This is a genomic window from Fulvivirga maritima (assembly GCF_021389955.1).
In the GTDB taxonomy this organism is placed as follows: domain Bacteria; phylum Bacteroidota; class Bacteroidia; order Cytophagales; family Cyclobacteriaceae; genus Fulvivirga; species Fulvivirga maritima.
Map to the genome: position 1 here is coordinate 5,682,393 of NZ_CP089980.1, position 115,343 is coordinate 5,797,735.

General features: G+C 38.6%; 93 protein-coding genes and 1 pseudogene (2 of these 94 cut by a window edge). 41 read left to right on the top strand and 53 right to left on the bottom strand.

What is annotated here, in order from left to right:
* The 9 genes and pseudogenes from LVD15_RS23890 to LVD15_RS23930 all read right to left on the bottom strand — a co-directional run.
* On the bottom strand, positions 1–787 hold the 5' portion of the coding sequence (locus LVD15_RS23890) for an IS1380 family transposase (protein WP_233776077.1). Its footprint begins 533 nt before the window's first position; only the first 787 of its 1,320 coding nucleotides appear in the window; its start codon is at positions 785–787; its stop codon lies beyond the left edge, outside the window.
* Between the two features lie 185 nt (positions 788–972).
* Positions 973–7,431: an FG-GAP-like repeat-containing protein gene (locus LVD15_RS23895; protein WP_233777695.1), complete on the bottom strand. Its 6,459-nt coding sequence runs from the start codon at positions 7,429–7,431 to the stop codon at positions 973–975.
* Positions 7,432–7,640: 209 nt separating this feature from the next.
* On the bottom strand, positions 7,641–9,335 hold the full coding sequence (locus tag LVD15_RS23900) for a sodium:solute symporter family protein (protein WP_233777696.1): 1,695 nt from the start codon (positions 9,333–9,335) through the stop codon (positions 7,641–7,643).
* Positions 9,336–9,472: 137 nt separating this feature from the next.
* On the bottom strand, positions 9,473–11,983 hold the full coding sequence (locus LVD15_RS23905) for a PIG-L family deacetylase (RefSeq protein ID WP_233777697.1): 2,511 nt from the start codon (positions 11,981–11,983) through the stop codon (positions 9,473–9,475).
* Between the two features lie 149 nt (positions 11,984–12,132).
* A complete protein-coding gene (locus tag LVD15_RS23910; protein WP_233777698.1) occupies positions 12,133–19,974 on the bottom strand; it encodes an NIDO-like domain-containing protein in 7,842 nt (2,613 codons plus the stop codon).
* A gap of 454 nt (positions 19,975–20,428) precedes the next feature.
* Entirely contained in the window at positions 20,429–21,025 is a 597-nt protein-coding gene (locus tag LVD15_RS23915; RefSeq protein ID WP_233777699.1) for a tetratricopeptide repeat protein, read from the bottom strand.
* 76 nt (positions 21,026–21,101) lie between these two features.
* Positions 21,102–21,860 (bottom strand): alpha/beta hydrolase, encoded by a 759-nt coding sequence (locus tag LVD15_RS23920; RefSeq protein ID WP_233777700.1) that lies wholly within the window; start codon positions 21,858–21,860, stop codon positions 21,102–21,104.
* A 37-nt stretch (positions 21,861–21,897) separates the two neighbouring features.
* Positions 21,898–22,713, bottom strand: a complete 816-nt coding sequence (locus LVD15_RS23925) for a DUF3108 domain-containing protein (RefSeq protein WP_233777701.1) — start codon at positions 22,711–22,713, stop codon at positions 21,898–21,900.
* Between the two features lie 53 nt (positions 22,714–22,766).
* Positions 22,767–23,580 (bottom strand): annotated as a pseudogene (locus tag LVD15_RS23930) (2,3,4,5-tetrahydropyridine-2,6-dicarboxylate N-succinyltransferase).
* 36 nt (positions 23,581–23,616) lie between these two features.
* Here LVD15_RS23930 and LVD15_RS23935 point away from each other — a divergent pair.
* The 3 genes from LVD15_RS23935 (at position 23,617) to LVD15_RS23945 (ending at position 27,596) form a co-directional block, all read left to right on the top strand.
* Positions 23,617–24,762: a glycosyltransferase gene (locus LVD15_RS23935; RefSeq protein ID WP_233777702.1), complete on the top strand. Its 1,146-nt coding sequence runs from the start codon at positions 23,617–23,619 to the stop codon at positions 24,760–24,762.
* 254 nt (positions 24,763–25,016) lie between these two features.
* On the top strand, positions 25,017–25,682 hold the full coding sequence (locus tag LVD15_RS23940; protein WP_233777703.1) for a metal-dependent transcriptional regulator: 666 nt from the start codon (positions 25,017–25,019) through the stop codon (positions 25,680–25,682).
* 27 nt (positions 25,683–25,709) lie between these two features.
* Entirely contained in the window at positions 25,710–27,596 is a 1,887-nt protein-coding gene (locus tag LVD15_RS23945; protein WP_233777704.1) for an Nramp family divalent metal transporter, read from the top strand.
* A gap of 112 nt (positions 27,597–27,708) precedes the next feature.
* Here LVD15_RS23945 and LVD15_RS23950 read toward each other — a convergent pair whose 3' ends face one another.
* On the bottom strand, positions 27,709–29,379 hold the full coding sequence (locus LVD15_RS23950) for an OmpA family protein (RefSeq protein ID WP_233777705.1): 1,671 nt from the start codon (positions 29,377–29,379) through the stop codon (positions 27,709–27,711).
* 270 nt (positions 29,380–29,649) lie between these two features.
* Between LVD15_RS23950 and mnmE the strand changes: the two genes are divergently transcribed.
* Entirely contained in the window at positions 29,650–31,029 is a 1,380-nt protein-coding gene (gene mnmE, locus LVD15_RS23955; RefSeq protein ID WP_233777706.1) for a tRNA uridine-5-carboxymethylaminomethyl(34) synthesis GTPase MnmE, read from the top strand.
* Between the two features lie 80 nt (positions 31,030–31,109).
* Here the strand turns inward: mnmE and LVD15_RS23960 are convergent, their stop codons facing one another.
* From LVD15_RS23960 to LVD15_RS23980, 5 genes are all read right to left on the bottom strand, one after another.
* On the bottom strand, positions 31,110–33,977 hold the full coding sequence (locus tag LVD15_RS23960; RefSeq protein ID WP_233777707.1) for a type I restriction endonuclease subunit R: 2,868 nt from the start codon (positions 33,975–33,977) through the stop codon (positions 31,110–31,112).
* Positions 33,974–34,921, bottom strand: coding sequence for an Abi family protein (locus tag LVD15_RS23965; RefSeq protein ID WP_233777708.1), 948 nt, complete (start codon positions 34,919–34,921; stop codon positions 33,974–33,976). Before LVD15_RS23965 ends, LVD15_RS23960 begins: the two co-directional genes overlap by 4 nt.
* Before the next feature lie 240 nt (positions 34,922–35,161).
* Positions 35,162–36,394, bottom strand: a complete 1,233-nt coding sequence (locus LVD15_RS23970) for a restriction endonuclease subunit S (protein ID WP_233777709.1) — start codon at positions 36,392–36,394, stop codon at positions 35,162–35,164.
* Positions 36,395–36,411: 17 nt separating this feature from the next.
* Positions 36,412–36,852, bottom strand: a complete 441-nt coding sequence (locus LVD15_RS23975; RefSeq protein WP_233777710.1) for a GxxExxY protein — start codon at positions 36,850–36,852, stop codon at positions 36,412–36,414.
* A gap of 51 nt (positions 36,853–36,903) precedes the next feature.
* Positions 36,904–38,463, bottom strand: coding sequence for a type I restriction-modification system subunit M (locus LVD15_RS23980; RefSeq protein WP_233777711.1), 1,560 nt, complete (start codon positions 38,461–38,463; stop codon positions 36,904–36,906).
* Positions 38,464–38,638: 175 nt separating this feature from the next.
* Between LVD15_RS23980 and LVD15_RS23985 the strand changes: the two genes are divergently transcribed.
* The 3 genes from LVD15_RS23985 (at position 38,639) to LVD15_RS23995 (ending at position 39,922) form a co-directional block, all read left to right on the top strand.
* Positions 38,639–38,989 carry a hypothetical protein gene (locus tag LVD15_RS23985; RefSeq protein WP_233777712.1) on the top strand — a complete coding sequence of 117 codons (351 nt, stop codon included), beginning with the start codon at positions 38,639–38,641 and terminating at the stop codon, positions 38,987–38,989.
* A 112-nt stretch (positions 38,990–39,101) separates the two neighbouring features.
* A complete protein-coding gene (locus tag LVD15_RS23990) occupies positions 39,102–39,434 on the top strand; it encodes a hypothetical protein (protein ID WP_233777713.1) in 333 nt (110 codons plus the stop codon).
* Positions 39,435–39,469: 35 nt separating this feature from the next.
* A complete protein-coding gene (locus LVD15_RS23995) occupies positions 39,470–39,922 on the top strand; it encodes a hypothetical protein (RefSeq protein ID WP_233777714.1) in 453 nt (150 codons plus the stop codon).
* Between the two features lie 59 nt (positions 39,923–39,981).
* Here LVD15_RS23995 and LVD15_RS24000 read toward each other — a convergent pair whose 3' ends face one another.
* Positions 39,982–40,218 (bottom strand): hypothetical protein, encoded by a 237-nt coding sequence (locus tag LVD15_RS24000; protein WP_233777715.1) that lies wholly within the window; start codon positions 40,216–40,218, stop codon positions 39,982–39,984.
* A gap of 247 nt (positions 40,219–40,465) precedes the next feature.
* Here LVD15_RS24000 and LVD15_RS24005 point away from each other — a divergent pair, with 247 nt between their 5' ends.
* From LVD15_RS24005 to LVD15_RS24020, 4 genes are all read left to right on the top strand, one after another.
* Positions 40,466–41,530 (top strand): DKNYY domain-containing protein, encoded by a 1,065-nt coding sequence (locus LVD15_RS24005; RefSeq protein WP_233777716.1) that lies wholly within the window; start codon positions 40,466–40,468, stop codon positions 41,528–41,530.
* Positions 41,531–42,000: 470 nt separating this feature from the next.
* Positions 42,001–42,939, top strand: coding sequence for a DKNYY domain-containing protein (locus LVD15_RS24010; RefSeq protein WP_233777717.1), 939 nt, complete (start codon positions 42,001–42,003; stop codon positions 42,937–42,939).
* On the top strand, positions 42,906–43,061 hold the full coding sequence (locus tag LVD15_RS24015) for a hypothetical protein (RefSeq protein ID WP_233777718.1): 156 nt from the start codon (positions 42,906–42,908) through the stop codon (positions 43,059–43,061). Before LVD15_RS24010 ends, LVD15_RS24015 begins: the two co-directional genes overlap by 34 nt.
* Positions 43,062–43,177: 116 nt before the next feature.
* Positions 43,178–44,128 carry a hypothetical protein gene (locus LVD15_RS24020; protein ID WP_233777719.1) on the top strand — a complete coding sequence of 317 codons (951 nt, stop codon included), beginning with the start codon at positions 43,178–43,180 and terminating at the stop codon, positions 44,126–44,128.
* Between the two features lie 75 nt (positions 44,129–44,203).
* Here the strand turns inward: LVD15_RS24020 and LVD15_RS24025 are convergent, their stop codons facing one another.
* A complete protein-coding gene (locus tag LVD15_RS24025; protein ID WP_233776251.1) occupies positions 44,204–45,409 on the bottom strand; it encodes an IS4 family transposase in 1,206 nt (401 codons plus the stop codon).
* Between the two features lie 158 nt (positions 45,410–45,567).
* Here LVD15_RS24025 and LVD15_RS24030 point away from each other — a divergent pair, with 158 nt between their 5' ends.
* Both LVD15_RS24030 and LVD15_RS24035 read left to right on the top strand, forming a co-directional pair.
* Entirely contained in the window at positions 45,568–46,497 is a 930-nt protein-coding gene (locus tag LVD15_RS24030) for a hypothetical protein (protein ID WP_233777720.1), read from the top strand.
* A gap of 149 nt (positions 46,498–46,646) precedes the next feature.
* Positions 46,647–47,543 (top strand): oxidoreductase, encoded by an 897-nt coding sequence (locus tag LVD15_RS24035; RefSeq protein WP_233777721.1) that lies wholly within the window; start codon positions 46,647–46,649, stop codon positions 47,541–47,543.
* Positions 47,544–47,681: 138 nt separating this feature from the next.
* On the opposite strand, the gene LVD15_RS24040 is transcribed toward LVD15_RS24035, so the two are convergent.
* Positions 47,682–48,938, bottom strand: a complete 1,257-nt coding sequence (locus LVD15_RS24040; protein WP_233777722.1) for a PQQ-dependent sugar dehydrogenase — start codon at positions 48,936–48,938, stop codon at positions 47,682–47,684.
* 259 nt (positions 48,939–49,197) lie between these two features.
* Between LVD15_RS24040 and LVD15_RS24045 the strand changes: the two genes are divergently transcribed.
* Positions 49,198–49,506, top strand: coding sequence for a winged helix-turn-helix transcriptional regulator (locus LVD15_RS24045; RefSeq protein WP_233777723.1), 309 nt, complete (start codon positions 49,198–49,200; stop codon positions 49,504–49,506).
* Positions 49,507–49,605: 99 nt separating this feature from the next.
* Here LVD15_RS24045 and LVD15_RS24050 read toward each other — a convergent pair whose 3' ends face one another.
* The 5 genes from LVD15_RS24050 to LVD15_RS24070 form a co-directional block, all read right to left on the bottom strand.
* Positions 49,606–49,968: a cyclophilin-like fold protein gene (locus tag LVD15_RS24050; protein WP_233777724.1), complete on the bottom strand. Its 363-nt coding sequence runs from the start codon at positions 49,966–49,968 to the stop codon at positions 49,606–49,608.
* 176 nt (positions 49,969–50,144) lie between these two features.
* Positions 50,145–51,242, bottom strand: a complete 1,098-nt coding sequence (locus LVD15_RS24055; protein WP_233777725.1) for an alpha/beta hydrolase — start codon at positions 51,240–51,242, stop codon at positions 50,145–50,147.
* 329 nt (positions 51,243–51,571) lie between these two features.
* Complete coding sequence (locus tag LVD15_RS24060) at positions 51,572–52,771, bottom strand: multidrug effflux MFS transporter (RefSeq protein WP_233777726.1); 1,200 nt, start codon at positions 52,769–52,771, stop codon at positions 51,572–51,574.
* A 267-nt stretch (positions 52,772–53,038) separates the two neighbouring features.
* Positions 53,039–55,231, bottom strand: coding sequence for a xanthine dehydrogenase family protein molybdopterin-binding subunit (locus LVD15_RS24065; RefSeq protein WP_233777727.1), 2,193 nt, complete (start codon positions 55,229–55,231; stop codon positions 53,039–53,041).
* Positions 55,232–55,234: 3 nt separating this feature from the next.
* Positions 55,235–55,699, bottom strand: a complete 465-nt coding sequence (locus LVD15_RS24070; RefSeq protein ID WP_233777728.1) for a (2Fe-2S)-binding protein — start codon at positions 55,697–55,699, stop codon at positions 55,235–55,237.
* 384 nt (positions 55,700–56,083) lie between these two features.
* Between LVD15_RS24070 and LVD15_RS24075 the strand changes: the two genes are divergently transcribed.
* The 11 genes from LVD15_RS24075 (at position 56,084) to LVD15_RS24125 (ending at position 64,575) form a co-directional block, all read left to right on the top strand.
* Positions 56,084–56,419: a winged helix-turn-helix domain-containing protein gene (locus tag LVD15_RS24075; RefSeq protein WP_233777729.1), complete on the top strand. Its 336-nt coding sequence runs from the start codon at positions 56,084–56,086 to the stop codon at positions 56,417–56,419.
* 135 nt (positions 56,420–56,554) lie between these two features.
* Positions 56,555–57,049 (top strand): molybdopterin-dependent oxidoreductase, encoded by a 495-nt coding sequence (locus tag LVD15_RS24080; RefSeq protein ID WP_233777730.1) that lies wholly within the window; start codon positions 56,555–56,557, stop codon positions 57,047–57,049.
* 78 nt (positions 57,050–57,127) lie between these two features.
* Positions 57,128–58,282 carry an XdhC family protein gene (locus tag LVD15_RS24085; protein WP_233777731.1) on the top strand — a complete coding sequence of 385 codons (1,155 nt, stop codon included), beginning with the start codon at positions 57,128–57,130 and terminating at the stop codon, positions 58,280–58,282.
* On the top strand, positions 58,279–58,524 hold the full coding sequence (locus LVD15_RS24090) for a MoaD/ThiS family protein (RefSeq protein ID WP_233777732.1): 246 nt from the start codon (positions 58,279–58,281) through the stop codon (positions 58,522–58,524). Before LVD15_RS24085 ends, LVD15_RS24090 begins: the two co-directional genes overlap by 4 nt.
* Before the next feature lie 3 nt (positions 58,525–58,527).
* The gene (moeB, locus tag LVD15_RS24095) at positions 58,528–59,550 is read left to right on the top strand and encodes a HesA/MoeB/ThiF family protein (protein ID WP_233777733.1); all 1,023 of its coding nucleotides are present in this window, start codon (positions 58,528–58,530) and stop codon (positions 59,548–59,550) included.
* Complete coding sequence (locus LVD15_RS24100; RefSeq protein ID WP_233777735.1) at positions 59,547–59,990, top strand: molybdenum cofactor biosynthesis protein MoaE; 444 nt, start codon at positions 59,547–59,549, stop codon at positions 59,988–59,990. Before moeB ends, LVD15_RS24100 begins: the two co-directional genes overlap by 4 nt.
* A gap of 42 nt (positions 59,991–60,032) precedes the next feature.
* Positions 60,033–60,929, top strand: a complete 897-nt coding sequence (gene moaCB / locus LVD15_RS24105; RefSeq protein WP_233777736.1) for a bifunctional molybdenum cofactor biosynthesis protein MoaC/MoaB — start codon at positions 60,033–60,035, stop codon at positions 60,927–60,929.
* Between the two features lies 1 nt (position 60,930).
* A complete protein-coding gene (moaA, locus tag LVD15_RS24110; protein ID WP_233777737.1) occupies positions 60,931–61,914 on the top strand; it encodes a GTP 3',8-cyclase MoaA in 984 nt (327 codons plus the stop codon).
* Complete coding sequence (locus LVD15_RS24115) at positions 61,914–63,098, top strand: molybdopterin molybdotransferase MoeA (protein ID WP_233777738.1); 1,185 nt, start codon at positions 61,914–61,916, stop codon at positions 63,096–63,098. Before moaA ends, LVD15_RS24115 begins: the two co-directional genes overlap by 1 nt.
* A gap of 16 nt (positions 63,099–63,114) precedes the next feature.
* Positions 63,115–63,870, top strand: a complete 756-nt coding sequence (locus LVD15_RS24120) for a sulfite exporter TauE/SafE family protein (protein WP_233777739.1) — start codon at positions 63,115–63,117, stop codon at positions 63,868–63,870.
* Positions 63,871–63,954: 84 nt separating this feature from the next.
* Complete coding sequence (locus tag LVD15_RS24125; RefSeq protein ID WP_233777740.1) at positions 63,955–64,575, top strand: YdeI/OmpD-associated family protein; 621 nt, start codon at positions 63,955–63,957, stop codon at positions 64,573–64,575.
* A 19-nt stretch (positions 64,576–64,594) separates the two neighbouring features.
* Here the strand turns inward: LVD15_RS24125 and LVD15_RS24130 are convergent, their stop codons facing one another.
* The 5 genes from LVD15_RS24130 to LVD15_RS24150 all read right to left on the bottom strand — a co-directional run bounded on the left by LVD15_RS24130 (position 64,595) and on the right by LVD15_RS24150 (position 68,432).
* On the bottom strand, positions 64,595–64,846 hold the full coding sequence (locus LVD15_RS24130) for a hypothetical protein (RefSeq protein ID WP_233777741.1): 252 nt from the start codon (positions 64,844–64,846) through the stop codon (positions 64,595–64,597).
* A gap of 165 nt (positions 64,847–65,011) precedes the next feature.
* Positions 65,012–65,410, bottom strand: a complete 399-nt coding sequence (locus LVD15_RS24135; RefSeq protein ID WP_233777742.1) for a (R)-mandelonitrile lyase — start codon at positions 65,408–65,410, stop codon at positions 65,012–65,014.
* An 87-nt stretch (positions 65,411–65,497) separates the two neighbouring features.
* Positions 65,498–66,700: an NAD(P)-dependent alcohol dehydrogenase gene (locus LVD15_RS24140; protein ID WP_233777743.1), complete on the bottom strand. Its 1,203-nt coding sequence runs from the start codon at positions 66,698–66,700 to the stop codon at positions 65,498–65,500.
* Positions 66,701–66,789: 89 nt separating this feature from the next.
* The gene (locus tag LVD15_RS24145; protein WP_233777744.1) at positions 66,790–67,374 is read right to left on the bottom strand and encodes a sugar O-acetyltransferase; all 585 of its coding nucleotides are present in this window, start codon (positions 67,372–67,374) and stop codon (positions 66,790–66,792) included.
* Between the two features lie 185 nt (positions 67,375–67,559).
* Entirely contained in the window at positions 67,560–68,432 is an 873-nt protein-coding gene (locus tag LVD15_RS24150; RefSeq protein ID WP_233777745.1) for a helix-turn-helix domain-containing protein, read from the bottom strand.
* A 200-nt stretch (positions 68,433–68,632) separates the two neighbouring features.
* On the opposite strand from LVD15_RS24150, the gene LVD15_RS24155 reads away from it, so the two are divergent.
* From LVD15_RS24155 to trxA, 4 genes are all read left to right on the top strand, one after another.
* Entirely contained in the window at positions 68,633–69,058 is a 426-nt protein-coding gene (locus LVD15_RS24155) for an Hsp20/alpha crystallin family protein (RefSeq protein ID WP_233777746.1), read from the top strand.
* Positions 69,059–69,118: 60 nt separating this feature from the next.
* On the top strand, positions 69,119–69,556 hold the full coding sequence (locus LVD15_RS24160; protein ID WP_233777747.1) for an Hsp20/alpha crystallin family protein: 438 nt from the start codon (positions 69,119–69,121) through the stop codon (positions 69,554–69,556).
* Between the two features lie 127 nt (positions 69,557–69,683).
* Positions 69,684–70,640 carry a DnaJ C-terminal domain-containing protein gene (locus LVD15_RS24165; protein ID WP_233777748.1) on the top strand — a complete coding sequence of 319 codons (957 nt, stop codon included), beginning with the start codon at positions 69,684–69,686 and terminating at the stop codon, positions 70,638–70,640.
* Between the two features lie 28 nt (positions 70,641–70,668).
* Positions 70,669–70,968, top strand: a complete 300-nt coding sequence (gene trxA / locus LVD15_RS24170) for a thioredoxin (RefSeq protein ID WP_370687382.1) — start codon at positions 70,669–70,671, stop codon at positions 70,966–70,968.
* 98 nt (positions 70,969–71,066) lie between these two features.
* Here trxA and LVD15_RS24175 read toward each other — a convergent pair whose 3' ends face one another.
* Positions 71,067–73,499 (bottom strand): glycoside hydrolase family 2 TIM barrel-domain containing protein, encoded by a 2,433-nt coding sequence (locus LVD15_RS24175; protein ID WP_233777749.1) that lies wholly within the window; start codon positions 73,497–73,499, stop codon positions 71,067–71,069.
* 225 nt (positions 73,500–73,724) lie between these two features.
* On the opposite strand from LVD15_RS24175, the gene LVD15_RS24180 reads away from it, so the two are divergent.
* Both LVD15_RS24180 and LVD15_RS24185 read left to right on the top strand, forming a co-directional pair.
* Positions 73,725–74,864: a cysteine desulfurase family protein gene (locus LVD15_RS24180; RefSeq protein WP_233777750.1), complete on the top strand. Its 1,140-nt coding sequence runs from the start codon at positions 73,725–73,727 to the stop codon at positions 74,862–74,864.
* A gap of 4 nt (positions 74,865–74,868) precedes the next feature.
* Entirely contained in the window at positions 74,869–75,483 is a 615-nt protein-coding gene (locus tag LVD15_RS24185) for a nucleotidyltransferase family protein (protein ID WP_233777751.1), read from the top strand.
* Positions 75,484–75,556: 73 nt separating this feature from the next.
* Here LVD15_RS24185 and LVD15_RS24190 read toward each other — a convergent pair whose 3' ends face one another.
* Positions 75,557–76,300: an SDR family oxidoreductase gene (locus tag LVD15_RS24190; protein ID WP_233777753.1), complete on the bottom strand. Its 744-nt coding sequence runs from the start codon at positions 76,298–76,300 to the stop codon at positions 75,557–75,559.
* Positions 76,301–76,478: 178 nt separating this feature from the next.
* Between LVD15_RS24190 and LVD15_RS24195 the strand changes: the two genes are divergently transcribed.
* A complete protein-coding gene (locus tag LVD15_RS24195; RefSeq protein ID WP_233777755.1) occupies positions 76,479–77,048 on the top strand; it encodes an AraC family transcriptional regulator in 570 nt (189 codons plus the stop codon).
* Between the two features lie 14 nt (positions 77,049–77,062).
* Here LVD15_RS24195 and LVD15_RS24200 read toward each other — a convergent pair whose 3' ends face one another.
* The gene (locus tag LVD15_RS24200) at positions 77,063–77,758 is read right to left on the bottom strand and encodes a LytR/AlgR family response regulator transcription factor (RefSeq protein ID WP_233777756.1); all 696 of its coding nucleotides are present in this window, start codon (positions 77,756–77,758) and stop codon (positions 77,063–77,065) included.
* Positions 77,759–78,769: a sensor histidine kinase gene (locus tag LVD15_RS24205; RefSeq protein ID WP_233777757.1), complete on the bottom strand. Its 1,011-nt coding sequence runs from the start codon at positions 78,767–78,769 to the stop codon at positions 77,759–77,761. It lies immediately after the preceding gene.
* Positions 78,770–78,929: 160 nt separating this feature from the next.
* Between LVD15_RS24205 and LVD15_RS24210 the strand changes: the two genes are divergently transcribed.
* From LVD15_RS24210 to LVD15_RS24220, 3 genes are all read left to right on the top strand, one after another.
* On the top strand, positions 78,930–80,759 hold the full coding sequence (locus LVD15_RS24210) for a S41 family peptidase (protein WP_233777758.1): 1,830 nt from the start codon (positions 78,930–78,932) through the stop codon (positions 80,757–80,759).
* A 154-nt stretch (positions 80,760–80,913) separates the two neighbouring features.
* Positions 80,914–83,133, top strand: a complete 2,220-nt coding sequence (locus tag LVD15_RS24215; RefSeq protein ID WP_233777759.1) for a heavy metal translocating P-type ATPase — start codon at positions 80,914–80,916, stop codon at positions 83,131–83,133.
* Positions 83,134–83,143: 10 nt separating this feature from the next.
* The gene (locus tag LVD15_RS24220; RefSeq protein ID WP_233777761.1) at positions 83,144–83,353 is read left to right on the top strand and encodes a heavy-metal-associated domain-containing protein; all 210 of its coding nucleotides are present in this window, start codon (positions 83,144–83,146) and stop codon (positions 83,351–83,353) included.
* A gap of 243 nt (positions 83,354–83,596) precedes the next feature.
* Here LVD15_RS24220 and LVD15_RS24225 read toward each other — a convergent pair whose 3' ends face one another.
* Together LVD15_RS24225 and LVD15_RS24230 are read right to left on the bottom strand one after the other, a co-directional pair.
* On the bottom strand, positions 83,597–84,409 hold the full coding sequence (locus LVD15_RS24225; protein ID WP_233777762.1) for a siderophore-interacting protein: 813 nt from the start codon (positions 84,407–84,409) through the stop codon (positions 83,597–83,599).
* 93 nt (positions 84,410–84,502) lie between these two features.
* Positions 84,503–87,799 (bottom strand): vitamin B12-dependent ribonucleotide reductase, encoded by a 3,297-nt coding sequence (locus LVD15_RS24230; protein ID WP_233777763.1) that lies wholly within the window; start codon positions 87,797–87,799, stop codon positions 84,503–84,505.
* A 103-nt stretch (positions 87,800–87,902) separates the two neighbouring features.
* Here LVD15_RS24230 and LVD15_RS24235 point away from each other — a divergent pair, with 103 nt between their 5' ends.
* Together LVD15_RS24235 and LVD15_RS24240 are read left to right on the top strand one after the other, a co-directional pair.
* The gene (locus LVD15_RS24235) at positions 87,903–88,478 is read left to right on the top strand and encodes an AraC family ligand binding domain-containing protein (RefSeq protein WP_233777764.1); all 576 of its coding nucleotides are present in this window, start codon (positions 87,903–87,905) and stop codon (positions 88,476–88,478) included.
* Positions 88,479–88,482: 4 nt separating this feature from the next.
* The gene (locus LVD15_RS24240) at positions 88,483–88,749 is read left to right on the top strand and encodes a helix-turn-helix domain-containing protein (RefSeq protein ID WP_233777766.1); all 267 of its coding nucleotides are present in this window, start codon (positions 88,483–88,485) and stop codon (positions 88,747–88,749) included.
* A 97-nt stretch (positions 88,750–88,846) separates the two neighbouring features.
* On the opposite strand, the gene LVD15_RS24245 is transcribed toward LVD15_RS24240, so the two are convergent.
* The 4 genes from LVD15_RS24245 to LVD15_RS24260 form a co-directional block, all read right to left on the bottom strand.
* The gene (locus LVD15_RS24245; protein WP_233777767.1) at positions 88,847–89,497 is read right to left on the bottom strand and encodes an SDR family oxidoreductase; all 651 of its coding nucleotides are present in this window, start codon (positions 89,495–89,497) and stop codon (positions 88,847–88,849) included.
* A gap of 153 nt (positions 89,498–89,650) precedes the next feature.
* On the bottom strand, positions 89,651–90,775 hold the full coding sequence (locus LVD15_RS24250) for an aldo/keto reductase (protein ID WP_233777769.1): 1,125 nt from the start codon (positions 90,773–90,775) through the stop codon (positions 89,651–89,653).
* Between the two features lie 334 nt (positions 90,776–91,109).
* Complete coding sequence (locus LVD15_RS24255; RefSeq protein ID WP_233777770.1) at positions 91,110–91,520, bottom strand: type II toxin-antitoxin system VapC family toxin; 411 nt, start codon at positions 91,518–91,520, stop codon at positions 91,110–91,112.
* Complete coding sequence (locus LVD15_RS24260) at positions 91,501–91,749, bottom strand: YlcI/YnfO family protein (protein WP_233777772.1); 249 nt, start codon at positions 91,747–91,749, stop codon at positions 91,501–91,503. The genes LVD15_RS24255 and LVD15_RS24260 overlap by 20 nt, the downstream gene beginning before the upstream one ends.
* A 359-nt stretch (positions 91,750–92,108) precedes the next feature.
* On the opposite strand from LVD15_RS24260, the gene LVD15_RS24265 reads away from it, so the two are divergent.
* Positions 92,109–93,428, top strand: coding sequence for an IS1380 family transposase (locus tag LVD15_RS24265; RefSeq protein ID WP_233776077.1), 1,320 nt, complete (start codon positions 92,109–92,111; stop codon positions 93,426–93,428).
* A gap of 754 nt (positions 93,429–94,182) precedes the next feature.
* The gene (locus LVD15_RS24270; RefSeq protein WP_233777773.1) at positions 94,183–94,521 is read left to right on the top strand and encodes a zinc ribbon domain-containing protein YjdM; all 339 of its coding nucleotides are present in this window, start codon (positions 94,183–94,185) and stop codon (positions 94,519–94,521) included.
* 135 nt (positions 94,522–94,656) lie between these two features.
* On the opposite strand, the gene LVD15_RS24275 is transcribed toward LVD15_RS24270, so the two are convergent.
* The gene (locus tag LVD15_RS24275) at positions 94,657–95,694 is read right to left on the bottom strand and encodes an LLM class flavin-dependent oxidoreductase (RefSeq protein WP_233777775.1); all 1,038 of its coding nucleotides are present in this window, start codon (positions 95,692–95,694) and stop codon (positions 94,657–94,659) included.
* 196 nt (positions 95,695–95,890) lie between these two features.
* On the opposite strand from LVD15_RS24275, the gene LVD15_RS24280 reads away from it, so the two are divergent.
* Positions 95,891–97,099, top strand: a complete 1,209-nt coding sequence (locus LVD15_RS24280) for a sensor histidine kinase (RefSeq protein ID WP_233777777.1) — start codon at positions 95,891–95,893, stop codon at positions 97,097–97,099.
* Between the two features lie 16 nt (positions 97,100–97,115).
* Here the strand turns inward: LVD15_RS24280 and LVD15_RS24285 are convergent, their stop codons facing one another.
* The 6 genes from LVD15_RS24285 to LVD15_RS24310 form a co-directional block, all read right to left on the bottom strand.
* On the bottom strand, positions 97,116–97,949 hold the full coding sequence (locus tag LVD15_RS24285; RefSeq protein WP_233777779.1) for an alpha/beta hydrolase: 834 nt from the start codon (positions 97,947–97,949) through the stop codon (positions 97,116–97,118).
* Positions 97,950–97,974: 25 nt separating this feature from the next.
* On the bottom strand, positions 97,975–100,176 hold the full coding sequence (locus LVD15_RS24290; protein WP_233777780.1) for a PepSY domain-containing protein: 2,202 nt from the start codon (positions 100,174–100,176) through the stop codon (positions 97,975–97,977).
* A gap of 37 nt (positions 100,177–100,213) precedes the next feature.
* Positions 100,214–100,696 carry a DUF2271 domain-containing protein gene (locus tag LVD15_RS24295; RefSeq protein WP_233777781.1) on the bottom strand — a complete coding sequence of 161 codons (483 nt, stop codon included), beginning with the start codon at positions 100,694–100,696 and terminating at the stop codon, positions 100,214–100,216.
* 5 nt (positions 100,697–100,701) lie between these two features.
* Positions 100,702–102,210 carry an ankyrin repeat domain-containing protein gene (locus tag LVD15_RS24300; RefSeq protein ID WP_233777782.1) on the bottom strand — a complete coding sequence of 503 codons (1,509 nt, stop codon included), beginning with the start codon at positions 102,208–102,210 and terminating at the stop codon, positions 100,702–100,704.
* Between the two features lie 105 nt (positions 102,211–102,315).
* Positions 102,316–103,614, bottom strand: a complete 1,299-nt coding sequence (locus tag LVD15_RS24305; RefSeq protein ID WP_233777783.1) for a DUF4374 domain-containing protein — start codon at positions 103,612–103,614, stop codon at positions 102,316–102,318.
* 37 nt (positions 103,615–103,651) lie between these two features.
* A complete protein-coding gene (locus LVD15_RS24310) occupies positions 103,652–106,054 on the bottom strand; it encodes a TonB-dependent receptor (protein ID WP_233777784.1) in 2,403 nt (800 codons plus the stop codon).
* 129 nt (positions 106,055–106,183) lie between these two features.
* Between LVD15_RS24310 and LVD15_RS24315 the strand changes: the two genes are divergently transcribed.
* Positions 106,184–107,173 carry a helix-turn-helix transcriptional regulator gene (locus tag LVD15_RS24315; RefSeq protein WP_233777785.1) on the top strand — a complete coding sequence of 330 codons (990 nt, stop codon included), beginning with the start codon at positions 106,184–106,186 and terminating at the stop codon, positions 107,171–107,173.
* Between the two features lie 54 nt (positions 107,174–107,227).
* Here the strand turns inward: LVD15_RS24315 and LVD15_RS24320 are convergent, their stop codons facing one another.
* The 8 genes from LVD15_RS24320 to LVD15_RS24355 form a co-directional block, all read right to left on the bottom strand.
* Entirely contained in the window at positions 107,228–107,725 is a 498-nt protein-coding gene (locus LVD15_RS24320; protein ID WP_233777786.1) for a DUF4468 domain-containing protein, read from the bottom strand.
* A 300-nt stretch (positions 107,726–108,025) separates the two neighbouring features.
* Positions 108,026–108,322 (bottom strand): HigA family addiction module antitoxin, encoded by a 297-nt coding sequence (locus tag LVD15_RS24325; protein WP_233777787.1) that lies wholly within the window; start codon positions 108,320–108,322, stop codon positions 108,026–108,028.
* Positions 108,322–108,603, bottom strand: coding sequence for a type II toxin-antitoxin system RelE/ParE family toxin (locus LVD15_RS24330; protein ID WP_233777788.1), 282 nt, complete (start codon positions 108,601–108,603; stop codon positions 108,322–108,324). Before LVD15_RS24330 ends, LVD15_RS24325 begins: the two co-directional genes overlap by 1 nt.
* A 314-nt stretch (positions 108,604–108,917) precedes the next feature.
* Positions 108,918–109,715, bottom strand: a complete 798-nt coding sequence (locus LVD15_RS24335) for a hypothetical protein (protein WP_233777790.1) — start codon at positions 109,713–109,715, stop codon at positions 108,918–108,920.
* 207 nt (positions 109,716–109,922) lie between these two features.
* A complete protein-coding gene (locus tag LVD15_RS24340) occupies positions 109,923–110,408 on the bottom strand; it encodes a hypothetical protein (RefSeq protein ID WP_233777791.1) in 486 nt (161 codons plus the stop codon).
* Positions 110,409–110,701: 293 nt separating this feature from the next.
* Positions 110,702–113,212, bottom strand: a complete 2,511-nt coding sequence (locus LVD15_RS24345) for a zinc-dependent metalloprotease (protein ID WP_233777792.1) — start codon at positions 113,210–113,212, stop codon at positions 110,702–110,704.
* 18 nt (positions 113,213–113,230) lie between these two features.
* Positions 113,231–114,583: a RagB/SusD family nutrient uptake outer membrane protein gene (locus LVD15_RS24350; protein WP_233777793.1), complete on the bottom strand. Its 1,353-nt coding sequence runs from the start codon at positions 114,581–114,583 to the stop codon at positions 113,231–113,233.
* 109 nt (positions 114,584–114,692) lie between these two features.
* Positions 114,693–115,343: the end of a SusC/RagA family TonB-linked outer membrane protein gene (locus tag LVD15_RS24355; RefSeq protein ID WP_306416981.1), read on the bottom strand. The gene runs 2,283 nt beyond the window's last position; 651 of the gene's 2,934 nt are visible here — the last part of the coding sequence; the start codon falls outside the window, past its right edge; the stop codon is at positions 114,693–114,695.

Here is a 115,343-nt window from a genome sequence, read left to right on the forward strand (position 1 = left end):
TTCCCTTTGCCAGTTTGACCCAATCTTTAAGCCCCCAAACTTCGCTTTTTACATTGGGGTACATGCGTACAGCCATAATGTAATTGAGGAGTTCTTCATCTAGATATGACATGATTTCTTCGTTGTAAAAACCACTATCGGCCCTTACCAGACCTACTTTTTGTCCTGCCAAGGCGTGCTTAAAGGTTTCTTCCATGAACTCCCTGCAACTACTACTGGCCGCTGTGTTGCCTGGCCTGAGCCATGCATTGGCCACCATTCTGGTTTGACTCACAAAGGCCATCAAGGGGTGATGTGAATTTCTCCCTCTTTTGTTGGGGTTATAACCTTTACTACTCCCTTGTTGATCTCCATATCGAGTGATCACAGTACTATCAAAATCAATGGTGAGTGCTCCTAAACGGAGCTGGTCAAAGAACCATTGTTGAAGCTCTGGAAATACTTCGTTGTTTAGGGATTGAGAGAATTTTCCAAAAAAACGACTGTAGGTACTTTGGCTAGGCATACCATCCCATCCAAAAATTGACTGTAAAACAGTATCATATCTCAACCAGTCACAATGGATGTATCTACTAGCCCCTGTCCAGATACTCAGCCAAAAACTCTCTACGATTTGCTTGGGGTCATACCCTCGGTTAGAACCAGGAGATGGAAGTGCCAGTTCGGCTAATTTTTCTCGTATCCCTACCTGATCGATAAATCGTTTCATTAAACTCATCCCTCCAAAGGGTGTCACTGGCTTGGAGGAATATTCAATGGGTAAAGACCCTATATTTTGAGTAACCATTCTGGTGATTTTTATACCTCATCAAAATCGATCTTTTTACACAATTATCGAAGGATTTTCTAAACTTTTAGTTTTCTAATGCATAATCAGGGTTAAACTGCAGTATACGTATTTCCTTACAAGAAAAAAACCGAGGCAGTTTCCTGCCCCGGTTCTTCATCAAATAATTAACAACCACTATTTTTTTACTTTACTATTAACCTACCAGTAGTCATTAATATACCATATTGATCATGCAATTGGTATATGTAAATGCCAGAGGTTAATTGAAGTGGCTTTAAATCCACTTTAAACTCATCAATACCTTTTATTTCGGCGGTTTTTATTCCTAAACTATTATAAAGGGTCAAATCATATGGATAAGTCATGTCTCCTACAAAACCAACCACACCTTCTGATAGTGATAATGGGTTAGGGAAAACATCTATTATACGCTGAGCCGGGTTATGATAAACCGTGTGCACTATGTTAGTGGCAATAGCTCCATCATAATCAAAATATATATTGGCTTGATTAAAAATTGAATCTCCATGAATAAGGTTGTCTAATGGTTTTATTTTGAACTTGATAAACCCATGACTCGCGGCCTCATCAGAAGTACTATCAGGCAAGTTAATATTATCGAACCTCCATTTTAATGTCCTTCCATCTACTCTTAGCTCACTTACGTTATGACTTACAGCTAACATTTCAAAAGTACTTAGATCTAAATGCGAGCTAATTTCATCTGACACCCTAACGAACGTAGCCGGATAATTACCTACATTTTGAAACCGGATCAGATAAGTCAATTCCCTATCCAACCTATTAATTCTGGTATCTGAAACCCAAATATCATTAGGATCTATAGAGCCCATCACTTCATTAGTATCGGAGGTTGTATTAGACAATAAATCACAATCACCGTTAGATGCTTCTATATTGAACTGAGTAGTAAGCATTTCTCCTACAATAGAAGAAAGGTTAGTTCTGGTAATTACTTCCAGCGTACCTTCATCAAAAGCCTCTACGTTACCAATGCTCCAGGTATAGGATTGCCCATTTGCAGTACTCCAGGCTAAGTCACCGCTCACTACCTCTACATTTTCTGGAAAGTCCACTGTAACTTCAACATTTTCCGCTAGAGAGGTGCCTCTGTTTTCATAGGTTATAATAAACGTATTTTCAAACCCACGATGCAGAACTGTGGTTCCTGCGTGAATAACTAAATCAGGCATAGTACAAACAGATGTTAATCCGAAGTTATTATCACATTGACTCTGACCAGCTTCTGCAATATTGATGTTATAGCCACTACTATTACAAGCAGACCAGCCATCACCTAAATTTTGAGTTATTTGGTATGATCCGGCTGCCAGGAAAGTCTGATAATCCCCATTAGCATTAGTAGTTAGCTGATAGGTTTTTTCAGATGATGCTATAGTTATTTTTTGATTTGGAATACCTTTCTCATCAACATCCTGCATACAGTTGCCATTAGTATCATGGTAAACTGTACCACATACTGTACTTCCTGCCTCCTCTACTATTTCATGGCAAGTTCCAGAAGGCACACCTACCAGATGCTGAATTATACCTGAGGGCCATTCCACTATTACTTCCTCGGCCTGGATGGCATCTCCCAAACCAAAATAGGCCTTCATAGAATTTTGAGATCCTACTCCTCCTCCGGTCTGAGAAGTAATTTCTATTACCTGCCATATGGTCTGTCCATATATATTGGCCTTTACCCTAATTTTTGCTCCTATGCCTGTACTATTAGAAGCTGTTCCTTTTAAAGTAAAACATATCGATTGATTACACCTACCTCGGCTGTTGATATAAAGCTGGTTAGGCTCCCCTGAATGGTTGGCTACGAAAATATCCTGATCACCATCATTATCGAAATCCGCAGTGGCAGTACCAAATGCTTTTTGAGTAAGGCTAGTAAGGTCATTTTCTACCTTTTGAAAAGAGCCGTCTCCGTTATTAATATATAGGTAGTTACCTTCTCCCGCATCATTTGTGATATATAAATCCAGGTCACCGTCATTATCTAGGTCCGTCCAGGTGCTACCGTGAGTGTTTCCTCTATCAGTTACTATAGCTCCAGAAGTTACTTTCTCAAAAGTACCATCTCCCTGATTGTTATATAAGGTATTATATTTTGTGCCTGCATTAGCTACAAACAGATCCATATCGCCGTCGTTATCATAATCTCCCCAACTAGAACCTACTGAACCCAATGCTTCTGAAACTATTATTCCCTCTTCAATTTGGGTGAAATTACCATTTCCTTCATTTTTGAAAAGGAAGTTTCTTTGATCCCGATTAGGAATAAATACATCCAGGTCTCCATCATTATCATAGTCAGACCAAGTTGCTCCTAATGAACTTGACACTGCCTGAACTATGCTGGAGTTATTTATTTTAGTAAAAGTACCATTGCCATTATTATGGTATAGTCTGTTAAAATTAGTTTGAATAATATCTAATACGAACAAATCAAGCAGGCCATCATTATCATAATCTATCCAACTAGCACTATGGTCATATCCTTCATCTGTAGCAATTTCTCCTGAGGTTACTCTACTAAAACTTCCATTGCCCTGGTTATTATACAGTAAGCCCGGACTACCAGCATTAGTAGCTATAAATAGATCAAGATCACCATCATTATCATAATCTCCCCATGTAGAGGCAGTAGCTGAGACCATGTCATCAGCAATGACATTCTCTATTTTGGTAAAGGTACCATCACCATTATTATGATACAGATTACTGGCTTTACCCTGATCATATTCAGGTACAAACAGGTCTTCTAAACCATCGTTATCATAATCTCCCCAGCTGGCACTCCAACTGTTAGTGGTACCTGTAGACAAGCCAGAATCAGTATCTCTCTCAAACTTAATACTTGGATCCACCGCTAAGTTAATTTGAGGTAAATCAGCACCACATGCGGCTTGTCCATTTACACTTACTTGTACATACTCTCCTGCTTTAAAGTTATTATTGAGTGACAGGTTAAATTTTAGTCTCATCGTATTATTATTGAGATCAAGAACACCTGGCAAACCATTCTGACCAATTTGAGCGTCAATTTCAGCAATACTATAAGAATAAATATTAGACTCAAGAGATGGATCTGCCACTGCTCTGTATGCTTCATTAAGATTATACTGGAGCTCACTGGTAGCTGCAGCATAAGTGATGCTACCCGAGGCTGGTCCTGAAAAATTAACACGCAGACTATCTACAATAGCTAGTTGCACACTTTTCACTTCTACTTCCACATCTAAATCATTAGAACATTCATCACCTACAAAAGCATCTTGTATTCTCACCTGAAACTGCGCTGGTTTTGGCTCCACCGATAACCTGGTTTGTACATAAGGACAGGTAAAGCTTGCAAAATCGGCCGGATAACTAGAACATTCATATCCTGCATAAACATCAAAACCTTCCAAATTACAGGCCGAATAGGTAGCAGTTATGTAGTAAGTTTTAGTACTTCCTACCTCTATAGCTCCTAATTGATAAATATCACCCACTAACGGCCTATTGATATTATTATCTGCATCAGTAACAGCCACCACCTGAATATCTCCTGAGGTTGATTTCATATGCATCCAGGCATTATTGGCTGAAGAACTGTTCGAAATATTTTCCACATTAACAGTCCAGGTTACTGTTTTACCTAAACCATCTTCTTTAGGATTTAAAGGGGTCAAGCGTAAAGATGCAGGAGCATATTGCACTTTATCATACTGGTTTTCCACCCAAACAGAGGTGCTTCCGCCTTCTAACCTGCTGGCACGATCAAATGTATATGCCCAGGGCATTTCTTTGTAAACTCCAGCCTGAACGTCACACGTGGGGGCTATTTCAATTGCCAATCTACCTCTAAAACCATCATCACTTAGATTGAAAGTTCCTCCCTGGTCTTCATAATACTGCGATAGATTAAAATACAGCTCACTTCCTGTAGAATCATCCGGCTCTATTCCGGTAATTCGTTGAGTTATACTTGTATTTGTAGCCTTTGTAATCCACTGCGTCAGGTTAATATTAAGCACTTTATAACCATCCGGAATAGTCACTTTCGCCTCCTTGATTTTGGCCCAATTTCTATATTCATAAGGAAATAAATTACCTCCTTGATAATTAGAACAACAATCTCCTACGCTTAAGTAGTAAAACTGGTTGATATATTTACTGCAGCTAGTAATTGAAGTATAACTACCTTTACTTACAGTAAAATAATACCCCATGAAGGTAATGTTTTCATCATAAAAGCCACACTGAAACTTATCTGAAGTACTATTAGGGTTAGCTACTTCACTCACGTAAAACTCATTATTCACCGTTACTTCTTGAATCATACCTCCCAGATTGGTTTCCAGTGTATAAAAAACTGTTAGTTCTACAGAATCAGCATCTTCCCACTGAAAATTATTCAGGTCATTATTTCCATTGGCAACCAGTGTTGGAATACTAAAATCCATATCAAAAACACCTACATCAGCGGAAGAATACTTCTGAATATCTACTCCTGAAGCATAATAATAAGTATTAGCGCTTGCATCATATATTTTAACGCTTCCAGAAATTGGTGTAAGGTGAGCGCCTAATGGTATAGTAGATTTCGCATAGCCATAAGTCCAATTAGGGTGCTGTGCCGAAGTTTTTATAGTACCATAAAAAACAGACTTTATAGTGTCATTGGTCATTACCCTGTTAGCCTTCACCTTGGTCATATCCAGATTTCCTGAGGCATCAGGCATTCCATCGGCATCATTGTCTGGCAGGCCAAAGCTTGATCTTTGGATTGTAAAATTATGAAAAGCCATACCCTCGGCACATCCTGTAGGGCAAATCAGAGTGGTACTCACGGTTTGATCACAAGCCATAGCCACTTTACAAATGCTGCCACAATCAGCATCAGCAATAAAATATACTGACATAGAAATGCTCTTACTACCATTTGTAACTCCAGAAATGCTACAATCAGCCTTGAGCTTCAGGTTAATTTCTGTTTTATTGAGTTCAAAACCAGAAGGCAAAGGGTACTGAGCTAATAGCGTTCCATTATCAGGATCATAAGTAACTGTAGTAGGATTCCACTTCAGCGGACTGCTATCCCATGACAGGTCGCCTTCTAAATCTTCATAAACAAGGCCATTGGGTAATTGAAAATGCACTTCGTAAAACGCGTTCTCTGCAGTAGGATAGGTATTTTTATGACCTGACACTAAAAAAGTAAAAGTCTTCTTTTGTCCATCAGAAATATGAGCAGGTGTTTCAGTGAAAAAACTCATAGATGCTTCTACCGGATCTTGCCCTTTAATGGTATTGGTATAAGCTTCATCACAATTATCAGTATACCTAACAGTACTCTTCCAGCCTCCTAGCTGAGCTTTAAAGCATGAATTAATACAACAATGCTCGGTATTCCATAAAACATAAATACTTTCTCCCTGGGGTATATCTGGTAGGCTTAATGTTACTTTACCTACCGCTCCGGCACCAAGGCAACTATAATTATCCGCAGAACTGGTGAGTTCTGTAGCTATAGGTGCCAATGATACCAAACTACCTGACTCCCCCACCTTATATTGAATGCTACTCACATCGATTTTAGTGAAAATATCCGGATCATAACCGCTACCGCTTGAATTATAAATGTCCACTTCCACATTATTAGCTGCTCCTGAGCTGGTATTTGCCACTTTTAAAACTTGGGCACTAGGCTCAGAACTATAGCAAGTGCTGAAACCTGCAGTGGCCGTCTGTTTTAAAACAGGAGAACTATAATCTAAATATACATTCCCATAAGTAAATGTTTGCTGGCAACTCACTCCTTCTATCATCCAATAGGCAGAGATATTAGATGTATAAGTCTTGTCTTCACATGCTTCTCCATAGATAGTTTGTACTATACTTATACTTTCATTACTATCAAAAAATCCATCGCCATTACCAATAGACGAAAAATCTACCGAAGAAAGTGTGATAAGTGAATCTCCCATTAAAGCCCCTAAATCTACGTCCGTTATTTCCATTCCTACCGGGTGCAGGTCTTTAATATAGATATTATCAGTGCTTCCATAGCCTGCATTCACTATGGTTATAGTTCTTTGAAATGACTCGCCATTAGGCAAAGTCTTATTTTTAGGCGTGATACTCGTTATGGCAAGAGAGGGGTATAATATATTATATGCTTCAGAAGTATGTGTAGCCTCTGGTAATGTGGAATTAACCGTTACTAAATTTCTAAAGATATTACCGGCCAGCTGATGATCTATAGCGGTACAGGTACCCTTATACTCTACTGTTAATGAATAAGATTGTCCATTTGGTAGATTAGCAGCCGAAAACTCAGGATTTTGAAGGTCAGAAATATCACTTTCCGAAATTTGGAATCCGTTATGATCTATTAGACTTCCTTCGAGATACTCTATCCCTTCAGGAAGCGATACTTGAATACCGACATTTTGAAGAATTTCCCCAGAGAGATTTTCAATATTAATTTGATAAGAACTGCGCTCAGGGCCGATATTTACCTCTTCCTGAGGAGATGACGTAATGTTGATTTGACCAAAACTGTTTGTTGCAGCTACTAATAATAAAGTTGATAAAGCATAAGTATAGATTCTCCACATACCTCTTACGTTTTTTGTTCTGTGGATGAATAATACAAAAAGATGCCATCGACCTAATCAACTGAATAACAGGAAATTACAAATAAAGCAATGACTTTAAATTTAACACTAGCAGGAAAAAATTACAGATAATGGAAATATTCTATTTCACACTTCTATAATCTTATAACAAGAGTACCATATGGAGAATTTATAAACGTAATTAAACCTTATTTAGATTTATTGAAGTTTAGGGTAGAATGGATCAGATGAGAAAGTACTACCACAAGAACACAACCTATAACATTATACCATAAATAACTGATAGAAAGTGTTTTAAATAAAAAAATTACAGTTATTTGAGAAATGATTGCGGCATAAAAAACAGCATTACCTTTAATATATTTTATAAAAAAGGCGATTAAAAACATGCCTAAGATTACACCATAAAAAATGGAGCCTAAAATATTCACCGCTTCTATCAGGTTCTCTACCAAACTGGCAAATAATGCAAAACCGACAGCTAAAATCCCCCAAAAGGCGGTTAACAGTTTAGATGCTATCAGATAATGCTTGTCTGAAGCCTCCTTTTTAAATACTCGCTTATAAAAATCTATGGATGCCGTAGAACCAAGTGCATTTAACTCGCCAGAGGAAGATGACATGGCAGCTGAAAAAATCACGGCCAACAATAACCCCACCACTCCTTCAGGCAGATAATTAGTTATAAAAGTGAGAAAGACATAATCAGAATCCTTTGTTTCTATACTTTCATCATATTCTTTTAAAAGGCCTTTTACCTCTTGTCTGATTTTCTGTTCTGATGCCTTATGTTGTTTTACCTGATCGGTATAAGTAGCTATTTGTTGTTCATCATTTTCATTCAAGGCATCTACCAGATTAACGATATTTGTCTTTTTCTCTTCGAAATTAGCTGAATACTGATCTTCCAGAGCCTGAATATCAGCCCTGTATTCACTAGCTCTCAACTGCTCCATTTCTACTGACTTAAAGAACACTGGCGGCTCCTCAAACTGATAAAAAACGAATACCATTACCCCTACCAGCAAAATAAAGAACTGCATAGGCACTTTAAAAAGTGCATTAAAAATGAGACCTAATCTACTTTCAGCAACAGATTTAGCCCCTACGTACCTTTGCACCTGAGATTGGTCAGCTCCAAAATAGGATAAGGCAAGAAAGAACCCGCCGGTGAGCCCTGTCCATATCGTATACCTTTTTTCTGGGTCAAAAGAAAAATCAACTACATCCAGCTTGTCCATTTTACCTGCTACATGCAGGGCATTAATAAAAGAGACATTCTCAGGCAGATAACTAATTATAATAAAAAAGGCCCTAAACATGCCGAGCATGATCACTGCCATCTGATATTTTTGGGTGATGCTCACCGCTTTAGTGCCGCCACTCACCGTATACAGCACCACCAAAATCCCCGTAAAGAGAATGGTATAGGTAAGGTCCCAATGCAGCATGGTAGAAAGAATAATAGCCGGAGCATAAATGGTAATACCCGCGGCCAGGCCTCTTTGTATTAAAAAAAGGAAGGCTCCTAATAGTCTGGTTTTAAGATCGAAACGCTGCTCCAAAAACTCGTATGCAGTGTAAACATTGAGCTTATAATAAATAGGAACAAATATGGCTGCTACAATAATGATGGCTATTGGCAAACCAAAGTAATTTTGAACGAAGGCCATTCCAGATTCATACGCCTGCCCTGGCGTAGACAAAAAGGTAATGGCACTGGCCTGAGTAGCCATTACAGAAAGACCAATGGTGCCCCATTTTAAGGAATTATCTCCTTTTAGGTATTGGCTTATATTTTTACTCCCCCTACTCTTCCAAAGCCCATAAACTACTATCAAGAAGAGTGTACCCAACAGTACCGTCCAATCTAAAACACTCATGAGAAATACCTGGTAAATAAATGAAAAATCAGAATAAGAAATGCCAGACTACCTACTACTAGCAGATACCAGGCTTTCCACGATTTAAATAATGGTATTTTCTCAGGACTCTTCGGTTGATTAGTATCCATAAATGATTAGTTAGACTTATTCACCTTAGTATCAGCAGGCTTATCAGCTCCTAGTGACACTAAATTAACAAACAGCCTATACGCACCTGGCACACCTGCTGGCAACTCTCTAAACCAAGAGTAACCTGTATATATATAATGTCCTTTGCCATATGGCGCTATTAATAATCCGCCATTTTTAGGGCTTTTCTTTTCTTCTTTGTCATTACTAGATAAAATGGCTTCATAATGACTGTCCCAACTATGAGGGAAGTAAAGTCCTCTCTCCTGTACCCATCCTTCAAAGTCTTTACTGGTAATTTTATTAGGGTAGTTCATCACCTGATGATCAGGCTTTAATATTCTCACTTCGGCATCTTCTTCAGTAACTCTGTCTCTAGAAAGCTCCAAAGGATATGGTGCAAAATGATCTGCATGTAAATGATAGCTGTTATTATACTGAACAATTAAAGTTCCTCCATTTTTGGCATAATCAAGCAGATCATCCATATAGAAAGAAATTCTTTCATTAGTATTTAGAGCTCTTACACCTAAAATCACGGCATCCATTTTTTGAAGGTTATCAGGTTTGATATCACTTTCGCTCATCTCCCAAACTTCATAGCCTATTTCTCTAAGTGCAGCAGGTATGGCATCTCCAGCACCTTGAATGTAGCCTACCATTTGGCCACTCTTCTTAATATCTAATTTCACCACTTTAGATGCTGCTTTATTCATTAGCATCTGAGCAGGAATGTGATCATAATCTATGTTAGTAAGGCTATTACTATACTCATGTCCATCAAGCTCTACTACTGCCTGCACGTCTCCTGTACTTTGTTCTGACGGAGGTAAAAGCTCAAAGCTATAATGAGATTCGCCCCACTTCTTATCAATAGCCAAATCATAGCTGGCAGGATTTACTTTCCAGCCAGAGGGTACTTTTAACTTTAACTTCCCTTTTAGGTTATCTTCAACAGCTTTTACATCAACCGTTACTGTTTTTGATTCATCACCAGAAAATATGTAAACGCCTTCATTAAGGTTAACAAATACCGGTGGAGTGACAGCAAAAGGTCTATAAAGTTCTCCTCCTACAGGATCATTCCATTTATATACCACAGGCACTGAATAAGAAATTTGCTCTCCCTCAATGCTCAGTGACACTTTTACTTGCAAAGCTGGATCATTTTCGGGCTTTCCTCTCATGGTCTGGTCTTCCACCTTATACATGCCTAAAGTCCCCTCTTCTCTTAACCAATATGGCTGTGAAAATGCAGCGTTCTCTGGGATGGTATAAGTGTGAGAAAAAGCAAAGTCTTTATTCTCAATGAGCTTTGCATTTACTGTAGTGTCATTTTTCTGTGCGTATTGAATTTCTTCAAGAGTAATATTTATCGGAGATCGGTTGATTACTTCTAATGAAAGCTTCACCTCTTTACTTGGTGTTACCGCATAATCATCAGCCACTGCTTCAATAAATAAACCTGTAACCGCTTTGATTAAATAATCTACTTCAGATAGCTTCAGCTGCTTCCAATAAGGATCACTCAATTTGCTAATGGCTTGCCTGGCTTCTATTAGCTCAGGTAATATTGCTGAAGGCTCAGCAGGGTTGTACTTCTCTATTGCTTGAGATACTATTTTACCTATTTTCTCTCCGCCCTTTACTCTTTTCCATGAAGTATCAATTCCTTCGAATATGTCTTCTTCGGCTTCATCTCCCATTACATACTCTAAAAATTCCTTAGACTCCCCTCTACTTCCGCTAGAACCAAAGCCCTGACTTTTGTGCTGACTTCTGCTTATAGCTGCTATTTCAGTATAAGATTTACCCAATAAAGGGCTATATGTTCCAACATCAATGGTAAGTACTCCATCTTCTTCACCCGTCATGTTGGGGTTCCACCATCTACCGGTGTTAGTATAAAGTCTTTTGGTTTGCCAGGTATCTACATATTTAAGCTGTGCTGGGTATTGTGATTTATTAGCCGCTGCTTTAAAGGCCTTTTCTGCCATAATAGCTGAAGTGGTATGATGACCATGGCCTGCTCTTTCATCAGGTGGGAATCTGGTGATGACTACATCAGGTCTGAATTTTCTGAAAATCCAAACGGCATCAGACAGTACCTGATCTTCATCCCATATCTCTAATGTCTCTGTAGCTGTTTTTGAGTAACCGAAATCATTAGCTCTGGAGAAAAACTGCTTGCCACCATCTACCCTTCTGGCTGCCAGGAGCTCCTGCGTTCTTATTATACCAAGACCTTCTCTTATTTCTGGTCCTATTAAGTTTTGTCCGCCATCACCACGAGTAAGAGCCAGGTAACCTATATTGGCAAGTGTCTCATTAGATAGATAAGCTATGAGCCTGGTGTTCTCATCATCTGGGTGAGCAGCCATATACAGCACATTACCAAGAAAGTTTAGTTTCTTTAGCTTAAGCAGTACTTCGGCAGCATCAGGCTTATCAGGCTTCTGTGCAAAGGCGGCGGTGATAAATAATAAAGTAAGGGATAATAGTATTGATCTCTTCATAGTTATCAAAAAAAGCTTTATTGATGGCTTACGAGTGCAAAGATTAAAGGTTTAGGAAAGATATCAAGTAATTAGATAGAACTTACAGGAATGGAGCGCATAAAAAAAGCCCGGCAAAAGCCGGGCTTATTAGGTTTAGTTTAAGTTGATTACTGGTTAGATACCGCTAACCTTCTATAAAATACCTGATCGCCAACTTGAATACGATACAGATATAGTCCTTCGCGAAGGCCTTTTCTATCATGCATAACATCATGATCTCCGGCCATTTGCTTTTCGTTTACTATAGTACGAATCATTCTACCATCAGTAGTAAGTATTTGTACGTTTACATCACTAGACTCTGTAAGTGAATAACGAAGTGTAGAGGTTGCATTCATAGGATTAGGATAACTGGTCAAGCCAATTTCATGTCCACTGAAAGCTCCTTCAACACCAGTAACTCTGCCTACTTTAGTAAGGAATGAAGTAGAAGCTACTCCTCCTTTACCATCTAATGCATCTACTGTGATTTGTGATTCACCTGAGTTATGCTTCACTAATATGAGCATATCTTCAGCTATAACTACGGTTACTACGTCTTCATTACTAGAAAGCGCACTGTAAGAAAGGATGTCTCCATCAGGATCTTCAAACATTTCTGACAGGTTGAACACCACTGATTCTAGTTCTGTACTCATATCCTGATCTTCTGTTTGTTTCACCACTACAGGGTTAGCATTTGCTCTTCTTACCCTCACTTCAAACGAAGAACCTACCATAGCCTCATCTTCATCAGAAGCAATAACGCTTACATAGGTAGTACCTCTTTTTAATGGAGTAATGAATAACAATTTACCTTCCACTTCTACATCTACTATTTCAGCATTAATAGCTGTAACAGTATAAGTAAGAGGTTCCATATCAGGATCTGTAATGTAAGCCGAAAGGTCTATTACATCAGTTCCACCACCTACATTGTATCTTTGTACAGGAATTTGATCCACTATCATAGGTGGTCTGTTTACATCAATTACTTCTACAACAAATGAAACGGTAGCTGTTTCCAGAGAATTATCCATAGCTGCTACAGTAAAGGTATAATAACCACTTTGTTCAAAGTCAGGAGCAAATTTCACTACGGCAGAATCTTCTGCTGCGGTAAAGGTAGCATTGAGATACATCTCTTCCAGTGTATATACTAACACCTCTCCATCGTAGTCTTCTGCCTTGAGCGTAACAGATATTTCACCTGATTCATATACTGAAATAGTATCAGCAGGGTATTCTGTAAACTCAGGTAATTGATTAACATGTACCTGTACCGGAATTTGAACCATAGGATTAAATGGATCATTACTAGATATCATAACGCTAGCATAATGATCTCCAGGTCCTGCTTCAGCAGCACTCATGGTTACCTCTATCTGCTCTTCCTCTGCAGGAGCAAGCTCACCAGCCTCAGGAGCAAGTGTAATCCAAGGAGAAACTGACATTAAAGCTCTAACTTTAAAGGCAGCCCCAGGTATATCTACCTCAGCAGGGTTATAGCTAACTCCACCATTGTTACTATACATATACAAGCCTTCTACACCTGCTACACCTTCATTTATTCCTTGAGAGAAGACCATACTAACAGGATAATGGAATACTACCCAGAATACTTCACCTTCATCAAATGATTGAGGAGCATCCAATGTAATCAGAGCAAATTCACCATCAGTAGTACCACCAGTGATCTCTTGAGAAGCGACAAGCTCCCCAAAAACGGGGCTGTCACCACCAGCATATACTTCCATCACTACAGGATCTGTGCTACCTTCAGTTCTAAAGAAGTTCCTCACATGAGTAAGGGTAAATCCTGAAGATGGCGCTTCGAACTTGGTAGCTGAAGCAAAAGGTATTGTTGTATCAGGAATACCTACAAAATCATCAGCAGTAGATCCAGGATCATAAGCTATTGAATCTGAAAAGTTAATTCCATCATCTGACATTTTCTTCACTGATATTACAGGCTCAGCATTTGCCATACCCATAGGGGCCTCAGAAGCAGTGATGTGCGCATATTCAGGTACTTCAGCAAAGCTACTGGCGCTAGCACCAAGGCTATATTGTACCGTAGCATCATAGGTAAGCAAGCTACCTCCACTATTGGCAACAGTAACAAACTCAGAAGCTACTTCATCACTTTTTAACTCTACATATATAGAATCTCCCGGTACATAAGCTGTAAATACTGGCGGAGCTACTCCTTCTCCCAATAAGGTTACTGTGTATGTACTATCAGATTCACTATCACTGTAGAATACCAGACTAGCACTATACTCAATTAATGAATCAGGCATAAAGGTTACGCTTAGCGTTAATTCATCATCTGGATCTAATGTAAATGGAGAACCATCTTCCAACATAAAGCCGGAACCATCAATAAATAATGAATCTACTGTTAGCACTTTAGAACCAGGATTAGAAACAGTCACATCCAATGTTTTACTGAAAACAGAATCTTCATGAACATAAACCTCTTCAAAATCCAGTGTATCAGGAAGAGCCACTATTTCTGGCATACCTTGTACTGTAAGTGTTACAGGAATGTAAACTTCTGGAGTTTCAGGATCATTACTACTAATGATTACATCATCTTCATAAACACCATCATTAAGATCAGAAGCATCTAAAGTAACGGCTACTGTCACCATTTCTCCTGGTGCTACTTTGCCCATTACTGGTGGCTCAAATAACATAACAAGCTCATCTTCTAAATATTCAGTATTAAAAGCTACCTGAGCTCCATCAGTACCTGTAGCGTTTTCAATACCTATAGTTGATTGATCCAGGAAATTAGCACTTTCTACATCAGCATATTGCAGCTTGATATCGCCATTTTCATAAACGATCATCTGGAAAGTAACTGTTCCTTCTGAAGTTGAACCATAGCGAGCTACATCAGTAAACTGAACGATAAACATATCATCAAAAGACTCATATACCACTGTTCCTGAAATAGCTCCAGGCTCAAGGTCATCCCAAAAACCAGCTATAAGGTTATTTGTAGTATTTGCTGTTGGTATCTGAGAGTTAGTAATAGTACTGCCAAGTTCAGAAAAACTCAAGAGTCCATTAGCTGACACCCATACAGAATCATAGCTATTTCCATAGAAAGAAAAGTCAAATCCAATAGGCACTTTAACCTCTCCATCAGCAAATGACTCTGAACCAATTTCTGCTGTAATATCTGTTCCTGAAGTTGAGATGTCAGTCCACTCATAACCAGGACCACCATTTTTATTATCAGACCAGGTATAACCGAAACTTTCATCAGATCCCGCGCTACTTCTTACAGGGTGTCCTACTCGTGTATCTTCATCTCCTTTGCCCAAATAAAGATCTCCAAAATCAATAACAGGTGCATTAGCGGCTAGCTGTACTACTTCAGTTTTAAACCAATAAGTACCTGCCAGAGAATAAATCAAATCATAACCCCCAGTATTTTCTATAGTGATGGTATCATAAGCCATTTCACCTGCCTCTACTGTGGCGGCTATAGAGTCTGGCGACACCACTATTTCCGGTGGAATAACTCCTACCCCGGATAACTGTACCGTCCACATACCATTACCTTCAGAATCATCACTACTGATCATTACCTCATCAGTAAATAATCCTTCAGATTCTGGAGCGAATGTAACCGGCACGCTAATACCTCTACCTGGCTCTATTGATACCGGTGCATCAAATTCCACCTCAAAGGCAGAGCTACTGTTAGTTACACTAGATACTTCCAGCACTTTAGAACCTACATTGGTAACAGATATTGAAGCTTGCTGAGTATTTCCAATAAATAAACTATCAAACTCGATTGAATCGGGCTCTACATCAATTACAGGATAACCAATTACAGTAAGTTCAAAAGGCACTTCCACCTCTGGGTTGAAGGGATCATTACTAGCCACTAATAAGCTGTTAGAATAAACTCCATCATAAAGATCAGCTGCATTTAATGTTACTTCTACGCTAACAGAAGAGTTTACAGGCACTACCCCTCCTAATGGATCTGCATCAGTAATAAACTGAGGCTGAGGAGGCATGATAGATACTGCCAGGCTGTCTTTCACATAAGCATTGTTAAATACAACTTGCAAGCCATCAGTAGCATCAGCATTTTCAATTCCTACAGTGGCACTTTCACTATCATCTAGCGTACTCATGCTTTTATAGAAGAAATTAATGCTTCCATTACTGTAAAGTACCACCTGGAAGGTAGCTGTACCAGTAGAAGCATAGTTTCCTACTTCCTCATACTGCACAATTAGTCTACCTGGTTTTACTTCATAATACATATAACCTCTTTCAGAAAAAGGACGTAAATCATCCCAGAAAGGAGCTATAAAATCATCTGGATCATCTGCACCAGGAATCTGATCATTAGTATAATCTGATCCGTCAGTTCCAAAGGTCAGATAACCGTTAGAGCTTATTAGTACACTTGTCTTTTCTTCACCATAGAATTCAAAAGGAAATGGTAATTCTATTTCAGTATATCCATCATCACTACTCTCATTGATTTCAGTACCTGTAGAAGCAATATCATCCCAGGCGAACAGCGGACCACCTGCCTCATCGCTATCGATCCATCGGTAACCAAAGTCAAGGTCTTCACCAGCACCTAATAATACCGGATGACCTTTTCTGGTATCCAACTGATCTTTACTGGTAAGTTCTATTGTTTCTATTTTGGAAGTATTGTTTTTCTCAATACTTGGGTCTGCCAACAATCTTTCTACTGCCAACTCAGGGAAGCTGAAAGTAAGTGGGTAGTTGCCATAGTTAGTTATCTCAATAGTTTGAGTAGTACTATCTCCTGCATCTAAGGTCGCAGTCACTACCTCCTCTGGAGTAACACCAATAATTGGAGGTGATGTACCCACTCCTACCAATGGTATCTCTAAAGAGCTTAATGAAGGATCATTACTGGTAATATTTAAAGTTCCATTGATATTACCGGCATAGGCAGGGCTAAATGTAACCAACAAAGTACCTTCCTCTCCAGGAGCCAATGATAAAGATGATGGCTCTACATCAAAAGCAAAACCTTCAACAGAAATATCAGTAAGCTCCAGGTCTCCAAGACCATTATTAACTATACTTATTGGTAGTTCTTCAGTGTTACCCACGAATACGCTTCCAAACTCAAGGAACTGTACATCTGTAACTAAATCAGGAACCTGACCAAATACTGTAACACTCGCAGGGATACTGGCATTAGCATTAGCAGGATCATTATTTTCAGCAATAATACTTACTCCATACTCACCATTACCTACTGTAGAAGCATCAAAAGTGATTTCTACATCTTCTGATTCTCCAGGAGCAATAGTACCTGTAACAGGATCAAAAGTAATCCAGTTAACACCAAAGCCTGAAGCACTAAGCGCTCTTACCTTTAAGGTATAAGGAAGATCACTAAAGCTTGATCCACCATCTGCACTATAGAAGAATGTATTCGATCTTGGAGTTACATCAGTATCAAATCCTTGAGGATAAGAAACTCCTGAAGGGAATTTAGCTACCACCCAGAATACCTCTCCTTCATAGAAAGTCTGAGGCACTTCCAATGGAATAGTAAAATATTCACCTTCTTCACTAGCAAGGTTTACTTCCTGAGAAAGGAGTAATTCCATCGATCCTAAATTTTCTCCTGAGTAAATTTCCAGAATGGTAGTAGGATCAGCCAATGTTTCTGTTCTGAAGAAGTTCTTAACGTGGGTAAGTGTGAAAACTGATTGTTCCACATCAAAACGCACAGCACTGCTAAAGGCAGCACCACTGGTAAGTCCTACAAAATCTTCAGCAACATTATCAGGCTCATCATAAGCTATAGAATCAATAGCATCTATAGCATCAGCATAAGGCTGATATTCAGATGTTCTGGATACACCAGCGGCTTTAGGACTTACTCCTTCAGAGCTGTTACCCACACCATACTGTTGCATATTAATTCTATTCAGCCCATCTCCAGGATAAAGCTTAGAGGTAAAAGACTGGCTTTGACTTACGATAGCCGCTGACATGGCATATTCTAAATTAGCACCATCACCTTCATTACTCAAAGTGATGCTAGCTGTAGCTACAGGATTACGCATCACATCAATATCAATATCTAAAGAGTCTGGTACTATAGAAATAACAGGAGCATTTTCGGTAGTGCCAGTTGCTATATTTGATAGCTCTGACAGGTTTCCGAAAAAGTCTGCTGACTTAATAGCAAAATAGAAAGTAGAGCTGGCATTTAAACCTTCCACTTCAAACTCTTCTGAAGTACCTGCAGCACCTGGAGTAGGCTCATCTCCTACTTGTGTAGCACTGCTAAAGTTCTCTTCAGTAATTGGCTCTGTTGAATATCTTATATCATAAAGACTGGCCGAACCATTACCAGGATCAGAAGGAGCTGTCCAGGTAAGTGTGATTGAATTTTGATAAACATCAGTAACCGCCAAATCATCAATAGCCTCTGGCGAAGTACCATCATCTTCCTGAAGTGCACTGAAAGCATTTAAGCGCCCAGTACCAAACCCTGGTGGTAGATTAGGTAGTTCATCAGTAGTTTCTACTAATCGGCTCCAGACTTGCTCCGGTGTAATATTACCTGCAAACTTAGATACGATCAGAGCAGCCACACCACTCACATGAGGGCAAGCCATAGAAGTACCTGTAGCTGACCCGTATTGATTATTAGGAAATGAACTATAAACATTCACTGCAGGAGCTGCCATTTCTACCCAGTCTCCTCGGTTAGAACCTACATATTGATTATCATTATGGTCTGTACCGGCTACAGCTAATACAGGCTCATAATAACCAGGATACCACTCTCCGTCTACGCCATCATTACCAGCTGCGAAAATCACGATTCCTCCCTGCATAGGGCCATAAGGATCACCATTTTCATCATAACCAGCTTCTGCTATGAAGTAATCTATAGCATCAAGTACAGATTGTTCAAAATCACCAGGATTAATATATCCCCAGCTGTTTTGTGCTATTACAGCTCCGTTATCAGCAGCATATATAAAGGCTTCATCAAAGCCCCCATTGGTAGTAACACCAAAAGTGGTACAACTCATTAGCCTAACACCATCATCGGCACCAGTACCACCAGCTATACCGGCAACACCAATACCATTATTAGTTTCTGCCGCTATGGTTCCGCCTACGTGAGTACCATGTGAATCACCAGGGATCTCACCTGTACCATCAGCGAAGTTATATCCATAAACATCATCAACATAACCGTTATTATCATCATCAATACCATTGCCGGGAATCTCATCTGGGTTGTTCCACATATTTCCGGCTAAATCTTGATGATCAACGTCTACACCACCATCAATTACAGCCACTATTACATCACTACTACCCGTTTCAAGACCCCAAGCCTGATATAAGCTAATATCTGCCCCTGGGGTACCTCCGGTTTGTCCGGTGTTGTTATAGTGCCACTGTAAACTTAGTTGTGGATCATCAGCCAACGTATCTAAGACATTCACCTTAGAGGGCTTCATTGACTCTTCTTCATAACTACGTTTCTTTTCTAAATAAACCTCAGCCACCTGCACTTCTGAAAGCTGTGCATAGGCACTTCTAAGAGATTCAATAGATTTACTAGTAGTGGAAGACTTAGGATATGATATTTCATACCATAGATGTAAATCATATTTACGGTGCTTTGCTTCATACTTACCTGCATGAGCAAAAACTCTCTTCATGGATACAATCTTACTTTTTTCGTTCAAAGCATCCATTGAAGGGAACCCAGTTACTATATATCCTTTACTCGATTTATTTAAACTGGACTTTTCGATCCTGGCCGCTGCTTGCTCGGTCAGTTTCAAACGTAGGGTACTACTTTTAGGGTCAGATTGCGCCGCAAGCAGAAAAGGAAGCAGCATAAACCCTACTAAAAACAGCCATTGCCTATACAGCATGACTCTATCTATATAGATGTTTTTCATTTAGTTGGTTTTAGATTGGTTAATACACCTGCATAGCGGTATCAGGCCACAAAAAGAAGCGGCGAATAGAGTTGGTATGTAGGGTAATAACCAGTTTGTTAGAAATTAGGTTGAAAACTCACCCGGTCTGATAATGAACTAATCTAAATGGTTTGAAAATGTGATAGGGAAGGATTCCCAAAGATGTGAAAAAATGATCAGTCTATTTCAGCTTCCGAGCTTGATACGACTTCCAAGCTAAGTAAAACCGAAAATGACAATTAGGTGGCGAAGGTTGAAATAGGGAAATTTTATTTCCATAAATCCAATATAATAGATCAATTATTCTATACCTAATTATTTTTAGCAAAATTTATTCTGGAATTTAAACTATTCTCATAATAATTTAAATTTCAGATCATAAAAAAAGCCCTCTCGCTATCGAGAGGGCTTTCATTAGTAATTTTACAGCAAATTAATTGCAATATTTTTTCAAAACTTGATCTGCATTAGAAGCACCTAGCGATTTGGCCATTTTAAAATCTGAACAAGCCTGACTACGTCTTTTTTTATAGATATTAAGCAGTCCTCTGGAAAGGTAAGCATCAGCATATTGTTTATTAACACTAATAGCATCATTATACGCTGTCAAGGCCTGATCTAACTCCCCTAGCTTTTGGAAAGCCTTCCCTTTTAAGGTATAAGCTGCCTCATTACTCTCATCATACTTTAATGTTTTATCTACATAGAAAACTGTGTTTTCATAATCATGCTGTCTATAATAAAAATCACTGGCTAAGCTTAAATAAGCATTAGCATTTAGAGGATCTTCGCTAAGCACTTTTTTAAAGTCTTCTACTGCCTTTTCACTTTGTCCCAGCTCTTCATAGGCTCTGCCTCTGTTATATAATGACTTTACATGAGCTGGCTCTAATTTCAGGTATTCGGTGTAAGCCTCCACCGCTTTGGCGTAGTCTCCCTTTTTAAAATATTTATCTCCTAACTCCGATCTTTCGTCTTTACAGCTAAAAATAAAAAGAGTTAATAGTACTACTATAAATGTTTTCTGCATAGTTAAAAAGTTATAAAAATAGGTATTGAAAGTACGCTTATTTACATGTAATAGGGCAAAGGTAAGAATAAAATCATCAAATTGATTTCAAAAATCCTGATAGTGCCATCCAATATTCGTCAGAATCGGCGTATTCGCTCCACAACGCTTTGGCTCCATGATTACCCGCTGTTTCTGGCAGGTAATACTGCTTTTCTTCAGAAGGAATAGACACATACATGCCCCACCAATTGTTCTTTTCACTGCGGGCAGAAGTTACAAATACCGGCTGTGTTACACGGGAGGCTCCTGATGTAATATAATCACGGCCTACCCCCTGAGATGAAAAGTACTCGCCAGGTGAGAAAGCTATGACAGCATCTACTTTATCAGACATCTCCCCTGCCAGCTTTAAGGCAAGTGATGATGAATAAGAGCTGCCCCATACAATTAGCTTACCTTTAGTAAGGCGCGAGCTACCATATTTAACAGCCGCCTGCATATCCTGATAGGCGTCTACATAACGAGTATTTTTGGAAGCTTTAAGGGCATTGATATTAGTTTCATTCTGCACATCATTAACAGCTCCCCCTGAGCGCAGGTCTACAGCCAGACAGCTATACCCCAAAGCATTGAGCTTGGGAGCTATCTCCAGATACTCCCCTCGGCTCCAACCTGCCTGATGAAACAAAATGATAAGCGGTGAGGTGCTTTTTCTCACAAAGTAAAAATCAGCTGACATTTCCACCCCATCTGAAGATTTGAAATGTAACAGCTCTTTTTTCACTCCTACCGATTGATTGTAGTTAAAGACCAACTGTGACCACAAGATCAACGATAGTGTTAAAGAATACATGAAGTAAGTTTCGGTTTGATATAATTTTCAGTTTTGGTTAATCCAATTTATTAAGGTCGTTTCTTAAGTTTTTATAATCGCTAAGTTCTAATCCGGTACTACCAATAAACATCTTGGCTTCTATCTTCAAAGGAATTTTGTTTTTATCGTCAGAAATCCACACTAGTATGGAATCTTCTCCATCAAATAGTTTATTATCTGGCATAATAGGAACTAGCTTAATAGCTTTAAACTTGCCTGCCTTAGTCTTAATTTTATCTGTTCCTTTATATACTACATCCAGCTCATAGAAGGTATCTTCAAAAAATCCGCTTAAGGTAAACTCATCCCCTTTCTTCATTTTTGAGAAGTCCATTGTTCTCAGGTACAGGTACCCAGCCAGCATGTCTCTAATATCTTCAGGGGCGTAATAGTAATTAGGCTCTTTGTACTCACCTGTCTTTTTGTCTTTCACCTTGGCCTCTATTTGGTTAGAGCGGTGATCAAACCTAATTACTTCATTTTTGCGGTAATTGCCCTCTTTAATGTTTCGGTAGGAAATATGGGGCACTAATGCAGCAGAATCTACATATGCTCCCCAGTGGTCATCTACTTTGGCTACCCAGTCTACCATACCAGTGGTTTTACCATAAACATCTATTTTATAGCAATCCCTATGATTTACCCGGTAGAAGTTGTCTTGTATAACCATTTCTGCTTCACCAACAGAGAAAATCCCAAAATTAATTTTATAAGTAAGTTGCTCTCCCTTATAAAAACTGTCATTAGGAACGTCGGTATAAACACCTTCATCTCCTATAGTAAAAGCAGAAAAGGTCACAAATATTATAACGAGTTGTAATAAGTTCTTCATGGCATATAATTATTCGTTTATACAATACAAACGAACAAAGTAAGTGCCAGACTCTATACGACTACATTATTTTCTCTTAATGCATCATTTAAAGAAGTCTTTTTATCGGTACTTTCTTTTCTTTTACCGATGATTAAGGCGCAAGGTACCTGAAATTCTCCTGCTGGAAATTTCTTAGTATAAGACCCTGGTATTACCACTGATCTTGCCGGTACATGGCCCTTCATCTCTACTGGCTCACTACCTGTTACGTCTATAATTTTAGAACTGCCTGTAAGCACTACATTAGCACCCAGCACAGCCTCTTTACCTACATGCACTCCTTCTACTACAATACATCTTGAACCTACAAAGGCATTATCTTCTATAATAACCGGAGCGGCCTGCACTGGCTCCAATACTCCACCAATACCTACACCACCAGATAAGTGAACATTTTTACCTATCTGTGCACAGCTACCTACTGTAGCCCAGGTATCAACCATAGTACCTTCATCTACATAAGCACCAATGTTTACGTAAGAAGGCATCATTACTACTCCTTTGCTTAAGAATGAACCGTAACGAGCAACAGCATGAGGTACTACTCTAACGCCCAACTTCTCATAATTATTTTTAAGCTTTATCTTATCATGAAACTCAAAAGGTCCAACCTCAATGGTCTGCATTTTCATGAGTGGAAAATATAAGATCACAGCCTTCTTAATCCAGTCGTTAACTATCCACTCGGAGCCATTGAACTCTGCCACTCTTTTTGGTTCCGGCATCCAACTCACCAACAATAGTTTTAACAGCTATTTGAACATCTTTTTCCTTTAACAACGACCGATCCTCCCAGGCGTTTTCTACAATTTCTTTTAAATCCATTAACAATTATTAATTAATCTATTATCATTACCTCTGATGAAAAAACACAAACTTGTCATCGGCTCTGTACTCAAACCTGTGGATGACACCAGAATGTATGAAAAGTTTGGCCTTTCATTAGACCAAACAACTAAATATGATATTAATATCATAGGGTTTTACACAAAAAAACTTCCAAAAGGATCAAATATCAATTTTCATCCTATTTTTCGCTTCCACAGACTCAGCCCCAGCAGGCTGCTTGCGCCTTCTAAATTCCTTAAAAAACTCATTGAACTAAAGCCTGAAATTGTCATAGTTAATTCTCATGAATTACTGACTGTTACCTCTCTTTACAAAATTTTATTTGGCGCAAAAATCATCTATGATGTAAGAGAAAACTACTTCAGAAATTTACTTTTTACAGCTACTTTTCCTCTGCCTTTCAGACCCTTTTTAGCAGGCTATGTCAGAGCAAAAGAATACCTCTCCACCCTTCTTTTTGACCACTACATTTTAGCCGAAAAACAGTACGCTGAAGAGTTCAGTTTTAGTCAAAAAAAACACACCATAATTGAGAACAAATACCTGCCTCATCCACACTTTGAAAGTCCCAAAATCAGAGAGAAAAAATCATTAAAAAACAGTGAAAAAATAAGGCTGATTTTTTCAGGAACTATCGCTGAAAGCACCGGTGTTTTTGAAGCCATTTCATTAGCTAAAAAGCTTCATCTTTTAGACCCCAAAATCCGATTAAAAATTGTTGGTTTTTGCTCACTTCCCGAGACGCTAAAACGAGTAAAAATGGAAGTAGAAAATCACCATTTCATCTCTCTAAAAGGAGGAGATAAACTCGTCTCTCATCAGACTATTTTGAGTCATATTCAAGAGGCCGATTTTGGCATAATCTGCTACCCACATAACAAGAGTACCATCAACTCTATGCCTACCAAATTGTATGAATATTTAGGCAGCCACTTACCTATCATTTTACAAAATCATGACAGATGGGTGCAGCTCTGCCAGCAGTATAATGCCGGGATTACCATTGACTTTGATGAGGTAAATCCGGAAGAGCTACTCTCAAAAATGAAGCAGACAGAAAATTTCTATTCTACCACTCCGGGAGAAGAAATACTATGGCATTCTGAGGAAAATAAACTTACAAATCTTATTGACCTAACTATCAATAACAATCTATAATTCAGATATTTAATCAACTTTATTTAACTCGATAATTTAATATCGATTTTCATCCTAAAATCCCTCTTTACTGCCATTACCGCCCCCATCTCTCAAGGAAATCACTAAAAATTAGCGTTAAATTCATTTTTAGACTAATCTAAAAATATTCAAAATCAGGGAATTTGAGCGATAAAAATAGATTTATGAAAATATTTAATTTGAACTTAAAATATTTTTTAGATTCACCTAAATCAGTATATTTGCTATGAAATATGGAATTAGTACTAAGTTTTACAGAAGAAAATTACCTCAAGGAGATATACCATTTATTCAAGGAAAGCGGCACCCCTGTCTCCACTAATGCTATAGCAGAAGTGATGAATACCAAGGCGGCTTCGGTCACTGACATGATTAAAAAACTATCCGCTAAAGAAGTGGTGAGTTACCAAAGATATCGCGGAGTGAAGATCTCCGAAAAGGGACAAAAGGCCGCACTGCAGGTGATCAGAAAACACCGACTTTGGGAAGCTTTTTTGGTAGACAAATTGAAGTTCAATTGGGACGAAGTTCATGACGTGGCGGAGCAGCTGGAGCACATCAAATCTCCCCTACTCATAAAGCGTCTGGATGAGTTTCTGGGCTACCCAAAATACGACCCTCACGGGGACCCGATTCCTGATGAAAATGGAGAGTTTAAAGCCAAGCCTCAGATGCCACTTTCTGCAGTGAAAAATGGAGCCGAAGGCATAGTAGTTTCTGTGAAAGATGCGAGTGCTTCTTTCCTACAATATGTAGACAAAATGGGCATCTACATCGGGGCCAAAATGAGGGTGGTAGAGAAGATAGAATTTGATGGTTCTTTAGAAATTTTAATTGACAACAAAAGGACAGTTTTTATCTCCAAAGAGGTGTCCGAAAATATTTGGATTACGGAATAAATTATGATCTCAGACAAGCACGATTTAATGAAGTCTTTAGGGGATGCAAATGCCTCTATCAACGCCTCCAATAAAAAGGGATTTTGGAAAAAACTTTTTGCCTTTTTAGGCCCGGCCTATCTGGTAAGTGTAGGCTACATGGACCCCGGCAACTGGGCCACTGACCTAGCCGGAGGAAGTGAGTTTGGCTACACTCTTATTTGGGTATTATTGATGTCTAACCTGATGGCCATTTTGCTTCAAAGTTTGAGCGCCCGGCTAGGCTTGGTTCGTAAGATGGACCTGGCTCAGGCATCGCGAGCGACCTACCCTCCTTTCGTAAATTTCTGCCTTTACATCTTAGCAGAAATAGCCATTGCTGCCACCGACTTGGCAGAGGTACTAGGTATGGCCATAGGGCTCCAACTTCTCTTTGGTCTACCCCTACTTTGGGGGGTAAGTCTTACCGTGGCAGACACCTTTCTCTTTCTGATATTGCAGACCTATGGCATGCGTAAAATGGAAGCCTTTATCATTTCTCTGGTAGCCATCATTGGCGGGGCCTTCCTCATAGAAATGGTATTCGCCAAGCCAGACATGGGTGAGCTAGCACAAGGCTTCATTCCTACCATTCCTAATCACAGTGCGCTTTACATTGCTATCGGTATTATTGGTGCTACCGTAATGCCTCACAACCTCTACTTGCACTCCTCTCTTGTGCAGACCAGAAAGATCAACCCTTCACCGAAAGGGATATGGGCCGCCATCCGATTTAACATTATAGACTCCGCTGTAGCTTTGAACCTGGCCTTCTTTGTAAATGCAGCCATATTAGTGCTGGCCGCAGCCACTTTTCATAAAAATGGCATGTACGATATTGCGGAGATACAAGATGCCCATAAGCTGCTAACTCCTATGCTCGGCTCTAAGTGGGCAGCCATCTTATTTGCTGTAGCACTTATAGCTGCAGGACAAAGCTCCACCATAACCGGAACACTGGCAGGACAGATAGTTATGGAAGGCTACTTACACTTAAGAATACAACCATGGCTGAGACGGCTTTTAACACGCCTTATAGCCATTGTTCCTGCTTTCCTGGTCATCTATATCTATGGAGAAAAAGAAACCGGAAAAATGCTTATTTTTAGCCAAGTGTTACTTAGCTTGCAGCTGGGCTTTGCCGTGATCCCTCTGATACACTTTGTATCGGATAAAAAGAAGATGGGGGAGTTTGCCATTAAACTATGGGTAAAAATTGCCGCATGGATCATAGCAGCCGTGGTGGTGGTGCTCAATGTAAAACTGGTAGTAGATGAAATGAAAAACTGGATGATAGAGTCTGAAGGTAATTCTTACATCTTATGGCTTACGGTGGTACCTCTGGCACTGGCCATCATGTCATTATTACTTTACATTACCTTTAAACCACTAATGACTTCTAAAATAACCCCTAAAACAAAAACACCGCACGGAGCATATCTTCCTATCGATTTCCATGAAGAACGAGAATATAAAAGGATAGCCATAGCGGTAGACTTTTCTGACATAGATAATAAAACTATCAACAGCGCCTTATCTCAAGGTGGACACAAAGCAGAGTACAGCTTAATCCACATTGTAGAGTCAGCCGGAGCATTTGTGATGGGCAGCGAAATACATGACCTGGAATCTACCCAAGATGCCCTGTATCTTAACAAATACGTGCAGCAGATGACTGAGAAAGGCTATAAAGTAAAACCTCAACTAGGCTTCGGTAACCCGAAACGAACTATTCCCAAACTAGTAAAACATTTTAATGCCGACCTTTTAGTGATGGGCTCTCATGGCCATGGCTGGTTTATGGATATATTATTCGGAACCACAGTGAGCGGCGTAAGGCATAAGTTAAAAATACCGCTGTTTATTGTAAAAGAAGAAGAATTAGAAAATGTATAAAAGAAATGGGGCGCCTCAGCAATGAAAGCGCCCCATTTTTATTTTATTTCTGTTTTATTAAAATCATTCCCGAGTTACTATACTCACATCGGCCCTACGGTTTTCTTCAGGATCAGCCCCAGCCTCTGACTTTACCGCACCAAACCCCTGAGCTATGATTCGCTCTTCCGGAATACCATTGGCCACAAAATAATCCAGTACTATCAATGCCCTTTTTTTGCGAAAGCTTAAGATTATACCTAGGATTACCATCAGCACTGGCAAAGCCTGAGATATTGATATCTAAAAGCTCGTATTTATTAAGCAAATTAATAATACTATCCAACTCCTCCCTATGCTCCTCATGAATGGCACTTTGGGCTGTATTGAAATAAATACGATGAGCATGATCCATCAATTTCATTTCATGATCCTCAAAATCAGCTTCTTCCGAAAGCACCTGACCATTCGCTGCTGCTGTTGCTACACCCCCACCTCCTTCATGCACACGATTTATTGTTTCCGCATTTTGAGCTATCAATTCATAGCCAGTTGGCCTGTCTTTATTAGAGCCGTGATACTTCACCCTAAAAATATCAGTATAACCTAAACCCCCTTCTCTTACTGACGAATAATACCCTACTCTACCATCTTCTGAAGCTCTGAAATAAATCTCATCATCGGGTGTGTTTACCGGGAACCCCAGGTTTTCCGGCTCAGACCATTCTCCTGACAAACTATCATAAACAGATTTGAAAATATCATAACCTCCATATCCCTTATGACCTGAGCTACTGAAATACAAGGTTTTACCATCATAAGCCAGAAATGGACTTTCCTCATCATAAGGTGTATTGATAGTAGTACCCAGACTTTTTGATTTATACCAATTGCCTTTATCATCTTTTATGCACATATAAATATCAATACCTCCCTCACCACCAGGCCTGTCACTGGTATAAAAAATCACATCTGATGACGATGTTTCCGTAATAGAGCTTTCGGAATAGATAGAAGAATTCACCTTGTTAGTTAGGTATTCTGATTCGGTCCACTCACCATTTTCATAATCACTATAATAGATATCTCCCGCATTAATGTCCTTGTAAAGATATAGTCGATTACCATCGGCCGATAGAGAAATATTAGCATCATGATACTCTGTATTGATAGGCGCTCCGATATTCTCAGCCTCCGTCCACTTGCCTCCTACTTTTCTTGATATAAATATATCTTCATAATAAAAGTTATCCTTATCTACATCAGGGCTGGTGTTATCTTCCTGCCTACGAGAGGTAAAAATCATAACGGTCTGATCCTTATTAAGCACAGGAGCATAGTCTGGCCACACTGAATTTATACCTGGCTCCAGCACCTCCACAGAATATCGCGCTGGCTGGCTGATGATTTCCTTACCATTTTTACACTCTTCAATCCTTCTTTTTACATCTTCTGGCAAAACGCGGTCACGACCACGGTAATGGAGATCATGCAACACTTTATGCTGATACCTTTCATAACATTCAATGGCCATATCAAAATCTAACCCATGATGATACGCCCGACCTATCTGATACCACAAATCATATCGATAAGAAGGTCTCTGCTGCTCTACCCTAAGAAAATATTTAAGTGACAAATCTTTATCTATAGTCTCCAGGTACAGCTGACCGGCCATCCAATTAGCCTTTACATTATAAGGGTCAAGCTCAGCTGCTTTTATGTACAGCTCCTTAGCCACCTCTATAGCCTCTTTTTGCTGACTGTAAATTTGATCTGCCTGCTGTAGGTATTCAGCCGCCATTGACACGGAGTCTTGTTGGGCTTTTACAGGAAATGAAAACAAAAGACAACAGGCTAAAAAATAATACGAATATTTCACCAAATGATCAGGTTCGTTTAAAAAATAACTTTTCACAAACCTGAAATATAACGGCTTCCTTAGAGGATATCAAAATTAAATCTGCCAACCAACATAAATCCACTATAGGTAACCATATCAAGAAACTACCTCTGCTTTCGTTTTTCAGTTATATATAATAAGTACATTTGCAGTTCACTAAACAGAGAAGATTTGAGTCAGCATATAGGATCCACCGAAGATACCATTGTAGCCCTTTCTACCGCTCCAGGCGTAGGCGCCATAGCCGTTATCAGATTATCTGGCGATGATGCCATTAAGATCTGCAACAGTGTATTTAAAGGCAAAGACCTGGAACAGCAACCTACCCACACCTTACATTTCGGCACCATACGCGATAGAGAAAAGGTGATAGATGAAGTGGTAGTTTCTCTGTTTGTTGGCCCCAAATCATTCACTAAAGAAAATGTGGTGGAGATCAGCTGCCACGGCTCCCCTTTTATAGTAAAGCAAATTATAAAAGTGTTGCTTGCTGCAGGCTCCAGACTGGCATTACCGGGTGAGTTTACCAAACGCGCTTTCCTTAATGGTCAGTTTGATTTGGCTCAGGCCGAAGCGGTGGCAGATCTTATCAATTCAGATTCGGCTGCTTCTCATGAAGCAGCTCTTAACCAAATGCGTGGAGGTTTCTCTGAGCAGATTCGTCAGCTAAGGGAAGAGTTGATCCACTTTGCCTCTATGATAGAGCTGGAGTTAGACTTTGGTGAGGAAGATGTAGAGTTTGCCGATAGAGATGATTTAAAACAGCTGATCAACAACCTACTCAAAGTGATTAATGCGCTGATCGAAAGCTTTGATTTGGGTAATGTGATTAAAAATGGAGTACCTACCGTGATAGCAGGCAAGCCTAATGCAGGTAAATCAACATTGCTCAATGCTTTGTTAAATGAAGAAAGAGCAATAGTATCTGACATAGCCGGAACTACCCGTGATGTTATTGAAGATGAAATCAATCTGGGCGGTATCACTTTTAGGTTTATTGACACGGCCGGAATTAGAGAGACAGAAGACACCATAGAAAAAATTGGAGTTGAGCGCACACAAGCTCAAATGAAAAAGGCCTCTCTTATTATATATATGATTGACCTGGCCAATGACAATGTTGTAGACTTCAACCGCGACATCAACAAGCTGGAGAATATGGGTATTCCGTTTATAGTGGTGGGCAACAAAATTGACAAGGCTCAGCCAGAACTAAAATCAGCTGTGGAAGGTGTAAAGGGATCCATACTTATAGCCGCCAACACAAAAGAGAACCTGGACGCTTTGAAAGATAGAATTTTGGAAGAGGTTAATCTTGATAACTTCAAGTCTGGCAACACCATAGTAACTAACATTCGTCACTATGACAATCTACTTAAAACCAAGAATGCCCTACAAGATGTCCTCAACGGCCTCGGCAACAACATCACTGGCGACTTTTTAGCCATGGACATCAGGCAGTCATTACATTATTTAGGAGAGATCACTGGTGAGATTACTACAGATGATTTGTTGGCGAATATCTTTAGTAAGTTTTGTATTGGGAAATAGGATATCCTTCTTCATTAACTCTTTCAATTGCCTTTAATATGTGCTCCTTTGTGATACCCTCGAATACATTTATAATTTAATCACCCTACCATACCCTCCACAAACACCTCGACAAACTGCTTCATCTTTGAAATGATGCGTTCTCCAATTGATCTGGCTTGCAATACACTAGGACGATTATCAAGGCATTTGAATACCTCATCTCTCAATGGCTCCTGGTGGCTAAAAATGTAGGCATCAATCAATGATTTGAATTGCTCCTGGTCAAGGTTTTCTTCCTCACAGAGTTTTTGAAGTGCCAAGACCTTTTGTTCTTCCCAATACTTTTCAAATTCATCAGAAATCATATCTGCGTGAGGAATTTTAGGCAGGTGCTCTTCTATAAACTTCTCGATAAGTTCTCGCTTACTTCTTAGCTCAACTTCATTGTTAAGCATATCCATAATCTGCTTTTTCTGCTTGGCAGCTTCATTGGCCTTAGCTGTTTTAAGTTTGACTAGCAGCTTTATAATGTAACTAACATTAATCTCATCTCTGTGAATCAGCTCCAACTCAAAGTCTACGTCATTGAGGATAGATTCTTTTAGCTTGGCCGTATCACTTTTTACTTTATCATAAAGGTCAAGGTATTTGCTTTTGTAATCTTCAAAAGCCTGCTCAGTCATGGGTAGATCATCCCAACTAAAATCCGTAAATGATGTAAGCACATTCTTAACCCTCATCAAGGCTCTGAAAGACTGAACAAAGGTCATTTCATCATCTTCTGTTAGCAGATCATCAACAATTCCTACTGTAGGAGCTACTTTGAGTAAGTCGGCAAAGGCATTGCTGAATTTTCTAACGATTTCTTCGTACGGAGGAAGTATGATTTCTTCAATAGCCTCCTTGTTAGAGAATAAAGTAATGGCTTCATCAGTGGCTTTCTTAAGATTTCTGAAGGCCATAATATTCCCTTGAGACTTGGTTTCATTGATGATGCGATTAGTTCTGGAATAAGCTTGTATAAGCCCATGATACCGAAGGTTCTTGTCCACATATAGAGTATTGACCATTTTAGCATCAAATCCTGTTAAAAACATGTTTACTACGAGTAGAATATCTAACCTATCTCTATCTTGAAAATCTTCCTTCTCTCTATTTTTTAGCCGTTTACTAATGTCCTTGTAATAGTTTTCAAATTGCTTACTGTCTTTTGTGGTAAACTTAGTGTCATACATAGCATTGTAGTCTTTGATGAACTCATCGAGTTTATCACGGGTTGAACTGCTTATGTATTTGAGTTTAGGTTCAGCCGCAATTGACATGTCTCCCGGAAGCATGCCTGCTGCATCAGGATCATCTTCATTAACACCATAGGTAAATATTGTGGCTACTCGTAAATCATGTTTCCCTTCCTTTATCTTCTTCTTAAAGAGCTCATAGTAAGTAATCAGATTCGGAATACTACTTACGGCAAAAATTGATGAGAAAGCTTTATTATGTGTTTTGGTAGTGTGATAGTCTATAATATATTCAACGATCTTTTCTAATCGCTTAGGTGAGTCTATTACCTCGGTTTTGTCAATATCCTCCACCTCTATATCCAGTAGCGTATTACTTTTTTGCTTGTACTTCCCGATATACTCAACACTGAACTTCAATACATTCTGATCTCGAATGGCATCGGTGATTACATATTTATGCAAACACTCCCCAAATAAGTCTTTGGTGGTACGCTTACCTAGGTCGTTTTTAGCTGCATTATCAGCAAAGATGGGTGTGCCGGTAAAACCAAATAACTGACTGCCTTTAAAGTAATTAACAATACGTTTATGTGTGTCTCCAAACTGACTGCGGTGACATTCATCAAAAATGAATACTACTCTTTTGTCCTTAAGTTTATCCAGCTTCTTTTCGTACCGTTTTTTGGAAATAGCATTATTTAACTTTTGAATCGTAGTAAGCACCAACTTGGTATCATCTGTAAATTGCTTGACCAGCGAGGAGGTATTATCAGTTACATCTACACTTCCCTTTTTAAAGCTATTAAACTCGTTCATGGTCTGGTAATCGAGGTCTTTACGATCGACCACAAATACTACTTTATGCACTTCCGGCAAGTCCATGATGATTTGGCTGGCTTTGAAGGAAGTTAATGTTTTACCTGAGCCGGTAGTATGCCAGATATAGCCACTATCCTTAGTAGTTTGCACATGATCAATGATAGCCTCTACAGCATAATACTGGTAGGGACGAAGCACCATCATCACTTTATTGGTTTCGCTCATCACTACATAATGAGCGATCATTTTACTCAGGTGTTCTTTGTTGAGGAATGAGTTGGTAAACTCAGATAGCATAGTGGTTCGTTTGTTATTCTCCTCCGCCCAGAAGAATGATTGTTTAAAAGACTGGAGTCGGTTATTAGCCAGGTATTTGGTATTAACTCCATTACTTATCACAAACAGCTGCACATATTGAAACAGCCCATGATTACTCCAAAATGACTGCCTTTGATAGCGATTAATCTGATTGAAGGCCTCTTTCATTTCGATGCCTCTACGCTTAAGCTCTACCTGAACGAGTGGCAGGCCATTGACAAGGAGCGTTACATCATAACGGTTTTTGTAAGTACCCGCTTGTGAAACCTGGTTAGTGACCTGGAATAGATTATTGTCTCTGTGCTCACTATCAAAAAATTGAATATAGGAAATGCTCCCATCTTCCCGTGTAAGTGCAAACCGATCTCTAAGTGTCTTAGACTTCTCAAATACATTACCCTTTGCCAAATAATTGAGCACCTGATCAAACTCCTTGTCACTTAACTGAACCTTATTAAAAAGTTCTAACTGCGATTTTAAATTGGCAAGTAAGTCATGGCCATCTCGAAGTAGAATACGCTCATATCCCAAGCTTTCAAGTTGCTTAATAAAGTTATTTTCTAATATGGCTTCGGGTTGGGTATTCATTGCCATAGCGGTTCATTAATCCAGTCCATTAATGTACCATCAGGATTGGAAGGTATTCCCAAGTATTTGATTGGAACATTAGGGTATTTAGTAAATAAAGCCTGTAATTTTTGTCTTAGACTATTTGATGGGTTTGCTCTTAGCAGTAGGTATTTTAAAACGCAAATAAAATAGAATACACGTTTATTATTTTGAAAACGCGGTCCAATCCATGGCCCAACAGGCTTCTTTAGTCGATCAGGTTCAATAGCTAAATCTCTATTCCATAACCTGGCATGATGTGCACAAATATTCCTAACATAAGTAATGGCGTGTAGCCATGATGCGAATACTTTGTGATGAACATCAAAGAAGTCTGCTATTCTTTTTTTATCGCTATTATTTCGCAATCCACGAAATAAATGTGACAGGTCACCCATTGTGAGCAGCTCAAAATTCATCCATGCAGGTGGATTAGATGGAGAGCTATATTCTCTCATGTAATGTTTTATAAACACTTCTGGATTTCTTACTGTTTTAGCACGTGATATGATAGCTTGAAAGTCGTTATAAGGATCAATGAGCTTTCCAATCCTATTATAAAACGGTGTGATAAAATGTCTTTGATCATCCTGCCAATGTGAATCGTTATAATGTATAGCCATTTTATATATAAACTGGGTTCTAATAGCTACTTCTACTCGTTCTATGCAGTCAAAAACTAATAATCTTAATTCCCTATTAAAAGAATATGTATTGATAATGTCTTTGAATGTAATTCCTTGATTAAACTGATTTTTAATTGACTGACAGGGTAAAAAGTAGGCGCTGAGCCTGTAATAACTTATTTCCTGCAAATAACAGATGGCTTCTTCTTCATCAGCAACGGTTAAACCTCTGGTTTTTAATAATTCAAGCTGATCTTGAAAGGATAGGGGGGCTTTATGGTAAATTCGTTTTGCCATGGCCCTAAAATGAAAAGACCCCCCAAGTGTGCTTCAGTGAGAGGCAAGGGAGGTATATTAAATTTAATATTTTATTTCTTCTAAAAGACACACCCTGTGACGCTGTTCTGATGGGTAGCGTGGCGTGTACTGTTAGTGCAAATATAACATGATTTGAAACAAAATGTTTCATAAATGTTATTTTTTGTTTCAAATGCGAAACAAAACATTTCATAATTATACAATATGTTGATGTATTACTCATACAAACATCTGCTGCAATAGCCCTTTTTTAAAGGTTTGGTCTTTCTCTAACTCTTGATTGGCAATATATATTTTGTCACTTAGCGATTTTAAGAACTGCCCGATTTTAACCTGCTCCCTTAAACTAGGTGTTTTAAATTTTATATCATTGAAGAATTCCACCACACTGAGATTAAGCAGTCCATGGTTTCTAGCTCCTTCTTGTGCTATTTTATGTAGCTCATGGTTAATACTCCCATGTTCAAGGAACGCCATAAAATAATCTGAATCATTATTCTCATTTAATTTGAAACATATATACAAGGTTGAAACAACACCTTTTTCGTATTTATCTAACCTCTTAATTGCCCCAAGTGGATAACCTTTGGAATAACTTTTATTATATGCAAACTCACCTTTATGTAGCAAATAATATCCTGTTACATCTTTCGCTGAAACTGACTTATTGAAATAATCCTCTTGGTTTACAAGGCCTTGCTGTGCTGAAATAGTTAATACATTAAGGTTATTCTCTTTATTTTTCCTTTTAACCCTTTCAAATACACTACCCAACCTCTTCTCCTCCCACTCAGGAAACTCCTCATCATTATCATCCTTAAACCGAATCTCCTGAGCAAAGAGCTTTTGCATAAGTCCTTTTTTGTATTGCTCCAACAGCTCCTTTTTACGGGTAAGCTGCTCGATCTTTTTATCAACAGCACTTAGGAAATCAGCTATTTTTTTCTGCTCGGGGAGGGAGGGAAGGTTTAATGGTATGCTCTTGAGATCACCAGTTGTAAAACCCTTAATTGAGGTGCCTTGTGAGTACCTGTGAAGCAAATTATTATTAGCTAAAAAATAATAAGCAATAAACTGACTAATATCTTTTTTGGGAGTCAAATTGGCAAAATCTTGACTAGTGCACAACTCCTTCTTATTTACAGCTAATTTTCCAACACCAACCCTCGAAACAAACAAAACACTATTAGCAGGAATAATTTTTGTTGCGCTTTCTTTAATTGCCTTATGGTTTAGAAACCTGTTAATATCTAAATTTAAGATATCAGATTCCTTAACATCAGAACTTGAAATCCAAGGCACGTCCCCATTCCAATAATCATTATGTTTTGTTGATGGTGTTCCTCCACCCCTAAAGCTTCCAATTACACCTAACTTGGTATTATTCCATATATCTTCAAACTCCTTAAACCTCAATTTAGGAACCATTTTCACCTCTTTTTTCTCAAACACCTCTTCCATAGTCAGAATTAGGATTTTTGGGATTTATGAATGACAGGATTATTGTTTAAACGTAGGCTTGGGTTCTGTTTGTTTTTTGGGTGCCTGAGCCGTTTTATTTCCAGGCTCTGTGCTCCGCAATTGAGTAGTAAGCCCAAGTCTACTTTGTAGGCTACAAGGTAATTCAATCCCTGTGCCAGGTGTACATCTTCAAGCATGGTAAGTGCTTTTAATTCTACCATTACTTTTTCCTCCACTAGAAAATCAACTCTACGAGAGCCAATAGGTTGCTCATCATAAAACAAAGGCATTTCTAATTCCCGTTGAAACGATATACATTGTTTTTCCATTTCAATCGCCAGCGCTCTTTGATAGATCACTTCTTGCAATCCATTGCCCAATGTACCGAGCACCGTCATTGCACAGCCAATGATCCGATAAGTTAAGTCATCCTTTATTTCTTCCTTCATCTTATTCTTAATCCAAAAATCATTACATCATTAAAATCCAAATGCTGACATTTAAAATGGAGTATCAATCCCTAGTTCCTTACAATAGCTCTTGATGGTGTCATCGGTAGCCTGCATATCCTTTTCAAGGGCTTGCAACTCTTTCGCCACTGCTTCAATATCCACAGGTTCTTCTTCTTCAAAAGTGTCTACATAGCGAGGAATGTTGAGGTTGTAGTCATTCTCAGCTATCTCCTCCATACTTGCCACATGGCTATATTTTTCCTCTTCCTTTCGTTCTCTGTAAGTGGTTATAACCTTATCTATATCTTCCTCACGCAGGTAATTCTGTGTTTTAATCTTCTCAAAGTGTTGGCTGGCATCAATGAATAGTACGTTGTCTGAGTGTTCTCTTTTCTTTTTCAATACCAATACACAAGTAGGTATGCTCGTGCCATAGAAAATGTTGGCAGGCAAACCTATCACCGCATCCAGGTAATTACGGTCTTTAATAAGATACTCTCTAATATGTCCTTCCGCTGCTCCTCTAAACAATACACCATGGGGTAATACACACGCCATTATACCATCATCAGATAGTTGGTGAACCATGTGTTGTACGAAGGCAAAGTCAGCCTTACTACTGGGTGCAGTTTTGCCGTAAGCAGCAAACCGGTCGTCATTAATCACCGCATTGGGGTTCCACTTGGCAGAGAAAGGGGGATTGGCCACAATGGCTTCAAAGCGTTCGTCAATGTGTTGCGGTTGCTCTAAAGTATTTTCATTTTTAATATCAAATCTGCGGTAATGCACATCATGCATAATCATGTTCATGCGGCATAAGTTGAAGGTAGTAGGGTTCATTTCCTGTCCATAAAACTTACCCACTTCTTTTACCTCCTTCGCCACACGCAACAATAAAGACCCTGAACCACAAGTTGGGTCATAAACACTCTTCAATTTGTCTTCACCTGTTGTAACAATGCTTGCTAACAGCTTACTTACCTGTTGCGGGGTATAAAATTCACCTGCTTTCTTACCTGCACCACTGGCAAACTTGCCAATCAGGTATTCATAGGCATCTCCCAATACATCAGCCGTCACATCATCAATTCTAAAATCAATCTCCTCCAAATGAGACATGACCTTTACAATCAATTCGTTTTTAGCGTTCTCTGTCTTCCCAAGTTTTGAGGAGGTAAGGTCAAGGTCTTCGAAGAGGTTGACAAACTCTTCCTCACTGTCGGTACCCATCGTGCTTTGCTCTATGTGGTTAAGCACCTTATTTAAGTCATCCAAAATGAATTTACTCTTACCCTCAGCATTTCCACGCTTAGCGAGTCTGCTGAACAGCTCTGAAGGCAATAAGAAGTACCCTAAAGCATCTAAAGCCTCCGCTTTAATGGCTTCCAAGTATTGTTGCCCTTTTTCTGACTCCTCATCGATCTCATCATACGTCATACCATCGGGCTTTAAGATGGTGTTGGCATAGATGTCCATTTTCTTGCTGAGGTATTTATAAAAGATAAACCCTAGTATATAATCTCTAAAGTCATCCGCATCCATCTTCCCTCTAAGGGTATCGGCAATATTCCAGAGTTGTTGTTCAAGCTTTCGTTTTTCTTCCGTCATCTCTTAAATCCCAATCGAATCAAATTAAAACCCCTAACTTATATAATTTTTGCCTTAGTTATTTTCAATTTAAAATATTAATCAAATAATATGTGACGAAGCAATAAGAAATAATAACATGGCTGAAATCATGATTACCTGAAAAGGGCTTTATGAAAAGGTTTAGAATAAACCCTTGTCGGTGCTTGCAAAGCAGTTTAATATATCTGATAATAGCCTCCGCAAAAAGTGTATTAAACACAATATCCCATTACCCGAGAATGGTCATTGGCAAAGAGTTAGGTATGGGAAAAAGACCAATAAAATACCTCTACAAAGTGTAGAGAAGAAAGAGAAGATTATTCTGTCTTTACTCCCTATTGTCTCCGAGGAAAATATCATAGCGTTTTTCAAATCTATTTTTATGATGAATGATGAAGAAAAAAATTCCTTCAAACTTAAGATTTTGAGAGCTGGAGAGGTGCTGGAAGTGATGATCTGGACAATCAGGAAATCAATAATACCATTAAAGAGTATGTTAAATTAAATCCAGGCAATCATCACTTATCGGCTAGAGAATTCTTGTCCAGAATGGGATTGATATATGGAGGTAGTCTTGTCTTACCAATGCTGCAATTGTTTTATTTGGAAGACTGCCTGTGAGGTTCGTTCCACAGAGTAAGATCAGAGCTACGATTTATAGTTCTACTAAAGGAGGGAAAACCATTCTTTTTGATCGGGTTTATGATGGTAATATTTTCAGAAACATCCAGATGATTTGGGATTTCTTTGATACCCAGCTAGCCAGATCTAGTAACATCAATAGTTTACAAAGAACAACTAAAGACATTCCAATTTTGGCTCTAAGAGAGGGATTGCTAAATGCATTAATACATAGAGATTATTCTAAAATATCAAGTACCGTTAATATATCTGTTTACCCAGAGAAGCTAGTAATTACTAATACTGGAAAGTTACCAGAAGAGATTTAAAGAAAGATCATGATTCTATACTTAGAAATCCAGATATGGCGAATATCCTATATGTAAGAAGATATATAGAGATGATTGGAACAGGTACTTTAAGAATGATAGAAGATTGTAAAGATCATGATTATCCAATACCTGAATGGAAAATAAAAGGAAATAGTTTAGAACTATCACTTAATAGCATAGGTCATAGAATAAAATATGATGGTGTAAGTGATGGTGTAAATAGACTTATAGCTGATGGTGTAAGTGATGGTGTAATTGATGGCATAAGTGATGGTGTTAAAAAAGAGATAATAGAGATAGCAAAGTATTTATCTGATGCTGAAGGTATTAATACTGATGATGTAGTTGATCATATAGGTAAATCCAAACCAACAATAGAACGGTATCTAAAGATAGCTAGAGATGTAATGATAGTTGAATTTAAAGGTGCTCCTAAAACTGGTGGTTATTATTTGACTAAAAGAATGAAGAAGTATCTGAACTAAAGGTATTACCTAATGTAGATTTACCTACACCATTTGGCCCACCCAAAACATGAATTTTATTACTCAATAATAGTTTTAGTATCTGCTGATGTATTATAGATCAGGTCTGTATCCGATACTGAAGAGGTTAGATAAAAACCTTGATAAATAGCTTTTACATTAAAATGTGATATAGAACGATTTTTAGCGATAGCAGCAACTGCCTTCTCTCCCACCTGCTGTATACATGCTTCCGAAAAACCTTTAGTTGATTTTCTCTTAGCATTAATTTCCGCTATTTTATCCTTATCTATCATTATTTCACCGTTAACGTACTTAAGAAACTAAAAGTTTTGCTAAGATACAAGCCTATCCACTAATTGATTCTACTGCAAATATTGATGGTAACCAATGAAAACTGAAGGCCAATAAATAATCACACCACCCATAATGCTAAATAAATCAAAATGTCTCTAGCTTTATACTACTCTCACAATTTTCCATCACCAAACACATGTGATAATATTTTTTTCCTTATTTATGCATAAAACCAAGCTTACAAGCATGATTATCAGTATTATAGTTACAATATTCCTTGTTTTTTATGGCGGCATATTTATGATGTCTCCTATGATGATTGCCTCTCACGGCTTTTCTGATTCACTTTCTTCTATCATTACAGCACTATTTTTCCTGGGCTATCCTGTAATTATATTCTTGCTGATGACCATTTTCAATATCCCTTTTTATGGCATGGCTCCCTCCAAATGGCTCATCGGGTTTTCGGTACCTTTTATCCTGGCAGTAATGTTCTACCGAATTCCTCAAATGATTATTAATATTAATAAAGGTATTCCTAACTCCGGTTATCATATTGGTAAAGACGCCGTTTATCTTAATGGCAAAAAAATAAAAAGTGCTGATCCCGCTTCTTTTGATCCTATGGAAGACGTCACCTACTATTCTAAAGATGCTAAGCACGTATTCTACTATGGCAAAGTAATTCCTAGTTCAGATCCGGCTACTTTCACTCCAGTACCTACTGAAAATGAAAAAGGATATGGTGGTTACTGGAAGGATAAAAATAATGTATATATAGATGGCAAAATTCTAAAAGGAGCTGATCCTGCCAGCATGGCATGCCTCAGATCATTATACGCTAAAGATGCTAAGCACATATACTACAGTGGTCGCCTGGTAGAAGGTGCCGATCCGCAAACCTTCCATTTCGTAAGTGATGGCATTGCTATAGATGAGCAATTTATTTATGTGTATGGCCGAAAATCTAATATTCAAACAGACACTAAAAATTTCGAAGTAGTCGGTGATGAAAGTTCACCATCATTTTGCCGTGATAAAAACAATGTATATCTGATCATCTTTCATAATGGAGATCCACTACTCGAAGTTGAAGGCGCTGATCCTACAACATTTGAAAAAATGGAAAGAGGCTATTATAAAGACAGCCATCAAGTGTATTATCATGACAGCAGCACCAGATCAGTAAAAGTGCTTGAAGAAGCCGATCCCGCCAACTTCAGTACTGGCTATGATCACATTACTAGGACAGAAGCCAGAGATAAAAATCATGCTTATATGAGCGGGAAACTAGTTTCTCCAAAAGAATAACACATGAATCAGACCCGACCATCAATTCTTTGATGTAATGACCTGACAGAAATGAGGACCTTCCCGACTTGGTAACTACGAGAAAATCATGACGAAGTAATCTCCAAAATCGCGGAAAGCTGGCTACACTGGACAGTAGAAGTAAGGTCGAGATTACTCCACTACACTTCGTTACATTCGCAATGACCATTATAAGCACTATCACCATTACCGTCATCCCTGCCGAAATGAAGTGAAGAGCAAGTAGCCTAAGCTATGGAACCCAAAGACCATATAACCATAGTTGACCGGTACTTCATGTAAAAAAACAGCAATTTAAGCATGAATGTTGGCTAATATTTATATCCAAAAGGCTGAATAAATTAATCTACCTGTAGTTTTACACTACCCTACCAGTCTTGCTATTTTCTATCACCAAACATATAAGATGGTATTTTTTGCTTATTTATGCATAAAACCAGCTTACAAGCATGATTATCAGTATTATAGTCACATTATTACTTATTTTCTATAGCGGCATCTTTGTGATGTCTCCTATGATGATTGCCTCTCACGGCTTTTCTGATTCCCTTTCTTCTATTCTTATAGCACTAGCTTTCCTGGGTTATCCTATAATTATATTCTTGCTGATGACCATTTTCAATATTCCCTTTTATGGCATGGATGCCAGCAACTGGCTCATCGGGTTTTCAATACCTTTTATCCTAGCTGTAATGTTTTACCGAATTCCTAAAATGCTTATCAATATTATAAGGGGTATCCCTAACTCCGGTTATTATATAGGTAAAGAGGCTGTTTACCTTGAAGGTGAAAAAATAAAAAATGCTGATCCTGCTTCGTTTGATCCTATGAATGACTTTAACTACTACTCTAAAGATACTAATCACGTATTCTTCAATAGCAAAGTAATTCCTAATTCGGACCCTGCCACTTTTACTCCTGTACCTTCTGAAGAAGAGGGTTATGGTGATTACTGGAAGGATAAAAACCATGTGTATTTAAGTGGCAGCATTCTGAAAGGAGCTGACCCTAACAGCATGGTATGTCTTAGATCATCATATGCTAAAGACGCTAAGCACATGTACTACAGATTTTGGATAGTAGAAGATGCCGATCCGAAAAACTTCCATTTCATAAGTGATTGCATTGCCATAGATGAGCATAATATATATGTGTATGGCCAAAAATCTAACATTCAAACAGACACTAAAAATTTCGAAGTAGTCGGTGATTACAATTCACCTTCATTCTGCCGCGACAATAACTGTATTTATCTGATCATCTTTCATAATGGCGACCCTCTACTCAAAGTTGAAGGCGCTGATCCTACAACATTTGAAAAAATAGAAGGAGGCTATTATAAGACATCCATCAAGTGTACTATCATGACAGCATCACCAGATCAGTAAAGGTGCTAGAAGAAGCCGATCCCTCCACCTTCACTACTAGCTATGACCACATTGCCCGAACAGACGCCAGAGATAAAAATCATGCTTATATGAGCGGAAAGCTAGTTCCTCCAAAAGATTAATGACAAATCCACCCCTCAAGCTTTATTAAATATTTATAAAATACAATTACAATCACGTGGCGATTTTACTTATAATTGCCTTATTATCAACCACAACACTCAACTAAGAACCAATAATGTTTAGTATAGAAGTAATTTCCAACGATTTAAGATGGATAGCAGCCATTTATGAGCAACCTTCTGAAGGAGATAAATATTTAGAAGAGCTGATAAGTTTCGGGCACAAACCAAAAGTAGTTGAAATTACAAACATCAGCACTTTTCCTGTTTATGCCATAGAACGTATGGGAGAAGAATCACCTGCCAATTATTTTGAATACCTATCGGAATCTGAGTACCTGCAACTGATAGAATATCAACAAAAAAACAGATCTATAAATGATAATTACGAGGCCTATTTCACTGTTTTCTTCTTCCAGGATGCTCATTTTCAGCATCCTTATGAAAACAGCTTAATGGGAGCGCTGGATCATGTCCATGTCAGTAATTATTACCTGGATGGTGAATCTGCCAATTTGAGCCTCAATGATACTTATATAGACAGATTAGTAAATAACTATGACATTGAAGCCCTTTTCAACCTTTTTGAAAAACTAAAGAATAGCTCTGATGAAGAAGCCAAAACTAATTTAGCAGATGGTTTAGTAAGTCTTTACGCTCAAATGGATTATGATCACGCCTGCGGAAAACTTACCACTGAAGGCATCAATTCTCTATTGCCTATCTTAGAGAGGGCTGAACTACTGTATGATAAACCTATAGATGACTGCTTCAGCCGGGCTTATCTTATAATGCTAGAAGAGTCCGTTAAAAACAATGCGCCTGAAGAGGAAATTAAGAAGTTCATGGAAAAGGCCATTGAAGTGAATGAATCTATAATGCACACCTCTCCGGAAGAGCAACAAGATGCTTACAAACAGCTGGCCATGGTCTTTGAAACCATCTTAGAACATAAGCCCTCCGCTAATTACTTAGAGCAGGCCTATCTCAATATTCGCAAGTCTATAGCTACAGCTCCCACTAATGGAGATTGGGAACTTTATTTAAAATCACTAGTGTCCGACTAAACTCTGGTCTAAGAAATTTTAGCGATTCTAAGCAAAAATAAAGTGGTTTTCTTCTAATCTGGAAAAGTGAGCCCTCTATGGACTAAATAAAGGGTATTGATTGGTTTTATATATTGTTTTTTGAAGTTCTAGGTCTGGATTGTTTAGAAAGCGGGTAAGGTGAACATAGGCCATCAAGTGAAACCTTACCAATGAGACCATATTAGAGAAGGCCCATCTTTTTTTGATCTGTTTTCGGACTACTTCCATCAATAATAGACAGATCAGGGCACTCCAAATTTGGATCTCAATAGCATTTTGGTTGTCCCCCAGAAAATATTTGAGAGGAAAGTTCTGCTTCAGCTTTTTAAATAAAAGCTCTATCTGCCATCGGTATTTATAAATGGCCGCTATTGTGGCTGCTTCCAACTCCATATTATTGGTCATAAACACTAATAATTTATTATTGAGGTCATCATAATAGGCTATTCTTCTATTTTGAAGCTCTTGCACTTGTCCATCAGTCTTGAAACTGATAACAACTTTTTCATCCTTAAGTACACAAAAGTCTTTATCTTCAGGCAGTTCTAGCTCATCTATTGATTGATATCTGGCATTTTCCTTCATTCTAGTAATGTAAAATATCCCTTGATGACTCCATTGTGCGTATTGTCTATAATCGATATACCCTTTATCCATCACCACATAGGATCCTTCTGGGAGTTGTAATTGCTTTAAAAATGTATGATCATGCTGACTTCCCTTGGTCAACCGTACTAAACATGGCATTAATTCTGCCGCATGAATCATTACATGAGCTTTAATGCCTCCCTTGCTTTTGCCATCTTTTCTAGGGCGTCCTGCTACCTTGAGAATATCTTTAAACAGACTAATAATCGTTGAATCAACAATATAAAGTTTATTGAGAACTTCCATTCTCAAGCGGCTGTCCGGCAAAAGGTGCCGATACTTTTTAAACAATTTCATGTAAATGTCTGCAAAGACTATACTACTGCGTTTTTTGTTGCTATCTGATAAAGTGGAACGTCTGGGTATAAATTGAATACCTAAATGGATCAGCTTGTTTTGGCAGGCCAAAAGCCCCGTAGTAAGCTCTCTGAGAGCACTTGCCCCACTGAAACAGCAGTATAACATGCTTACTAGGTGATGCCAAGTATTCAATTTCTTGTAATATCTGTCAGATTGGTATTTTGATATTATTTGATTTAACACCGATTTATCTATCAGCGATAATAGTTGAGAAAAGATTGGCTGTCCGTAGAAATATGTATTTTTACTCATGTGTGATTTTTTGTTGTGGTAAACCGAAAATACACATTATGGGGCACTCTTGAAATTATTCAGAGGCCCCTATCTTTTTCTCGGACACTAGTGATTTAAAATTAATATTCATTCCCATAGCAGCTTCAGACGCGCAAGTTCAAAATGAGATAAACAGTTTGCAATTACTTGAAAAGGCTACCTTTGAAAATTTTGCTGAAGATCAATTCAGAAAAAACAGCAATGTAAGCATGAATATCTGCAAATCTTTAGATCAGCTAAAAGAACATATAGCTTGGAAAAAACTACCTGAGCAATTATTCCCAGAAGACCTATACCTCCCCTGGCTAAACCAAGTGCTTAACTGGGAAATTAAATCAATTACAAAGATAGAAGCACATGAAAACGCTCATTATTTACACAATGAGGGCGTTCGCTTGGAGCGAATAGATCTACTGGAAAAGGCAGAAGAAATTTATCAAAGGCTAATTGATGCCACAGAATCTCCCGCCTTTGAAATTTATTATCTGGCTTCTAATACAGAGGCCATTTCTGATATTTATTTGAAACAAGGAGAATTAGAAAAGGCTTACTTATTTAGAAACAAAACCACTGAAATCTATCAGTCTAATCTCGATTCGATAATAAATAACTACTCTACTCACTCCCATTATACTGAATACCTATTTAGAAATTATTTCTTTGATGGTCCTATTATTAAATCCAGTGCAAATGATTTAGAAAAGCATGCTACTATGTGTGAAGACGAAGGCAAAGGACATTACAGCAAGCCTACCATGCTAAGAATAACTTTAGCCTTACATGAAAACAAAGAAGATAAAGCTATATTTCTAATGGCTCGGCTACTTATTTTACTGGAACAGTTATTTGATGAAACTCAAAATTGCCTTAACCACACTGATGAGTCTCTTTTCCCAAAATTCCACAGTTTTTTAAGAGAAACGTTAGCCTTTTTTAAGGAAACCGAAAACGGCTACTATTACGATCCAAAATTAAGATGGGACGATGTGAAGGACCTGTCACCAAAAACTATCATTGACACCTGGGAAGAACGAAAGGCTGAATTGAGAGAAAAATTCAAATCATAATCCATTGAAACCTGCTCCTAACCTATTGATTTCCTGAACAAAAGACACTTCTATTGAGAACAGATCAGTTTTTATAGTGTTTATTATTCATAGTTAACATTGTAAAACATTGACCTCACTAAAGGTGAGGAAATAATTTATATAGGATAATGAGTAAAAAATGGACACATGCCGATATTCCTGATCAAACAGGAAAGGTGATAATAATTACAGGAGCTACCAGCGGATTAGGTAAGGAGGCCAGCAAAGTATTGGCAGAAAAAGGTGCTACCGTAATTATGGCTGTAAGAAATACGGAAAAAGGAGAAAAAGTAATACAAGAGATCACAAAAGAACACCCAAAAGCTAAGCTAGAAGTTAAAAAGCTCGATTTAGGCAGCTTAAAATCCATTGAAAGCTTTGCTAAAGAATTTCTACAGCAATATGATCAATTAAATATATTGATCAATAATGCAGGAGTTATGATGTGCCCTTACGCAAAAACGGAAGATGGATTTGAAATTCAAATGGGCACTAATCACTTAGGACACTTTGCTCTTACCCGCAAATTGATGGCTGCGTTAATACAAACCAAAGATTCAAGGGTGGTGGCCACCTCTAGCATTGGGCACCGCATGGGAGATATTGATTTTGATGACATCAATTGGGAAAAAAGGAAATATGACACCAACAAAGCGTATGGTGACAGCAAATTAGCCAACTTATACTTTACCTATGAAGGCGCCAGGAAATTTAGCAGCAACCCTAATGCTCCTAAAATGGTAGCCGCTCACCCAGGAGTAACCGCCACTGACCTAGACAGACATAGCAAGCTTTTACAGTTTTTCAACAAGTTTATGGCACAAGGTGTAGAAAAGGGAACTTTACCCACTCTCAGGGCAGCTACTGACCCTACGGCAAAATCTGGCGACTACTTCGGCCCTGGCGGGTTGTTTGAAGCCAGAGGATATCCAAAAAAAGTGGACTCTAATGCGCTTTCTAAAGATATAGAAAAAGCACAAAAGCTATGGAAAGTATCAGAGCAAATGACTGGAGTGAGTTTTTAAACTCAACTCCTTTCATAAATAATGAGGCCGCGTAAATTACTTTACACGACCTCATTACTAATAAATCAATTACTAATTCTTCGCAATCTTACTTCTAATCATTTGGAATTAGCGATAAATGAATATTGGGATCAATATTTATAGGCCTATTCTATAAAGAGTAGCATTTTCCTCATCAGTTACAGCGTATAGCGCTCCATCTACCCCTTCAAGCACATCTCTAAATCGATGTCCTTCATCTTCCAGCAAGCGCTCCTCACCTACCACAGCATTATCTTCTATCACAAGCCTAACCACATGCTGACCACTAAGGCCTGCCAAAAACAGGTTATTAGTCCATTCTGATATTAAACTTCCGGTATAGAAAGTAACGCCACTGGGAGATACCACAGGATCCCAATAATACTCTGGCTGCTCCATTCCTTCTTGCTGTGTTATACCTTCACCGATAGGGCCACCAGAATACTCTATACCATATGAAATGGTAGGCCAGCCATAATCGTCACCTGCACTGATCAGGTTCACCTCATCACCCCCTCTTGGGCCCATTTCAACCTCCCACAAATCACCAGTTGTAGGGTGAATAGCCAGACCTTGTGGATTTCTATGACCGTAAGAATAAATCTCTGGCAGTATTCCTTGCTGCCCCACAAAAGGGTTATCAGCTACAGGATCTCCATCAGTTGTGATGCGAAGTACTTTACCTAAAGCAGCATCCAGCTCCTGAGCCTCTGGTCTGGAAGCCAAATCAGAACGCTCACCTGTACTTACAAATAAATTTCCATCACCATCCCACGCTAAGCGACCTCCATAGTGCAAAGTACTATTGAAGAACGGAATAGCCGTATAAATGACCTCAGCATTCTCAATGGTCTCTTCATCATCTGCAAGTCTTCCTTTACCCACTGCGGTGGCGGTTCCTCCTTGCCCATTTAGCGAAAAGGTCCAATACACCAGACGGTTGGTTGTAAAATCAGGATCTATAGCTACATCTAGCAAACCACCCTGACCTGAACTGTTAACAGATGGCAACCCTGTAATAGCATTACTCACCTGGCCTGAAGTAGAAATAATACGCATGGTACCTCCTTTTTCAGTTAACAGAATTCTACCATCAGGTAAATTGGTCATCCCCCAAGGGTTCGAAAGACCGGTAGCAAATTCTGTCACCTGATACTCGGTTTCTGTAGCCACACCATTAATTCTGGTTTGCCCCTCAAAAGCCGGTTCATAATCGGTATTAGGTGGCAATGTCTCTACTGGAGCTAGCAAACTATCTGTAGGAGTACCGGGATTTTCTGTTGGCGGGGTAGCCTCATCATCTGAACTACATGCAAAACTGAGACAGCCTAGCATTAACATTCCCACCAATGAAACAATTGATTGATTTTTCATAATTATTAGATTTAGGTTTTAGATTCTAACTATGGTTATTAACAAAAGTTCAAAATATAGCTCATGACTAAACCCTGCACCTACTGCAAAATTTACTCCTACAGACTTGAATGCAACCAGACAACTAAACTTTAATACTATAAATAATATAGTTGCAAACCTAAGTATAGTATTATAGCTTTGCAATAACGGTCAAATTGTATAGTAAGAGATGTATTGTATAGACAACAAGCAATATCCATGTGGTACCAGTCTGACTATGAAGTACATAGGCGGAAAATGGAAAGCGGTAATTTTGATTCAATTAATTAAAAAAAAGCGATATAGCGAGTTAAGAAAGCTACTCCCCATGGTTACGGAGCGCACTATTAGCCTACAACTAAAAGAATTGGAAGCTGATGGTTTGGTAGAAAGAAAAGTATACACCAACAAACCTCCTCTTAAGGTGGAATATTCATTAACTGATTTTGGAAAAACTCTCATACCATTATTAGAAGGTATGGCCAAATGGGGAATGGAAACCGCTGAAAAAAATGAAAGAGTTACAGTGGTTAAAGATGATAAGTAAAATATAAGCCTACCAAAAAGATTATAAAAGCAAAAGGCTACTTCACTCCACCTTTTGCTTTTTCTATATTAAAGGAGTAGAAGACTCACACTTCCAGGTTTATTGAGCCACATCCACTGTTAATTCTATTTCATCAGACAAAGCTTTTACTTTATTTAAATCATCAGTAACCTTGCCTATTCTAATAAGACCAGTATGTGAAGCCGACTGCTCCTCGCCTGAATATAATATAGTAAAATAAGCTCCCGCCAAGCAGATATCTCCATTTACCCATCCATTATGTTTATCACTCTCGTCATAAGCTAATGGCTCCTGAATCACTCCGCAGTAATCAAATTCATAACGATGTAAGGTTACGGTATATGGCAATTTATTAAGAAGATCTTTTGCAGTAGTAGAATCATTAAATACTGCATTAATTTTAGTATCTCCCACTTTTAATATGATTGATGTTTCTGACATATTATTTTAAAATGTATTTGTAAAATATAAACAACTGAATTCCCCTTTTGACGACAGCAACTTTAGGCTCTCAGTCAATGAGGCAAAAATCAAAAAAGGGCGCGAGCGCCCTTCTTTGTTCTTCATACACGCTAAACAGGTATGATTGATATAATCTTCATCTTCAGAAAAATCTCTTATTTAAGATTTTCAGTGAAGAACGTTTCTAATTTATCAAAAGGAATATAATCTTTATCTCCGCCATCATATAAGTCAGTATGAACAGCTCCAGGGATAATCATCAGCTCCTTTGGCTCTTCCGCTGCTTTGTAAGCATCTTCACTGAAGTAACGAGAGTGAGCCTCTGAACCAGCTATGATCAACATGGGTCTGGGAGAGATTTCTTTAATGTAAGTCAAAATAGGCATGTTCATTAAAGAAATAGGAGTTGTCACTGTCCAAGAACCGTTAGAGTTAATAGAACGCGGGTGAAAACCTCTGTCTGTTTTATAATAATCGAAGTACCCTTGAACGAATTCAGGCTCATTTCCTTCAATTTTATCAGGCAGACCATTAGGAGCTAAAGCTGGTGTTCCATTTTCAGCATCTTTCCAACGTTGCTCACTTAATTGCTCTAATATTTGTGTACGTTGCTCAGGAGTAGTTGCATCAAAATATCCTTTTGCATTTACCCGTGACATATCATACATACTAGTGGTAGCTACTGCTTTCACTCTTTTATCTACAGCCACAGCATTTAAAGCAAATCCACCGAAACCACATATACCAATGATTCCGATTTTCTCTCTATCTACATTATCTTGTATTCCAAGAAAATCAACTGCTGCACTAAAATCTTCTGTATTAATATCAGGAGAAGCTACAAAACGAGGCTCACCCCCACTTTCACCTGTATAAGAAGGATCAAAAGCTAATACAGCAAATCCGCGCTCAGCCATAGTATTAGCATAAAAACCAGAAGCCTGCTCTTTTACCGCTCCGAAAGGTCCACTGATAGCCAAAGCTGCCAGCTTACCAGCTTCCTCATTTTTAGGTAAATAGAAATCTCCTGTTAGCGTAATGCCATAACGATTTTTAAAAGTTACTTTTTTGCGAGTAACCTTGTCACTCAATTCAAAGGTGTATTGTTCTTTTTCACTCATCTTTTCCTTATTTTCACTTGTTTCTGTCTTTTCCTTGCTTTCAGATACACTACTGTTATCTTCTTGCTTTTGCGTGCAGGCCTGTCCTAAAAACAATAGAACAGATGCTGCTAAAATGGTTACTTTTTTCATTGTTGTTGTTTTCCACTAAGCGGCATTGCTCTTTTCCTTTTGCCATTCTCATCATGAGCAATTACCACTGTCAGCAGATATGTTTTAATTAAATCTTAATGCAAAAGTACCATCAAACCTTAGAAGCAGGCTAAAGATTATCATACCAAAAAGTATATTATTCAAACCTAAACACACCCCATCGTATTCAATCAATAAGGCAATGATTTAACCATTATATACCAATCAACATCTATAAATAAACAGAAAAGACGATAGAAACATCAATTTCAACCAGATTGGAAAGTATATTTATTGAAACTGATTATTATAAATATGAAAAGCCTTTGCTAATGAGCTTCTCTCTTTCTTAAATACATGGTAAACGCGGCGGCCGTAGCAAACAGGCCTATTATCCAACACATAGTCCAGGGCTCCCCTTCACCATCACTAAAAACTGCCAGCAGCACAGTAGATAAAATGCCACTTCCGTATTGTAATGAACCTAAGAGCGCAGAAGCCGCGCCAGCTATCTCAGGCACTTTATCTAAAGCTGCAGCTGTACAACAAGCCGCCACTACCCCATTCATAGAAAAGAAGAAAAACACAGGCACCATCACCCCATAAATACCTCCAATGTCAAGCTTCACTAATGTGGCCAGAGTAATCCCGGCGACCATAGCTATAGTGGTTGACTCCTTTAGAAGGCTATCCAGACTGTACCTTCTCACCAAAAGCCTGTTAATAAAACTCAAGGTAGCTATGCCCACCACATTCACAGCGAATAGCCATCCATAATTTTCAGGGTCTACATTAAAATGCTTGATGTAGACCAAAGGAGAACCAGCCACAAAAGCATAAACACCCACATAAAAGAAGGTAACACAAAGCGTATAGGTCATAAACCGCCTGTTGCGGATAAGGAAATTATATTTTTTAAAAGCGTCCCAAAGAGATGCATTCTCCCTCCTCTCTTCAGGCAGTGTTTCTGGCAGCTTAAACAAAGAAAAAAGCATGATCACCCCTATTACTGCCAATAACCAAAATATGCTATGCCAGGTACTGAACTTAAGAATTTGACCTCCTAACAATGGCCCTATTATAGGCGCCAAAGCCATGAGAATCATCAAGGTAGATAACATTTCTGCCGCTTTAGAGCGCTCCAAGGTATCCCTCACCATTGCTCGTGATAGCATAGGCCCAACACAAGCTCCAAAGGCCTGAAATACACGAAAGACCACTATTTGAACGATAGTTTCTGAAAAAGCACAGCCAATAGAACCCAAAATAAAAATGACCAGCCCTATGGTTAAAGGCAGCTTTCTTCCATAACGATCGCTAATAGGTCCCCAGATAATTTGAGCGATTGCAAAACCAATAAGAAAGCCGGTAACAGTAAGCTCTACATCTCCCTGCAAGTCTTCCTGCATTACAGGCATAGCTGGCAAATATATATCGGTAGATAAAGAGGTAAAAGCCATCAGTGCGGCCAAAATACTCCACACTAGATTACCCAGATTGGCATTATTTTCTTTATTGATTACTGTCATACACACTGAAATATTAACCTAAATATTGTTACCTAGAGCCTCAACAACTCCACTTTAGCAAAGTTCTACCAATTAATAGACTACAAATAATGAGATACAAACGAAAAACTAAGAAAAACAAACATCGCTTCTTTTAAAAGCAATGAATACATCTAATTATTCACCCTTTCATAAAAAGGTCACCTTATCTTGAAGAAATTTGTTTGAGCAGTAAAAAAAATAGCGACCCGAAGGCCGCTATCAATTCTTTCTTATTTCCAGCTTCCTTTAACCAAGCTGAAAGGACTTAGCCAAGAAAGGCTGACTGTAGGTGCGCTTGCCATTCGCTTTATATAAAGCATTAGCCAAAGCACCAATTACCGGAGGGAATGGTGGTTCTCCCAACCCGGTAGGATCAATATCGCTCTTCACAAAATGTACTTCAACATCTTTTGGTGCTTCAGAGTGACGAATAAGACGGTAAGTATCAAAGTTTTTCTGATCAGGTTTACCATCTTTAAAAGTCATGGCACTATACATAGCATGACCAATACCATCTATTGTACCCCCTTCTACCAGGTTAGTAGCTGCTATAGGGTTCACTACAATACCGCAGTCTACCGCACAATACACCTTCTTAATCACAGGCTCATTATTCTTCATCTCCAGGTCTACCACGTTAGCCACATAACTGTTATGACAGAAATAAGCAGATACTCCTCTGTGAACTCCTTTCTCTTCTGTTCCCCACTTAGACTTTTCGCGCACTAAGCGAAGCACTCCGGCATAGCGCTCGGCATCATAATCATTATCTTTACCTACAGGACTATTCTTAGCCTTCTCCATAAGCTCTAATCGGAAATCGATAGGATCTTTTCCTGCTGCTTCGGCCACCTCATCAATAAAGGCTTGCTCTACACCAGCAATGAAATTAGAACGAGGCGCCCTAAATGCTCCTACTGATATGTTAGATTCCAGCACCCAGGATTCTGCCAAATAATTATCTACTGCTCCGGCAGGAAAACGATTAGCAAACAAAGGACTCTCTGGTATACCTCCGGCTTTCACATGGAAGGCTATCAGGTTATTGTTTTCATCTAATGCCGCTTTATAATCCGCTCTATAGGCAGGACGATAAGTACCAAAAGTCATATCGTCTTCACGAGTATATACCAGCTTCACCGGTGCATTCATTTTCTGCGAAATTACTCCAGCTTCTATCAAAAAGTGACCGTATAATCTGCGACCAAAACCACCTCCCATACGAGTCATTTGAATATCAATTTTCTCTAAAGGCAATCCTAAACGCGCAGAAGCACTTTTCTCCATAAATTCAGGTGTCTGGATAGGCCCTATAAACTCAGCCTTATCAGCAGTAACATGGGCGAAGAAGTTCATAGGCTCCATGGTATTGTGAGATAAGAAAGGCGCCGTATAGGTTCTTTCTATCACTTTAGCGGCATTTTTAAATACCTTTTCAGGGTCACCGTCTTTACGAGCAACATTTACTACACTGTCAGGTATGTTGTCTAACTTGGCCAGGTGATCGGCAGTGCTTTCTGCTTCACTCTCTTTTTCCCACTCTACTTTTAGCTTCTTCTTAGCGCTCAGCACTTCCCAGGTAGAATTACCTACCACCACTACAAACTCAGAAAATGCTGACACATCAGACCACTGCCGCTGATAGTCATCCTGATATGATTTTATTGAAAACACATCTTTAATACCAGGCATAGCTTTAGCCTCAGTAGCATCAAAAGACTTGAGTTTCATTCCAAAGGCTGGCGGGTGCTCCATCATAGCATAGAGCATTCCTTCTTTCTGAATATCTATTCCATACAAAGGCTTACCTGTTACTATCTTCTTGCCGTCTACATTTCCTTTAGGCGTACCTACAATCGTAAAATCTCCGAGATTTTTAAGTTCTACCTCTTCCGGCACCGTCATAGAAGCAGCTTCAGCAGCCACTTCTCCGTAGCCCAGCTTCTTACCTTTATGTTCCAGCACACTTTTACTGGTTGTGACTTCCTCTTTAGGAACATTCCACTTTTTAGCAGCGGCCTGTCTTAATACATCTCTGGCTGTAGCTCCTGCCATGCGCAAGCTGTTCCATCCCTGGCGGATAGACTGACTACCTCCGGCTAATTGCCTGGTGAAAAGATCAGTATTTAAAGGAGCTTGCTCCACTATTACCGTTTCCCAGTCTACATCAAGCTCCTCAGCCACGATCATAGGCATAGAAGTCTTCACATTCTGACCTATCTCCGGATTGGGCGACATGATAGTAACCACTCCATTATTACCTATTTTCAAATATCCGTTAAGCTCAAACCACTCATCAGGCATCTCTAATACTTTTTTCTCATCCTTTCCTGACTTACATGAGGCCAACCAGCTAAAGCTGATCATCAAACCGCCACCTGCAAGCGCAGAAGTCTTTAAAAAGGATCTTCTTCCTACTTTTGTCTTTAAAATGGCCATAAATTAAGCGTTTTGGTTTTGTGAAGCTGATTTGATTGCTCTTTTAATACGAGTATAGGTACCGCATCGGCATATATTACCACTCATAGCAGTCTCTATTTCTTCATCTGTAGGATTAGGATTCTGCTTCAGTAGTGCAGTGGCAGACATAATTTGCCCTGCCTGACAGTAGCCGCACTGTGGCACATCCTGCTCAAGCCATGCTTTCTGTACAGGATGATCTCCTTCTTCACTAAGACCTTCAATAGTAGTCACTTCTCCTTCACCAATTAATTGTACCGGCATCTGACATGAGCGTACGGCATTACCATCTACATGAACTGTACACGCTCCACACTGAGCTATACCGCAACCAAATTTGGTTCCTACAAGCCCCAGATGATCACGAAGCACCCAAAGTAATGGGGTAAAAGGATCGACATCCACCTCGCGGCTTTTGCCATTGATTTTTAATTTAAATACTGCCATGATTCTTTTTTAGTCTAGTCTCTCATTGTTTCTCAAAATCAATTTCGATGTGTGCACACCGAAACACAACCAGCAGGACATAATGCAATTAACACACCTTTGCCAATGTTGCAACACTGGTTAAAGCGCGATAAAGATGATACTATGAACCTACTGCAATGAAATATTGAAATTTCATCTATTTACTCTAGTTACAAGAATATAAAAAAAATTGCCAAATTACTTACAGATATCAAACAATCAATTAATAAAATCAAACCAAAAAGCACGTCATGTATTAATTCTAATATCATATGGTGCTTTTTCGTGAAAACCAGTTACGCAAATCAAAACTTGATTACAATTCTCTATTTCCTCAACTTAGCAGCCTATCAATATTATAATATGAAAGAAATTCGATTTCGTTGCTGGATCAATATTGACGAAGAAAAGTATTTTGGTCCCGGACCATTAAAGCTTCTACAACTCATAGATGAATTAGGTTCCCTTTCTAAAGCCGCCAAAACTATGGGCATGTCCTATAAAAAGGCCTGGGACATCATAAACACGCTAAACAGTAAATCCAGTGAGCCCATAGTAGTATTACAAAAAGGAGGAGCCAAAGGTGGCGGTGCCGAGATCACTGAAAAAGGTAAAAAAATAATGAAAAGCTATACTGAGCTTAATAATAAAATAGAAGAACTTATCTCTCATGAAAATCAAATACTGGATCTTCTATAAACAGTAAATAAACATTTCTTCGCGCCAAGCGTTATATATTCAAAAATATATCGTATTCTTGTAACGTGATTCTTTAAGATTGAATTTCATCTATTTACTCTCTACTCTAAATAATTCAATATTAAAGACACTCATATGAAAGCAGCCTGGCTATGTATTATTATAGCAGCATTTAGTTATTCGTGCCAATCACAACCCTCACCCACTTTCACCCTTACCAATGGAGATAATACCATAGAAGTAAGTCTGGAAGATTTAGAATCACTTCCGCAAGTAGATAAGCAACTTACCGGGCACGACAAAAAAGCACACGCATACCACGGCGTTCTTCTTAAAGATGTTTTAGAGCTAATAGATGTAAATTTTGAAAAGAGTAACATCAAAGGAAACCTCACTAAATACATACTGGTAGATGCCCTTGATGGCTACAAAGTGATTTATAGCGTTACCGAGGTAGATCCTCAATTTAAAGACGAAGCCGTTTTTATAGCCTATCAGGCAGATAACAAAAGCCTTCCTGAGCATGTTGGTCCATTTCAAATGATAGTACCCGGTGAAAAAAAACATGCCCGTTGGATAAGAGAGATTAAATCTATCAATGTAAAAGATATTCCTTTAGCGAATAACTAATGACTTGTTAACAGGACAATTTATATGAAAAGGCCGCTGTACATGATAAAGACATTAATAAAATCAAACTGAAGTATAATGAGAGAACTTGAATCTATCATATCAGCTTTTGAAAAAGCACAGGCCAACGACCTTCAGTGTACGCTGGCTACGGTGGTCCATGTGGAAGGTTCATCTTACCGCAAAGCAGGGGCTCGCATGTTGGTAGACGAGAATGGACTCATGACCGGAGCTATTAGTGGCGGCTGCCTGGAAGGTGACGCTCTCAAAAAAGCACTACATGCGCTTCACCAAAACAAAAACAAGTTAATCTCTTATGACACCAGCGATGAAGATGATGCTGTTATAGGCGCTCAGCTCGGCTGTAATGGCATTATTCAAGTACTCTTCGAGCCTATTAACCCAGAAGAAGAAAATAACCCAATATCTCTTTTAAAAGAAGTGATAAGCTCTAAAGAGCAAAAAGTAATTGTAAGCCTTTTTAACCTAAACAAACATAAAGAACAAAAAGGCACTCAACTGGTATTTGATTCACAACTAAACACATCAACTACACTTAATGACTCCACGCTTTTTGAACAAATAAAAAGTGATGCAGCGAAAGTATTAGAGCATGAATTTCCTCATTTTGGAGAATACCATAAAGATGATGAAGTTCAGCATGCATTTTTAGAACATTACACCTCTCCTCCTACTCTGGTGCTAGTTGGAGCAGGTAATGACGCACAAGTGCTTTCAAATATGGCTGACATATTGGGCTGGGATATAGTAGTAACCGACGGGCGCCCCACTCATGCTAATCCTGAACGCTTTATTAGTTCCTGTCAGGTAATAGTGACTAAACCAGAGCAGTTTCTCGATAGCATAACCATAGATAACCGCACCGCCTTTGTTTTGATTAGCCATAATTATAATTATGATTTAGCAGTACTCAAACTACTCCTAAACTACCCTGAAATACCCTACATAGGTATTTTAGGACCTAAAAAGAAGTTTAATCGCATGTTAGATGATCTACAGCTATTAGGAATAGAGCTTACTGAGGAACAAGTGGAAAAAATATATGCACCTATAGGCCTACATCTGGGCGCTGAAACACCAGCCGAAATAGCCCTATCTGTGCTCTCAGAAATTCAGGCAGTGATAACCCACAGCAATGGGCAGCCGTTGAGAGAAAAACAAGGAACTATTCATGATAAGAAACACCATCAGTTTAAAGTAACAAACCTATGAGCCATAGCGTTACCATCAAATATTTTGGAGCCATAGCCGAGCAAACCGGAGTAGGCAATGAAACCCTGGAACTCACGGATGATTTGAAAAATGCCAGCCAGATTAAGGCTTACTGCATAAATAAATACAATCTCAATGATGAAGATAGCATTCAAGTGGCCATTAATCAGCAATTGAATGACCAAGGCGATGTTAAAGAAGGCGATGAAATAGCATTACTACCTCCTTTTGCCGGAGGATAAACTATGAATGAAACCGCATCACGATATAGCCGACAGATCAAGCTGCCAGAAATAGGACAGTTAGGACAGCAAAAGCTTAATAATGCCAAAGTACTGATAGTAGGCATGGGTGGCTTGGGTTGCCCGGCAGCACAATACCTTACTGCTGCAGGAGTAGGCACATTAGGCTTATTAGATCATGATAAAGTGGATATCACCAATCTTCACCGTCAAATTTTATACACTGAAGATAACATAGGTCAGCCCAAAGCTGAAGCGGCACAGCAGTACCTTGAAAAATTAAATTCAGACACCTGCTTTCACACTTACATAGAAAATCTGAATACTGAAAATGCCATAAGTATCATTGAAAAATATGATATCATTATTGATGGCACTGATAATTTTCAGACCAAATATTTAATTAATGATGCTTGCCTACTAACCAAAAAACCATGGATTTATGCCTCCATTTATAAGTACGAAGGTCAGCTATCCGTGTTTAATTATAAAAATGGCCCTACCTACCGCTGCTTGTTTCCAAAAGCCCCTAAAAGCGATGTGAGTTGTGAAGAAACAGGCGTAATAGGAGTACTTCCTGGCATTTTAGGCACTTATCAGGCTACTGAAGCCATAAAGCTAATTCTAGAATTGGGCGATCCTTTGAGCGGTAAGCTTAAGATTATTCATACGCTAACCATGCAAGAGCAGGTCATTAGCTTTCAAAGAAACGAAGCATCGGTCAAAAATATAATCAATAAGCCACTTACCCTGGAAGCCGTTCAGTGCCAGGTAAATGACAATGAAAAAATGTATCTGGATGTGAGGGAGCCCCATGAGCAACCTCAGCCAGAGAATAAAAATATTATAAAGATTCCGCTCAGCCAGCTTGGCGACAGACACCGAGAAATCCCTAATCAAAAGCCTGTTTATGTATACTGCCAATCAGGCATCAGAAGCAAAAAAGCCATTGAATTCTTAAATGAAACTTTTGACTTCACCAACCTGATTAATGTAGAAGGAGGCATTCAAAAAATATTAAAATGAGTAATAAGAAACCAAAAAAGGTCTTTGTAGATGGGCCTATCAGTCCAGATAAAATAGCTACCTCTATAGCTAACCACCAGAGCAAAACTAATATTGGCGCTCACAGTATTTTCCTGGGCCAAGTTAGAGCCGATGAAATAGAAGGAAAAACGGTAACAGCCATAGAGTATTCGGCATATGAAGAAATGGCCGAAAAAGCCTTTCATGAGATCAGAGAGTCAGCTTTTGAGAAATTTGACCTTACCTGTTCTCATATCTATCATAGTTTAGGCACGGTAAAAGCCGGAGAAATATGCCTTTTTGTTTTCACCTCATCGGCGCACCGAAAAGCAGCTATAGAAGCGTGCAACTATTTGGTAGAAGAAATAAAAGCCAATGTTCCTGTGTTTGGCAAAGAGCTGTTTGAAGACGAAACACACCAGTGGAAGGTGAACCATTAGTAAATAGCCTTCATTCAATATTCATGAACTTTAAATACCAATATGGTAGATATAACACATAAAAATAATACCCTCAGAGTAGCCACGGCACAAGCTATTGTTAAAACCAGTAGCGAGAACACTATTGCTATGATCAAAAACAATGAGATCCCGAAAGGAAATGTTTTTGAGATGGCTAAAGCAGCAGGCTTGCTGGGAGTAAAGAAAACACCTGATCTTTTACCGGACTGCCATCCCCTACCCATAGAATACACAGGAATAGATTATGAAATTGATGGATTAAACATCATCATTTCTATGACTGTAAAAACCATTTACAAAACCGGTGTAGAGGTAGAAGCCATGCATGGCGCCAGCATAGTTGCGCTTACCATGTATGACATGCTCAAGCCTGTAGATAAAGGTGTAGAAATCAGCACCATTAAGCTATTACAGAAAACAGGGGGTAAATCCTCTTTTAAAGCACCAAAAGAGACCCTTTCAGCAAAAGTAGTAGTTTGCTCTGACACTATTTCTAAAGGAGAGAAAGAAGACAAGGCAGGAAAAATCATCATTTCTAAGCTGGAAGCCCTGGGTTTAAGCACTGATTATGTGATCATTCCTGATGAAGCAAAAGATATTGCCGAGTTGGTGAATACTCAAACGGCCGATCTGCTGATTTTTACAGGCGGCACCGGAGCTGGCCCAAGAGACGTAACTCCGGATACCATCAGACCATTGCTTGATACCACTTTACAAGGCGTAGAAGAGCAAATAAGAAGCTACGGACAGCAGCGCACACCCTTTGCTATGCTTTCAAGATCAGTAGCAGGTATTAAAAATGGCAAAGTGATTCTGGCATTTCCAGGATCATCTAACGCAGCCAAAGAATGTATGGATGCTGTTTTTCCCCATTTACTACATGTATTTGAAGTATTAAAAGGATCTAGACACGACTAATATGAGCTCACAGATAGTAGACCGATTCGGAAGACCACACTCCTACCTGCGCATATCGCTGACTGACCGATGCAACCTGCGTTGCTTCTACTGCATGCCAGAAGATGGCATTCAGCTGATGGACAAGCCCAGCATTATGACTTTGGAGGAAATCATCAGCATATCCTCTACTTTCAGAGAACTAGGCGTAGACACCATTCGCCTGACCGGAGGTGAGCCACTGATACGCAAAAACTTTGACTTTTTAGTGAGAGAGCTGGCCAAGCTGGGTGTTACCTTAAAAATCACCACCAATGGCATTTTGCTCGACCGTTATTATGACCTTTTTCAGGAAGTGGGTCTGAAAAAAATCAACTTCAGCCTGGATACGCTAGACAAAGCCAAGTCAGTTTTCATTACCAAGCGCGATTACTATGAGCGCATTATGAATAACCTGAAAACCGGTCTGGAAAAAGGTTTTGAAATAAAGCTCAATGTAGTATTAATTAAGGATGTCAATGATCATGAAATCAATGATTTTATTGAATTGACCAAACACCAAAATCTGGCTATCAAATTCATTGAGTTTATGCCCTTTAAAGGCAATAAATGGGATTGGAGCAAGGGAGTAAGTAAGGAAACCATCTTAAAAACCATTAGCAATAAATTTGGTGAAGTAGAAGCACTCGACAACCCAAAACACAGTACTTCTGTAAATTATAAGGTAAAAGGCCATGCAGGATCTTTCGGTATTGTAAGCACTATAACACATCCTTTTTGCTCTGAATGCAACCGCATTAGACTCACTGCTGATGGTAAAATGAAAAACTGCCTTTTTGCCACATCAGAAACAGATCTACTCACCCCTTTCAGAAATGGTGATGAGCTCACACCTCTCATCTTAAACAGCATACAAGAAAAGAAATTCTCTAGAGACGGCATGGATGTAAAAATGGACTCAGAGCATTATGAAAAAAATCGATCAATGATCTCAATAGGCGGATAATGATATCAATAGAAGAAGCACTACAGCACGTACAATCACAGAAAATAAACACCACATCAGAAGAAAAGGACCTTTCCTCAGCTCTGGGCTATCACCTGGCAGAAACCATTACCGCTCCTTTTGACATGCCTGACTTTGATAATTCATCAATGGATGGCTACGCGGTATGTGGTATATATGAAAGCTATACTATAATAGGAGAAGTAGCCGCTGGCAACACTGCCACCAATAAGCTAGAAGACGGCAAAGCCATGCGTATTTTTACCGGAGGCAAAGTTCCTGATAACACTACAGCAGTGGTAATGCAAGAAAAGACCTCAGTAGAAAAGAAGACCTCAGTAGAAAAGGATGTACTAACGATCAACGGAGAAATAACGGCTGGCCAGAACATACGAGCCAAAGGTGGAGAACTTCATCTAGGGCAGGAAGTATTCACCACAGGACACTACATCAACGCTGCCTCTTTAGGTATGCTGGCTTCTTTAGGCAAAACATCAATAAAAGTATTCAAAAAGCCTATTGTAAGACTAATCACTACTGGCAACGAGCTCATTACACCCGGCATGGAACGTAAAACAGGGCAGATTTTTGAATCTAACAGCCATGCCATCAGCGGTGCTTTGCTACAACAAGGATATAAATGCACTGAAAAACAACAAATTGAAGATGATTTTGAGCTGATAAAATCAGGAATAGCCAGCTATCTAAAACAAACCGATGTACTTTTACTTTCGGGCGGCATCTCAGTAGGTGATTATGATTATGTAAAAGCTGCTTTGGAGGAAAATGGCGTTGAAGAGATCTATTACAAAGTCTTTCAAAAACCAGGAAAGCCGCTCTATTTCGGAAGGAAAGACGATACGTTTGTGTTCGCACTCCCCGGAAACCCAGCCTCTTCCCTCTCCTGCTTTTACATCCATGTATTACCCCTGCTGCAGCGCCTGAGCGGAGGCAAACGCAACGGATTACCCCAGGTAAACCTACCATTAGCACATGACTACGAACTCAAAGGAGACAGACCGGCCTTCCTCAAAGCACATGTTTACAATAACGAAGTCACCATTCTGGATGGTCAAATGTCATCCATGATTCGTTCTATGGCCGTCGGCAACGCACTGGCCTTCATTCCTAAACCTCAAAAACTTGATAGTGGAGACACAGTACAATGTCTGCTAATCTCCTGACATTAACATTTTTTCAATGACTATAGACTATTTGCCTTTCATTTTCTTTTTTATTGCTCTTTTTTATAGCTCCGTAGGCTTCGGTGGCGGATCTAGCTATTTAGCCATTTTAAGTTTATTTCTTACTGAGTTTTATGAGATACGATCTACCGCCTTACTGCTCAATATCTGCGTAGTTTCTATCGGCACTTTTCTGTTTATCAAAAACAAAGTATTCAATATAAAGCTCTTCTGGCCCTTTTTGGTAGCCAGCATACCCTTGGCCTATTTCGGCGCTCAGGTAAGACTATCCCAATCTACCTTCTTCCTTATACTGGGAGCCTCACTTATCCTTTCAGGATTATTCTTAATACTGAGGTTCATTCAGGCCAAGATAGAATCTAAAGAATTCGGAATAGCTAAAAAACTAGGCCTGGGAGGCGCCATAGGACTATTATCTGGCGTTTCAGGTATTGGAGGCGGCATATTTCTATCTCCAGTTCTTAACCTACTCAACTGGGCAAACCCCCGCACAGTGGCTGCATTAGCCTCATTATTCATCTTTGTCAATTCGGTGGCGGGTCTTATTGGCCTTGGCGTAGCTGGCACTTTTCAACTGCATGAAGGGCTCACACTAAAACTGATCATAGCCGTAGTATTGGGCGGAAGCATAGGCTCATACCTTACCAATAAGAAATTTAATATGCGAATATTAGGTGTGCTCACCGCCATTTTAGTGATCTATGTTGGGTTAAGACTGGTATTACTCAATGGCTTTGGTATAAAAATATAAATCATTACAACTGCCATTTAATTTGTCGGAATTTTATTATTTTCATTAAAAAATGAATCATTAAAGTGATAATTCCGGCGAATTATGAACCCAAAAATTGATAATTACCTTGCTGTAGGCTGCGGCAGATGCGCCATGGTAGGTACTCCTAAATGTAAAGTCCATTCCTGGAAAGATGAATTAGTTGCGCTTAGGACCATAGTGCTGAGCTGCGGACTCAAAGAAGAATTAAAATGGAGTATGCCATGCTACACTCATAATGGTAAGAATGTAGCCATGGTGGCTGCATTTAAAAATCACTGCGTTATAAGCTTTTTCAAAGGAGCTCTTCTTCAGGATACTGCCGGAATCCTTCAAAAAGGCGGAGAAAATTCACAGTCTAACCGCCTGATAAAATTCACAGAATTACAACAGGTTATAGACCTTGAAGAAACCATTAAGTCATACATCTACGCAGCGATAGAGATAGAAAAGAAAGGCCTAAAAATCAGTGATGAGCAAAAAACAGAAACGCCCATACCTGATGAATTTAAGAAGCATCTTAGAGAAAATGCACTTCTTAAAAATGCCTTTGAAGCCCTTACTCCCGGCCGACAAAGAGGCTATTTACTTCACTTCTCTTCCGCCAAGCAATCAAAAACCAGAGATTCCAGAATACAAAAGTGCATTCCAACTATTATGGCTGGTCGTGGACTACATGACTAGTAAATCAATAAAAAAGCGATTAAACAATTCGTGACTCAGAATATAAGTCGTAGGCAGCTATTAAAGATTCTCTATTAGCAGTATTCTGATATTTTTCGTATTTGAAAATCTCCTCACGATCAGCAACGTACACCGCCAGATAGTCGGCTTCAAAATCATCCCAAACTATAAGCAGATAGTTATAACTGATCTTACTGGCTCTCCCCTCTTCCAGCCATTTTGTAAAAAGATCTTCATCCAGTCCTTTAGGATACTCCGAGCTATCAAACATATAATGCGTATAAAATCTTAAATATTATTTAGGCAAAGATAGACTTTTGACTCTACGCAGCATAAACTGACAGCAGTATTTAGAATAAAAATAGATCTTAAAATGCCATAAAAAAATAGAGGTTGCCAAATCTCTCCAGCAACCTCTACTATATCAAGCAAACAATTATTTTGAATACTCTTCGTCTGAAACCTTCTCCATCCAGGTCACCATTTCACCATTCAGTTCTTCCTGAATAGCAATATGGCTCATAGCCTTTTCTGCAGAAGCTCCATGCCAATGTTTTTCTCCGGGAGCAAACCATACCACATCACCAGGACGAATCTCCTCTATTGGTCCTCCTTCTCTCTGTATCCAACCTAAGCCTGACTGCACTATAAGCGTTTGTCCGGCAGGGTGCGTATGCCACGCTGTTCTTGCCCCAGGCTCAAAAGTCACCAGAGCTCCAGCTCCTTTAGTCACCCCTTCTTTAGGCTGATATAAAGGATCGATTCTTACTGTACCGCTAAACCAGTCAGCAGGCCCCTTCATTGAAGGTATGGCTCCATTTGTTGTAATTTCCATAATTCTTAAATTATCTAAACAAAAAGCGGATGCATCAAAAAGCTACCTAAATAGCTACTTTTAATACACCCTCTTTTTCAATTTCAATTAAAATGTAGCTGCATCGATCACGTATCTGTAGCGAGCTTCTTTGTTCACTACTTTTTCCCACGCATCGTTGATTTGCTCAGCTTTGATCACCTCTATTTGAGGACGAACGCCATTATCAGCACAATAATGCACTACCTCTTGAGTCTCAGGAATACCTCCTATTAAAGAAGCATTGAAGTTAACTCTTGCAAAGGCAAGCATTAAGTTATTGATAGTGATTTCTGATCCATTAGGCATACCTACAAAAGTGAAAGTTCCACCCGGTTTAACACAGGCAACATAAGGAGTTACGTTAAACTGGTAAGGAATAGTACAGATCATGTAATCTAAAGTTTTGCTATGCGCTTGCATGCTTTTAAACTCGTCGTCTACCACAATTACCTCTTTCACTCCCCATGATTTTATATCTTCTACTTTATCAGCAGAAGTAGTGAAAGCATATACTTCAGCTCCTTTAGATACAGCTAATTTCACTGCTAAGTGACCTAAACCACCAATACCAGCTACACCTACTTTATCTCCTACTCTAAATTGAGCTTTCATTAAAGGAGAATAAGTAGTGATACCTGCACATAATAAAGGGGCAGCTTCTTCAAAGCTAATGTGCTCAGGAATATGTACTGCAAAATGATCTCTTACTACTATTTTATCAGAATACCCACCTTGAGTAATGCCTGTAGGCTCTGCTTCTGTAGGGTATCCATAAGTAAATACTGTTTTTCCGTTATCACAGAATTGCTCTTCACCATGATTACAGCTCTCACACTCCATACAGCTATCTACCATACAACCCACACCAGCACGATCACCAACTTTAAATTTAGTTACGTTTTTACCTACTGCTGCTACTACACCTACTATCTCATGCCCAGGTACCTGAGGGTAAATTTGTTTTCCCCAGTGTCCTTTTTCCTGGTGAATATCTGAATGACAAATACTTGCAAATTTTACATCTATTAAGATGTCATCATCACCAACCGGTCTACGCTCAAAAGAATAAGGGCTCAACTTTCCTGACTCATCCTTAGCCGCATAGCCCTTTGTTTTTATGTTTTTACTCATATTTATGTTAGAATTAGAATTATTTTCTTTTGAAAAAACTGGCAATGAACTAGCCATTGACAAACCGGCACCTACCACCATAGACTGTTGAATAAAAGTCCTTCTGGAGTTGTTTTCTTGGTTCTTTTCTGATTTCATATGATTTGGTTTAATCGCTTTAATACTACTTTCCTTATAATTACTATATAATAATCACCGGATCACTTCTCTTGAATAAGTAAAATGAATTAGCTCGGATCTATCTCCTTGATCACTTTAGCCGGAACACCTGCCACTACCACATTAGCCGGCACATCTTTAGAAACCACAGCTCCTGCTGCCACCACAGAATTCTCACCTACAGTAACACCAGGCAAAATAGTAACGCCTGCGCCGATCCACACATTTCTTTTAATAACCACACGTGCGGGCATCATCATTTTTCTTTTTGAAAGCTCCACTCCATGATTCTCTGAAGTGAGGTTAACGCGCGGACCTATCATCACATCATCTTCAATAGTGATGCATCCAAGGTCTAAAAAGCTGCATTCATGGTTAATGAATACATTCTTACCCAAACTGATATGTCTGCCGAAATTAGTATGAAATGGAGTGAAGAGTGTAGTGCTTTCATCTACTGGCTGCCCTATAATTTCACTCAGGTATTGGCGAGCTTCGTCTGTATCTTCTGATAAATTGAGCTTATTAGATATTTTAGTGGTTTGGTTGACCACCTCCCTGATTATTGAATATTCAGGATCATCCATAGGTATAGTCTCCCCTGCTAAGAGCCTGTCGAAAATAGTTTTGCCTTCTCCTTTTGTATCTTCCATTATCTTCTTTTTGAAACTCAATACAAATATAAAAGCATTCAAAGCCGCCTAATAAAGATTATCAAATCAAAAAATACAATTTTCAAACCTCTACAGTGCCCTGTAAACAAAAACAGCTGATATGAATAATTTCACACCAGCTGTAAACGTGTTTTATAGTCAGATAGACTTAATATTTATGATATTCAAACTTCCAAAGAGCGAATAGCCTTCGGAGTACTGCCAGTCTGTTTCTTAAAGAAGTTATTAAAATAAGTTGGATACTCAAAGCCTAAAGCAAAGGCAATTTCTGATATATTCCAGGTAGTATGCTGTAAAAGCGCTTTAGCCTCCTGAATGATCCTATCTGTAACGTGAGCGGTAGTGGTTCTACCAGTCACCTTTTTTACCGCTCTGTTTAAATAATTAACATGCACATTCAATGAATTAGCATAGTCCTGAGCGGTTCTTAACTCTAGCGGGTGATCAGCCGTTTCTACAGGAAACTGCCTTTCTAACAACTCCAAAAACACTGAAGTTAACCTTGAAGAAGCATTTTTATGCTGTTCATAATTTTCTGAAGGCTCCATTTTTAAAGCCTCATGCAAAATGAGATGAATGTAATTTCTTATCAAATCATCTTTAAATGAATAGTCGGTCTGTTGTTCCTCTATCATCTTACGGAAGATGCTGTTTAAAAACTCCCTTTGCTCTTGTGTTATTTTTAGGATAGGTGTCCCCCCTATCTTAAACAAAGGCGATTGTAACATACTTTCAGATCGCTCTGATGTTTTTATAAAATCTTCTGAAAAAAGACAGGTATACCCTACATAACTCGTTGATAATGTTTCCCATGAATAAGGAATATGCGGATTACCAAAAAACAAAATAGTATCGTCAGCCTCATAGCTACGGTCAGCATAATGGATCACACTTTTGCCTGTAGTAAGACAAATTTTATAAAAATCCTTTCTGCTATAAATGCGTGTAGCCTGCCCATCCTGCTCTATCTGAAACACATTAAAGCCCTTTAACTTTAACCCGTTATTAAACTCTGATAACGATCTTTCTTTAGTCATAACCCAAAATTAAGCTATTCAAACTTAATTGAACAACGATACAATAAAATTAATTACTTGAAACAAGACAAACTGTCATTAAATACTCCTAGAATCCTACAGAAAAAGACAAAATGACATTTTTTATTTAAATTTTCTAATTGGAATATAGTTTGTAACAGTGAGGATGTAATAAATGTTAAACTTAAACCTTTAAGAAAATGACACTTTTAAGAACAACACATCCGGCTTTCAACAATATATTAAACGATTTATTTTTACCAGAATTAGAACCTAAAAGAAGAAGCGCCTCCAACACGAGACATTCTCTTCCCAAAGTCAATATAAAAGAAACTAAAGATGGATTTGCCGTTGAGATGGCCGCACCTGGATTGAAGAAAGAAGATTTCAAAATTCAACTAGACCATAACCAGCTTACTATTTCGGCGAAAGCCAAAGAAAACTCTAAAGACACCCACAAATACACCACTCAAGAGTTTTCATATCTAGCATTTAGCAGATCATTCACTTTGCCTAAATCAGCAGATGGAGAGAAAATAAAAGCCAGCTATGAAAATGGCATATTAATGGTACAGATCCCTAAAAAAGAGCTAGCTAAGGCGCCAAAAGCCATTACAATTGCTTAACAACTGATTTAAAATTTAAGTAAGTAACTGATTTATCAACTTTAAAAAAAGGAGGACATCATGAACTTGTTTAAATGGACTAAAAACCTAAAACCAGTATTCCCAAATGCTATTGAGAAGTTTTTTGGTAAAAAGATAGATGACCAATCAGCATCTAATGAAGCAATAGGCACTATTCCTTCGGTAAATATAAATGATAAAGATAAGGCCTTTGAAGTTTCTGTAGCCGTACCCGGCTTAGATAAAAAGGACATCAAGCTAGAAGTGCAAAACAACTGCCTTGTAATATCTTCAGAGAAACAATATGAAAAAGAAGAGAGCGAGGGTCAATGGATGAGAAAAGAGTATGGCTACGCCTCTTTCCAAAGAATGTTTATGCTACCCGATAATGCTGACCCGGAAAAGATTGATGCTTCACTGAAAAGCGGCATTTTAAAAATAAAAGTAGGCAAAAATAAACAGCTTGAAGCGAAAAGAAGAACGATAGCTGTGGGTTAAAAACCGAATGAACAAAGGCCAACAAAATAGACCTGTAAAATATGCAAACACAAGAACCTGATGGGTTTTTAAGGAAACCAGAGGGGACATAGACGCAGCACACTCCCCTCTTTAAAAGAATTGAATCATGGAATATAAGGATTACTATAAAATACTTGGAGTAAGCAAATCTGCCACTAAAGAGGACATCAGAAAAGCTTACAGAAAGCTAGCCCTAAAATACCACCCTGACAAAAATCCGGGTGACAAGGCAGCTGAGGAGAAATTCAAGGAAATTAGTGAAGCCAATGAAGTATTGGGTGATCCTGAAAAGAGAAAGCTATACGACCAACTAGGCTCTAACTGGAAGCAATATCAGCAGGCCGGCTATGATCCTAATACCGCAGGCAGAGGTTATTCACAGCAAAGACCAGGCGGTGGCCAGTACAGCTATCATTTCGAAGGAGATCCTTCTGATATCTTTGGCAGCAGCGGCTTCTCAGACTTCTTCGAATCATTTTTTGGAGGCGGCACTCAGGGCTTTGGTGGCTCAGGAGGCTTCAATGGATTCAACACCAATAATGGCAGACCTGGCAGTGATTTGAGTGGAGAGATTCCTATCACACTACAGGAAGCATACACAGGAACAGAGCGTATTGTGGATCTGGGAGATCAAAAAATAAAAGTAAAAATTAAGCCCGGGGCCTATGATGGCCTCAAACTAAGAGTCAAAGGCAAAGGAGAAAAAGGAAGAGGCGGCCAGGCCGGAAATTTATATTTGACCATTAAGGTACAGCCTGGCACCGTATATGAGCGCAAAGGTGATGACCTATACATGGAAGCGCCTGTAGACTTGTTCACCGCCCTACTGGGAGGCAAGCAAGAGATATACACCCTTTCCGGGAAAGTGAATATTAACATTCCTGAAGGCACTCAGAATGGCAAGCAACTACGACTTAAAGGAAAAGGTATGCCATTGTACGGAAAACATGGTCATGGAGACCTTTATGTCAAATTACAGGTAAAACTACCTGAAAGGTTAAACGACAAACAAAAAGCTCTGTTAAAAGAGTTAAAAGATAGTTTTAATAAAGCCTATGCCTAAAAATGCATAGAGAAAAACAACATAAATTATGAAAGGTAATTTCAAAAATATAATCAATAGTCAGCAACCTGTACTGGTAGATTTCTATGCGGACTGGTGTGGCCCCTGCCAAATGCAAGGCCCCATACTGAAAGAGGTGGCTACTGAAGTACAGCATCAGGCCAGGATCATAAAGATTGATGTAGATAAAAATCAGGCTATTGCTCAGCAGTATCAGGTACAGGGAGTACCTACTCTGATTATATTTAAAAATGGCCAGCCTGTATGGCGCCAATCTGGCGTGGCCAACAAGCAACAGCTAATAGATCTTTTAAAGCACAACGCATAGAATAACAAAAGGCCATTAATAGTAAAAACAAGGCATTAAAAAAGCCCGCTGTCCACGGGCTTCTTTAATGCTAAAAGGAACTATATCAATGTATTCATTTACTTAATTTCCAGCGTAGTAGTAGCCTTCTTTAGACCTTTACCACTTACCGTCAGCTTAGCTGCACCAGCCTTTTCACCTGACTGCACTAAAATTACTAACTTTCCATTAAAAGCTTTCATAGTAGGCTTATGAAATACCTCTAAAGAAGTGGCATCTCCATTACAAACCGCTCTGAAATCACCCTCTCCTGACACCTTGAAATTCAAACGATTATCAGCAGTAGGACAAGGATTTCCTTTTTCATCTACAATAGTAGCTGTAACAAAGCTGATGTCATTACCACTGGCATCCAGCATTGTTCTATCTGCTTTTAGCTCAATATGATGAGGTGCACCTGCTGTGTGTACTTCTTTTTCAGCCACCGCTTTGCCATTATCATCATAAGCCACCACTTTTAATGTACCTGGCTCATATTTCACATCCATCCATCTGAGGCGGTAACGATCTTGTTTTGTAGAGTCATTCTTAGTGACTTTACCCTGACTTTTGCCATTAACAAAAAGCTCAGCGGTATTATAATTGGTGTATACAAACACAGGAGTCACTTCTCCTTCACGGCCTTTCCAGTTCCAGTGAGGCAAGATATGTAATGTCTCCTCTTCAGTATTCCATCTACTTCTATATAGATAATATCTGTCTTTAGGTATACCTGCTAAATCAACCATACCGAAATAAGAACTTCTTGATGGCCAGAACTCATCATAAGGAGTAGGCTCTCCTAAATAATCAAACCCAGTCCATACAAACTCGCCTATTACCCAAGGTTTATCATCTTGCAATACAAAATCATCTTCTGGCAAGTTAGACCAGCTACAATATTCTAAATCATAAGAAGAACTTTGAAGGTCTTTATACTGCTTCATCACCCCTTTTTCTACAGGGAATTTATAAACCCCACGAGAACTTACCGTTGAAGCTGTTTCTGACCCCAGAATAAAGCCTTGAGGAAATTTATCATAGGCCTCTTCATATAAATGTACTCTGTAGTTCAATCCTGGTATATCTAACAAGGCACCAAAGCCTGATTCCATTACCGCTTTCACCTGATCCATACCTACTGTAACAGGTCTGGTAGGATCTTCTCTATGGAATAACTCCTGTAACCATTTGGCTCTCTTCACCCCTTCATTACCCCACTGATCAGGCACTTCATTTCCAGCACTCCACATAACAATAGAAGGATGATTTCTGGTAGCCTGAACCAGGTTCACCACATCTTTCTCTGCCCATTCATCAAAGTACAGGTTATATCCGTTTTCTACTTTTGGCTTTTTCCACTCATCAAAACTCTCTGCTACAAATAAAAAACCCATTTCATCACAAAGCTCAAGTTGCTCCATAGAAGGCATGTTATGCGCCGAACGAATAGCATTACAGCCTAAGTCTTTTAAAATAGCCAATTGCCTTCTTAAAGCTGACTTGTTTATTGCTGCTCCTAATGGACCCAAATCATGATGCAAACAAACGCCTCTGAATTTTGTAGGAGTTCCATTAAGCACAAAGCCTCTATCTCTGGTGTATTCTATACTTCTAATACCAAATTTTACGGTTTGAACATCTTTAAGCTCATCGCCTTCATATAATTTCAGCTTAGCCTGATACAAATAAGGGTCTTCAGGACTCCACATGTGAGGCTTAGAAACAGATATATTTTGCACAAACTCATCATCAAACTGAGTAGTTTCTTCGTTAGATGCCACTACTTTATTATCAGCATCCAGAATTTCTGTTTCGATACGCAAGTCACTACCTTCTACTTTGGATTTTATATTTACACGAGCCACTTCTTTTTCTACCAAAGGAGTAGTGATATAATGCCCCCAATGTTTGAAACTAGTGCTACTTTTTTCTATCAGCTGCACTTTTCTATACAAGCCAGCCCCAGGGTACCACCTAGATGAGAAAGGATGATTTTCTAAACGAACAGCCAGCACGTTTTCACCTTCTTTTTTCACCTTATCAGTGATGTCGAAATAAAAATAGCTGTAACCATAAGCTCTGGTTCCTACTAATTCACCATTAAGATACACCTTAGCATTGCTCATGGCTCCATCAAAAGTAAGCAACAGCTGCTTACCTGATTCTACTGAGTATTCAAAAGTATTTCTATACCAGCCTATTCCTGTAAAAGGCAAAGCCCCGGTTCTCCCGGTTTTCTCAGTAGCTTCATCTTCCATGTTCTGCTCAATCTTCACTACCTGCTTATCTACTTCCTTATCAAAAGGACCGTAAATAGCCCAGTCATGCGGCACAGTTACAGATTCCCACTTAGAATCATTGAAATCACTCTGATAAGCCTTCTCATCTTCACCTCGGTGAAATTTCCACCCACTAGCCAGGTCAGTTATGACCCTTTCCTGTGAATAGAGGCTATGAATAGCACTCACCTGAAATAAGAGCGCGAAAAAAATTAGAAATCGTTTATTCATAGATAATTTTATAAAATTGTGTATAAACTACAGTAAAAGTACTATAACCACTGAAGGTATGCAATTTTCAAGACTGTGAGCTATCATTAAATAATTGATCCCATTTAAACAGTAAAGCATCTCTGTGGTTTCAATAGACTGAAAAGGGTAAGTTCTCCTTCAAATACAATAGATTTACCTTTAACTTCTACACTAGTTTTGTAGCAAGAAACAAGAAGCTGAAGCATGGGAATAAACAACAAAAAAATTTATCTGGATTACAACGCCACCACTCCTGTAGACCCGCAGGTACTCAGTGCCATGCTCCCCTATTTCACAGAAAACTTCGGCAATGCTTCCAGCGCCTCACACGCTTATGGGTGGGATGCAGAAGAGGCTGTTGAGATAGCTAGAGAACAGGTTTCCGCTCTGATCGGAGCCAAGACAAAAGAAATTATATTCACTTCAGGCGCTACAGAAGCCATTAATATACTGCTGCACGGTATATCATTAAAAAAATGCCATATTATAACTTGCCAAACCGAGCACAATGCGGTTTTGCGTACTTGCAATGCTATGGAAGAGACCGACACTACGATCAGTCGGCTTAGCGTAAACGCAGAAGGTGCTATCAATCTGGCGGAGCTGGAAGCAGCTATTCGACCCGATACTGAGCTGATTTGCATCATGGTAGTGAATAATGAAACTGGCGTTATTCATCCTATAAAAGAGATTAGTGAAATAGCTAAAAAGCATGATTTACCTCTAATGGTTGACGCCACGCAAGCTTTAGGCAAAGTAGCCTTTAATGCAGACGAATCTGGAGTTGACTTTGCTGCTTTTTCATCGCACAAAATATACGGCCCCAAAGGCGTGGGTGGGCTTTATATCAGAAAAAGCATGACCAAGAAATTACATCCTTTTCTTACTGGCGGAGCACAGGAAAGAGGCTTACGCCCAGGCACCCTCAATGTACCCGGAATAGTAGGCATGGGCAAGGCTTGTGAATTAGCTTTGCAAGACCTGAATGATGATTATTCAAAAATGACCTTGCTGCAAGAAAGGTTAGAAAAAGGCCTTTTTTCAATTCCTGGCTGTCAGATAAATGGCAGCCAAACCAAAAGATCTCCCTACGTAACCAATGCTGCATTTGAAGGCATATTAGGAGAAAAGTTAATCCGTAAATTAAAGCACATAGCCATATCACAAGGTTCTGCTTGCACCTCTAATACGGTAGAGCCCTCTCATGTGCTCTCTGCCATGCAACTGCCGGAAGCTTTAGCCCTGTCAGCCGTAAGAATTAGTATGGGTAAGCCTACCTCTACTGAAGACATTGATATAGCTATTCAAGATATTACAGAGGCCGTTAAAGCACTAAGGAAATAAGCCTATGAAGACAAAACTAGCTTCAGAACATAAAATCGGGGTAATAATACTGGCAGCTGGTTCTTCCAGCAGACTAGGACAACCCAAACAACTACTGCCCTACCATAATGCTCCGTTACTTCAGCACACTATTAATGAAGCTGATGCTATTCCATTTCAAAGCTTTACACTCGTTTTGGGCGCTAATGCCTCTGATATTAAAAAGGCCATTGATCCTAATAACTTTCAAGTGGTAATCAATAATGATTGGAAAGAAGGAATGGGCAGCAGCCTGAGCCTCGCCATAAAGGAAACCATAAAGAACCACGACCTACAGCATATCATGATTCTGCTCTCTGATCAGCCATTGGTTAATACAGAACACTTTGAGGAGCTGATCCATACGCATATCAATGGCGACAAGTCAATAACCGCCAGTTTTTATAATAACATAGCCGGAGTACCTGCCATTTTCAGCAAAGAACATTTTGAAGATTTACAAAGACTGGAAGGAGACAAAGGAGCTCGAAAAATAATAAAAAACAGCCCTCACCAGCTGGTAGAATTTAAGTATGGCAACATTGACATTGATACCCCTGAAGACTGGGAAAACCTGAATTCATATAAAAAAAAAAAATAAAACCCATCCCCGAGAAATAAATCTGGAGATGGGTACTGTTCAAATTAATGAACACCTGAAACAAGTTTCTTTATTATAATTTTTGTTTAGTAGGTCTAAACAGTATCTCATTAATATCTACATCTTCTGGCTGGCTAATAGCGAATACCACAGCTCTTGCAAAAGAATCAGCAGAAATAGCTGTATCTGCATAAAAGTCTTTGATACTTCCAGAAACAGCCTCATCAGTCACACTATCTGGCAAGCCGGTATCAACAGCCCCTGGAGATATTATACTGGTTCGAATGTTATAAGGTTTCACTTCTTGACGTAAAGCTTCTGAAATAACTCTTACAGAATGCTTGGTGGCCGAATAAACTGCTCCACCAGGACTAATGGTATGTCCCGCCACAGAAGATACGTTTATTATCTGACCAGACTTCTGTTCTTTCATATGAGGCAGCGCCGCAGCAATGCCGTATAACACTCCCTTTATATTTATATCAATACAGCTATCCCAATCATCTATCTTAAGATTTTCAAGAGGAGAAAGAGGCATAATTCCTGCATTATTGAGCAATACATCAATTTTACCAAATTCTTCTACTGCTGCATCTACCAGCTTTTTCACTTGATCTTTGTCTTTTACATCAGTAGTAACGGCTATAGCTTTTCCGCCTTTATCCTTAATGGATTTTGCCAGCGCTTCAATTTTATCTGTACTTCTTGCTCCCAGAGCTACTAAAGCCCCTTTATCAGACAAATACTCAGCACTTATTTTTCCAAAACCACTGCTAGCACCCGTTATCACCACTACTTTTCCTTCTATATTTTCCATGTTTAGTAGGATTTTGATTGTTCAATTGATTAAATCAACAGACTTGAAAATTTATAATTCATTCTTTACATCTGTCTATATATACTACAAGGAGCCCCTATATATTGTTTAAACATTAATGCTATTTTTCCGCTGATTACCCTAATTTTGTCATACAAACCATTGTAACTCCTTAGTTATGAGTAAGTCGACCCTATATATTAAAAACATGGTGTGCCCCCGCTGTATAAGCGCGGTGGAAAACACACTGAGTCAGCTAAATCTTCAAGCAGAGAAGGTGCAGCTGGGGCAGGTAGATTTAGCTGAAGAATTAAATGAAACCACCAAAGAAGCGTTAAAAATCAAACTGAATGAAGTAGGTTTTGAACTGTTAGAATCAGCTAAATCGAGCCTTATTTCGCAGATCAAAAGTTTGATTATAGAACAGATTCATCATAAAGAAGAGCCTTTAAATGAAAACTTCTCTTCATTCATTGCGGAGCACCTCAATCACGAATATTCTTATTTGAGCAAGTTGTTTTCTTCAGTAGAAGGAGTGACTATTGAAAAATATATTGCCAGGCAGAAAATTGAAAAAGTAAAAGAATTACTCTTTTACAATGAGCTTTCTTTATCAGAAATAGCTTTAAAAATGAACTACAGCAGTGTAGCCTACCTCTCTACTCAATTCAAAAAAGAGACTGGAATGACTCCTACTCAATTTAAACAAATGCATAAGCCAGGGCATAGTAGTTTGGATAAAGTTTGACTATTAGCCCTAACTCAAAGCTTATTTCCATTCAGAAAATCCTTTAAGGACTCTCGATAACTATTCCCTACTGGTATTTCCCTATCATTTATAAGTACGCACTTTCCATTGTACTGACTTATTTTTGGCAAAGGCACTATGTATGATTTATGAATTCTCTTAAACTGATATGGATTCAAAATTGATTCGATTGACTTTAGCGTTTTTAAAACCAAGCAATAATTATTTCCGGTGACTATTTTAGCATAGTCTTTCAAACCCTGGATATAATCAATATCATCAACAAAAATCTTCACATACTCATCTCCCTCCTTTACAAAAAATGAAGGTCGTCTATCTTCCTTCTGTGACTTTAAATTTTCAAACCTTGCTATAGCTTTTGCAAAACGCTCAAAAGCGATTGGCTTCATTAGATAATCAATCACCTCCAAATCAAAACTCTCAACCGCATACTCACTGTAAGAAGTAGTCATGATAAACATGGTTTCACTATTAGAAAGCCGCACTAGTTCAATGCCAGAAATGCCAGGCATAGCAATATCGGTAAAAACAATATACACCTCATTCCCGTGCTTCAAATAGTTAAAAGCCTCCACTGAGTCAGTAAATGTGTGTACTACTTCAATATTAGAAAACCGCTCCAAATGATGCAAAATCACATCAATTGCCAAAGGTTCATCATCAATTACTATCGCCTTATATACAATCATTTAGTTAAGAATAATTTTTAGCTGAGCTTTAAATAAACCGTCCTGCTCCTTTACTTGCAGACATGCCTTTTTAGAGTAGAGAAGTTGCAATCGCTCGTTCAGGTTTTCAAGCCCTTTACCTCGTCTATTATTGGTCTGGAAATGCTTTTTTTCTATCATACTATTAGCTACCGAAAACATGAGCACATCATTCTCAAATTCCACTTTTATATGAACAAAGGCATCTTTAGAGTTAATATAAAAACCGTGCTTAAAGGCATTTTCAACCAAAGGAATTAATAGAAAAGGCTCAATAAACACCCCGGAACCATCCATATTTAGAGGTTCAAATTGAATGTTAGCCTCTCTGCCAAACCTTAACTTCTCTACAGCCAGATACTGCTCTATAAACTCCAATTCTCTGCTCAAAGGCACCTTTTTCAACTGAATTTCATCAGTCAGATAACGCATCATTCCTGATAATTTCAATATATATTCTGACACCTGCGGATTACTTTTTAATGATAAGCTATAAAGCGAATTCAAAGCATTAAACAAGAAATGAGGGTGCAATTGATTTCTCAATAACTGTTCTTTAGCCGCATTCAGCTCCGTTTCTAACTTTCTATAATGATTGAGCGCATCTAACCTATTTATAAAATACAGCAACAGGTAAAACAATAATGCTTTACCTAAAAAGCTGGTGAAATACCCAAATGTGACATTGAAAGAAACCAAATCATGAATTCTGAAATCTTTAAGCCCAGCCAATAACCCCAGAATTATAACAAACAGCACCATTAACCCCAGCTTAGCCCAAACCCCGTTCAACTTGAACACATAATAAAACAATGCATAAGCAATGGCAGCACACAGGAAGTTCTCAACAGGATCACTGGTCAGAAAAAACAACCCATCTTCCGGCAAAGTGTGTATTCCTCTATTTAAAAGTTGAAAAAGTATTACAGCTATAAAAGCAACATGAAAAAGGATCTTCATTGTTTTTATAGTACTGCCAGATAGTTGTTTCATATCATACTGAATGCTGTTTGATTTTGTAAATATAGGTAATTAGGATTCACCAAAATCGGCTAGCAAAGTGCGGTCATCTATAATAAAACAGGGTTTGTCGATATCATTTTTGAGAGGCGTACAAGCGCCATAAGTTAGCTTCAAAATCAAACACAGTAACATGAAAACTTTTCTCACTATTAGCATCTTTTGCCTGACTTTAGCTTACGGCTTTAGCCAAACCCTGGACCTTAAAAAGGCCTCACCTTTCACGGCTGTTACATGGACCGATGACGACCAACCAAAAGTACAAGTCGATAATGAGTGGTACATTTTGAAAAAGCTAGATGGCCATACTGCCGAGAAAATAATCACTTTTTGCAAAAAAGAGTATGGAACAAAGTGGAAAAAACGATTTTCTGAAGACCTGATCGAAGTGCTACAAGCTATGGGTACACCTCCTCAAAAGCATGTAGACCTGGTATTATTAAAAGACCACCAGCTCATTACAAAAACTGGCACTTACAGCTTTGAAAACAGACAAAAACTATATGATTTCAACCAGCAAATAACCAAGAAGGTAAAATACATCTCAACATCAGAAGCTTTAGCGGATATAGAGCAATTTGAAACAATCATAGAAGAACAATCATCATATATACATTTATCTGGGTTTGATTATGAGGCTAGCCTGAGCTCTTTAAAACTGGAGATACAGCAATCTACAGACAGCCTTGACATTAATTATTTAACTCATGAATTAGCTATGATTATGGCTAAAATCGGCGATCGCCATTCCAGCGTGAAGAATGAGTGGGTTACGCAAGAAGGTCATCCCTCCTACTCACTAGAATTACCTTTTACTATAGCTCCTTTAAACGGAAAAGTGGCCGCTTTAACCTCCTCCAACCATGAACATCATTACGCCTTCCTTCATCCTAAATACCCTTATATTAAAAGCATTAATAATGTACCGATTCATAATTTGATCGATTCTCTTGCTTACAAATCCAGAACGGCACCCAAAGAAGCCAAATTAAGCAGAGGCGTTTCTTCACTACAGCAGCTGGGAAAGTTATATTTTAATAACAATCTGGATATTCCTGAAAACATCAACATCACCTTTACCAATGGAAAAATTGATTCAGCAGCAAACATTTCTTTAACTAAGGAAAGATCGGGTTATAGATCAAAAATTGATCAACAAATGTATTATAACTCATTAGAAGTAGATAAAGGCAACTTCCAAAACTTAGCCAGGATATTGCCAGGAAACATAGGCTATTTTTCATTTCCCAGAATGTATTCTTTTGATGAAGAAAAAGGCCTTGAGGCTTTCCTGGATTCTACTTTCATCAATTTTAAATCCTCAAAAGCACTTGTAATAGATTTAAGGTTTAACCCAGGAGGCAGTAGAGATTTGATACAAAAATTTGCATCCCACATTATTCCTAAAGCCCAATCGCCGTGGGTGGCTAATATCGCCTATTTAAGAACTAACCAAAGGCAAGCCGATTACCCTTCTATGCATGCCCGATTTTTATACCCTTACATTTCCAAGCCATTTAACTCAGCTGATCGAAAGGCCATAGATCATTTTCTCAAAGATTTCGATCCTGAACGTGAGTTTGATACCTCAAAATTTAGCACCGCTCACTTTATGATATTACATGCCGGCGACAAGCCATACCCTAAAAACATTTACATTTTGGTGAACGAACACAGTTTTAGTGCGGCTTCTGTTTTCACCAGCGTATTTAAAGGCTTGCCCAATGTGAATATAGTAGGCGTAACCACTGATGGCTCTAGCGGAAATTCAAGAAAAATGTATCTTAAAAACTCAAATATTAGAGTAAAAATATCAACTATGCTCTCTTTTCAGAGAAATGGAACAACTTTAGATGGCCATGGCACCGCGCCAGATATTTATATCTCTGAAGATGAAACACAGGTTTTAACCGGCATAGACACTCAACTTCAAAAACTGCTTGAGATAATAAACCACCAATGATTATCTAAAACCACCATAATCAATAATACTTAGTCTTTACTCAAGTCTAATCAAGATCAATAAGCCAAAATTTTGAAACACTTCCACAAAATACTGTAACACATTTATACCTGGCATGTATGATCTTTGTAAAAGAGATTAAAAGAAAAAGGTCATGGATACAATGACAATAGATCAAAAAATAAAAAAAGAGACTTTTCCTGTAGAAGGCATGAGTTGCGCCTCTTGTGCCTCTAGCGTAGAGTCTATTCTAACACATACCCATGGAGTAAAAAAGGCTAATGTAAACCTGGCCTCTAACTCTGTGCTGGTAGAATACGAAGCAGAAACCCCAACTACCGAGCTACAAAAAGCACTGCAGAGCGTGGGTTTTGACCTGATTATAGACGCAGAAGATCCTGAAGAAGCCCAGCAGGAAGTACAACAAAAGCATTATCATGAGGTGAAGTTCAGGCTGATCTGGTCAGCCATATTTACTCTTCCTGTGTTTGTAATAGGCATGTTTTTTATGGATTGGGCGCCGGGTAAATATGTATCATTAGCACTTACCCTACCGGTGATATTTTACTTCGGTAGAAATTTCTACATCAATGCCTGGAAGCAAGCCAAGCACAAACAAGCTAATATGGATACACTGGTAGCCTTAAGTACCGGTATTGCTTTCATTTTCAGCGTTTTCAACACCTTTTTTCCTCAGTTTTGGCTTAACCATGGTATAGAACCCCATGTGTACTATGAGGCATCAGTGGTGATCATCACCTTCATATCATTAGGTAAGCTATTGGAAGAGAGGGCAAAATCTAACACATCATCGGCCATTAAAAAACTCATGGGCTTACAACCCAAAGTGGTTACCGTGATTTTGAATGGGGAAGAAAAGCAAATTCCTCTCTCTGAGGTACAACAAGGATATACCATAATAGTAAAACCAGGAGATAAAATACCGGTAGATGGTGAGGTATTAAATGGCAACTCTTATGTAGATGAAAGCATGATTACTGGTGAACCTATACCCGCTGCTAAAAACAAAGGACAAAAAGTATTTGCAGGTACAGTAAACCAACAGGGAAGCTTTCAGTTTACCGCAGAAAAGGTAGGCAAAGAAACGCTGCTTTCGCAAATCATAAAAATGGTACAGGAGGCACAAGGCAGCAAAGCACCAGTACAAAGGTTAACCGATAAAATCGCTAGCATTTTCGTACCTACAATTATTGCTATTTCCATTATCACCTTCGCCACCTGGATGTTACTAGGCCAGCAAGACGCTTTCACTCATGCCTTGCTTACTTCCATTGCTGTGCTGGTAATCGCTTGTCCCTGTGCCCTGGGGCTGGCCACTCCTACCGCTATAATGGTAGGCGTAGGTAAAGGCGCTCAAAACAACATACTCATTAAAGATGCCGAAAGCCTGGAATTGGGACACAAGGTAAATGCTATTGTTGTAGATAAAACAGGCACTATTACAGAAGGTAAGCCTACCGTATCTGACATGCTCTGGACAGATAAATCTAAAAAAGCCATATTATTAGCTATCGAATCTCAGTCTGAACACCCATTAGCACAGGCCGTGGTAAACAAGCTAAGAAACGAAACCTCCGCGGCAACTATCAATGGATTTAAAAGCATAACTGGTAAAGGTGCTGAAGCGAAAGATGAAAATGGCCTTACTTATTATGTAGGCAACGAAAGACTACTTCAGGAGCACAACATAGCCATATCAGAAGACCTGAATGGACCCACTAGCAACTGGCAACAGGAAGCTAAAACGGTCATATATTTTGCTGATCAAGAAAAAGTGCTGGCAGCCTTAGCCATTACTGACCAGCTCAAGCCGAACTCTGCCAGCGCCATTGAGGAACTCAAAGGCATGGGGGTGGCTGTATATATGCTCACTGGCGATAATAATGATACCGCTAAGCAAGTAGCAAAACAGGTAGGCGTAACGGACTTTAAAGGCGAAGTACTGCCTTCGGATAAGGCCGCATTTGTAAAAGAACTACAAGCTCAAGGCAATACAGTGGCTATGGTAGGCGATGGCATTAATGACTCCCATGCACTGGCTCAGACCGATGTAAGTATAGCCATGGGACATGGTTCTGATATAGCTATGGATGTAGCTAAAATAACGCTGATCACCTCTGATTTGGCTTATATTCCTAAAGCATTAAGGCTTTCTCATAAAACGGTGAAAGGCATAAAACAAAACCTTTTCTGGGCCTTTATCTATAACCTGATAGGCATACCTATCGCGGCTGGCTTGCTCTACCCTATCAATGGCTTTTTATTAGATCCTATGATAGCAGGTGCAGCTATGGCTTTCAGCTCAGTATCAGTAGTATTAAACAGTTTGAGATTAAATAACATTAAATTATAAAGAATACGATATGGAAACTTTAAAATTCAAAACCAATATAAATTGCGGTGGATGCTTAAAAAGAGTGACTCCCAGCCTTAATGACACCAGTGGCATCAAACATTGGGAGGTAGATCTTGACAATCCTGATAAGATCCTCACCGTAGATGCCGATGGAGCATCAGCTGAAGATGTAACTAATGCCGTTAAAAAAGTAGGCTTTGAAATAGAGCCCGCTTAAGAGATAAATTGATATAAACGAAAATGGGAGATTTGTCATTACTGACGCATCTCCCATTAACTATTTAATACTAAAACATATTCCAACTTCTAGAAAAAAGGCCGCCCCAAAAAAACTACAACCTTAAACAGCATCAAGTATTTACTATTCATCCAAGGCAGCCTTTCTATGCATCCTGAAAATCAGAATTAATTATAAACCCCGCTTTAGTCAAAAAAGAAAGCAAAGGCAATAGATTCAAAATCAATTTCCCCTATGAGCAACTTCGCTTCGTTTTTTAGCAGAATCATCTTCTGCCTGCCCATATTTCCAATAGGAATAAGATTGCCATTCACTCCTCTGAAGACTATCTTCCGTCCTCAGGATTTCTTGAATTTCTTTAACTACATTATATTCAGCCGCAGCGAAAATAAACCTACTACCCTCTTGTGGTATTTCCAGTTCATTGAAATAAGGAACTAATGTAGTGTGCTCACCAGGAGCCTCATTATAAGTCCACACCACTTCAATATTATCTGGCTTTTTAAGGTCTAATTTATCTGCTTCACTATGTACTTCTATTACTGCTGTTCCCTGAGCATCGGCTGGCAGTGACTCCAGCATGACACTAATAACAGGCAGTGCAGTATGATCACCGGTAATACAATACCAGTCGGCCAACGGAAACAGCTTTTTATTTTTCTGCTTCATTAACACCCCCAGCTCATCGCCTGGTTGTGCTTCTATAGCCCATTTAGAAGCAGGACCGCTATCTCCATGTGCTACAAAATCAACAGCCATCTCCCCTTTTTCTAAGTCTAAACTTCTTAGCGTATAGGTTCTGATGAGCCCTTTTGGCCTATCCCCTTTACCTCCGAGTTCAGGGAGTGTTACCTTTCCATCTTTAGGTAAAATAATCTTGTTATTATCACCTACCTGAGCTAACTCATATTTTTGAATATCATCTCCGCCGAGAATAATCCTTATATAATGAGGAGTTAGGTATGTTTTCTCTTTAACAGTAAGAATTCCCTTCATCACTGCTGCTTGTCCTTTTCCACTGTTATCTTTTGTCATAAAATTTATTTTTGTTTAAATGAAGAGGGTACCAAAAGCACAAAACCAACTTTTAAATAACCAGTGATTAAGGCACCCTCTCTATATGAAACATTAACTACAGCCTAAGCTATTACCACAGTTTAGGCACTTATAACAAGTACCAGATCGCACCGTGATATGTCCACAATCATTACATATCGGTGCATCTCCCATCATATTGGCCAGCGCATGCTGCGACTGATCAAACACCTCATCTACGTGCGCCTCTTTTACGGGCTGTGATACTTTTACCGCACTCACCTCGCGCTCTTCTATACCGCCAGATGGTTCGGGTTTGCCATGTTCTTTACTATGGCCATTTTTATTGGGTACGTGTACCAGGTCTGTTCGGTTTAAATATTCATAACCTAACAGACGGAATAAATAATCCAGCAATGAAGTAGCAGACTTAATATTAGGGTGTTGCACTCTGCCCGCCGGTTCAAATCTGGTGAAGGTAAAGCGATCTACATACTCCTGCAAAGGCACTCCATACTGCAAGCCTAAAGACACAGCTATGGCAAAGCAGTTTAATATAGAGCGGAAAGATGCCCCTTCTTTATACATATCTATAAATAATTCTCCTAAAGAGCCATCGTCATATTCTCCTGTACGGATGTACACCGTATGGCCATCTATCTTAGCCTTTTGAGTAAAACCATTCCTTCTGTCTGGCAATTTCCTTCGCTCTACCATATGGGTAAGCTTTTGCCTGAAAGAAGCATTGTTAGAATCAGAAAGAATAGTTCTGGCGGCTTCCAACACTGCTTCTGCATTTTGAGCAATGTGTTTTACTTCTTTTTCTTCTGGTGCTTCTTGTACTACTTCTTCTTTTTCTTCTTCCTCATCATCACTCTTAGCTGATAATGGTTGAGAAAGCTTACTACCATCTCGGTAAAGTGCACAAGCTTTTAAGCCCAGCTCCCAAGACATTTTGTAGCATTCTGCTATTTCTTCTGCCGTGGTCTCGTGTGGCATATTCACTGTTTTAGAGATCGCCCCTGAAATAAAAGGCTGAGTAGCCGCCATCATACGGATATGACCTTCTACAGCGATATACCTCTTGCCTTTGTCTCCACACCGATTAGCACAGTCAAACACAGGATAATGCTCCTGTTTAAGGAATGGAGCCCCTTCAATAGTCATGGTACCACACACATAATCATTAGCTTCTGCTATCTGCTGCTTAGTGAGTCCCAGAGATTTGAGCAGATTGAATGTAGGCTGTTGATATTCTGAAGCATCAAAACCCAAACGTTCTAAGCAATCTTCTCCCAAACTATATACACTGAACATAGAAGAAACATCAAAGGCAGTAGACAACCCTTTTTCCAACTTTTCTATTTCCTGGTCTGTGAAACCAAAGCCTTCCAATGCCGCTAAATTAATATGTGGTGCCTTTGCCAGGCTGGTATGACCTTTAGCATATTGAGTAATAGCTTCTATTTCATTAGGAGCATAACCCAAAGTTTTAAGCGCTTTAGGAATTGACTGGTTTATAATTTTAAAATAACCTCCACCAGCTAACTTTTTATATTTCACCAAGGCAAAATCCGGCTCTACTCCGGTAGTATCACAATCCATAAGCAAACCAATGGTACCTGTAGGTGCTATTACTGAAGTCTGAGCATTTCTATAACCATATTTCTCTCCCAGGGTCAGCGCCTCATCCCAAGCTATTTGTGCACTTTTTAATAATTCAGGTGGGCAAAGCGCCTCATCTAATGCGGGTGGTTTTATACTTAGCTCTTCATAATTGTCAGGCGTATTATAAGCGGCATACCTATGGTTTCTTATTACCCTAAGCATGCTCTCCTTATTCATTTCATACTTAGGGAAAGCACCTAACACAGCGGCCATTTCTGCTGATGCTTTATAAGCAATACCTGTCATTACTGCCGTAATAGAAGCGGCAATAGCTCTACCTTGCTCACTATCATAAGGAATACCCTGTACCATTAGCATAGCTCCCAGGTTAGCATATCCCAGACCTAAAGTGCGGTAATCATAAGATCGCTGTGCTACCGCTTTTGAAGGAAACTGCGCCATTAACACCGATATCTCCAAAACCATAGTCCACAAACGGCAAGCATGCTCAAATCTGTCTACCTCAAACTCGCCTTCACTTTCATTGAAGAATTTAAACAGATTAAGTGAAGCCAGGTTACAGGCAGTGTTATCTAAAAACATGTATTCAGAGCATGGATTAGAGCCTCTGATAGGACCTTCTGCCGGAGAAGTATGCCACTCATTGATGGTAGTATCATACTGCACACCAGGGTCTGCACTGCACCAGGCAGCATCTGCTATCTGATCCCAAAGGTCTTTAGCCGCAATACTTTTCATAGTACTGCCATCAGTTCTGGCTTTTAGGTGCCATAAGCTATCATTTTCTAATGCCTTGAAAAATGAGTTAGGTATACGCACCGAGTTATTTGAATTTTGACCAGAAACCGTCTGGTACGCTTCCCCATTATAATCAGATGAATAGCCGGCTTTTATAAGTGCGGCCACTTTTTTCTCCTCTTCCTTTTTCCACTGAATAAAATCTTCTATTTCAGGGTGATCCAAATCTAAGCTCACCATCTTGGCTGCTCTCCTTGTTGTACCCCCTGACTTTATGGCTCCAGCGGCACGATCCCCTATTTTAAGGAATGACATTAAACCTGAAGAGGTTCCTCCACCTGCCAAAGGCTCATCTTTACCCCTGATATTAGAAAAGTTAGTACCTACCCCTGATCCGTATTTGAAGATTCGGGCTTCCTGAACCCATAAGTCCATAATACCATTTGGGTTCACCAAATCATCTTCTACATTTAAGATAAAACAGGCATGAGGCTGAGGCCTTTCATAAGCTGAAGTTGACTCTTTCAACTCCTCAGTATCCGGGTCTACATAGTAGTGTCCCTGAGCCTTTCCTTTTAGTCCATAAGACTCGTACAATCCTGTGTTAAACCACTGTGGTGAATTAGGCGCAGCATATTGTGCCAGCAGCATAAAGACTAGTTCATCATAAAAAGTATCGGCATCTTTTTTTGCTCCAAAATAGCCATACTTCTGTCCCCACACACGCCAACAATTAGCCAGGCGATGTACTACCTGCTTTACTGAATTTTCAGCTCCGGTAGACCCATCCTCCTGAGGCACTCCTGCCTTACGCAAATACTTTTGAGCCAAAATATCTGTAGCTATCTGAGACCAACCCTTTGGAACCTCAATATTTTTCATTTCTGCCACCACTTCACCAGAAGGATTTCTGATAGTTGATGATCGAAATTCGTACTCAAACATGTCATAAGGGCTCTTTTTAGCATTAGTAAAGACCCTTGAAACCCCCAGACCTTTGCGTTTATATTTTTGTTGTTTCATTATAATTAATATCTGATTTTGAGTGATAGAAGGACTACAAACTTCATTAACTTTGTAAGAGAATTACTAGTAAAAATTCTTCAAAAACTGGTAAGAAAAAAGCATGGACAAGCACAAGCAATATACTCCTTTGAAAGTTCATAATATGTCTGTGAAAGAGTGGGAAGAGACTGACCATTCTCACAATTATTATGAAATAATTTTCATTGAAAAAGGTAAGGGTGTACATGTGTTAAACGATGTTGAAATTCTATATAAAGCGGGCTCCGTTTTTGTACTTAACCCCATAGATCATCATCATTTTCACGTGCACGAATTTACCCATTTTATTAGCGTACGCTTCACGCCTGCTTTTATTACTAATTGTGCGGGTATACCGCAGGAATTATGTAATGATTTAATCAGCAAAATGGAAAGTGAGGAAATAAGAAATGCCCGCATTCAGTTTTATAATGAAGACCAAAAATCTATCTATAGCATATTTCAAACCGTGCTCAGCTGCCAGAGCAATCAGAGTGTGGTGTACTTTCAAATCCTGTCTATTGTACAACTGATATTAAAGAGCCTACAAGTAAAAAGAAAGCCCGTTCAAGCCAAAAAAAAGGACCTCCTCTCGCATAGAGTTAATGCTATCTTACATCCACAATCATATTACAGAGCCACAGATGCTCCACCTTGATAATATGGCAGGACATTTCAGTATAAGTGAAAACTATATCAGTAATTATTTTAAGCGGAATATGGGCATTACTGTGAAAAGATATATAGATCACTACAGAATGGGACTCATACAAAACCAACTGACTTACAGTAATTTAACTATTAAAAAAATCGCTTATGATTTTGGTTTTTCTGATGAAAGTCATCTCAATAAGATCTTTAAAAAATATTGGAATATGAGTGCCAAAGCCTTCAGAGAAATCAAGAAAAAAGATTTGCAGACTCAATAATTGAAGCCACTTTCCACTCTGGAAAATGACAACAAAAAAGCAGTGCTGAAATCTCAACACTGCTTTTCATTTAATCTCGCTAACCTGACTAAACAGGTTATATGCTCGCTACTGCTTCTTCTATATTTTTATCACCGTTATTGAATTCTATTACTTTTCCGATGGTGTTATCTTGTCTCAGTGAAGTTAAAATAACTTCAGCCACATCTTCTCGCTGTACACTCTCAGCAGACATAGGATCTTCAAGTGTTATTTTTCCTGTTCCTGCATCATCTTTTAGCATACCTGGCCTTATAATAGTATAATCCAGACCGATAGTCTTCAAAGTTCGATCAGCAAAATGCTTCGCTACATAATAAGGTTTAATTCCACTTTTATCCCAGAAAGAGCGATCATCTGCCCCTAAGGCACTAACAATAACAAACCGCTTTACTTCATTAGCTTTTGCTGCTTCCATAGTTTTTACAGCACCATCTAAGTCTACCGTCAGAGTTTTATCCTGACCAGTACTTCCGCCAGAACCTGCTGTAAATACTACAGCATCTAATCCCTTAACTGCACTTTCTATATCATCAAGCTCTCCTTCCAAGCTTACCAGCTTGGTTTCTACACCTAAATCTTTGAAATAACTCTTCTGTTCTTCCTTTCTAATCATAGCTACAGGTGAGAAATCTTCCGCTTCTTTCATCTTGTTGGTCAAGATCTTACCTATCTTTCCGTTAGCTCCTATTATCAGTACTTTTTTCATTACAATCTATATTTTATATCTAATTGATGTCTGTATAAAGAACAAGTCAGCTCTCGGTATGTTCCTGAAAATTTAACATTTACCAGTCCCCATAATACAAAAAGGCTAAAACTTCTTAAGTTTTAGCCTTTGACATATTTTGAATGAAACAGCTTAGCTTAATATTGGAGCCGCTTTAGCAATCAGCCCTTCGCTTTTCATTTCTGCCCAAAAATCAGTAGGGATTTTCACCTTCATAGATTCCACATTTTCCTTAGGCTGATTGGCTTTTCTAGCACCAGGTATAACGCTGGAAACCTGCTCAGGCGCTGCGCAAAATTGCAATGCAGCAGTACGTAGATCGATGCCATGAGCTTTAGCTATTTTCTCCATCTTAGCTCGCTTTTCATTAAAACCAGCCGGTATTTTTGGTCCATAGTTATACCTGTCTGCACCTGCTAAAAAGCCATTATTAAGCGGTGAGCCTACTACTATGGAGTTTCCACTTTTCTCAATAGCGGGAAACAATTTCTCTAACGACTCCTCATGATCCATTAAAGTATACTGACAAGCAGCCAGATGCACATCAGGATCGCTCACCTCTAAAGCTTTTAAAATTGGAGGCAATGTATTCACTCCCATTCCCCAACCTTTAATAATGCCTTCTTCACGCATCTTTACAAGCTCAGGCATAGCGCCTTTAGCCGCCTGATCAAAGTACTCCAGCCAGTTATCTTTCATATCTCCATTATCCGGAGAAAGATCATGAATAAAAACAATATCTATAGATGATATGCCCAACCTTTGCAAGCTATCTTCAACAGATCTGCGAGTGGCTGAAGCCGAATAATCATACTTATAATCAAAAGAATCTGGCTGCGCCCATTGTGTTTTGGCTGGCTTAGGAGCGGCAGTAAGAATCCTTCCTATTTTAGTAGAGATCACATATTCTTCTCTTGGCTTTCTATGTAATAAGTGCCCAAACCTTCTTTCACTAAGTCCCAACCCATACCAGGGAGAAGTATCATAATAGCGCATACCAGCATTCCAGGCATTCTCAAGAGTAATTCTCGCCTCCTCATCAGTTACCAACAAGCCACTGGTTCCGCCTAAAGGTGCACCACCTTGCCCAAAACGAAATGGAGGACGATACTTTCCACCTGCCGTTCTATCTGATGGATTGGACATTAGCCCCAAACCCTCTAAATTCATTTGACCATTTGCCATTAAATATGGAGAAACAGCCATTGCAGCAGCACCTGCAGTAGCCCTATTCACAAACTTTCTTCTCGTAATCATATATACTATTTAGGTAAAATATTGTCTATCTACCCCATTAACGCTCATAACGAACTTTTGTCTCTGTAAAAAGACATGATTATCAGGTACATTAATTGGAATTTGTGATTTGTGTCTTGATTTTATATCACGCAATATGAAAAGGTCAAAACAATTGAAATCTAGTTAAATCATAACTCCGTACTGATAACCTAGACTATGACTCGGCTCAGAGTCGCTCGGCAGTAGTTTCATCTTGCTGTAACGTTGTGAGGTATAATAATATAGAAAATAGACTTTTCTCTCCCTTTAGTGGCTGTTCATGACTATGAAATATTTCCGTGAGCGGAAGACCTCACATAAATATATTTTTCAAATACTTGTTTCTGACATCACGATAGATGTAAAAATCACCATCGATACTGGCTATTTCATTGAAACCTGTGCTTTCTGCAGTAACTACTAAAGAAGCATCTGCCAAGTCCATAGGCACATCGTTAAACTTTTCAGTCAGTTCTATAATTCTGATCAGGTGCTCAGTCTCCAAAGAATAGATCTTTAATCCACCTCTCTGTATCCACAGAAGAAAGGCCTGCTGCACCTTTGTACTGAAATCCAGCATATGAGAGACTTCAGTAATCACTGGCCAAGTGGTCCATAGCTGTCCTTTGAATTCCTGAATGAAGTGAAGTGCTTTAAAATGATATTTATCGCTCTTATCAAAAAGCCCAATTAATGGGCCGGCATCAATGAGTGTGCTTCTCATTTAACTTTTGTTTTAAGGCCTTTTTATAACCTGAGGAAGCATTTGCATTACCACTTCCTTCTATGCCAAATAGATCTGAGCCAAGCTCATAAGGCGTTTGATTCATCTCTTCTTTTTTGAAATACTGAGCCAAAGCTTCTTTCACAATAGAAGATTTAGAGAGATTTTTTTGCTGACTATATTGATTCAGCTTCTCTTCTAGTTCCTTATTTACTCTGACATTGATCATAACCATTTCATATTTGTAATACAAATGTATTACTTTTATTCATGACTTCAAAATATTTCTATAAAATAACGATATAGTTATTTACAAAAAAGAAAAGCCTGACAACTCCGTAGAATTATCAGGCTTTTCTTTGACTATAATAAGATTATTATCTTATAAAGATAAATCTTATATCAAATTCTATACTCTAGCCAGACATATTGCCAAAGTTTGCAGTTTCAAAAACCCTCCATTATCAGTAATATAGATATTCATCAATCCATTAAACCCTGATTATGCATTAGAAAACTAAAAGTTTAGAAAATCCTTCGATAATTGTGTAAAAAGATCGATTTTGATGAGGTATAAAAATCACCAGAATGGTTACTCAAAATATAGGGTCTTTACCCATTGAATATTCCTCCAAGCCAGTGACACCCTTTGGAGGGATGAGTTTAATGAAACGATTTATCGATCAGGTAGGGATACGAGAAAAATTAGCCGAACTGGCACTTCCATCTCCTGGTTCTAACCGAGGGTATGACCCCAAGCAAATCGTAGAGAGTTTTTGGCTGAGTATCTGGACAGGGGCTAGTAGATACATCCATTGTGACTGGTTGAGATATGATACTGTTTTACAGTCAATTTTTGGATGGGATGGTATGCCTAGCCAAAGTACCTACAGTCGTTTTTTTGGAAAATTCTCTCAATCCCTAAACAACGAAGTATTTCCAGAGCTTCAACAATGGTTCTTTGACCAGCTCCGTTTAGGAGCACTCACCATTGATTTTGATAGTACTGTGATCACTCGATATGGAGATCAACAAGGGAGTAGTAAAGGTTATAACCCCAACAAAAGAGGGAGAAATTCACATCACCCCTTGATGGCCTTTGTGAGTCAAACCAGAATGGTGGCCAATGCATGGCTCAGGCCAGGCAACACAGCGGCCAGTAGTAGTTGCAGGGAGTTCATGGAAGAAACCTTTAAGCACGCCTTGGCAGGACAAAAAGTAGGTCTGGTAAGGGCCGATAGTGGTTTTTACAACGAAGAAATCATGTCATATCTAGATGAAGAACTCCTCAATTACATTATGGCTGTACGCATGTACCCCAATGTAAAAAGCGAAGTTTGGGGGCTTAAAGATTGGGTCAAACTGGCAAAGGGAATAGAGCTGAACGAGATGGTTTTCAGTCATGAAAACGGTAAGCCAAGACGATACATTATTGTAAAAAAGCAAGTTGACATCAGGCCACATGCAGGAGGCAAGGAACTTTTTGAAGATCAGCCTGGCTATCGATATAGTTGCTATGTGACCAATATGGATTTACCTCTGGATCAGATTTGGAACATGTACAACACCCGCGCCGATTGTGAGAACAGAATTAAGGAATTGAAACAAGATTTTGGGCTTGAAAATTTTTGTTTACAAGATTTTTGGGCAACAGAAGCCTCCTTTCGCTTTATCATGGTGGCTTACAATTTGATGAGTTTATTCAGGCATTTTGCGTTGAACCATCATCGAAAAGCAACCCTATCAACCCTCAGATCCTATTGCTTTGCATTAGGAGCCTGGACAGCAAACCATGCTAATAAAAAGGTTTTAAAAATCTCATTACCCTCCAAAAGAAGACCCTGGATGGAGGGAATATTCTTGAACATATCGTCTACTAGTCCTCCTTTTGATTATTCTAATGAATAATCCGGGTTAAAGCTATATTTGGTCACTCTTAATTATATGAAATAAATACATCAATAAACCTCATAATAATTGCTTTTAACTACCAATGACAGTACAAGCATATAGCACGTAATCTGAAAAGCTCAAAACAATTGAGAGCTATTTAAATCATAAATCCGTACCGATCGTCTACATTTCGACACGGCTCAATGTGACTCGGGTGCGGTTTCACCTTGCTGTACCGTCGCGAGATCAAATAATATTGAAAAATAGGTTTTTCTCAAGTCCTTAATGGCATTTCATGACTATGAAATGTTTTAGTGAGCGGAAGACCTCATTGCAAGAAAGAGTTTTTTGTTACTTTTTTGCCATCGATCAAAAAAGTAAGGAACCTCAGCTATGGAAGATAAAAACTAGATAATCCAAGTTGACTGGTATTTAAAAAATTTACCTTAAAGCAATAGGTTGATGTATGCTTCGATCTAATTCTATGTCATTCCCTTTTGTAAGTTTGGGTTCCAAATTTCAGGTCTCAGTATGACAGTACAACCAGAGGAGTGTATAACAATATAAGTGGCAAGTTGCGGAAATTAAGAAATAGTCAATGCTTTTATTGACTGGACCATACTGGGCTAGCCTTTCATGGAGACTGTCCATTATAAAACAATAAACCTTACATTCAACGCACCTCCTAGACCATGAAAGCACATTCGCTGCATTCAAGATCCTTATCTTCCAATTATTTCAGTAGATTTGCGCTCCAAAATTTGAAAACATGTCTGAAACACAAAATTGTCCTGAATGCAGCTCACCGTTTGGTTACTCTACCGGTGTATTAATGATGTGCCCCGAATGTGGCCACGAGTGGAACCCTGAAGAAGCTGCCGCTGAGGCTGCCGGTCCGGTAGTTAAAGATGCCAATGGAAACCTACTTCAAGATGGTGATGATGTAGTTATTGCTAAAGATTTACCTGTAAAAGGCGCCCCAAAACCTATTAAAGCAGGAACCAAAGTGAAAAACATACGATTGGTTGAGGGAGATCATAATATTGACTGCAAAGTGGATGGCTTCGGAGCAATGGCTCTTAAATCTGAATTTGTAAAGAAAGCTTAAGCTTTACTCTTTAAAATAAATTTGAAAAACTGTTTCTTAAATATCCTTTGAAACAAATTAAAGTACTCGAAATTCTCATTATACTGTATAAAAAGGCATTTCGAGTACTTCACTTCTATTTCGTATAAAAAGTAATTACTTTCCAGACAAAATCTTTTTTATTTCAGGAGCTACCTTAGTTCCTAGTAGTTCTATAGCTCTCATCATTTTACTATGAGGCATAGTACCAACGCTGAGGTGAACAAGAAAACGAGTAATACCCAGTAATTCACGCTCCATAAGTATTTTATCTATCACTTGCTGCGGGTCTCCCACTAACAATGATCCTCTTGCAGACCTGGAACCTTCATATTGCTGTCTGGTAATTGGCGGCCAGCCTCTTTCACTTCCTATCTGGTTCATCATCACAGCATAAGGCCCAAAGAAATCGTCGGCTGCTTGCTCACTATCATCAGCCAAAAAACCATGAGAATGCACCGCTATCTGCAATTTATCCATATCATGCCCAGCCTCTTGATAGGTGTTTCGATATAATTCGGCCAGAGGCGCAAAATGTTCGGGCATACCTCCTATAATGGCTATCGCTAGGGGAAGTCCCATTTTAGCTGCTCTAATGACGGACTGTGGAGTACCTCCCACTGCTACCCAAATGGGTAACTTTTCCTGATAAGGTCTTGGGTACACCCCTCGGTTATGAATTGGAGCCCTGTGCTTACCAGACCAGGTTATCATTTCATTTTCATTAAGCTGATTTAATAACTCTAGTTTTTCGGAGAAAAGTGAATCATATTCATGCAAATTATTACCAAAAAGAGGAAACGACTCAGTAAAAGACCCTCTGCCTGCCATGATCTCAGCTCTGCCTTTACTCAATAAATCTACATGAGCAAACTGCTGAAATACTCGCACAGGATCATCTGAGCTAATCACAGAAACGGCGCTGGATAGTTTAATCTGCTTGGTTTTAACAGCTGCTGCCGCTAAAACTGTGGCTGGTGATGATACAATAAAATCAGGCCTGTGATGTTCTCCTATAGCGTAAACATCGAGCCCTACCTGATCGGCCAGCTCTATTTCTTCCATTAAGTTAGAGAGCCTTATCTCTGGGCTCAGCATTTTACCACTTTCTGGATCCCTTGTATTTTCTGCAAACGTACTTATACCTATTTCCATCTCCTTTGAAAAATTTTTACACTTTTTAATTAATGTGAAAAACCACATAATTTCTTACATACTTAATTCAATCCAAGAATAATTCAAGTATATCCTAAACCTAACTCAAACTTGTTATCCAAAAATACTTTTTAATTTTGATTTTGTCCTTTATTTATATAGCATTGTAGCCTACAACCGCCTCAGGGGCAATAGGATGACGAATTCAGAAAAGGAAAGCAAAAGGGTTGAAGCTCTCGAAAAGTTAAATATTCTGGATACCATTACAGAAACTGACTATGATAATATTACATACCTTGCTTCCGTAATCTGTCAGGCTCCTATAGCACTCATCTCTTTTGTAGACAGAGAAAGGCAGTGGTTCAAATCAGCTCATGGCCTGACAGTTAAAGAAACTCCTCGTAAATATTCGTTTTGCTCACATGCCATAGATTGTACTGAAGAAGTAGTTATTATTGAAGATTCGCGTAATGATGATCGCTTTAAAAACAACCCTCTCTCCGCCTACTACCCTGATACCGTATTTTATGCTGGCGTACCTCTCATTTCTCATGACGGTTATGGTTTAGGCACGGTATGCATTATAGATAACAAAACCCGATTACTCACTGAAGAGCAGAAAACGGCACTCAAAATGCTCTCCCGAAATGTAATGAACCTACTTGAACTAAGGCAAAAAAATCTGGAATTAGAAGCGGTTAAAATTCATCTTGAAAATAGAAATGAAGATCTGGAGAGCTTTGCCATGGTGGTTACTCATGATATTAAGTCTCCGCTCACTAACATATTGCTGAGCCATGACTTGCTGCTTAACTCTGATAAAGCAAGTTTACCAGCAGAAACCAGAGAACTCATTAAGTTCAGTAATAATGCGGCTAAAAAGCTAAAACTGTTAGTAGAAGGCATCTTGAGCTACTATAAAAATGAAAATGATGCCTCTTCTTACAAATCTATTCTACTCTCAGATTATTTTGATAGTTTAAAATCATCTATCCAGCCAGAGGAAGGAATGAATATTAAATTAGATATCAAGCATCCTGAAAAATGCATCTACTTTAATCGTACCAAGCTGGATCAGATATTTTTGAACCTGGTCAACAATAGTATCAGGTATAATGACAAAGAGGAAATTAGAATAGAAATAGGGCATTATGAAGATTCTCAATTCTATCATTTCTATGTAAAAGATAACGGCCCCGGTATACCTGAAAAAGATTATGACTCTATTTTTAACCTTTTTAAAACGGCCTCTCATAAAGATCGTTTTGGAGTGAAAGGCTCAGGAATAGGCCTGCCTACAGTGAAAAAAATCATTGAAAGCACAGGCGGTTCTATTGATGTTGAATCTCATCTGGGAGAAGGCACTACTTTTTCTTTCTCTATCAAAAAATTGCCATTTAACTAAACCTGATATCAAATAGCTACTTTTCTTCTTGTAGATATTTTAACCCTGTAAAGCAACCAATAAAGTAAATAGTACCATGAGACTCTTCCTCAAAGTTATCATATCTCCATTGTAAACTTTCAGGAGCTTTTTGTTCTAACATGGTCTTAAAATCCAATTGTAACTCTTTCGCATCTTCTTTTTGCCTGGCTACATCATGATGAGCATTTCTACCTGCTCTTGCCAGATACAGGTTCACATTTTTTCCTTTTAGCTGCTCTATCAATGGTTCTGCTTCTTTCATAAGCTTCTGATCATCCCACCAAAAACTAGGATCAATAGCCAGGTAATCAGTAAATACATCAGGATGATGCAGCAAGGTGTACACTGTTAAAAGCCCTCCAAAAGAATGGCCTATTAATACTCTTCTGTCAGTGACACGGTAAGTACTTTCTACTGTAGGAATGAGCTCTTTTTCCATAAAAGCAATAAAACTCTCACCTCTACCACTATTTTCCAATGTTGCCGCTCCCCTCCTGCTAATGGCACTGGTTGGCGTTAAATCTCGGGTTCTGTCTGTGTTAGGTATAGCCACTACTATGGGAGCCTCACTGGGTTTACCTCGACCTCCTCTGCCTAAAAAAGAGCTGATACTAGTGGCCGTTAAAAAGTTTTGCTCGCCATCTAAGAGGTATATTACATCATATTTTTTGTCAATATGCTCATTGTAACCCTCAGGTAAATGCACATAAATTGGCCTGTTTTCTTTTAAAACCTGAGAATATAACTCATAGCCCTGGCCTATGCTCCACTGAGCATTTGTGTCTTTCAATTGCCCAAAAGAAGGATTCAGCATTACCATCAATAACATTCCTAAACTCGCAAGCCTTATATTCTTAATAGCAGTCAATTCTTATTTGATTTTTGTTTTGATAATAACTTAAAGGCTTATTGTTTTCGCCCATACTAATTTGCTCCAACCGATTGGTCACCTCTCTTTGCATAGCTATAGAACCACAGATCATGATCACCCCTTTATTTTTTAGCACCCGAGCTATGAGCTCGGTATCCTGCTCTATGAGATCCTGCACATATACCCGATCTCCCTCCCTAGAATAAGCAGGCAAAAACCTGGTCAACGAATTATTATCAAGGCATTTTTGAATATTCTCAGCATATAGCTGATAAGATTGGGGTGTTCTTGCTCCCCAATACAGGTGAGCTTCTACCTTATTCTTATTCTGAGCCAGCATACCTAAAAAAGGCGCTATACCAGTTCCTGTGCCTATCATTATAACCGGCTTTCTTTTAGAAGGAAAATGGAAATTTTTGTTCTTCACCAAGCTACCTTGCAAAGTGTCTCCGGGTGAAAGTTGATTAAGATAATTAGAGCAAACGCCTAAGTCATGTCTTTTTACGCTGAGCAAAATCTGGCCTTCTTCCATAATGGCCATAGAATACAATCTCTCATGCTCATCGGGGGGGTAAATGCCTATAAGATCTCCTGATTTTACTTTTCCAGAACTCCTTTCCAGCTCAATAAGAAAAGTATCATCAATGCTGTCTTCAGCATTGGTTTTGCTCAATACCATGAATGATCTTACCTTTTTCGGCTTCAGCTCTACCGGATTTTTAGCAGGCAGCTCTATGGCTAATGAGGTTTTATTTCCTAACAACCTGGCCCACTGTCTGTATGCCTCCCAAGACCGGTTATTAATTGTATGGATAGCCATCAGCTCACTAGCGTATTCATTTTGACTCAGCATGTCATTTACATCAATGGCATATTGACAGTAATCTTCATAAGCAAGCGATCCAAAGCCCACCACAGCATAGCTAAATTCTTGCTCAGGTGGCTGCTCTTTAAACTTCTGCATAAACTTGGTAGCATTAGCCGGAGCCTCTCCCTTGCCATAAGTAGAAGTGATTATGATTAGTTTCTCCATGCGTGGAAAGCTTTCATAACGGTTCATCTCTGTGATGTAGCTAGACTCACCATTTTCTAAAAGCTGCTGATGGAGTTGCATAGCAAAAGGAATGGTAGAACCTGTTTCTGATCCTATGAGGATAATATATTTACAATCGTCTTTCTTAAGATTGTTCTTTATTTTGGCAGCCTTACGTTTAAAAGTAAGTGCAAAGCCTGAGTATATAAAAAAGAGTATACTGCAAGAAGATAGCCCTAGCACTATCGCCCACCACACGTTACCACGACCTGTGTGTAACAGCAGACTCAGCTCCGAAAGCACAGTAACCATAGGGTAAACGTGCTCTCCTAATACCTCACCTGTAAACTGATTTACCAGCACTTCCTTATCTTTTAGCTGCAGCGTATAATAATCTTCTACGCCTGGTGAAAACGGGAACTGAAGACTTCTCACTTCTGATAGGGATGTATTTTTGAATATTGGAAACTCATTGGCTTCTGATGCGGGCTCTTCACTTAAATTTTCATAATCAATATCATAGGTAGGTCTGGACACTTCTGGCAGTAGAGAAAATTTCTCCATAGATAGATAAGTGCCCGTAATAGTGATAATGATAATGGGAATTAGCGCCAGCCTGCCCAGGTAGGTATGATAGTATTGAAAGAAGTTCTCTTTTATAATTCTGGAAAAGAGTTTTTTGATGCCTTGCTGCCTTTTCAGCACTAAAATAAAACCGGTAATGGCTATTAAAAACAACAAGAAAGAGGTCAGCCCTATAATAAACCGGCCTGTACTTTTTAGAAACAGAGACCTGTGAAGCGAAGTAGTGAACTCAAAAAAAGGAGATTTCTCCAAAAGATCGCCTATTTTTTCGCCTGTAAAAGGATCAATATAAAAATCGCCCATTTCACCTTCATTATCTATTACAGAAGCTGATACAAAGCCATTATGATCTACTTTAAGCTCTAGCACCTCTAGGTAGGCGGCCTTTAAAGTAGTGACTGTTTCGCCCAGGCTTAAGTCATCAGAGTTCGCTATTTTGTAGCCGCTAGCTTGCTCTGAGATAGGCTCAAATGATAGAATAATGCCCGTTATGGAGGCTAAAGCGATAAAAACAAAAGAAGATATAGCCAAAATAAGATGGCTATATCTCCATACAGAAATTATCATATTGATCTGTGAAAGGAATTTATATTGAATTTTAAGATTAACCTGGAATCATCCTGATATAACGGATATATCCCTTGCCCTCAAATTTGCCTTTTACATTTTCAGAAGTTAAAAGTATTTCGGCATCTTGCTCATAATATTTTTGTTCTTCTACTGATGTTTCGAAACGTATTTTATAACCAGCATCCAGCTTATCGTTATCAATATTCAGTACAAATATTCTTCTTTCTCCTCCGGCTATGCTTGCTCCACTTGTACCATCTATTTCTTTATTCTTTTCAAAAAAAGGCCACCAAGAGGTAAGGTCAGGGTACCAACGCTCATCTTTCCCCATTACATGCAGCGTTTCTTCATATTCGCCGTTAGGATTAATTAAAGACACCGCTACATAAGCGGCTTCACCTTCATAATTTACCAGCTGAACCATGCACTTATAAGAGTCTTTAGTAGCTACTGATGACCAACTAACTAATGCTACTGTGACCAATAGTAAAACCAATATCTTTCCTGTATTTCTCATTCTGTTTATTTTAAAAATTCAATATCTGCCTTATTCTCAGCTAAAATCTCATTTTCTGAAGCTAAATCATGAACAGTCTCCTCAAAGTCCGTTACTACCCTTTTATCTGCGCCATTTTCCACGAGATACTTTAAAATACTAGTATCAGTAGCTTTCATGGCTGCTATTTGTAAAGGTGTAGTGCCTTCATCATTAGCCTTATTAATATCCACGCCCATAGCTTCTACTTTTTGGATTAATGAAAGATTGTTCTTTTCTACAGCCAAGTGATATAAAGTGTTACCCTTAGCCTGCTCCGCTTTAGGGTTAAATCCTTTCTTTTTAAGGATTTCATACTTCTCAGCAATAGGATCTCCTTTTTGCATAAATCCGCCTCTGGTTCTAAAAGAGCTGATTAAGTAATAGCCTACATTGTTACCCGCAACATCTTTCACTTTTACTTTAGCACCCTTATCTATTAAATATTTTACAACCTCAGGTGAGTTACCTGCTACAGCTTTAGTTAGAGCAGTTTCACCAGCCTTATTAGCTGAATTAATGTCTTTTGATTTCTCCACTAATAACTTCACTATTGCTAAATCATTACCTGCAGCGGCATTCATTAGCGGAGTATTTCCTTGAGCACCTTTAGCATTTACATCTACCCCTTTACTTATGAAATAGTTTATCACTTCGGGATCTTTAGATCTTGCCGCAGTTAGATGCAATGGCGTAACTCCCTCTTTAGTAGCAACATTTGGCTGAACGCCTTTTTCTTCCAGGTATTTAAAAACAGATAGGTCATTAGTTCCTCTTCTGGTACCCTGGCTAGCGGCAATCATTGCATTGGCTCCTTCGTTATTTTTTCCTTTATAATCGACTCCCTTTTCTATAAGCAGATCCATCATTTTGGTGTTTCCTGTTTTAGCTGTGTAAAAGAAAACACCACTTCCTTCTTTATCTTTTGCATACAGATCTAACCCTTTAGAAGTGAAATAATCTACCATGGTAAAATCAGAAAGGTGAGGTACCAGTAGCAGTAAAGCCGTAGCTCCATTATGGTTAGTTTCTGTAACCTTAGAACCATTTGCCAGCAACTGATCATAGATCTCAGGATTAGTTTGCCCGGTGGTGGCAGCAAAAGCCAACACGGTATAACCATGATCATCCTGCATATCAGTTTTCACACCTTTTTCTATCAGGTATTTTACTACTTCAAGGTTACCGCCCATAGCCGCCCAGTGCAGGTAATTTCTACCATCATGAGTAGCTTCGTTAATATTGTCAGTTTTGGTTAATAAAAACTTAATGGTCTCTGTTGGTACTCTGTTAAGTATAGCGAACATGATACCGTTAAACTTAGCTCCATTAAACGCAGCAGGGTCATTGCCTTCAGCTATTTTCTGCTTCACCTCTTCTACAGAAGGTTTGGAAGCCCAATAACTACGATCAAGAAAAACGTTCTTATCCTGAGCACCAGCTATAAAGGGAAGCATTACAAGGGCTATGAAAAATGTATAAAAATTGATTTTCATGGTTATGTTTTTTCTATCAAATACAATAGCAAATAAGGTTTACACCTACTAAAGATGACTTTTGCGTCTCCTTTAGTGAAGATGTAAACCTCACTTAATATATAATTATCTTCTTAAGGTACCTACTGATCTTACACCAGTAGCTTGTACTGTAATACCAGCTGTAGCTGAAGCCGTGGCCGGATCAATTACATAAACTACAGGATACTCGGAATCTACTGTTACAGGGAAGTACATTTTACCATCATGCGCCATAGGTAAACCAGTAGCATCGATCTGATCATAAGCAGGGAAATCACCACCTACCCAGTTAAAGGTTTGGTCTTCCATTTTTACAATTCCGTATTGAGAAGCCGCTCCTCTTGAGGTAGGCACCACATCATTATAGATTTCTAACAGGAAGTAATCTTCAGTAATGTGCCATACTCTTCTGAATTTATAGCCATCAGTAAGTGCTTCAATATTGAAGTAATAATCAGCATCAAAATCATCCGCTCCATTATTAATTCTTAACGCTCCGGCAGGCTGAGTAGTACCTTCTTCATATGAACCAGAGAACACATAAACATTATCATCATCATCTTTGGCTATTTGAGAATAGTATTGAGATCTGAATCTGCCTGAAGAATAGCTCAATCTATCATCATGATATGTTTTAACAATATTCAGATCTTCATCCAAAACAGCCACCCAACATTCATTAGGATACACTACTTCACCAGTGCTACTACCACCAGTAGCATCAGGATCTCTAGGTGAAGATACCACTGCACCTGAAAGGAAAGTTCCGTTACCACGATCTACAATACCTGAGAAAGTAGCTTGTTGACCTTCATGAAAAACATCATAAGTAGGTATACTCTTAGTCTCCATACTCATAGTATTTACATCTATGAAGTTAAACACAGATCCGTCTTGTCTTGGGTTACCGTCATCATCTAATAAAGTGTTTCCTTCATCATCTACTAAAGTCTGACCTCCTACTGAAGTGATGGCATAGTTTTCGAAAAAGCCATATGAAGTAAAGCGAGAAGAAATCTGAAACTGCCCAATGTTTTCCAGCTCACCATTGTCGTTATATCTATACCCAAGACCGATACCAGGATCTCCTTGTGCGTAAACAAGCCCTACAGCTACTGATGGGGCATCATTGAAAATCCAGTTATAACCTGTCATAGCCAGCTCAGTACCGTTACCCACAATAGAAACCTCACCAGATTCAAGGTCATCTGCAGTTACAATATATTCTGAATCTTCACTTGACGCTGAAATGAAAAAAGTATAATCCTGATCACTGTCTACGGGATCAACAGAATCTGAATCATCATCACTACATCCAAATGATGAGATTAATAGAGCCCCCATTAATCCATATGAAAATAGCTTTTTATAAAAGTTAGTCATTATGATTTATAGTTTATTAATTAATTGATTTCGTTATTTATGATCTACTCTTAGAGAAGAAGTACCTGAGTTTTACAGAGAAGCTTCTGCCCGGCTTTTGCAGGCTATAGTTATCATACAGAATAGTATCTGTGAAATTGTTGGCTTCTAAGGTGATATTATACTTACCGCGCTTCATGGAGTAGTTTACACTCAGATCATGCGAAAGCTGCTCCGGGATTTCGATTTTTTCACTACCTAAACTTGGCCAGTCTCTGAAGAAGGCATGAACATAATTTAGGAAGTAGGTTACGGTAAGCTTATCTCCTTTACCAAAAAGGTTATTTTTCATATAGCTCACATCTCCGTTTCCGAATAGGTAAGGTACATTTCTCATGCGGTCATTATAGTGCAGAGAAGGACGTCCGTTCTGATCATCTTCTACCTTATCTCTCATATTCTGGTAAGTGAAAGTACCGCCTACGGCAAATGATCTCTTATAGAAATATCTTGCTTCCAGATCGACGCCTACATTCTGCACCTTACCGTGGTTTACATATGATGCCAAACCGTCACTCTGACTTACATCTCTTCTGATGTAATCTTCTGTATCTCTATAAATAAAGCCTGCATCTATGTATAGCGCATTCTTTTGAGCCACTCCCCATGAAGGGGTATAAGTGACATTAAAATTAACATTACGGCTGTTTTCTGCCTCCAGATCAGTGGTACCGGTCTCCAATACTTCATCGCCAAAAAGCTCGGTAGAGGTAGGTAGACGAACAGATCTTTCAAAAGACATTTTTAGCAGCAAATCACTCTTTAAACGGTAATTAGTAACTAGGCCAAAACCATTTACAGAATACCTTCTGGTTTGCTGCTCGTAGTATGGGGTGGTACCTACAGTTGTAGTATCCATAGGCCCGGTGGTTACTACATGATAATTTTTCCCAAAGAGCGAGGCATTCCATTTGTCAGTAAGTTGATAATCGTAGGAAATGCCCAGCACATTTTTAGTGTTAGACCTTTTCATAAAATCAGCATCAGAACTATTCTGGTCATTGGCCACTGGGTCAGAGTTTTTCCTTTCGAAAGTACTCCACAGGTTGTTAACTACTATCTGTTGCTTCTCTCCTATTTTATATTTTAGATTGGCCGTAAACATGCCAGTATTGTTTCTGAACTCACCCATAGAATAGTCACCCTCACCTCTCGATCCTTTAGGCCTGTAATCTCCTGCCCAGTTATACTGGCGAGCCATTGTATCTATATTGGTCTGCTTTACTCTACTATAATTAGCTGACACCGAAAGGGATAAATTCTTTATAAAGAGATCACTCTTATAATATTCCAGAGAAGGAATTACCGAATGCGACTCAGTGGCTCTGCCTCCGTATGCTATCTGCATAATATTGGCATTTTGTATGTCCGCTTCTTCCTGAGCAAGGGTGGCGCCGATTAAAAATCTATCGGTCCAGGGCTTCTTCACAAAACCAACTTTAGCAATCACTGTCTCATTATGGTAGGTATCATGAAACCTTTCAAACCACTGCTCTTCATTAGAATACCTACTAGAATATGAGCCATAAGCATTTTCGGTAAACTCCAGCAATTGGGTTTTTACATCATAATTATTATCTGAGTAGTTCTGAAAAGCATTTACATTAAAAGTAAAGCCAGATTTAGAGGTAGAACCAAAGTTTATATTAGTCTTATGAGTATTGAAAGAACCATAAGAATAAGAAGCATCTAAATAGGTATTAGCTGTTTTTTTAGTAATAATGTTAATAGCACCACCCAGAGCATCAGCACCAAGTTCTATAGGCACTACACCCTTATACACTTCAATTCTCTCTGCCAGGTTTACGGGTATGTTATTAATCTGAAAAGCCGAACCATAAGACTGCATAGGCAAGCCATCCATGAATATTTTTACGTGCCTGCCGGTAAAGCCATTAAGCATTACAGACGTTCTGGAACCTTGCCCTCCAGATCTTCTGATTCTCACCCCAGAAGATCTCTCTAAGGCCTGCGAAAGGTCTTTAGAACTGTTTTCCAGCTTTTTGGTATCTATGGCCACTACGTTATAGGGAGATTCCTTCACCTCCTGAATAATAGATTTACCGGTGATTTCCACCTCATCTAAAACCTGATCTTTCTCCGTAAGGGTAAAGTCATAAACTAATGTAGTTCCTGCCTCCACTTCTACCTGAGCAATCTCTCTTTCAAAACCTAAAACAGTACATGCCAAGAGGTACTTACCTGCCGGCACTTTCAGCTCATAATTACCTTTAGCATCGCTTATAGCATTAAAATTAGTCTTGTCTATAAATAGGTAAGCATCAGGAATTATCTCTCCTTCTGAAGATTTAACCACTCCACTAATAGTAGCTTTCTCCTGACCGAAAGAAGGAAAAATGCTTAATAAGGCAAGAAGAGTACTGAGTAAAACTGTTTTCACTAGATTAAAAATTTATTATATTAGCAGTGTGTTTATTTAGACTAATTTCAAATAACATTGCAAATGTATTATCTTGATAGATCAAAATAGATTCGGAATCAGAAATAAAACTTTCGAAAAAAGTATATAATGCGAGTAAAATCTTACCTAAAGAATGAGCAGTTGAACCTTTTTGATGTGGATCTGGATTCGCTAAAGACCAGAGGTAAATTATACACTCAGGATTTACACTTTAAAGAAAAAGGGCTAACCATTAACAGTCAGCTTGCCTACAGTGATCAGCTATGTCTTATAAACACCAGCTTTTATGATCACAAAGACATAGAAGATGTTTTCAGCATAGAAGGGGAATATATAAGAATAGCCTGTATTACTAGAGGCAGCAACCCTCAGATTACTGACCTGTCAGCCACCAGCACGGTAGACTCCTACCCAGGCTTTCTTTCGCTGGTATATGGTAAAAATTCGCGCTTAAGCATTTCTATGCCCAAAAGTAGCCAGACGCATTATATAACTATGCTTATCTCTACCCAATACCTTGAGGACCGGTTTGCTAATGAAAACTGGCCTAAAAGAAGTGGATTTTTTAAAGCGATAACCAGTCGGAACAAATCAGAAGGAGAAGTTAATTTCAAAGTGATATTTCCGCTGCATCAAATTCTGTTAGACATGGTAAGCAAGTCCTGGAAAATAGAAGAGCGGCTCGATTTTCTGGAATTAAAAATCAGGGAATTTTTACTTACACTATATTGCTATGAGCAGGAAAATCAGGTAGCCTATAGTGATTTAAATCCGGAGGTACTGGAAAAAATTAAAAAGGCCCACTACTATCTTGAAACTAATTTTAGAAAAACACCTACCATTAAAGAGATCTCAAGACATGTGCTTTTAAATGAGTTGCAACTCAAACAAAACTTCAAAAATGTATATGGCACTACCATTAGGAGTTTTATTATAGATCTAAAAATGAAAGAAGCTCTTCACCTACTTAAAAACCACAAAACCAACGAAATAGCTTCTATACTAGGCTATAAAAGCCTATCTCATTTCATTACTTCATTTAAAAAATATTACGGCTCCTCCCCCAAGCAAATTTCAAAGCGGCAATTGAATATGTGAAGAATATGCTGGTGGTGAAGTAATCGTTGTAATGAGTGGAAATATAGAACAACATTACCATTCTGGATCTTTGTTCATATAGTTGGCAAGATTTTTAACTAGGTCGCGGCATTTAGACTCAATGTCATCATGAATTTTTTGATATATTTGGCCTTTTCTTTTGGAGCCATCTTTCTTAAAAATCGTTTGTTCAACGCCATATCCACTGGACATAACCATTTGGTCAATGGTGATTTTTACTGCTCCATCTTTGACCCTTACAGTCAAGGTATTATAATAATCGGCGTTTTTTCCAAGCCCATTAAAATAGGCTTGAATAAATCTTGCTTTGATTAATGAAGGCTTATTTTCACCTACAATTACCTTTTCGGCATTATTGAAGGTTTCTATCGTCCATTCTTTCACTTTATTAAATAGTTCTTCTGATGACATCCCATCAACTTTAATAACCTCTTCATAAGTTAGTAGGTTTGTATCCGAACTCAATCCAAAGGATTGTGAATTAGCTTGAATAGTTAATAATAAAAACACTGTAGTTATTACTGCCTTCATCTCATATTATTTACAATAAGTAGCAAAAAGTCACAAAATGGAATCTAACTTAATTCTTGTAAACATCATAGTATGAGGCTAAGGAAAATCGTGCAACTCTCACTTTTTTTATCATTCAAATATTACCTCAATAAGCTGGCAACACATGATTATTAATTAGTCCTTCATGAAAACTTTGACTATTAAAATCAATACTGGATAATAATTATTGTTCATAAATTATGAATGCCTTCTTACCTTCTCAGTTTTTACAATCAGATATTCTTCATTGGACTTAGTAAAACCCTCAAAATTGCTTAATTAGGCTTGATCTATTTCGAATTTTTGAATTTTGTTAAATTCATTATCCTTTTCAGAGTGAGCATTTCTTAAATCATATTCACACTGTAGATTCATCCAAAACTCTTCGGTGGTACCAAAAAATTTAGACAGCCGAATGGCAGTGTCAGCCGTGACAGACCTTTTCCCCTTAATTATTTGACTGATCCGAGTTTGTTGGATTCCAAGCTCTTTTGACAATTTATAACTTGACAAATTCATCGGATCTAAGAATTCATATTTTAAAATTTCGCCAGGATGTATATTATTTTTCAGCATTAGTGATAATCTATTATTTGAACATCGTAAGCATTCGTATTTGACCATTGAAAGATTATTCTCCATTGATCATTAATGCTAATAGCCCAATACTCTTTCATGTTTCCTTTCAACTTATGTAAGCGATTTGATGGTGGTATTTTCAAGTCTTGAATATCACCTGCCGCATTGATCATAAACATTTTTCTCAATGCATTATTGGCAACTTCATCACTCCATTTTTTTGTCCAGACTCCGTTCCAAACCTTTTCGGTATGCTTACATCCGAAACTTTCAATCATATAGACTAATATACTATTTTAATCCGATACTATTGATATACGATACCAATTAATTTCAAATCTTTATTATAAGCTGTCAAAGGATATAGAAGAACTTAAAAAAGACTGTTTTGTACGTTTTATTGAAGGATAAAACTTAAGTGTTACCTAAACAGACAAGTTGACGCCATGCTCAAATGCGGACCAAGTGAGGGTTCATAATTCGCTTTTGTTACTAGAAAATGCCACACTCCTAAGCGTATCCTATTCCTGATTTGATGAAAAGGATTATCCTTTCAATCTTCTGGTACCTCAACAAGTGTTCAAATGCTATCTCAACCGTTTTTTTGTTTTATCAATTCGTATGACAAATTTCCGATTTCATATTCTGGAAATTCTCCTGTAACCTCAAACAGGCGAAGAGTATCATTTGCTATTTGGTAATGATATATTTTTTCATGATCACTGTCTGAATTAACAGTCATAAAAATGGCATCAAAATATAATCCTTCACCGAAGTCGTAAAGCACTGAATAATGGTTTAAGTATTCAAACCCAATAGCGTTACCGTTACTTGCTAAATGGTACTCATTCCCTAAACTATCTATGTAAGACCCTTCGAACAAAATTTCCCTTAATACAGTATTATCATCTTCAACCTTTCTGTATGTTTCAAGATGGCTACTTTCAAATTGAAATTCAATAATATTTGACTGAATCACTACTACGTCCATTGGCGTCTGTATGGCACTATATTCTTCTATTTGTCCATTTGAAGTAAAGCAATGTAGATTATCATACCATTTTATTGGCACTTCAAGACCTCCTTCATGTTGCGTGAAACCATAAATAACGGCCTCTCCCTGTATAACCTCTTGTTTATCTAATCCAAACCCGAATAAAATACCGTTAAATTCTCTGTTTTTGTAAACTGAGCTAGAGTCCTCAACTTTCTTCAAATAAGTGTCATTAATCCAAATCCCTGAATATAGTGAAGCTATAGAGTCTGTCAAGTTGAAATTTAAAGTATCATCTTTTTGGATAGAGCTACTATCAAGTTGGCCATCTTTAGCTTCATTATTCGTCTCTACCCCATTATTAGTACAGGAAACATTAAGCAATATAAATAACATTAGAAGTAAATAAATATGCTGCATATTATTTGCTAAGATCAATAGATTAAGAGGTTCAAAAACACTCTCCTTATCATTTTATGGCGGCCAATTTAATCATTTTATCTGGTTCTATACAGGAAAACCTCAAACAGACAAGTTACCGCTATGCTCAAAGGCGGCCGAAGTAAAATATCCACTCCTTACTGATTTATCATTGATTTCCCCTCATCTGACATACTTTTTAAAGTAATTTAAAGTGTTCCTGGCTTTTAGAATTTTAACTCCAAGGAATATTGATGATACGATTAAAACACCTAACCCTGATCGTATATCAACAATTGTAATCAATAAACTTCCTACCCATATGATGATTATAGGTATCATCATGAGTTTGAAATGCTCAAGCTCAATCACTAGTAAAGAGTTCGATTTACTGTATCTGACATAGACTGAGACATTCCTCCAATATGTAAACCTTGGACTAGTCAACTCAAAATTTCCTTGATAATATCTACCCAGATAGTGAATGTTAGGGTTATTGATCTTTCTCGAGCGAAGTTGTTCTCTCATCCAACTGGGCCAATTTTCATATTTCGCATCAAACTCTGCGAATTTTAAAGTATCCTTAGTTTCATATGAATCTTTAAGTCTCCGTTTTATAATCTCAACCCCAAGGTTTGAAGATATTTCATTAATAGCAGAAATTTTCATAGTCAAAATGCCAGCTAAACTCCGTATAAGTGATAATATATGCTTTGTAGGTCAGACTTCAATACTACCCATTTTACCACAAACCTCATAGTAAATTACTTGAGGTGTTATTCTAAAACCTTAAAAGAATTTAAACTATCAAAGCCCCCCAATAGTAAACCCAAAAGCATTATCCCTCCTCCCCAAAGTACACAGCCCAGAAACCATTGAATAGAAGAAACCCAATGCCCCTAAAAGACAAAAGGCCGACCTTGAATTCAGGCCGACCTTTTCTTCTAACTAACTAACAGCAATTAATCATCAAGATCTAATTTCTTCCTTATACTGGAAGCAAGTGCTTCTAAGTGAATCCTGGTTAGGTCATCTATCTTAGCGCTCTTCTTAGTTTTATCAATTAATTTCAGTTCCTTTTTAAGTTCATCTACTATAATGCCTTTCATATCAGACATGTAGTGATGGTATGAGTACATTCCCATAATAAGACTTGAATTTTCTTCTGTAGTAACTTGCTGAATGAGCCTTTCTACATACATTTTTTGCAAGTTTCTTCTATAGAAATCTACACTTTCTTTATTATAGAGTTCTCTGAAAATGCCTTTATTCAAATCATTGAGTAGTTCTGTAAAACTGTAGGCTTTATCTTCTGATTCAATTGAGGCATTCATTAATGTAGTAATTCTAAACCTCTTGATGAGTGACTCGATAACTCCCTGCTGCATAGTACTAATCTCGATACCAAAAGAATTAGGGAGTTTATTATAAATATCTTCCTCATTGAGCCAAATAGGCGTTTCAAACACATTTTCATTAAGGAAAGCTACTGCTCTTTTCTGCTTGTCATACTTCACATGAGTATACTCAGGGCCTTCATTCATGCCTATACGTACATCATGATATACTCCGCCCACATTTTTAAGCACGTGGCCTACATACCTGTAATACTGAGCAAATACAGCACTGTATACCTCTGTAGCCGCTTCAAAACCTTTATAATCCACAGTATTCCATTCAAGAATTTGTGGCGTAATTCTCTTAAGGTTTTTCATTCCATACTCACTGGCCAGCATGGCATCATCACCAAGGTCTTCATTCTGACTTCTTGGATCCATAGGCTCCATTTCATTACCAAACCACAGTCTGTCATTTTGAGCCAAGGTATCCGTTACCATTTTCACTAAGGCCTTTTGCTCTTCCTGCTCATTTTTAAATTCAGGTCTCCACTTATACCCCCAGTATAGTGCCCATTTATCATAGTCATTAATACGAGGAAAAATACCAGCAGTTCCTATGTTGTCTTCGGGCTGTGCTACATAGTTAAATCGAGCATAATCCATGATAGATGTGGTATGTCCGTGCTCTTCTACCCATTCCTTATCTCTGAGCTTTTCTACCGGTGTTCTGGAGCTGGCACCAAAATTATGCAGCAAACCTAACGTGTGTCCCACTTCGTGCGATGACACAAAACGTATCAATTCGCCCATAAGCTCGTCATCAAACTCCAATTTTCTGGCTTCAGGATCAATAGCGCCACACTGCACCATGTACCAGTCATGCAGCACCTTAGTAACATTATGATACCAGAAAATATGGCTCTCTATAATCTCTCCGCTTCTGGGGTCAGAAATACTCGGTCCCATGGCGTTGGCAATTTCTGAGGGTCTGTAGATAATGGCAGAATACTTGGCATTATCAAGACTCCAGGCACTGTCCTCTTCAAATGTAGGAGCTTCTCTGGCGTAGATTGCATTTTTAAAGCCTACAGATTCAAAGGCCTTTTGCCAATCATTAACCCCTTGCATAAGGTATGGCACCCACTTTTTAGGAGTAGCAGGATCAATATAAAATACAATTGGTTTCTTAGGCTCTACCAGTTCACCACGAAGATACTTTTCCTCATCTCCGGCTTTGGGCTCCAGCCTCCACCTTTTAATCATTTTCCTGATTTCAACCCCTTGCGGGTCTACGCCAAAATCTCTATAACCTACCGCAAAATATCCTACTCGCTCATCTACCAAACGCGGACGCATAGGCTCCTCAGGCAATAGTACAAATGAAGAGTTTAGCTCTACGGTATACTCCGTAGAGGTAGGATTCATACCTGCTGAGTAGGTCTTAAGCGCTCTTATTTCCAGATTACTGCTATATGACCTCACATATTTTATATAACTTCGGTCATTTTGCTGAGCTCCCATACCAGCACGGTCTTTCAGCTTCTGATTTTCAAAGTACAGCACATTATTATCGCTATTAAAAAACTCAGTTACATCTAGCACAAATGAAGAAGAGTCTTTACCATAAGCAGCAATAGGAAATGCTTTGGCTATGGCCTGAACATTATTCTTCATTACACTTTGGTACATGGCATTAGTAGAATCAGAATTATACTCACTGAAAGATATTCTTCTCATGAATATATTATCCTTAGGTCCTTTTTCGAACCTATAAACAGATTCTCCTATTTCATCTCCTACCAGGCCAAAAGAGCCATTTCTCATATCTGCAGAGGCCTCAGCTATTCGGTTTACCACCAAGATATCACGACCAAATATACTGTCAGATAAATGAAAGAAGTATTTAAAATTTTCTTTATCAGAATAAGTGTTTATAAAGCCGGGGCTGAGTTGCATCTCCGGCTTTATTACATCTTCAAACTTCTTAATCTTTACAGGTTTTGCAGAGTTAACAGAATCTTTCTTAGCAGTTTCTTCTTTGCCCTCTTTCTCCTTCTTCTTATCCTGAGCCTGCGCTGATAAGCCAAGCCCTAACATCACTAATAATACAAAAGTGTATTTCGATTTTAACATGTAGTTCGTTTAAAAGATTTATCTGGGGTTGCTTTCTATTTCAGGGTTTTGCCTTCTATAAATTGGCGCAATCTGAAATACATATTCATTGCTATTAGGCTCAAGCACATAATTTTCACCTAAAAATTCACGCTCAATGGTAGTAGCAAACTGAGGCTCCTGATTCAAGCGCTTAAGGTCAAACCACCTGATGCCAGTACAGAAAAGCTCTCTTCTTCTTTCATCTAACACCTTTCTGATTACACTACCTTCTATTGTAAAAGGCTCATAATCTTCTGGAGCAAAACGAGCTACTCTTAGCTCATTTAGTGCATCAATAGCCTCCTGATCATTATCATTACGAGCAAGACATTCGGCTTTAATAAGCATCATTTCCGGTACTGATGGGCCTACATAAATTCCCTGATAAACAAGACTAGGCTTCCAATAACCGCGACCTTCAAATTCCCAATAAAAGTTACTGGCAGGTGCAGTAAATAACTCATACCTCAGATCTCCTTCTTCAAATAAATCTAAAAGCTCATCGTTAACAGGAACCGCACTAAGAGAGGCATAAAATGATTTTGATAACATGATTTCAGGGTCACTATACTTAACAGGGTAAGTAGTAGGAGCCGCTTCATATTCCGCCAGGTTATTTAGCGTATTTTGCAACGCTAAAGCTTCATTAGCATATGCTAAGGCACTATCATAGTCACCCATTTGTAAATATACCCGAGCCTTGAGTGCTAATGCTCCTGCTCTACCTGGCAAAAATGAGTTCTCCTGAAAATCAGGTAACACTACTAATGCCTCTTCCAGGTCTTTTATAATTTGGTCGTATACTTCCTGAACAGAAGCTCTTTCTAATGAGGCAAACAGATCTGGCTTGGTTAACATAGGCACGCCTAAATCTGAAGCAGCTGTACTAACATTATACTGCTTACCATACATATTTACAAGAGAGAAATAAGCAAACGCTCTGTGTACTTTAGCTTGTGCCAATAAATCTTGCTTTTCTTCATTAGTACCACCTTCACTGGCCATTACCCCATCCGTTACGGAGTTGATAGTATATAATTGCTGGTACAACATTTGCCAATCATTATCTTGTTGGCCTTCAGGGTATATATTATCAGCCCATCTATAAATAGCCCCAACTACTTCCGTAACACTATTTTGAATAGACTCTCCTTCCAATTCAATATCGTCAGAAGCAACAAGCGGAGCTTGACAAGCTGTCTCCAATCTGGTGGTATAGTTCAATAAATATTGGTAATCTTCCGTATATTTCAATTCCCTCTGAGTAGGGTCTTCTACCTCTACGTAATCTCGACAGCCACTTAAGATAAGTGTGGCTACAAACGCCAGACTATATATTATTCTTTTCATGTGCATATTTTTTATTTTAACCAGCTCTTAAAGTTCATATTCACTTTATACACTTCTCTTTGATAGAATTCAGGATACTAAAATGAATACTCATCTCTCGCTAAGAGCCTTAAAATGAAATATTTAAACCTAATGAGTAGTTAGCCGCAGGTGCTAATTGTGAATATGATCCCTGGAAAATATATTGAGGATCAATACCTTCATCATTTTTCACCCAAATAGGCCCCAGGTTATTAGCTGATGCAGTAATAGTAGCAGATCTGATATATTTAATCTTAGCTATCGCGGCAGAAGGGAGTATGTATGAAAGTGAAATTTGAGCTAAACGAATATTATCTGCATCAATTACGTTAATATCTGCTTGTTTGTATCTATTAATACTGTTCGTATTACTAGACAATATACCAGGCACATCTGTAAATGCTTCATCGCCTTCCTCTCTCCATCGTTCTGTTAATTTCTTACTGGTACCTAAGTAACCTGTAAAATAACCTGAAGTAGGATAGTATGAGGTATTTATATCTCTTTTCAGTGCCTTATGCCCCATATCATAAGTAATTCTCACCAAAAGGCTTAAGTTTTTATACCTGAAAGTGTTAGTAAAACCTCCAAAATGTGTAGGCGTAGTACGACCTGCATATTCTAAATCATCACCAGTTAAATCGTAATCAGTTGAAGGCACTACATTTCCCTCTGCATCATACACTAAAGACTGACCGGTTTCATCTAGTCCAGCCCAATTATAAACCATCAGATTATC

What these genes read in the sequence shown, in the direction of transcription:
- LVD15_RS23965 (WP_233777708.1), bottom strand. Translation starts at nt 34,921, where the DNA reads ATGGCAAAACGAATTTACCATAAAGCCCCCCTATCCTTTCAAGATCAG.
- LVD15_RS24315 (WP_233777785.1), top strand. Translation starts at nt 106,184, where the DNA reads ATGCGAGTAAAATCTTACCTAAAGAATGAGCAGTTGAACCTTTTTGAT.
- LVD15_RS24295 (WP_233777781.1), bottom strand. Translation starts at nt 100,696, where the DNA reads ATGAGAAATACAGGAAAGATATTGGTTTTACTATTGGTCACAGTAGCA.
- LVD15_RS24005 (WP_233777716.1), top strand. Translation starts at nt 40,466, where the DNA reads ATGATTATCAGTATTATAGTTACAATATTCCTTGTTTTTTATGGCGGC.
- LVD15_RS24260 (WP_233777772.1), bottom strand. Translation starts at nt 91,749, where the DNA reads ATGATCAATGTCAGAGTAAATAAGGAACTAGAAGAGAAGCTGAATCAA.
- LVD15_RS24335 (WP_233777790.1), bottom strand. Translation starts at nt 109,715, where the DNA reads ATGTTATTTATATTGCTTAATGTTTCCTGTACTAATAATGGGGTAGAG.
- LVD15_RS24135 (WP_233777742.1), bottom strand. Translation starts at nt 65,410, where the DNA reads ATGGAAATTACAACAAATGGAGCCATACCTTCAATGAAGGGGCCTGCT.
- LVD15_RS24345 (WP_233777792.1), bottom strand. Translation starts at nt 113,212, where the DNA reads ATGTTAAAATCGAAATACACTTTTGTATTATTAGTGATGTTAGGGCTT.
- LVD15_RS24320 (WP_233777786.1), bottom strand. Translation starts at nt 107,725, where the DNA reads ATGAAGGCAGTAATAACTACAGTGTTTTTATTATTAACTATTCAAGCT.
- LVD15_RS23935 (WP_233777702.1), top strand. Translation starts at nt 23,617, where the DNA reads ATGAAAAAACACAAACTTGTCATCGGCTCTGTACTCAAACCTGTGGAT.
- LVD15_RS23925 (WP_233777701.1), bottom strand. Translation starts at nt 22,713, where the DNA reads ATGAAGAACTTATTACAACTCGTTATAATATTTGTGACCTTTTCTGCT.
- LVD15_RS23960 (WP_233777707.1), bottom strand. Translation starts at nt 33,977, where the DNA reads ATGAATACCCAACCCGAAGCCATATTAGAAAATAACTTTATTAAGCAA.
- LVD15_RS24180 (WP_233777750.1), top strand. Translation starts at nt 73,725, where the DNA reads ATGGGAATAAACAACAAAAAAATTTATCTGGATTACAACGCCACCACT.
- LVD15_RS24225 (WP_233777762.1), bottom strand. Translation starts at nt 84,409, where the DNA reads ATGACAAAAGATAACAGTGGAAAAGGACAAGCAGCAGTGATGAAGGGA.
- LVD15_RS24035 (WP_233777721.1), top strand. Translation starts at nt 46,647, where the DNA reads ATGAGTAAAAAATGGACACATGCCGATATTCCTGATCAAACAGGAAAG.
- LVD15_RS24125 (WP_233777740.1), top strand. Translation starts at nt 63,955, where the DNA reads ATGAACCCAAAAATTGATAATTACCTTGCTGTAGGCTGCGGCAGATGC.
- LVD15_RS24350 (WP_233777793.1), bottom strand. Translation starts at nt 114,583, where the DNA reads ATGAAAAGAATAATATATAGTCTGGCGTTTGTAGCCACACTTATCTTA.
- LVD15_RS23910 (WP_233777698.1), bottom strand. Translation starts at nt 19,974, where the DNA reads ATGAAAAACATCTATATAGATAGAGTCATGCTGTATAGGCAATGGCTG.
- LVD15_RS24215 (WP_233777759.1), top strand. Translation starts at nt 80,914, where the DNA reads ATGGATACAATGACAATAGATCAAAAAATAAAAAAAGAGACTTTTCCT.
- LVD15_RS23975 (WP_233777710.1), bottom strand. Translation starts at nt 36,852, where the DNA reads ATGAAGGAAGAAATAAAGGATGACTTAACTTATCGGATCATTGGCTGT.
- LVD15_RS23980 (WP_233777711.1), bottom strand. Translation starts at nt 38,463, where the DNA reads ATGACGGAAGAAAAACGAAAGCTTGAACAACAACTCTGGAATATTGCC.
- LVD15_RS24000 (WP_233777715.1), bottom strand. Translation starts at nt 40,218, where the DNA reads ATGATAGATAAGGATAAAATAGCGGAAATTAATGCTAAGAGAAAATCA.
- LVD15_RS24130 (WP_233777741.1), bottom strand. Translation starts at nt 64,846, where the DNA reads ATGTTTGATAGCTCGGAGTATCCTAAAGGACTGGATGAAGATCTTTTT.
- moaA (WP_233777737.1), top strand. Translation starts at nt 60,931, where the DNA reads ATGAGCTCACAGATAGTAGACCGATTCGGAAGACCACACTCCTACCTG.
- LVD15_RS24185 (WP_233777751.1), top strand. Translation starts at nt 74,869, where the DNA reads ATGAAGACAAAACTAGCTTCAGAACATAAAATCGGGGTAATAATACTG.
- LVD15_RS23995 (WP_233777714.1), top strand. Translation starts at nt 39,470, where the DNA reads ATGGCGAATATCCTATATGTAAGAAGATATATAGAGATGATTGGAACA.
- LVD15_RS24055 (WP_233777725.1), bottom strand. Translation starts at nt 51,242, where the DNA reads ATGAAAAAAGTAACCATTTTAGCAGCATCTGTTCTATTGTTTTTAGGA.
- LVD15_RS24290 (WP_233777780.1), bottom strand. Translation starts at nt 100,176, where the DNA reads ATGATAATTTCTGTATGGAGATATAGCCATCTTATTTTGGCTATATCT.
- LVD15_RS24230 (WP_233777763.1), bottom strand. Translation starts at nt 87,799, where the DNA reads ATGAAACAACAAAAATATAAACGCAAAGGTCTGGGGGTTTCAAGGGTC.
- LVD15_RS24145 (WP_233777744.1), bottom strand. Translation starts at nt 67,374, where the DNA reads ATGGAAGATACAAAAGGAGAAGGCAAAACTATTTTCGACAGGCTCTTA.
- LVD15_RS24205 (WP_233777757.1), bottom strand. Translation starts at nt 78,769, where the DNA reads ATGAAACAACTATCTGGCAGTACTATAAAAACAATGAAGATCCTTTTT.
- LVD15_RS24165 (WP_233777748.1), top strand. Translation starts at nt 69,684, where the DNA reads ATGGAATATAAGGATTACTATAAAATACTTGGAGTAAGCAAATCTGCC.
- LVD15_RS24065 (WP_233777727.1), bottom strand. Translation starts at nt 55,231, where the DNA reads ATGGCCATTTTAAAGACAAAAGTAGGAAGAAGATCCTTTTTAAAGACT.
- LVD15_RS24075 (WP_233777729.1), top strand. Translation starts at nt 56,084, where the DNA reads ATGAAAGAAATTCGATTTCGTTGCTGGATCAATATTGACGAAGAAAAG.
- LVD15_RS23900 (WP_233777696.1), bottom strand. Translation starts at nt 9,335, where the DNA reads ATGAGTGTTTTAGATTGGACGGTACTGTTGGGTACACTCTTCTTGATA.
- LVD15_RS24175 (WP_233777749.1), bottom strand. Translation starts at nt 73,499, where the DNA reads ATGAATAAACGATTTCTAATTTTTTTCGCGCTCTTATTTCAGGTGAGT.
- LVD15_RS24085 (WP_233777731.1), top strand. Translation starts at nt 57,128, where the DNA reads ATGAGAGAACTTGAATCTATCATATCAGCTTTTGAAAAAGCACAGGCC.
- LVD15_RS24050 (WP_233777724.1), bottom strand. Translation starts at nt 49,968, where the DNA reads ATGTCAGAAACATCAATCATATTAAAAGTGGGAGATACTAAAATTAAT.
- LVD15_RS24285 (WP_233777779.1), bottom strand. Translation starts at nt 97,949, where the DNA reads ATGTTATTGATGGTAATGCTGAATCCTTCTTTTGGGCAATTGAAAGAC.
- LVD15_RS24010 (WP_233777717.1), top strand. Translation starts at nt 42,001, where the DNA reads ATGATTATCAGTATTATAGTCACATTATTACTTATTTTCTATAGCGGC.
- LVD15_RS23940 (WP_233777703.1), top strand. Translation starts at nt 25,017, where the DNA reads ATGGAATTAGTACTAAGTTTTACAGAAGAAAATTACCTCAAGGAGATA.
- LVD15_RS24305 (WP_233777783.1), bottom strand. Translation starts at nt 103,614, where the DNA reads ATGACTAACTTTTATAAAAAGCTATTTTCATATGGATTAATGGGGGCT.
- LVD15_RS23915 (WP_233777699.1), bottom strand. Translation starts at nt 21,025, where the DNA reads ATGCAGAAAACATTTATAGTAGTACTATTAACTCTTTTTATTTTTAGC.
- LVD15_RS24250 (WP_233777769.1), bottom strand. Translation starts at nt 90,775, where the DNA reads ATGATTACGAGAAGAAAGTTTGTGAATAGGGCTACTGCAGGTGCTGCT.
- LVD15_RS23895 (WP_233777695.1), bottom strand. Translation starts at nt 7,431, where the DNA reads ATGTGGAGAATCTATACTTATGCTTTATCAACTTTATTATTAGTAGCT.
- LVD15_RS23905 (WP_233777697.1), bottom strand. Translation starts at nt 11,983, where the DNA reads ATGAAGAGATCAATACTATTATCCCTTACTTTATTATTTATCACCGCC.
- LVD15_RS24090 (WP_233777732.1), top strand. Translation starts at nt 58,279, where the DNA reads ATGAGCCATAGCGTTACCATCAAATATTTTGGAGCCATAGCCGAGCAA.
- LVD15_RS24270 (WP_233777773.1), top strand. Translation starts at nt 94,183, where the DNA reads ATGTCTGAAACACAAAATTGTCCTGAATGCAGCTCACCGTTTGGTTAC.
- LVD15_RS24060 (WP_233777726.1), bottom strand. Translation starts at nt 52,771, where the DNA reads ATGACAGTAATCAATAAAGAAAATAATGCCAATCTGGGTAATCTAGTG.
- LVD15_RS24115 (WP_233777738.1), top strand. Translation starts at nt 61,914, where the DNA reads ATGATATCAATAGAAGAAGCACTACAGCACGTACAATCACAGAAAATA.
- LVD15_RS24140 (WP_233777743.1), bottom strand. Translation starts at nt 66,700, where the DNA reads ATGAAATCAGAAAAGAACCAAGAAAACAACTCCAGAAGGACTTTTATT.
- LVD15_RS24120 (WP_233777739.1), top strand. Translation starts at nt 63,115, where the DNA reads ATGACTATAGACTATTTGCCTTTCATTTTCTTTTTTATTGCTCTTTTT.
- moeB (WP_233777733.1), top strand. Translation starts at nt 58,528, where the DNA reads ATGAATGAAACCGCATCACGATATAGCCGACAGATCAAGCTGCCAGAA.
- LVD15_RS24210 (WP_233777758.1), top strand. Translation starts at nt 78,930, where the DNA reads ATGAAAACTTTTCTCACTATTAGCATCTTTTGCCTGACTTTAGCTTAC.
- LVD15_RS24150 (WP_233777745.1), bottom strand. Translation starts at nt 68,432, where the DNA reads ATGACTAAAGAAAGATCGTTATCAGAGTTTAATAACGGGTTAAAGTTA.
- LVD15_RS24160 (WP_233777747.1), top strand. Translation starts at nt 69,119, where the DNA reads ATGAACTTGTTTAAATGGACTAAAAACCTAAAACCAGTATTCCCAAAT.
- LVD15_RS24220 (WP_233777761.1), top strand. Translation starts at nt 83,144, where the DNA reads ATGGAAACTTTAAAATTCAAAACCAATATAAATTGCGGTGGATGCTTA.
- LVD15_RS24040 (WP_233777722.1), bottom strand. Translation starts at nt 48,938, where the DNA reads ATGAAAAATCAATCAATTGTTTCATTGGTGGGAATGTTAATGCTAGGC.
- LVD15_RS24265 (WP_233776077.1), top strand. Translation starts at nt 92,109, where the DNA reads ATGGTTACTCAAAATATAGGGTCTTTACCCATTGAATATTCCTCCAAG.
- LVD15_RS24300 (WP_233777782.1), bottom strand. Translation starts at nt 102,210, where the DNA reads ATGAAAATCAATTTTTATACATTTTTCATAGCCCTTGTAATGCTTCCC.
- LVD15_RS24190 (WP_233777753.1), bottom strand. Translation starts at nt 76,300, where the DNA reads ATGGAAAATATAGAAGGAAAAGTAGTGGTGATAACGGGTGCTAGCAGT.
- LVD15_RS24080 (WP_233777730.1), top strand. Translation starts at nt 56,555, where the DNA reads ATGAAAGCAGCCTGGCTATGTATTATTATAGCAGCATTTAGTTATTCG.
- LVD15_RS24255 (WP_233777770.1), bottom strand. Translation starts at nt 91,520, where the DNA reads ATGAGAAGCACACTCATTGATGCCGGCCCATTAATTGGGCTTTTTGAT.
- LVD15_RS24195 (WP_233777755.1), top strand. Translation starts at nt 76,479, where the DNA reads ATGAGTAAGTCGACCCTATATATTAAAAACATGGTGTGCCCCCGCTGT.
- LVD15_RS24025 (WP_233776251.1), bottom strand. Translation starts at nt 45,409, where the DNA reads ATGAGTAAAAATACATATTTCTACGGACAGCCAATCTTTTCTCAACTA.
- LVD15_RS24275 (WP_233777775.1), bottom strand. Translation starts at nt 95,694, where the DNA reads ATGGAAATAGGTATAAGTACGTTTGCAGAAAATACAAGGGATCCAGAA.
- LVD15_RS24240 (WP_233777766.1), top strand. Translation starts at nt 88,483, where the DNA reads ATGGCAGGACATTTCAGTATAAGTGAAAACTATATCAGTAATTATTTT.
- LVD15_RS24245 (WP_233777767.1), bottom strand. Translation starts at nt 89,497, where the DNA reads ATGAAAAAAGTACTGATAATAGGAGCTAACGGAAAGATAGGTAAGATC.
- LVD15_RS24325 (WP_233777787.1), bottom strand. Translation starts at nt 108,322, where the DNA reads ATGCTGAAAAATAATATACATCCTGGCGAAATTTTAAAATATGAATTC.
- moaCB (WP_233777736.1), top strand. Translation starts at nt 60,033, where the DNA reads ATGGTAGATATAACACATAAAAATAATACCCTCAGAGTAGCCACGGCA.
- LVD15_RS24070 (WP_233777728.1), bottom strand. Translation starts at nt 55,699, where the DNA reads ATGGCAGTATTTAAATTAAAAATCAATGGCAAAAGCCGCGAGGTGGAT.
- LVD15_RS23945 (WP_233777704.1), top strand. Translation starts at nt 25,710, where the DNA reads ATGAAGTCTTTAGGGGATGCAAATGCCTCTATCAACGCCTCCAATAAA.
- LVD15_RS24045 (WP_233777723.1), top strand. Translation starts at nt 49,198, where the DNA reads ATGAAGTACATAGGCGGAAAATGGAAAGCGGTAATTTTGATTCAATTA.
- LVD15_RS24280 (WP_233777777.1), top strand. Translation starts at nt 95,891, where the DNA reads ATGACGAATTCAGAAAAGGAAAGCAAAAGGGTTGAAGCTCTCGAAAAG.
- LVD15_RS24100 (WP_233777735.1), top strand. Translation starts at nt 59,547, where the DNA reads ATGAGTAATAAGAAACCAAAAAAGGTCTTTGTAGATGGGCCTATCAGT.
- LVD15_RS24330 (WP_233777788.1), bottom strand. Translation starts at nt 108,603, where the DNA reads ATGATTGAAAGTTTCGGATGTAAGCATACCGAAAAGGTTTGGAACGGA.
- LVD15_RS23920 (WP_233777700.1), bottom strand. Translation starts at nt 21,860, where the DNA reads ATGTATTCTTTAACACTATCGTTGATCTTGTGGTCACAGTTGGTCTTT.
- trxA (WP_370687382.1), top strand. Translation starts at nt 70,669, where the DNA reads ATGAAAGGTAATTTCAAAAATATAATCAATAGTCAGCAACCTGTACTG.
- LVD15_RS24340 (WP_233777791.1), bottom strand. Translation starts at nt 110,408, where the DNA reads ATGAAAATTTCTGCTATTAATGAAATATCTTCAAACCTTGGGGTTGAG.
- LVD15_RS24235 (WP_233777764.1), top strand. Translation starts at nt 87,903, where the DNA reads ATGGACAAGCACAAGCAATATACTCCTTTGAAAGTTCATAATATGTCT.
- LVD15_RS24155 (WP_233777746.1), top strand. Translation starts at nt 68,633, where the DNA reads ATGACACTTTTAAGAACAACACATCCGGCTTTCAACAATATATTAAAC.
- LVD15_RS23950 (WP_233777705.1), bottom strand. Translation starts at nt 29,379, where the DNA reads ATGGCGGCTGAATACCTACAGCAGGCAGATCAAATTTACAGTCAGCAA.
- LVD15_RS24200 (WP_233777756.1), bottom strand. Translation starts at nt 77,758, where the DNA reads ATGATTGTATATAAGGCGATAGTAATTGATGATGAACCTTTGGCAATT.
- LVD15_RS24020 (WP_233777719.1), top strand. Translation starts at nt 43,178, where the DNA reads ATGTTTAGTATAGAAGTAATTTCCAACGATTTAAGATGGATAGCAGCC.